At 41.2% G+C, this 87,401-nt stretch carries 66 protein-coding genes; 35 read left to right on the forward strand and 31 right to left on the reverse strand.

Annotation, left to right across the window (positions count from 1 at the left end):
* Window positions 1-204 precede the first annotated feature (204 nt).
* From AACW45_RS24945 to AACW45_RS24975, 7 genes are all read right to left on the reverse strand, one after another.
* Complete coding sequence (locus AACW45_RS24945; RefSeq protein WP_242045640.1) at window positions 205-567, reverse strand: CpeR family transcriptional regulator; 363 nt, start codon at window positions 565-567, stop codon at window positions 205-207.
* Window positions 545-1,168: a chromophore lyase CpcT/CpeT gene (locus AACW45_RS24950; protein WP_190635405.1), complete on the reverse strand. Its 624-nt coding sequence runs from the start codon at window positions 1,166-1,168 to the stop codon at window positions 545-547. Before AACW45_RS24950 ends, AACW45_RS24945 begins: the two co-directional genes overlap by 23 nt.
* Before the next feature lie 272 nt (window positions 1,169-1,440).
* Window positions 1,441-2,019 carry a phycobiliprotein lyase gene (locus AACW45_RS24955; protein ID WP_313933803.1) on the reverse strand — a complete coding sequence of 193 codons (579 nt, stop codon included), beginning with the start codon at window positions 2,017-2,019 and terminating at the stop codon, window positions 1,441-1,443.
* Window positions 2,020-2,077: 58 nt separating this feature from the next.
* Complete coding sequence (locus tag AACW45_RS24960; protein ID WP_190635408.1) at window positions 2,078-2,827, reverse strand: phycobilisome rod-core linker polypeptide; 750 nt, start codon at window positions 2,825-2,827, stop codon at window positions 2,078-2,080.
* A 40-nt stretch (window positions 2,828-2,867) separates the two neighbouring features.
* Entirely contained in the window at window positions 2,868-3,728 is an 861-nt protein-coding gene (locus AACW45_RS24965; protein ID WP_190635410.1) for a phycobilisome linker polypeptide, read from the reverse strand.
* Window positions 3,729-4,137: 409 nt separating this feature from the next.
* Window positions 4,138-4,842, reverse strand: coding sequence for an ankyrin repeat domain-containing protein (locus AACW45_RS24970; protein WP_190635411.1), 705 nt, complete (start codon window positions 4,840-4,842; stop codon window positions 4,138-4,140).
* Window positions 4,843-4,857: 15 nt separating this feature from the next.
* A complete protein-coding gene (locus AACW45_RS24975; RefSeq protein WP_242045641.1) occupies window positions 4,858-5,334 on the reverse strand; it encodes a DUF2656 domain-containing protein in 477 nt (158 codons plus the stop codon).
* Between the two features lie 230 nt (window positions 5,335-5,564).
* On the opposite strand from AACW45_RS24975, the gene AACW45_RS24980 reads away from it, so the two are divergent.
* The 4 genes from AACW45_RS24980 to AACW45_RS24995 all read left to right on the forward strand — a co-directional run bounded on the left by AACW45_RS24980 (window position 5,565) and on the right by AACW45_RS24995 (window position 10,012).
* A complete protein-coding gene (locus tag AACW45_RS24980; protein WP_190635415.1) occupies window positions 5,565-6,032 on the forward strand; it encodes an orange carotenoid protein N-terminal domain-containing protein in 468 nt (155 codons plus the stop codon).
* Between the two features lie 498 nt (window positions 6,033-6,530).
* Window positions 6,531-8,648: an ATP-binding protein gene (locus tag AACW45_RS24985; RefSeq protein ID WP_313933804.1), complete on the forward strand. Its 2,118-nt coding sequence runs from the start codon at window positions 6,531-6,533 to the stop codon at window positions 8,646-8,648.
* A 10-nt stretch (window positions 8,649-8,658) separates the two neighbouring features.
* Window positions 8,659-9,030, forward strand: a complete 372-nt coding sequence (locus AACW45_RS24990; protein WP_190538865.1) for a response regulator — start codon at window positions 8,659-8,661, stop codon at window positions 9,028-9,030.
* Between the two features lie 241 nt (window positions 9,031-9,271).
* Window positions 9,272-10,012: a phycocyanobilin:ferredoxin oxidoreductase gene (locus AACW45_RS24995; protein WP_190538864.1), complete on the forward strand. Its 741-nt coding sequence runs from the start codon at window positions 9,272-9,274 to the stop codon at window positions 10,010-10,012.
* Window positions 10,013-10,194: 182 nt separating this feature from the next.
* On the opposite strand, the gene AACW45_RS25000 is transcribed toward AACW45_RS24995, so the two are convergent.
* On the reverse strand, window positions 10,195-10,776 hold the full coding sequence (locus tag AACW45_RS25000; protein WP_190635418.1) for a phycobilisome protein: 582 nt from the start codon (window positions 10,774-10,776) through the stop codon (window positions 10,195-10,197).
* A 360-nt stretch (window positions 10,777-11,136) separates the two neighbouring features.
* On the opposite strand from AACW45_RS25000, the gene AACW45_RS25005 reads away from it, so the two are divergent.
* Together AACW45_RS25005 and rbsK are read left to right on the forward strand one after the other, a co-directional pair.
* Window positions 11,137-11,796: a HEAT repeat domain-containing protein gene (locus tag AACW45_RS25005; protein ID WP_190635420.1), complete on the forward strand. Its 660-nt coding sequence runs from the start codon at window positions 11,137-11,139 to the stop codon at window positions 11,794-11,796.
* Window positions 11,797-11,924: 128 nt separating this feature from the next.
* On the forward strand, window positions 11,925-12,845 hold the full coding sequence (gene rbsK / locus AACW45_RS25010; protein WP_190635421.1) for a ribokinase: 921 nt from the start codon (window positions 11,925-11,927) through the stop codon (window positions 12,843-12,845).
* A 763-nt stretch (window positions 12,846-13,608) separates the two neighbouring features.
* Here rbsK and AACW45_RS25015 read toward each other — a convergent pair.
* Window positions 13,609-16,299 carry a CHAT domain-containing protein gene (locus tag AACW45_RS25015; RefSeq protein WP_190635423.1) on the reverse strand — a complete coding sequence of 897 codons (2,691 nt, stop codon included), beginning with the start codon at window positions 16,297-16,299 and terminating at the stop codon, window positions 13,609-13,611.
* A gap of 661 nt (window positions 16,300-16,960) precedes the next feature.
* A complete protein-coding gene (locus tag AACW45_RS25020) occupies window positions 16,961-18,097 on the reverse strand; it encodes a saccharopine dehydrogenase family protein (protein WP_190635424.1) in 1,137 nt (378 codons plus the stop codon).
* A gap of 147 nt (window positions 18,098-18,244) precedes the next feature.
* Between AACW45_RS25020 and AACW45_RS25025 the strand changes: the two genes are divergently transcribed.
* From AACW45_RS25025 to AACW45_RS25050, 6 genes are all read left to right on the forward strand, one after another.
* Window positions 18,245-18,472, forward strand: a complete 228-nt coding sequence (locus AACW45_RS25025) for a hypothetical protein (RefSeq protein ID WP_190635425.1) — start codon at window positions 18,245-18,247, stop codon at window positions 18,470-18,472.
* Window positions 18,393-19,067 (forward strand): HEAT repeat domain-containing protein, encoded by a 675-nt coding sequence (locus AACW45_RS25030; RefSeq protein ID WP_190635426.1) that lies wholly within the window; start codon window positions 18,393-18,395, stop codon window positions 19,065-19,067. Before AACW45_RS25025 ends, AACW45_RS25030 begins: the two co-directional genes overlap by 80 nt.
* 153 nt (window positions 19,068-19,220) lie before the next feature.
* Entirely contained in the window at window positions 19,221-19,787 is a 567-nt protein-coding gene (locus AACW45_RS25035; protein WP_190635427.1) for a phycobiliprotein lyase, read from the forward strand.
* Window positions 19,788-20,077: 290 nt separating this feature from the next.
* Entirely contained in the window at window positions 20,078-21,508 is a 1,431-nt protein-coding gene (locus AACW45_RS25040; RefSeq protein WP_190635430.1) for a sensor histidine kinase, read from the forward strand.
* Between the two features lie 8 nt (window positions 21,509-21,516).
* The gene (locus AACW45_RS25045) at window positions 21,517-21,942 is read left to right on the forward strand and encodes a response regulator (RefSeq protein WP_190635514.1); all 426 of its coding nucleotides are present in this window, start codon (window positions 21,517-21,519) and stop codon (window positions 21,940-21,942) included.
* Between the two features lie 13 nt (window positions 21,943-21,955).
* Complete coding sequence (locus tag AACW45_RS25050; protein WP_190635431.1) at window positions 21,956-24,244, forward strand: hybrid sensor histidine kinase/response regulator; 2,289 nt, start codon at window positions 21,956-21,958, stop codon at window positions 24,242-24,244.
* A gap of 144 nt (window positions 24,245-24,388) precedes the next feature.
* Here the strand turns inward: AACW45_RS25050 and AACW45_RS25055 are convergent, their stop codons facing one another.
* A complete protein-coding gene (locus tag AACW45_RS25055) occupies window positions 24,389-25,687 on the reverse strand; it encodes a cation:proton antiporter (RefSeq protein WP_190635432.1) in 1,299 nt (432 codons plus the stop codon).
* A gap of 670 nt (window positions 25,688-26,357) precedes the next feature.
* Between AACW45_RS25055 and AACW45_RS25060 the strand changes: the two genes are divergently transcribed.
* From AACW45_RS25060 to AACW45_RS25100, 9 genes are all read left to right on the forward strand, one after another.
* Window positions 26,358-27,632, forward strand: a complete 1,275-nt coding sequence (locus AACW45_RS25060) for an RNA-guided endonuclease InsQ/TnpB family protein (protein ID WP_190635433.1) — start codon at window positions 26,358-26,360, stop codon at window positions 27,630-27,632.
* A gap of 85 nt (window positions 27,633-27,717) precedes the next feature.
* Window positions 27,718-27,870 (forward strand): hypothetical protein, encoded by a 153-nt coding sequence (locus tag AACW45_RS25065; RefSeq protein ID WP_190635436.1) that lies wholly within the window; start codon window positions 27,718-27,720, stop codon window positions 27,868-27,870.
* A 13-nt stretch (window positions 27,871-27,883) separates the two neighbouring features.
* The gene (locus AACW45_RS25070; RefSeq protein ID WP_190635441.1) at window positions 27,884-29,350 is read left to right on the forward strand and encodes a dolichyl-phosphate-mannose--protein mannosyltransferase; all 1,467 of its coding nucleotides are present in this window, start codon (window positions 27,884-27,886) and stop codon (window positions 29,348-29,350) included.
* 919 nt (window positions 29,351-30,269) lie between these two features.
* Window positions 30,270-32,573 (forward strand): sensor histidine kinase, encoded by a 2,304-nt coding sequence (locus AACW45_RS25075; RefSeq protein ID WP_190635443.1) that lies wholly within the window; start codon window positions 30,270-30,272, stop codon window positions 32,571-32,573.
* The gene (locus AACW45_RS25080) at window positions 32,521-32,967 is read left to right on the forward strand and encodes a response regulator (RefSeq protein WP_096646799.1); all 447 of its coding nucleotides are present in this window, start codon (window positions 32,521-32,523) and stop codon (window positions 32,965-32,967) included. Before AACW45_RS25075 ends, AACW45_RS25080 begins: the two co-directional genes overlap by 53 nt.
* Window positions 32,968-32,969: 2 nt before the next feature.
* A complete protein-coding gene (locus tag AACW45_RS25085; RefSeq protein WP_190635445.1) occupies window positions 32,970-33,215 on the forward strand; it encodes a hypothetical protein in 246 nt (81 codons plus the stop codon).
* Window positions 33,181-34,353: a hybrid sensor histidine kinase/response regulator gene (locus tag AACW45_RS25090; RefSeq protein ID WP_190635516.1), complete on the forward strand. Its 1,173-nt coding sequence runs from the start codon at window positions 33,181-33,183 to the stop codon at window positions 34,351-34,353. The genes AACW45_RS25085 and AACW45_RS25090 overlap by 35 nt, the downstream gene beginning before the upstream one ends.
* A 182-nt stretch (window positions 34,354-34,535) precedes the next feature.
* Window positions 34,536-37,916: a GAF domain-containing protein gene (locus AACW45_RS25095; protein ID WP_190635446.1), complete on the forward strand. Its 3,381-nt coding sequence runs from the start codon at window positions 34,536-34,538 to the stop codon at window positions 37,914-37,916.
* A gap of 6 nt (window positions 37,917-37,922) precedes the next feature.
* Window positions 37,923-39,071 carry a hybrid sensor histidine kinase/response regulator gene (locus AACW45_RS25100; protein WP_190635448.1) on the forward strand — a complete coding sequence of 383 codons (1,149 nt, stop codon included), beginning with the start codon at window positions 37,923-37,925 and terminating at the stop codon, window positions 39,069-39,071.
* Between the two features lie 337 nt (window positions 39,072-39,408).
* Here AACW45_RS25100 and AACW45_RS25105 read toward each other — a convergent pair whose 3' ends face one another.
* From AACW45_RS25105 to AACW45_RS25115, 3 genes are all read right to left on the reverse strand, one after another.
* Window positions 39,409-44,031, reverse strand: a complete 4,623-nt coding sequence (locus AACW45_RS25105; protein WP_190635450.1) for an NB-ARC domain-containing protein — start codon at window positions 44,029-44,031, stop codon at window positions 39,409-39,411.
* Window positions 44,032-44,258: 227 nt separating this feature from the next.
* Entirely contained in the window at window positions 44,259-44,708 is a 450-nt protein-coding gene (locus AACW45_RS25110) for a hypothetical protein (protein ID WP_190635452.1), read from the reverse strand.
* 123 nt (window positions 44,709-44,831) lie between these two features.
* Complete coding sequence (locus AACW45_RS25115; RefSeq protein WP_190635454.1) at window positions 44,832-46,055, reverse strand: chromate transporter; 1,224 nt, start codon at window positions 46,053-46,055, stop codon at window positions 44,832-44,834.
* Between the two features lie 409 nt (window positions 46,056-46,464).
* On the opposite strand from AACW45_RS25115, the gene AACW45_RS25120 reads away from it, so the two are divergent.
* Window positions 46,465-46,857 (forward strand): hypothetical protein, encoded by a 393-nt coding sequence (locus tag AACW45_RS25120; RefSeq protein WP_190635456.1) that lies wholly within the window; start codon window positions 46,465-46,467, stop codon window positions 46,855-46,857.
* 27 nt (window positions 46,858-46,884) lie between these two features.
* On the forward strand, window positions 46,885-47,631 hold the full coding sequence (locus tag AACW45_RS25125) for a gamma-glutamyl-gamma-aminobutyrate hydrolase family protein (RefSeq protein ID WP_190635458.1): 747 nt from the start codon (window positions 46,885-46,887) through the stop codon (window positions 47,629-47,631).
* Window positions 47,632-47,863: 232 nt separating this feature from the next.
* Here the strand turns inward: AACW45_RS25125 and AACW45_RS25130 are convergent, their stop codons facing one another.
* From AACW45_RS25130 to AACW45_RS25150, 5 genes are all read right to left on the reverse strand, one after another.
* Entirely contained in the window at window positions 47,864-48,376 is a 513-nt protein-coding gene (locus tag AACW45_RS25130; RefSeq protein ID WP_242045642.1) for a tetratricopeptide repeat protein, read from the reverse strand.
* 630 nt (window positions 48,377-49,006) lie between these two features.
* Complete coding sequence (locus AACW45_RS25135) at window positions 49,007-50,380, reverse strand: AtzE family amidohydrolase (protein ID WP_190635462.1); 1,374 nt, start codon at window positions 50,378-50,380, stop codon at window positions 49,007-49,009.
* Window positions 50,377-50,565: a DUF4089 domain-containing protein gene (locus AACW45_RS25140; RefSeq protein ID WP_190635464.1), complete on the reverse strand. Its 189-nt coding sequence runs from the start codon at window positions 50,563-50,565 to the stop codon at window positions 50,377-50,379. The genes AACW45_RS25135 and AACW45_RS25140 overlap by 4 nt, the downstream gene beginning before the upstream one ends.
* A gap of 38 nt (window positions 50,566-50,603) precedes the next feature.
* Window positions 50,604-50,954 carry a DUF952 domain-containing protein gene (locus AACW45_RS25145; RefSeq protein WP_190635466.1) on the reverse strand — a complete coding sequence of 117 codons (351 nt, stop codon included), beginning with the start codon at window positions 50,952-50,954 and terminating at the stop codon, window positions 50,604-50,606.
* Complete coding sequence (locus tag AACW45_RS25150) at window positions 50,951-51,367, reverse strand: KGK domain-containing protein (RefSeq protein WP_190635468.1); 417 nt, start codon at window positions 51,365-51,367, stop codon at window positions 50,951-50,953. The genes AACW45_RS25145 and AACW45_RS25150 overlap by 4 nt, the downstream gene beginning before the upstream one ends.
* A gap of 321 nt (window positions 51,368-51,688) precedes the next feature.
* Between AACW45_RS25150 and AACW45_RS25155 the strand changes: the two genes are divergently transcribed.
* Entirely contained in the window at window positions 51,689-51,910 is a 222-nt protein-coding gene (locus AACW45_RS25155; RefSeq protein WP_190635470.1) for a hypothetical protein, read from the forward strand.
* Window positions 51,911-52,003: 93 nt separating this feature from the next.
* Window positions 52,004-52,222: a hypothetical protein gene (locus AACW45_RS25160; RefSeq protein ID WP_190635472.1), complete on the forward strand. Its 219-nt coding sequence runs from the start codon at window positions 52,004-52,006 to the stop codon at window positions 52,220-52,222.
* Between the two features lie 996 nt (window positions 52,223-53,218).
* On the opposite strand, the gene AACW45_RS25165 is transcribed toward AACW45_RS25160, so the two are convergent.
* The 3 genes from AACW45_RS25165 to AACW45_RS25175 all read right to left on the reverse strand — a co-directional run bounded on the left by AACW45_RS25165 (window position 53,219) and on the right by AACW45_RS25175 (window position 55,933).
* Window positions 53,219-53,923 (reverse strand): hypothetical protein, encoded by a 705-nt coding sequence (locus AACW45_RS25165; protein WP_190635474.1) that lies wholly within the window; start codon window positions 53,921-53,923, stop codon window positions 53,219-53,221.
* Window positions 53,924-53,963: 40 nt separating this feature from the next.
* Complete coding sequence (locus tag AACW45_RS25170) at window positions 53,964-55,121, reverse strand: hypothetical protein (RefSeq protein WP_373462088.1); 1,158 nt, start codon at window positions 55,119-55,121, stop codon at window positions 53,964-53,966.
* A gap of 536 nt (window positions 55,122-55,657) precedes the next feature.
* A complete protein-coding gene (locus AACW45_RS25175; RefSeq protein WP_190635477.1) occupies window positions 55,658-55,933 on the reverse strand; it encodes a hypothetical protein in 276 nt (91 codons plus the stop codon).
* Window positions 55,934-55,970: 37 nt separating this feature from the next.
* On the opposite strand from AACW45_RS25175, the gene AACW45_RS25180 reads away from it, so the two are divergent.
* Window positions 55,971-56,099 carry a hypothetical protein gene (locus AACW45_RS25180; RefSeq protein ID WP_277880433.1) on the forward strand — a complete coding sequence of 43 codons (129 nt, stop codon included), beginning with the start codon at window positions 55,971-55,973 and terminating at the stop codon, window positions 56,097-56,099.
* Window positions 56,100-56,113: 14 nt separating this feature from the next.
* Here AACW45_RS25180 and AACW45_RS25185 read toward each other — a convergent pair whose 3' ends face one another.
* The gene (locus AACW45_RS25185; protein ID WP_190635479.1) at window positions 56,114-58,144 is read right to left on the reverse strand and encodes an SdrD B-like domain-containing protein; all 2,031 of its coding nucleotides are present in this window, start codon (window positions 58,142-58,144) and stop codon (window positions 56,114-56,116) included.
* A gap of 1,160 nt (window positions 58,145-59,304) precedes the next feature.
* Between AACW45_RS25185 and AACW45_RS25190 the strand changes: the two genes are divergently transcribed.
* From AACW45_RS25190 to AACW45_RS25205, 4 genes are read left to right on the forward strand one after another with little or no spacing between them, the layout of a single operon-like run.
* Entirely contained in the window at window positions 59,305-60,159 is an 855-nt protein-coding gene (locus AACW45_RS25190; RefSeq protein WP_190635481.1) for an ATP-binding cassette domain-containing protein, read from the forward strand.
* Entirely contained in the window at window positions 60,116-60,970 is an 855-nt protein-coding gene (locus AACW45_RS25195) for an ABC transporter permease (RefSeq protein ID WP_190635483.1), read from the forward strand. The genes AACW45_RS25190 and AACW45_RS25195 overlap by 44 nt, the downstream gene beginning before the upstream one ends.
* 13 nt (window positions 60,971-60,983) lie before the next feature.
* A complete protein-coding gene (locus AACW45_RS25200) occupies window positions 60,984-61,448 on the forward strand; it encodes a MarR family winged helix-turn-helix transcriptional regulator (protein ID WP_190635485.1) in 465 nt (154 codons plus the stop codon).
* Window positions 61,411-62,682 (forward strand): MFS transporter, encoded by a 1,272-nt coding sequence (locus tag AACW45_RS25205; protein ID WP_190635487.1) that lies wholly within the window; start codon window positions 61,411-61,413, stop codon window positions 62,680-62,682. The genes AACW45_RS25200 and AACW45_RS25205 overlap by 38 nt, the downstream gene beginning before the upstream one ends.
* 63 nt (window positions 62,683-62,745) lie before the next feature.
* On the opposite strand, the gene AACW45_RS25210 is transcribed toward AACW45_RS25205, so the two are convergent.
* Window positions 62,746-63,180 (reverse strand): hypothetical protein, encoded by a 435-nt coding sequence (locus tag AACW45_RS25210; protein WP_242045643.1) that lies wholly within the window; start codon window positions 63,178-63,180, stop codon window positions 62,746-62,748.
* 822 nt (window positions 63,181-64,002) lie between these two features.
* Here AACW45_RS25210 and AACW45_RS25215 point away from each other — a divergent pair.
* The 3 genes from AACW45_RS25215 to AACW45_RS25225 all read left to right on the forward strand — a co-directional run bounded on the left by AACW45_RS25215 (window position 64,003) and on the right by AACW45_RS25225 (window position 74,227).
* Entirely contained in the window at window positions 64,003-68,688 is a 4,686-nt protein-coding gene (locus AACW45_RS25215; RefSeq protein ID WP_190635489.1) for an esterase-like activity of phytase family protein, read from the forward strand.
* A gap of 966 nt (window positions 68,689-69,654) precedes the next feature.
* Entirely contained in the window at window positions 69,655-71,781 is a 2,127-nt protein-coding gene (locus AACW45_RS25220) for a DUF4114 domain-containing protein (protein ID WP_190635491.1), read from the forward strand.
* A gap of 286 nt (window positions 71,782-72,067) precedes the next feature.
* Window positions 72,068-74,227 carry a PhoX family protein gene (locus AACW45_RS25225; RefSeq protein ID WP_190635493.1) on the forward strand — a complete coding sequence of 720 codons (2,160 nt, stop codon included), beginning with the start codon at window positions 72,068-72,070 and terminating at the stop codon, window positions 74,225-74,227.
* 169 nt (window positions 74,228-74,396) lie between these two features.
* Here AACW45_RS25225 and AACW45_RS25230 read toward each other — a convergent pair whose 3' ends face one another.
* The 7 genes from AACW45_RS25230 to AACW45_RS25260 form a co-directional block, all read right to left on the reverse strand.
* Entirely contained in the window at window positions 74,397-74,945 is a 549-nt protein-coding gene (locus tag AACW45_RS25230; protein WP_190635495.1) for a PEP-CTERM sorting domain-containing protein, read from the reverse strand.
* Window positions 74,946-75,124: 179 nt separating this feature from the next.
* Entirely contained in the window at window positions 75,125-76,444 is a 1,320-nt protein-coding gene (locus tag AACW45_RS25235) for a hypothetical protein (RefSeq protein WP_190635497.1), read from the reverse strand.
* Between the two features lie 139 nt (window positions 76,445-76,583).
* On the reverse strand, window positions 76,584-77,030 hold the full coding sequence (locus AACW45_RS25240; RefSeq protein ID WP_190635499.1) for a DUF3598 family protein: 447 nt from the start codon (window positions 77,028-77,030) through the stop codon (window positions 76,584-76,586).
* A gap of 81 nt (window positions 77,031-77,111) precedes the next feature.
* Complete coding sequence (locus AACW45_RS25245) at window positions 77,112-78,527, reverse strand: aldehyde dehydrogenase family protein (RefSeq protein ID WP_190635520.1); 1,416 nt, start codon at window positions 78,525-78,527, stop codon at window positions 77,112-77,114.
* Between the two features lie 104 nt (window positions 78,528-78,631).
* Entirely contained in the window at window positions 78,632-79,666 is a 1,035-nt protein-coding gene (locus AACW45_RS25250; RefSeq protein ID WP_190635501.1) for a nitrilase-related carbon-nitrogen hydrolase, read from the reverse strand.
* 135 nt (window positions 79,667-79,801) lie between these two features.
* Complete coding sequence (locus AACW45_RS25255; RefSeq protein WP_096647510.1) at window positions 79,802-81,016, reverse strand: DUF790 family protein; 1,215 nt, start codon at window positions 81,014-81,016, stop codon at window positions 79,802-79,804.
* A gap of 102 nt (window positions 81,017-81,118) precedes the next feature.
* Complete coding sequence (locus tag AACW45_RS25260) at window positions 81,119-82,654, reverse strand: DEAD/DEAH box helicase family protein (RefSeq protein ID WP_190635504.1); 1,536 nt, start codon at window positions 82,652-82,654, stop codon at window positions 81,119-81,121.
* Between the two features lie 689 nt (window positions 82,655-83,343).
* On the opposite strand from AACW45_RS25260, the gene AACW45_RS25265 reads away from it, so the two are divergent.
* Window positions 83,344-86,496, forward strand: coding sequence for a TIR domain-containing protein (locus AACW45_RS25265; protein WP_190635506.1), 3,153 nt, complete (start codon window positions 83,344-83,346; stop codon window positions 86,494-86,496).
* Window positions 86,497-86,517: 21 nt separating this feature from the next.
* The gene (locus AACW45_RS25270) at window positions 86,518-87,246 is read left to right on the forward strand and encodes a DUF928 domain-containing protein (protein WP_190635508.1); all 729 of its coding nucleotides are present in this window, start codon (window positions 86,518-86,520) and stop codon (window positions 87,244-87,246) included.
* The last annotated feature ends 155 nt before the right edge of the window (window positions 87,247-87,401 follow it).

An 87,401-nucleotide genomic window follows, 5' to 3' on the forward strand; every position in this document is an offset into this window, starting at 1 on the left:
ACCACAATCTACTTAATTCGTTGATTTTTCCATTTTTGGGTGTAAAGCTTGTCACTCAGTTATCCTGAGTTACTTTGTCATGTGTTTAGTCTAAACTCCAGTTCTAGGGTATTGCGTCAAAATTGGGATGCTCCCATTAGCGGGGGAGTGTCAATTATGCAACACCTTAGTAGACTTCATCAGATTTGATATCTAGCAAATCAATTAAACTTGCTCATCAAATCGGGTGCGAAAACCTCCATATTTCAGCCAATATTGTTTCAAATTGTGGCAAGGTGTATGCAAACTAGCTCTTGCCCGATAAAGAATTACTTGACGATGAGCGCCCATCCAAATTTTGTCCACTGGATCGACGGTAATCACAGTACCTCCCAACGCAGCCACACATTGAGAAAAACGCTCAATCGCACTGTAATCTACAGTTTCAAAAACAAAGAAGTTACCAGAACAAATTAAATGTCTGCTGCGAATCCAGCATTGCATTTTTTTCTGTGCTTCTGGGGGTAGCATATTCGGCTTAATGCCCAGATTGGCTAGAGAAGTTTCATAGGATGTTTGGAATTTCATGAGCGAAACTCTCCCTTTTTTCAAACCGCAAAGGCCCAAAGGTAGACCCCCAAATCTGCTCGTGTGTATTCACATCTAGCCCTCTATCAAGGCTTACCCAAGTGCTTTGGGTGATTTCAACGTAACTGTGGAGATAAGTCTGACAGCCATTTTTTTCGATTAAGCATAAGTTTCCCGGTTCCACACCGCCAATAAATCTATCTCCCTCGCGTTGAAAAATCATTGAGCAGTGATATCGGCGTTCTATACAATCTGGGGTGATGGTTTTGAGAATGCTTAATTCGCGGGCTGCACCAGCATATAAAAGAGGGTTTTTTAAACTGTAATTTTCGATATAAATTTGATCGCCGTTATCGACTAAACGATGCACACCCTGTCGATAAGGTCGCCACAAATCATAGTCATAAACTTGTTCGGAATAAAGCCCAATTCCTGAGAAGAATTCAAAGGCTAAGGGACGAAAGAATACGTGAATATGGGCATAATCTTTAGGGTTTTCGTATGCCTGTTGATAATTGCTGAAATCACCTGCCATCCAACGAGCTAAGGTAATTAAATCATTCGATACAGTTTCGCGAATATGTGGTAATGAAGAGGTCATAACTTAATGAGGATAAATAAACAATTAGGAGAATGAAAATTTCAAATGATGACCTTAACTTGTGAAAAATGACATAGCAAAGCTAACGCGATCAGTATCTCTTGAAACTGCACGTTTTGATGTTGTATCTATATGACTAGAAATGACTAGTGCTGTATTTTTGGATCTATCGTTGACGGTTGACGGTTGACGGTTGACTGTTGACTATTGACTGTTGACTGTTAAGAGAGATTTTCATGCTTTGGTGTGAGATTTGATGGTGAATGGGTAACTTAACTTTGAACACCCTGGCGAATTTCTGAAGAAAAGGAAGCTGTGACAACTCCTGAACCGGCGCTGGTTTTAATTAGGGAAACTCGACAACGCACGTTGGGGTTAACAAACCAGATTTTTTCTTCGGCGGCGGCGCGATCGTAGGCGGTTGTCAGGACAAATGTGCCGTCTTCTGTTAAGTAATAGTCGCCAGCAGCCGCGATGGTTTCTGCATAGCCTTGATCGCGTAGGAGTTTACCGCGCTGGGGATCGGTAGGATCGGGAATGGGAACGAGAATACAGCTACCTTTGATTTCATTGTCATCCCAATCTGATTGTCCTTCCCAACTCATGCGAAATGGGGAAACTGCTGTCTGTGGATCGATGTTATAGCTTTTACATAAGTCAATTACGGCTGGATCGTCATCTGGGAGAGCGATAATATCTATCTCGGACTGTACGGCTTCAAAGTGGCTGAATGCTAAATGATGGGCGCTGCGTTGCGATCGCCAACGCCCTAGAGAATTTGCCACAAACTCTGTAATATTCATCAACTCTTTGGTTTTTGCAATGGGAGATTTTTCAGTGATTTTTAGCACAATTTTTGATTAAAAAGCTTAATTTATTAAGGGTGGGCATTGCCCACCCAGTTAAACATTACACAATTTCAGTAATGCTGACGATTTTGCCAGAAGTGCGATTAATCCGTTGAATTTGTGGAGTCATCTTACTAGCTGGAACAATGTACTCTGTAGTACTAATGCGGCGGGGGCTGTCAAATTTGCTACCTTTAACCAAAATTTTGAACCGCTTTTCTGTACCAGAACCAATCACAGTTGATGAAGAGGGTTTAATCGCATTGGCGCTGTTGGTAGCTACAGCGTATACCAATTGAGCAGATTTAACCGCGCTGTCAATTTGAGCAGGGCCGCGATCGAGGGCAAATATCCGGTTGTAGCCTACTTGCTTGGGATTAGCAGCGCTATTCTTACCGCGATAGTAGGGTACGATGTTTTCGCCAAAGGCTGTTTCGTATTCATTACTATCGATGTAGGAATCAATTTCCGCATCGTAGCCTTCGGCTACAGTCCGAATAATATGCTCAGAAACTTCCCGTTGATCTTGGGGTGCGCGTCCTAGCAAGTGTAAGAAGTTCAGTTCTACAAACCGGTAGGGAGCGCAGGACGAGAAGTAGCGATTGCGATAAAAATCAGACTTCGCAACAGCGCGAACAAATTCCCGTACAGAGATAGAGCGATCGCACAATTGTGATTCTGCTGTCACTAACCGCTCACTCTCCATGACATGAGGGTTGCCTAAAACTTGTTTGTAAACTGCGCGAATGATTGTTTGAACTTCTTCTAAGCTACTAGTCGGCCAAAGTTCAAGAATTGTCTGGGATGTCATTGAAATCTATCTCCTCTATTTTGCTAATTTTTCAGCTGATTTAGACAGGAGTGATGCTGGCAATTACGCCGCCTTGTTGGTGAATCCGTTGATACTCTTGGGAGAGCTTATCGTAGGGCACCAAATAGACTTGGTTGGAACGGCGGAACTTGGAAATACTGTTGAAGGTTTTGGCGCGATAACCTGTGACTTCAATCCGGTAAACTTTACCACCTGCACTGCCATCGACTCCCAGACGAGTAACGGAACCAGTAGGACGAGCAGAGAACACTGCACCCTTACTAGCAGGTGAGACTACTGGTGTGGGAATACCTTGAATCACTAGGGCATTCAGCTTGGGAGCCTTACCTGATAAGTCACCCTTCAAGCTGCTGCTAGAAGCACCCCGCACCAGTTGGAAGGTATGGGTAAATTGCACCATGCTGGTACAAGCTTCTGTCTTATAGCCCCGGATATAGGGAACAATATTTTCCCCAAAGGTGGATTGATACTCATCGCTGTCGAGGTAAGAATCAATCTCAGCTTCAAACCCTTGAGTATCTAGAATTGTGCTGTGGGCACGCATTTCTTCTAAATCCAGTGGTGGCCGACCTAACAAATGGCGAAAATTGAGTTCAATCGCCCGGTAGCGCGCACAACTGGTAAAAAAGCGAGAACGATAAAGTTCAGATTTAGCCACGGCTCTGACAAACTCGCGGACGCTCAATTCACCCCGCTTAAACTGCGATTCGGGCACAGTGAGGCGCTCGCTTTCCATTACATAGGCATTGCCCAATACTTGCCGATAGACTGCCTTAATGAATGTTTCTGCTTCTTCTTGCGAGCGGCCTGCTACCCACTCAACGGGAGGGGTTTCATCGAAGAGGCTAACTCCCAAGCGTGAAGCTGGTCCAAATGGCATTAATTGTTTCTCCTGTTAACGAAAGTTTAAGAAAACTGTTTCAATTTGTAAATTAAATTCAGATTAATCGTCCAGGTCAAGCCAATCGTGGGATTGATTTGTTGCAAGCAAAATTTCCAGCTTTCATAAACATGAAAGTTGTAATGTCCTGGACGATTAAGCTTCTTAGCGTTTTATACGCTTTGTTATGATCATTTTCTTACGACCGAGTAAAGATGTGCATCAAGATTTGTAAATCTTGATGAAATGAGAGACTTTTGCACTCGGTTTGCACAAATGATTATTTTTGGGCATGGGGCATGGGGCATGGGGCATTGGGCATGGGGCATTGATCAAAGACGCGATGAATCAAAGACGCGATGAATCACAGACGCGATGAATCGCGTCTCTACAATTGTCATCCTTTCTCCTACTCTGTCGCTCCTGCTTGGATTAATAAATCTGCTGCTTGGGCTGCACGAAAGGAATTGCGGGCTTCACTCAAGGCTGTAGCACCCCAGCGATTTTTGGGGCGAAAGTCTGCGCCATGTTCTAGCAAAATTTTCATGGTTTCTAAATCGCCTCTGGCGGCTGCCATCATGAGGGGAGTCCAACCACCGAGGTTTTCTGTATTTACTTGTGCGCCTAGTTCAATCAATGCTTTGACGGTGTATGTGTGCCCATTATCGGCTGCTAAGTATAATGCTGTGTCACCGATGTTATTGGTGGCATTGATTTCAGCACCCATTTTTACTAAACGTTGCACAATATCTGTTTGTCCGCGCCGTGCCATTGTCATCAGCACAGTCTCGCCGTAGGAATTGCGATCGCCAATAGTCGCACCACGATCTAGCAACAACGATACAATATTGCGGCGATCGCCTTCTGCGGCAAACATTAAGGCTGTGTAACCTGTGGGATTTTTGACATTGACATCAATATTATGAGCTAGCAGCAATTCTACAATCTCGAAATAACCTTCACTAGCTGCCCACATTAATGCTGTATTACTGGCTCCCAAGGCTGTCACGCCTCCAGTGGTATTAGCGTCTGCACCTTGAGCTAATAAGCTTTCTACAGATGCAATATCACCTTTGACGATCGCGCGGATCAAATCTTCGTTGAGAGAAGGCATTGGTAATTATTTAGTTCAAGTTTGCTTGAATTCTACTTTGAAGATACTATCTGCGGCTTTTTGAGCAATGGTAGCATCCCAGGCGATCGCCTGCAAAAATGCTTCACCAGATGCAGTTTCGACTACATCCACACCCCAGTTGCCCGGTTGCAATGCATCAGGAGAATCACTAGTAGGTGGGGTTGTTTTGATACCACCCAAAACTAAAATTTCCGGGTTATTTTCTGCACTTAATTGCTGTAATCTCCGCTTCTCGGCTAAGGCTTTGGCACAGAGTTCGCCCACTTGCTGCGGCGAAAATTCATTACTAGGGAATAAAATTTCTACAGTCCAATGGGGATGATTCACCAGTCTACATTTTAGGTTTTCATAGGCACTCAAACCTGATTGAAACACCTCCGCAAATTCTTCGCGACTGAGGGCGGGTATAGTATCAGGAGAAACATTAAAGTTGTGAGAGAGCAGCATTCGCCCTGAAGATTGATTAGGCATTGAGATTCAGCATAATTACAGCTAGGGTTTAAGCGACTTGAGGCCTAGCAGATAGCTTCTGATATGGGTATTACATCATGCTATGGGCAGGTTGGAAAACGCTTCAAGTCATTCCTATTCTCTAACTTTAGTAGGGTTAAACACCTAAATCCAATTCGTTAAGTTTAGTAACGTTACGGTGATTAATTTAAATTGCCTAACTGCAATACTTGATGAATTTGGAATAATTTATGACTGCTTACACAAGCCAAGCTGCAAAACATGCTGAAACTTTTAAGCGTCTATCTGTAGACGATCAACTTGCTGTGTTGTGGTACGTCTACGGTTTTATCTGTAGCGAATCAGGAATGAAAGAGCCAAATGGTACGGCTCCTGACAACTCTGATGAGTTGTTTAATAAAGCTCAAGGTATGTCTCAAGATGAGCAATTGCAATTGATGCGTGACTTGCTCAAGGGGACAAACACAGACGTAGCTGGTGAATACAATTCTCTAACCAATAACACCAAGCTGGCTTTTTGGTATCAGTTAGCGCAAGGGATGGAGCGCTCGGAAATCATCCAGGCTCCCTCGGATTATCAACCCTCCTCAGAGGCTAAGTCATTGATATCAGCACTCAAACCAATGGGATTTGAACAGCAATTTGTTTTTCTCCGCGACTCTTTACTATCAGACGGTGGTAAGCCTTCTGTAATGTAAGTCTGATAGATGGTTGAAATGGTCAAACTTCAATGCTGAAGCTAATTTTAATGAGTGTACATAGTCAGTAAAGAAGTTGAGCAAAAGTTTTTTGATTACCTAATCCGTTTCCTACATTGAAGTAAGGAAACCCAGTTTAAAACCCTCTTCTACGTAAATAGAAGAGGGTTTTAGGACAATAATGTTCATAATATAATGCAGCGATCGCACCAGCGACACATCAATATATTCTAGAGGGCATGGCATTGCCATGCCCCTACAATCTGTCCTATTCTTTGTTCAAATTTGTATTATCAAAAAATCAACATTATTGATTTATTTGTAAATAAAGTTATAGTTTTGCGCTTTTGCGATCGCTTTATGCAAAGCATGATGCTAGTAGCCTGATATTTGAAGACTATTCCCAAATGTTAAATTTTCCAACATTAACTTAATCACATTTGAACTTTAGATAAGTTCAGTAAAGAATGAAAATAGTCCTTTTGCAGATAGATGCAGGTGTCAAAACGTTCTTATAAGCAGCGATCGCTATTTGGCGGGAAAAAGTCGAAACAGAAACGACGCATTCACAAGCGTCTGCTGAACAGTTTATATAAAAACGCCCATGATGCGATCGCCCTAATTGACGATCGCGGATTTTTCCTAGATTTAAATATTGCTGCTTGTGAATTACTCGGACTCACCCGTAAGCAACTCAAAGGACAAGCTTTATCTAATTTCATCACGGCGGAATTTACTCGTCAACTCAAGTCTGTGAGTTGTCTACCGAAAGAATCATTGATTGGGGAACTGTTAGTTGCATCTGCTAGCCAAAGCCGGCGAGAGGTGGAATATACTTTAACGCCAAATGTTCTTCCCCGTTGTCATTTACTGCTGTTGCGAGATATCAGTCAGCGCCGGGAATCGATGCAAGCGGAATTACGCCAGCAACAGCAACGGGTGGAATTATTTTCGGAAGTGACGCTGAAAATTCGTCAGTCGTTACAGCTTAAGGAAATTCTGCATACCACCGTCACGGAAGTGCAACGGATTCTCCAAGCCGATCGCGTGCTAATTTATCATGTATTGCCGGATGGTACAGGTAAAACCATCAGCGAATCGGTATTACCAGATTACCCCACACTCATGGATCTGGAATTTCCCCAAGAAGTTTTTCCCCTGGAATATCAACAATTGTATGCTCAAGGACGGGTAAGAGCGATCGCAAATGTTCACGATCCGGCGGCTGGTTTGGCAGAATGTTTGGTGGAATTTGTCGATCAATTTGCGATTAAAGCGAAATTAATTGTCCCCATCGTCCAAAATCTCAATGCAAGCGCTCAAAATCAACTTTGGGGGTTATTAATCGCCCATCAATGCAATAACTATCGCCATTGGGTAGATTTTGAATTGGAATTGATGCAACAATTAGCCGATCAAATTAGTATTGCCTTATCTCAAGCCCAACTTTTAGAACATTTAGAAGAAGTAGTCGCCGCCAGAACTTCAGAGTTACAAGAGGAAATTAACGTGCGGATGCAGGCGGAAGCAGCATTGCGACAGAGTGAGGAACAACTGCGCTTAATTACCAATGCTTTGCCTGTACTCATTGCTTATGTAGACGATCGCCAACAATATCGCTTTAATAATCAAGCATATCAAGATTGGCTGGGACAATCCCCCAAAGAAATTTATGGTTCCCATCTGCAACAGGTTTGGGGCGAAGATTGCTACCACAGAATGCAAGTTTATGTGCAAAGAGCTTTATCTGGGCAAGCCGTTAACTATGAAAATGATATCGTTTTAAAAGATGGCAGTTCGCGTGCGGTTGATGTGACTTACATCCCTGATGTTGATGATCAGAAGGCAGTCAAGGGATTTTTTGCTTTAAGTAGCGATATTAGCGATCGCAAAGCCATTGAACGGATGAAAGATGAATTTATTTCCATCATCAGTCATGAATTGCGCACACCCCTAACTTCCTTGCACAGTGCCCTAAAAATCTTAGCTACAGGGCGATTGGGCAATCTTTCCGCAGAAGGGCAACAAATGCTAGGCATTGCCGATGACAGCACTGAACGCTTAGTACGCTTAGTTAACAATGTCCTTGATTTACAGCGCATTGAGTCTGGTAAAGTGATCATGGAGTGTCAAGCCTGTAATGCGGCTAATTTGACGATCCAAGCTGCAGAGGCAATGCAAGCAATGGCACAACAGCAAGAAATCACTTTAGTTAAACAACCCCAGGATATCTCAGTTTGGGCAGATGCCGATTACATCTTACAAGCTTTAACAAATTTAATTAGCAATGCTATCAAGTTTTCATCACCAGGGGGAACTGTTTGGCTGACTGTAGAACCAGAACAAACTTCCCCAAACTTCCCCAAAGAAGTGGTATTTCGGGTACGAGACGAAGGGCAAGGCATTCCCGCCGATCAACTTGAACGAATCTTTGAACGGTTTCAACAAGTCGATTCGTCAGATTCCCGGAAAAAAGGTGGTACTGGTTTAGGGTTAACAATCTGCCGCAAAATTATTGAACAGCACAACGGCAGAATTTGGGCAGAAAGTACTCCAGGTTGCGGTAGTACCTTTGCCTTCACATTACCTACCCTTGACAGCACCCAGATTTCATGAGGGGTAATTTATGGAAAAGCGAATTTTAATTATTGATGACGAAGAAACAATTCAAACCGTTGTGCAATTCGGCATCAAAATGGCTGCGGGATGGGAAGTATTCACGGCTAGTTCCGGCTTTGAAGGTATCCAGACTGCACAAACTCAAAAACCTGATGTAATTCTGTTGGATGTGATGATGCCAGATATGGATGGTATAGCTACCTTTAAAGAACTGCAATCTCATTCAGAAACCGAACAAATTCCGGTAATTCTGTTAACTGCTAAAGCACAAACAGCAGAAAAGCGTCAGTTTAATGATTTAGGCGTGAGTGGCGTGATTACCAAACCCTTTAACTCCTTGGATCTCCCAGAGCAAATTAGTAGAATTCTCCATTGGTAATACCAATTCAAAATTCAAAATTCAAAATTCAAAATTAAGACAGAGTAAGCGTTTCACTGATTTGGAATGGTATGTTTATTTATGCTGTGATGTACTCGGTAAGACAGATTTTCAGGTTTGGTTGTGGGATTTTTTTATGAGGGGCTAACTTGCCCATTTTCCCATTCGCTCATTCCTCTGCACAAATTTTGCACAAACTATGCGCCAAGGTAAATATTAATTCTTTTTTCCAGAGAAGTCTATGTTGAAATCTATGTCAGCCTCCATCAGAAACCGTCAAAATCAATTAATTCGCAGATTAGCCGATTCTATTGAAGAAATTTGGCAAAAAAATCTAGATTTGTCACCTTACTCTGTACCTGAAGGTTTAGGGTATGTTGAGGGACATCTAGAAGGCGAACGGCTCATCATTGAAAATCATTGCTATCAAACACCGCAATTTCGTAAACTGCATTTAGAATTGGCTCAGGTTGGCAATGGATTAGATATTCTCCACTGTGTCATGTTCCCCAATCCTGAATATGCCATTCCCATCTTTGGTACAGATTTAGTTGGCGGGAAAGGCGGAATTAGTGCAGCGATCGCGGATTTGTCTCCTATTAGTAGCGATCGCACTCTCCCATCTAGCTATTATCAAAAATTATCTGTATTATCCGCCCTGGAGTTTTCTCAACCACGCGCTTTACCAGAGTGGGGCGATATTTTTTCCGAATTTTGTCTATTTATTCGTCCCGGAAACCCTGAAGAAGAAGATAAGTTTCTCAACCGAGTTCGGGAATTTTTAACCATTCATTGTCAAATTGCTAGTCAACAAACACCGCTCACATCAAATCTAGATATTTCCAAAGTACTTGCAGGGCAACGAAATTACTGTACCAAACAGCAACAAAATGATAAAACCCGGCGTGTTCTCGAAAAATCCTTTGGTACAGAATGGGCAGATCGCTACATGACAACTATGCTGTTTGACTATGTAGCATAAAAATGTCATTTATAGCTTTTTCATAATAAAAATTTACCTTGTCGATTTACTATATCCCCGATTTCCTCCAAGAATTCGGGGATATTTAATTGTCAGTTGTCAGTTGTCAGTTGTCAGTTGTCAGTTGTCAGTTGTCTTTTATTCCAATGCCCAATGCCCCATGCCCCATGCCCATTTTCAATTTATCGAAATAACTTTAACTGCTCAATCAAACAATCGAAATAAGGTGCAACCATTTCTTGCTGTTCTGGTTTTACTCGCTTTAAACTAGCAGCTTTAATACCTTCTAACCCCACCACCATTGCATCTAAAGGTACTTGCAATTCTTGATACAACAGTTTCATATAGTGTAATCCATCAGCGCTTGTATAGTCAGCATGTTGACCAGATATACCGTAAGTAATACAGCGCAGAAAGTGCCAAAAATCACGCCAACAAGCCTCTGCCCTAATTGAAGGGTAGAGTCCGCCACCGGGTTGAGTAATGTTGGGAAATTGAGTTAATACTTGGCTTCTGGCTTCATCTATAATTTCCTGGACGCGATCGCGTAATTCTTGACTTACAGGAATGAGCGCTGTATGTGTAGGTACAAGCTGCTGAATCTGCTGCAAATCCTCATCGGTGAGATACCGTCCCTCATCGTCAGCCGCCTGGAATAGCTGAATAGCCTCTGGTGTATGAGTATTTTGCCAAGTAGCAAAACTGACAATTCTGGCTTTTATAATCAATTCTCGGACTTTTTCACTCAATTGTGGCTGAGTCATGGTCAAAATTATTAATCGACTGTTGGGAAGGTAAAACTTTTGCTCTGTTTCAAATTTCCAGCAAAGCTGTTAGTAACTTATGAGTAACAATTTAGCGCTAATTTGTTAGCAAACTCAACAGGCAAACTATGAACAATTTAGAAGACTATATATTTAACGCTTACCTCAAAGGAGAACGCTTTCCCATTCCTGAAAGGCTGTAACTTACAGGAGTTTTCACCTATTTGAACCACATCTGTCGTAGGGAACACCAGTAAAATTATTGTATGTACCAAAAGATTGTCAATGCCGTGCCCCTACAGCGTGGTTGATTTACCTGAAAATAGCTGTAATTTAAGAGTGCAAAATATCATAAATTTTATGGATCTCAGTCAAATCGAAACCGAACTGCAAAACTCAGATTTTCAATACCGCCTGAAGGCAATTTCCGCCCTGCAAGATTATCCGGCTGATGTCGCTGTTCCTTTACTTAGCCGCCACATTCAAGATCCAGAATTTTTGGTACGCACCTTTGTAGCTAGGGAATTGGGTAAGCAAAAAACCTCAGAATCCTTTGCCGCTTTGTTACAAATTATCAAATTTGATAACACGCCCAACGTCCGCGCCGAAGCCTGTAATTCCCTATCCTTATTTGGTAAAGTTTCTGCCTCTCATTTAGTGCAAACATTTTTGCGAGACGATCACTGGTTAGTACGTCGTAGTATTTTAGCCGCCTTAGTAGAAATGGATTGCCCGGAAGAAGTTCTAGAAGTGTGTCTTCTGGGCTTAGACGGCGACGATGCAGCAGTTCAGGAAGCATCTGTTGATGGTTTGGGGTGGTTAGCAAATTCTCGCCAGTCTGCGGCGGCTTTATCTCAACTTCTAATTCTGAAAAATTCTGCATCTGAATATATCCGAGTGCGAGTTGCTTATGCCCTCAAGCATTTTAATAACCCTGAAGCCAAAGCAGCCCTTGCAGAACTCAGACAAGATACCGATCATCGCGTAGTCGGAGCCGCAATGGAAACTTTAATTTCTTGAGGGGGAATTGGGGGAATTGGGACATCCAATTTTTTAAATACCCAATCAATTTGTAGTGCGAGCATCTTGCTCGCTGGTGTTCAAAAGCGAGCAAGATGCTCGCACTACAGAATTTAGACTTACTAATCATGAGTATTATTGTTTTTGGCAGCATTAATATAGATTTAGTCGCCACAGTTCCCCGATTACCAATGGCGGGAGAAACATTATTAGGGCATAACTTTGTCCAAATTCCCGGAGGAAAAGGCGCAAATCAAGCGGTAGCATTGGCACGTTTACAAGTTCCTACTTATATGGTAGGGCGTGTAGGGACAGACAGTTTTGCTTCAGAATTAATCTACAATTTAGAAAATTCTGGTGTAGATACTAGCAATATTTCGATTGATGATAATGTCAGTTCGGGAGTGGCGCTGATTGCTGTTGATGACAAAGGTGAAAATCAAATTATTATTGTTCCTGGTGCTAATGGGCGTGTCAATCACGAAGATGTAGAACGATTATCTGATTTATTACCAAATAGCACCGCCTTACTTTTACAATTTGAAATTCCCATCGCAGCTGTAGTAGCGGCGGCGAAAGCAGCCCATCAAGCAGGGGTAAAAGTAATTCTCGATCCTGCACCTGCACAATCTCATGTGCCAGATGAACTTTATCCATTAGTAGATATCATTACACCCAATGAAGTAGAAGCAGGGCAATTGGTGGGTTTTCCAGTGAATAATGAAGAATCAGCAAAAGCAGCAGCGACAATTTTATTACAACGGGGTGTGAAAAGTGCGATCGTCAAACTTGGTGCAAAAGGTGTTTTCTGCGCCACTGCTGAGGAAAGTTTCTTTGTACCCGTGTTTCCCATTCAAGTTGTAGATACAGTTGCGGCGGGTGATGCGTTTAATGGTGGTTTAGCCGCCGCACTTTATGAAGGACTTTCTTTACATCAAGCGGTTGTGTGGGGTGCAGCTGCGGGTGCTTTAGCTGCAACAAAAGCAGGCGCGCAAACTTCGTTACCTGATAGGTTAACATTTGAGGCGTTTTTGCAGGAAAGGCGGTAAGGCATCAAGTAAAAAGAAGTAGTGCGAGCATCTTGCTCGCGCGGGCAAGATGCCCGCACTACAAATATTAAATTGTTCAACTTATTTTTACACGACTCCTAAGATACAAGGTTGGGTAGAAGGTCGTAAAACCCAACAATTTTATCTGCGAAAAACACTAAAATGAGTACGTGATTTACCCAAATGAGTAGGCGAAATAGTATTTTACCTGCGGAAAACACCAAAATGAGTGCGTGATTTACCGAAACGAGTAAGCGATATGGCTTTTTGAGTAGGTGAAATAGTATTTTACTTGCGCAAAACACAATAATGAGAACTCGTTAAGCCTTAACGAGAAGGTAAAATGGCTTTTTGCTTACTTAAAACACAAAAATGATTACTTGATTTCGATAAACGAGAAGGAAATTGCCATTTCTCTTTACCAAAAATTTAAAAATCAGTCCTCAATATGTGTAAATGATAAAGCTAGCGCATTTTCCGCAAAAAAAACAGATTGTAGGGGCACTGGCACTGCCATGCCCTCTAGTAGTCTGTCAATTTTGTTTTGAGGGGTTTTTGGTAGTGCGGGCAGCGTTCGACTGAGCGCTCACGCCGAAGTCTTGCCCGCGTGAGCGAGACGCTCACACTACTGTCCCTCATTTCAACCCTGACAGACTACTAGAATATATTGTCAGGACACAGCAAAACCCCGTCTCTTCACAAAAAATCTATCGATATTAGAGATTGCCTAAATAATGACAAATGACAAATGACGAATTACGAATTATCTTTCCCCAATCAATGTAAACGCCGCCCAATTAACAGGGTTCGGAAACTTCTCCTTAGTCTTCAACATCGCTTGACGCAACGCCAACGCCTTATCAGGCTGAGTTTGCAAACTTTTATAAAACTCCACCATTAAATATTGTGTCGGTTCATCCGGTACTTGCCACAGCGACACCAACACGCTAGGAACCCCCGCAGAAATCAACGAACGCGACAACCCAATTACCCCATCACCGGAAAGTTTGCCTTTTCCCGTTTCGCAAGCACTGAGAACGACTAATTGGGCTTTTAATTTTAAATCTAAAATTTCCTCAGCCTTGAGTAAACCATCATCATTAAGCGATGGTGCAAAAGCAATCCAGCTACCCAAACCCCGGTTATCATCCGCCCAACCGTGTGTAGCTAGATGAATCACATCGAATGAAGATAAGCGTTGCAATATATTGGCTTTCGTCGCCTCTTTACCCAAAATCGGCTGAGTTTTTAACATCTTAGCAATTGTTTTTGCTTCAAGTTCCGCCCCTGGGAGTGGCTTTAACTTTGTTGCAGGTTTATTAGGTTCTGTAGATACTAAAGGCATAGTAGGATTACCGACAATCAAGGCGTTATTATAATTAGTTCGTCTCCCTGCGCCTAATTGATGAGTAAAGTCTAACACCTGAATTGCTGGGGCGGTAAGAATAGTGTGTTTTTCCATTATTGGTTTACCTTGTTCATCCATTAGTGCAGGAAAAGGAACAAGAAATAAACTACTTTGAGGAACGAAAGTTACAGGTTGATTGGGGTTGGTTGGTAATAAGTCAGCTATGGGTTTAATTAATAATTGATGGAGTTTTTGTAAGTTTTCTCGTTGGGCTTTTTCATTATTAGGGTTATTGAATTGTGATTCAAAAATACTCCTGTCGTCATCAACTACACCCAAAGAGTTGCGGGTGCTGGAAACTAATTCAGCTAAAGTTGTATTATCTTTTTGCCACAGGGGTTTAAGGTCAACTTTGCGGAATGTAGCTTCACCTGTAGGTTTGACAACCCAAATATAGAGGTCTGATTCTTTAGTTTTTCCTTTACCAGGAAATTTGAAATAATCATAAATAATAGAATATTGTATGAGAGTGGCATTTTGCTGTTTAGCAATTTGTTTAATCTCGGCAATTGTTGGTGCTTGGGGTGATTTTTCGGTCTGTTTATTATTAGTAGATACACGAGATGCTAACAATTCAACAAACGCCCTAGCGCGACCGCGTTCGGCAATTTCTAAAGCAGCATCAGTTTTATTTTGGGCGATGAGAACTTGTTGTAAAAGTATGTAGATGCTCTTTTGGGTGTCAAATAAAGATACTTTGTTGCTATCAGGTAAGTTTTTACCTCGCAGAGATTCTTTAACCTTAATTCCCTCATACAAAGTTTTCTCTGCCGCGCTGAGATTACCTTGTTTGTAAAAAGCCAGTCCTAGATTGTTTAAAGACTCTCCCTCCCCTTGACGGTCTTTAATTTCCCGGGCGATCGCTAATCTCTGCTGGTGGTAGTCTATCGCTTTTGGGTAGTCTCCCAACTGAAAGTAGGCAAGACCGAGATTTCCCAGCGCCGTACCCTCCCCGAGTTTATCTTTGATTTCTTTGGAGAGCGCTAAACTCTGCTGGTGGTACTTTATCGCTTTTGGGTAGTCTCCCAATGCATCGTAAGCATTACCAAGATTACCCAGCGCCGCACCCTCCCCGAGTCTATCTTTGATTTGTTTGGCGATCGCTAATCTCTGCTGTTGGTAGTCTATCGCTTTTGGGTAGTCTCCCAACTGAAAGTAGGCAACACCGAGATTACCCAACGCCGCACCCTCCCCTAATCTATCTTTGATTTGTTTGGCGATCGCTAAACTCTGCTGCTGGTACTCTATCGCTTTTGGGTAGTCTCCCAATGCATTGTAAGCATTACCGAGATTACCCAGCGCCGCACCCTCCCCTAATCTATCTTTGATTTGTTTGGCGATCGCTAATCTCTGCTGGTGGTACTCTATTGCTTTTGGGTAGTCTCCCAAAGAATAGTAGGCAATACCGAGATTACCCAGCGCCTTTCCCTCCCCGAGTCTATCTTTGATTTGTTTGGCGATCGCTAAGTGTTGCTGGTGGTACTCTATCGCTTTTGGGTAGTCTCCCAAAGAATAGTAGGCAATACCGAGATTACCCAGCGCCTTTCCCTCCCCGCCTCTATCTTTGATTTGTTTGGCGAGCGCTAATCTCTGCTGGTGGTACTCTATCGCTTTTGGGTAGTCTCCCAAAGAATAGTAGGCAATACCGAGATTACCCAGCGCTTTACCCTCCCCTAATCTATCTTTGATTTGTTTGGCGATCGCTAAACTCTGCTGCTGGTACTCAATGGCTTTTGGGTAGTCTCCCAAAGTATTGTAAGCAACACCGAGATTACTTAGCGCCACACCCTCCCCTTGACGGTCTTTGATTTCTCTATAAATAATTAGTGCTTGTTGCCACGATCGCAATGCTGCTTCAAATTGACTGGTTTGAAACTGCTGATTACCTTGCTCAATCAGTCTATCAGCTTCGGCTTGTCTAGCTTGTGGTGTTTGCGCCAGTACTCGTAATTCTCCCGGCGTTCCACAAAGGCTGGAAGTTATCGGTGTGGAAACTGTGGCGATAACTAGGGCGAGAAAACTTAGACCAATTTTGTGAAAACGCATATTAAAGGATGAAGTTATGGCTGGATGAGGATTACAGCAGTTTCGGTGATAATTGAACCACAGAGCCTTTCGTAGGGGCACGGCACCGACAATTTTCTGGTACATATCATAATCTGGCTGATGCCGTGCCCCTACCGCGTGGACTTAAAAACATCTGTCAGTAATTAAGTTATGCTTTTTAGCTGGGTAAAAATGCTAAAGATTTGATGAATTTGGCTAAGTTTTGGCATATATTAACCACAATACCCCCGTTATTTGATGGCTTACTCTTACATAGCTCTAAGCAGGGTGAGGTTATGCAACTTTCAGACACCGTTGATTGGCGATCTATATTTTTCTCTCGCTTACCCGATATACCACCCGCAGGCTCAAAGCCTGGGGCTAACGCTACAAAGCCCACCTGCGTGGGCTAAGAAAATTTAAGCCCACGGAGGTGGGCTTTGTTCAATTAGCCGCACCCTTCTAGGGTGACGGCGGGATTGCGGGATCAGCCAGCAAATCCTCGTAGGGGCGGGGTTTCCCCACCCCTACAATTTGGGATAATTGATTTTTTGTAATTCCCTAAGTCTTCACCATCAAACCTTAGAGGATGTTTTAAAAGTTCTGTCGCTGGTAGCAAAACCTTTCAGATCCCCCTAAATCCCCCTTAGAAAGATTTATTCTAATTTTCTAGCCAATTATGATTAATTTCAATGCCTCTGCTTGCCATTGTTTGTATAAATAAATCTGTCGGTAAAGCTTCTTCTACAGGTGAAACACCAGGTTTTATCAATTTATCTTCGAGTAGTAATTGCGCAATACTACCCGTACCACAACCGGAAGCTAAGGCGGTATTTTCATAGACTAAATTTGCACAATAAATACCTGTTTTACCATCTTTTACTCCGGTAACTTCGGCGCGTACTGCTACCCCAATTCCCGTAAAAGGATTAGTAACATCTGTCATCAAATGACTGACATGAGATAGAAATTCAATTGTGCCGCGACTTTGCATTAACCATTTAGGAAAGACATGGGCAGCTATCCAAGTTAGGTGATTATAAAAATCGGGTATTGAACCAAATTTTGTAATTACCGTTTTCACTGAAGGAAAAGAATGAGGCATTGTGAAAGTTTCTGGCATATCAAACCAATAAACCCCACTACGTCCATAGGGAGCGGGAAAATTAATAATTTCTCGGTCACTGTAGGGTTTTACTAATTGCCAATTACCATTTATCCAAGCTTCAAAATTATGTTGTAAACCCAAAAAAGTGGTGCGCATAACTGTAACGCCAGCACCGCCAGAACCAGATACTAAATAACTGAGATGAATTTTTTCTGGTTTGTCGAATTGCTCAACACATTGCCGCACCATGCTGTTAGAAATACCAGGGAAAATTCCCGTATTAATAATAGCTGTGACATTAGCAGCCGCAGCCTTTTCGTTATACTCTAAAGCCTTACTCGTATAAGAACGGTGATCGCTAACATCTAAATAGTTAACACCTTGTTCAATACAAAATTGAAGAACATTAGTATCGCGGTAGTGAAAAGGCCCAGCACAGTGAATGACTAAATCAGAATTAGCGATCGCTTCTCGCAGTTTATCAACTTCCGCCAAGTCCAACAATAAAAACTGTACATTTGTGCCTAAATTCCAGTTATTTTTGCTACTTAGCCACTTGGCATCATCCCCCTCAGCCACAGGAGAACGCCCAGTAATTGTAATTTCTGCCTGAGTGTGGGTGGCTAGATCCTGAGCAACACTGCTACCAATCCTTCCCCTACCTCCAAGAATCAAAACGCGGTTTGTCATGAGTACTGCTGGTCAAAACTAGATTTATTGCATCAATTTTCCGTTCCGCTTGTCATCAGCAACAAGTAAGACATTGGGTAGTAGGTAGGTAGTAGTTGAGGGGCTAGGAAGTAGGGAAGGGACACAATGCTCAATGCCCAATGCCCAATGCCCCATGCCCAATGCCCCATGCCCCATGCCCAATGCCCCATGCCCAATACCCCACTAAACCTTGTCTGGTTAACCGCCCCAGGATTAGACTCCCTTTATGAGAAAAAATTTTATAAAGTAAAGATAAGTAAAGAAAGTGATAAAAATGGCAGCTTTAACCTTAGAAGAAATTTCTGCTCAGTTAGAAAGTGCAAATTTACGCGATCGCATGGTAGCTTTGGCTAATCTCCGCGATATTCCTTCTGAAGATGCCGTACCTTTAATTAAAAAGGTGTTGAATGACGACTCTCTGCAACTGCGTTCAATGGCAATTTTCGCCTTGGGAGTGAAACAAACACCAGAAAGTTACCCGCTTTTAGTCAAAATTCTAGAAACTGACCCAGATTATGGCATCAGAGCCGATGCTGCTGGTGCTTTAGGATATTTAGGCGATCCGAGAGCTTTTGAAGTGCTATCACGGGCGTTTTATGAAAATACTGATTGGCTAGTCCGCTTTAGTGCAGCAGTTTCTCTGGGCAATATTCAAGATCCCCGCGCCCATGCCATTTTAATTGAAGCGCTAGATAGTAAAGAAGTCATAATACAACAAGCTGCGATCGCAGCTTTAGGAGAAATTAAAGACATCGAATCTGTAGATCTCATTCTCCGCTTTGCCCAAGCCGAAGATTGGCTAGTAAGGCAACGCCTTGCCGAAGCCTTAGGTAATCTGCCCACACCCAAGAGTCTCTCCGCCTTAAAATACCTCGAAAAAGATAGCCATCCCCATGTTGCCGAAGCCGCCAGAATTTCCCTGCAACGGCTAGAAAGCACCAGCAATTAAATTGGGTGGTCAATGGTCAATGGTCATTGGTCAATGGTCATTTGCCCCCCTTCCCTTGTCCCCCTTCCCCCTGCCCCTAACTTTAAAGCACACCTCCTGCTACCTTGGTAATAAGTGGGATGTTCAGCATTTTGATGCAGGTGAGTTTCAGTCATGAATATAGAAGAGTTTTTTGAGTTAAGCGCTGGTAAATGGTTTTCCCATCGTACCAGCCATATTTTGGCTTCTCAGGAATCAGAAAGCGGTAAATCAAATATCATCATTGAAATGCTGACAGCAGATATTCCAGAAGTGATTAAACTGTGTCAAATCAATGAAGTAAATCCCAGTCATGTTGGTTGTGCGATTAAAGTTACTGGCAGTAGTGCGATCGCAGGTGATAAAGAAAAACACAGTGGCACTAATATACTAGTCTCAATCCCCGATGCCGATAACCCCAATCAAGGCAATTTTCTTTGGGACAAGGGTAATGCAGAAAAAGCTTCTGTGGCGGGACGTTATACACTCGGTAGTGACGAAGCTTTAACACTAACTATAGAATCGGAAACTATTTCCACACAGGAGCGTCTCTGGTTTGCTAGCCCTAACTTGCGGATGCGGGTAAGTGTAATCAAACACCAGGGCGGCTATAGCTTGACTTCTTTCACATCAGAAATTCGCATGGGTGGCGCTCCCGCAACTGCGAAGGCTGCACCAGCAGCTAATACCGCCTCCAGTTAACTTTCTGACAGTTTTTCTCCGTGCCTTGTGCCTCTGCGGTTATATTAACTTTTAAACCGCAGAGACGCTGAGAACACAGAGTAAGGGACTTACAAAAAATAAATTATCCATATTTCGTAGTGCGAGCATCTTGCTCGCTTTTGAACACCAGCGAGCAAGATGCTCGCACTACAAATTTATTGGGTATTTAAAAAATTGGATGTCCCTAAGTGTAATATCCACTATATTTAGATTTTGTTTTTCATATTTACTCTTACGTATTATTACCAGCACTTAATGAATCAAAAAGCATGAACCCAGAGAGATTAGCCAGACTGCGGGATTTATGCCGCGATGAAGCCGCATTTGCACAGCTACAGCAAATCCTGGGAGATGAAACTCAAAATTTACAGCAAGAAATAAATCAAGCCAATTTCCAAATCCAGCGACAAAAAGCATTATTCCGTGTAATTACTCGCCTGCGTCAACCAATCGACTTAGAGACAATTTTTCAAGCCACAGCCACAGAAGTGCGCCAACTGTTAGCAGCAGACAGGGTGGGGATGTTTCGTTTCTACCCAGATTCTCATTGGGATGATGGCGAATTTGTGTCTGAAGATGTAGATCCAGCTTTTCCCTCGGCTATGGCGCAAAGAATCCACGATCATTGCTTTGGCGATCGCTTTGCAGTTCAATATCAGCAAGGGCGAATTCAAGCTGTGGCAGATATTGATAATTATGGACTGAGCGATTGTCACGTTCAAGTTTTAGCACAATTTCAAATTAAAGCTAACTTAGTAGTACCTTTGTTACAAGGTGATAACCTTTGGGGGTTGTTGTGTATTCATCAATGCCGCGCGCCGCGAGAATGGCAAGCTACAGAAATTGAATTTGCCACAGAAATTGCCAGTCACCTAGCTGTGGCGCTGCAACACGCCGAACTTTTAGTTGATGTGCAAGCAGAAGTACGAGAACGCCAGCAGGCTGAAAAAGCAGTTATTAGCCTCAACCAAGGATTACAACGGGCAATTGTGGAACTACAAGCAGTAAATAAAGAATTGGAAGCTTTTAGTTACTCCGTTTCCCACGATTTACGCGCCCCCCTCCGCAGTATTGATGGCTTTAGTCAGGCGCTTTTAGAAGATTACCAAGATCAAATAGACGATACAGGAAAAGACTATCTCCATCGTATCCGGTCAGCTACGCAACGTATGGGGCAATTAATTGATGACTTACTCAATCTCTCCCGATTAATGCGTAGCGATATGCAGTTAGAAACTGTAGATCTCAGTTCATTGGCGAGGAGAATCGGCATAGAGTTACAAGAAAGCCACCCTGAGCAACAGGTTGAGTTAATCGTGCAACCAGGGTTAACGGCTCAAGGAGATAGCCGACTTTTGCAAATGCTATTGACAAATTTACTCGATAATGCATGGAAATTTACTTCCAAACACGATCGCGCTAAAATCGAATTCGGCGTCATAACTCCAAAAACGGGTATTCCCGTGTATTTTGTTCGCGATGATGGAGCGGGCTTTAATATGGCCTACACAAATAAACTATTTAGCCCCTTCCAACGACTGCATAGAGTAGATGAATTTCCCGGAACCGGAATCGGGTTAGCCATAGTGCAACGCATTGTCCATCGACATGGCGGTCGCGTATGGGCAGAAGGATTGGTTGAACAGGGAGCTACTTTTTACTTTACATTAGTAGCAGATGAGGCTGGAGCACAAGCGTGACCAATAAAATGATTTTGCTGGTAGAAGACAATCCTGATGACGAAGCTTTAGCTATTCGCGCACTCAGGCGCAATCATATCAGTAATGAGATCATCGTAGCCCGCGATGGTGTAGAAGCTCTCGATTATTTATTTGGTACTGGCGTTCATTCTGGCCGAGATATCAACATTAAACCGACTGTAATTTTGTTGGATCTCAAGTTACCCCGCATTGATGGTTTAGAAGTATTGCGTCGTTTACGGGAAGATAGACGCACTAGTTTGTTACCTGTAGTCGTTTTAACTACTTCTAGTGAAGAAAAAGATTTAATTCATAGTTATAGCTTGGGGTGCAACAGTTATATCCGCAAACCAGTAGATTTTATTCAATTTACGGAAGCAGTCCGACAACTAGGAATGTACTGGTTATTAATGAACGAAGTACCGCCCATTTAGAGACTAAGTCAAGATGCTCCCCCACCTGCGTGTTTTGATTGTTGAAGATTCGGAAGATGATACGCTCCTACTGGTTAGAGAGTTGCGTCGGGCTGGATACAATTTGCATTATGTCCGGGTTGATACCCCAGATGAAATGGAAGCAGCACTCAATCAACAATTATGGGATATTGTGATTGCAGATTATAGTCTACCTGCCTTTAGCGGTTTAGATGCTTTAAAGCTAGTACAAAAACGCAAGCTAGATATACCATTTATCATTGTCTCCGGTACAATTGGCGAAGATATTGCTGTAGCGGCGATGAAAGCGGGAGCGCACGACTATATCATCAAGGGTAACCTGACTCGCTTAGTCCCAGCTGTAGAACGAGAATTACGGGAAGCGGAAGAACGGTATAAACGCCATAGTGCAGAACAGGCTTTTCAGGAAAGCGAAGACCGTTTCCGTACACTGTGTTCTTCAGCACCTTTGGCGATCTTCCAAACCGATGCTCAAGGACAACTAACCTACAATAATCCTTTATGGTATGAAATTTCTGGCTTAAGCACTCAGGAGAGTTTAGGCGAAGGTTGGACGCAAGCCATTCACCCCCAAGAACAAGCTGCGGTGGTTGCAGATTGGGAAGAAACTGTATCAAAACAAAGTACTTGGGTGCAGGAATTCAGGCTGCTAAATCCCCAAGGTGAGGTAAGATGGGTACGCGCCCTGGCTAGCCCGATGTATTCCGCAGATGAAAGATTTTTAGGTCATGTAGGTACAGTTGAGGATATTACCGATCGCAAATTAGCAGCACAGAAAATCTACGAGCAAGCTGCACTACTAGATATTTCTATTGATGCGATCGCAGTTTGTGACCTAGAAAATAATATCTTATTTTGGAATAAAGGCGCTGAACGTCTTTATGGCTGGACAACCGCCGAAGTTTTTGGTAAAAATGCCGCTAAACTCTTATTTAAATCTGGTGACACTGCACCACCCTTTGTGGAAATACAGACAATATTAGCCACAGAAGGTAAATGGCAAGGCGAGTTACAGCAAGTCACAAAAGATGGTAAAAACATCATCGTTGAAAGTCGTTGGACAATGATGCGCGATGAAGCTGGTAACCCCAAATCTATTTTGACATTGAGTACAGATATTACCCAGAAAAAACAATTAGAAGCTCAATTTCTCCGCGCTCAACGTTTAGAAAGCTTAGGAACTCTTGCTAGTGGTATCGCCCACGATTTTAACAACATCCTCACGCCAATTTTAGCCACTGCTCAACTCCTACCCTTGAAATTTCCCAATCTTGATGAAAGTACGCAGCAATTATTACAAATACTCGAAAGCAGCGCCAAGCGGGGTGCAGATTTAGTCCAGCAAATTCTCTCATTTACACGCGGTGTTGAAGGTAGTCGTTCTATAGTGCAATTGCGACATTTACTATTAGATGTAGCTCAAGTTACCCAACGCACCTTTCCCAAATCTATTGAAACCAAAACTGATATTACTTCTAGCTTGTGGACAGTTTTTGCTGATGCTACTCAACTGCATCAAGTGTTAATGAACTTGTGTGTTAATGCCCGTGATGCCATGCCAAATGGTGGCACGCTCTATATTAATGCCGAAAACCTTTGGTTAGATAAAAATTATGCAGCGAGTATGCATGTTGATGCCAAAGAAGGTTTTTATGTTGTCATCACCATTGCAGATACTGGTACAGGAATTCCCCCAGAAATTATGGAGCGAATTTTTGACCCATTTTTTACCACTAAAGAAGTCGGTAAAGGTACAGGCTTAGGACTTTCCACCGTCATGGGTATTATTAAAAACCACAATGGTTTTGTGACTGTATACAGCGAAGTTGATCGAGGAAGCTGTTTTAAAGTTTATTTACCCAGTCGAGAAATTGCAGAAACCAACGCAGTCACACATACAGAATTACCAAATGGGAATGGTGAATTAATTTTAGTTGTTGATGATGAAGTTTCAATTTGTGAGATTGCAAAAACTACTTTAGAAAGCCATAATTACAAAATTATTACTGCTAGCGATGGTATTGGAGCGCTAGCACTTTATGCCCAGCATATAGATGAAATTAAACTGGTATTAATGGATATGATGATGCCAGTAATGGATGGTGCTAGCACAATCATGATGTTGCAACGCATGAATCCAAAAATACAAATTATTGCCATGAGTGGACTCATGTCCTATGAATCTCCTGCGCAAAAGCAAGATTTAGGTATTCGCGAATTCTTAGCCAAACCCTTTACAGCGCAAATTTTACTCAATACCCTACAAAAAGTGCTGGCTTAGAACAGACAAGGGAGACAAGGGAGACAAGGAGGACAAGGAAGAAAATGACTATTGACTATTGACTATTGACTATTGACTATTGATTATTGACTATTGACTATTGACTATTGACTATTGACTATTGACTATTGACTATTGACAAAATTATTCAAACTCATCAATTGTCGCTGGAATATGCGGTTTTGTCTCTTGTGCAATATTGCGTTCATACCAATTCATTAGTGGGGTAGCGCTAATTCCATGCACAATTACCGAAACTACAATTGTGGTGTAAGTTATCCAAGCAATTTGTTCGGCAACATTACCTTTTAAACCATTACCATAGGCGTAGGCTAAATAATATAAAGAACCTACACCACGAATACCAAACCAACCAAATAACCAACGAGTTCCCGAATGTAGGGTGCGGCGCGGAGAATTGAGCGGACGTTTACCAATGGTACTAATCCACACACCTACTGGTCTAATTACTAAAAATAATAAGATTATTATTAGTAAAGATTGCATTGCATAATTAACCATTGGCTTAAATAATAATATTGACCCCAATAGTAAAATTGTGCCCACTTCTAGCAGTTTTTCTAATCGTTCAATAAATTCTAGTTGTGCTAATGGTTTTTCTGGATCTTGATAACTGTGTTGTGCAACTAAACCAGCAACAAATACTGCTAAAAATCCATATCCATTAACTACCTCTGTTAATGCATAAGTGATAAAAATCATGCTGATGGCGATAAAATCTTCCATCAAATTATCAGCACGCCGCCGTCTTTGAATTTTTTTATCTAACCAAACTATAGCTTTCGCCACTATAATTCCCATGACTATACCAGAAGCGATCGCCCAAATTAAATCAACTAACAACCAATCTCGCAACCAATTATTCCAATTGCTATCTTTGAGGGTATAAAGACCAAAATATACAAAAGGAAATGCTAACGCATCATTCAAACCACCTTCAGAAGTTAAACCAAAACGTAGCTCATCTTGGTCATTTGTATCTGTTAATTGAACTTCCGAAGCGAGAACCGGATCAGTAGGTGCAAGAATGGCTCCTAATAAAATAGCTGCTCCCCAATCCATCCCTAGTAAAAATTTACCGACAAAAGCTATAGCAAAAATAGAAATTGGCATTAAAAAGCCAATTAAGCGTGCTGTAATATCCCAAATTCCTAATTTAAATGGTCTGACTATTTTTAACCCACAGCTAAATACAGAAATAATCACTACAAGTTCGCTGATTCTTTCTAAAAATTCCGCATTAAATACATCATTCCGGCGTAATTGAATCAACCCTACACCGTAAGGCCCCAAAAAAATCCCTACTAAAAGATAGATTAAGGCAAAGGAAAGCGGTAACCGAGAAATCCACCCTGAGCCTAATGTAACTATTAGCAAAAGTAGACCAATGACTAGTAAGTCAAGAATATAAACATCTACCATAGCTATTTGTATAAAAATTTAACTGATGCCTTGTCAGTGTAGTGGCGATCGCACTGCTGACTGCATTACCTAGGGAGATATTTTGTCAAAATAATTAACAATAATTTCTACCTCTATTAGCTGAAGACAACCGTATTTGTGGACAATCTCTCTTGCTACGCCACGCAGACTATTAAGACTCTCGCCCTCATCCCCTAACCCCTTCTCCTGGGGGAAAAGGGGAATTGGATCTCTAGCTCCCCTCTCCCCTGGGGAGAGGGGCTGGGGGTGAGGGCAGAACGTTGTCGCCAAGCGGGTTTCGCCTTAAGTTGACACGTATGGGCACTGACAATATTTTGGTACATACAATAATTTTACTGTTGTTCCCTAGGACAGATGTGGTTCAAATAGGTGAAAACTGCTGTAATTATTAGTAATATTGGTATGCCAGAAATCGATGGCGACATGCTTATAAGGAATGCGGGCTGAAAACCCTTGAGGAACAGGCGCATAGCGCCGTATTCCGTACTTTAGGCAAGGGGACGGCAGTTGCTTCAAGCCGGGGAACCCGTCCAACGCACTGCCTCATGAAAGCCGATAGAAGGCGTTTACGCCTCAGTCATGTTTTGTTTTCTCGGTATATTTATGTATTATGTAATAACATAAATATGTGGTCAACTGGTCGATACCCGTGATTGTTTACGAGTTCAAGGTCAAAGGAAAAGACAAGCAATATCAAGCTATTGATGAGGCTATCCGCACCTCACAATTCATCCAAAACAAGTGCTTGCGCTATTGGATGGATAACAAAGATGTGGGTAGATATGACCTTAATAAATACTGCGCGGTATTAGCTGCTGAGTTTCCCTTTGCCGATGAATTAAACTCGATGGCTAGACAATCTGCGGCTGAATGCTCTTGGAGTGCAATAGCTCGGTTTTACGATAACTGCAAGAAGCGCAAAGTTGGAGCGGAGGCTTCCTCCGCTCCAAACTTTGTAAGAGAGAAGATTAAAGGTAAAAAAGGCTTTCCAAGGTTTAAGAAAAACTGCCGTTCTGTTGAGTATAAATCATCTGGATGGAAACTTTCTGATACTAGGAAAGCTATAACCTTTTCAGACAAAAAAGGTATTGGAACCCTGAAATTAAAGGGAACCTACGACCTTAATTACTATGACATCAAGCAAATTAAGCGTGTGCGCTTAGTGCGTCGTGCAGACGGGTATTATGCCCAATTCGCAATTGATATCGATGTCAGGATAGAAAGTCAACCAACCAATCAGGTAGTTGGTATTGACTTGGGGTTAAAGTATTTCATTGCCGACAATAAAGGTAATGTAGAACCATCACCCCAGTTCTACCGTAAATCAGAGAAGCAGTTAAACCGCGCAAACCGTAAAAAGTCTAAGAAGTTCAGTTTAGCTAAAAGAAAAGCCAAGAGTAGACAATCAAACAATTACCACAAAGCTAGAAATAGATATGCCCGGAAACATTTAAGGGTAAGTAGGCAACGAAAAGAGTATTGCAAGAGATTAGCTTACTCCGTCATCCAATCTAACGACTTGGTAGCCTATGAAGATTTAAATGTGAAAGGGCTCTTCCGTAATCGACATCTAGCTAAATCAATTAGTGATGCTGGTTGGTACACTTTCCGCAGTTGGTTGGAATATTTTGGTCATAAATATGGGAAGGTAACTGTTGGAGTTCCTCCCCACAATACAAGCCAGAACTGCTCTAACTGTGGCAAGAAAGTAAAAAAATCTCTATCTACTAGGACTCATGTTTGCCCTCATTGCGGGTACACCGAAGACAGAGATATCAATGCAGCAATCAACATTCTGAGATTAGGACTCAGTACCGTGGGGCACACGGGAACTTACGCTACAGGAGATTTGCCCTCTTGGGCGGTTGGTGCAAGCCTGCTGTCTAACGGCGAGTCTATGAATGTAGAATCCCCTCGCCTTTAGGCAGGGGAGTGTCAAGGAACAAATTCGCCGCCTACCCCAAGCCAAATCTCTTCCCGCGATCGCCTTAAGTGCTTATGCTGGAGAAGTGAACCAGCAAAAAGCGATCGCAGTCGGTTTCCAAAGACATATCGTCAAACCCATCGCTCCTCGCGCTGTCGTCGCTTTAGTTATCGAATTAGTTCACCAAAACGAAAAATTGTACAGACAAGGGTTCATCGCTTCTCTGACAACTGACTAATGATTAATAACAAATGACAAAAAATTGGTTTCGCATTGGACTTTTAACTATATATATTTTCTCATTTGCCTTGCGTTTTTGGGGTTTGGATCGATTCAATACCCTAGTATTTGATGAAGTTTACTTCGCCAAATTTGGTAACAACTATCTCACTAATACTCCCTTTTTTAACGCTCATCCTCCCTTAAGTCAATATATTATTGGTATTGGCATTTGGCTAGGTCAACATGTTCCTTTTTGGCAACAACAAGTTAATGGTTTAGCAGGTTCTTTATTATCGCCTTGGAGTTATCGTTGGGTAAATGCGCTCACTGGTTCATTTATTCCTCTAGTAGTAGCTGCAATTGCTTATCAAATTAGTCATCGTCGCAGTTTTGCTTTACTTGCAGGATTTTTTACAGCTTGTGATGGTTTATTTTTGGTTGAATCTCGCTATGCTTTGAATAATATTTATATTGTCATTTTTGGTTTATTAGGGCAGTGGTTTTTATTATTAGCCTTAGAAAACAAAAAACGACGGCGTGCTTTATGGTTAATTGCATCTGGTATTGGTTTTGGTGCTTCAATTGGCACAAAATGGAATGGTTTATGGTTCCTTTTAGGAACTTATTTAATATGGGTTACCGCTTGGTTATTGCGATTGTTACATGCTTATTTAAACAAGCAACCAATTGATAAACCAATTAATAAAATAGATACAAAACCACTCACACCCCTAGAAAAGCTAACAGAGATAAATATTTTGCAGATGGGGTTTTATTTAGGAATAATTCCCGCCTTAATCTATAGCTTAATTTGGATTCCCCACCTGCGATTAGATACAAGTTATGGTTTTATCGAAGTACATCGACAAATTTTAAACTTTCACCTACACATGGGTGGTAATACCCCCGATGTGCATCCTTATTGTGCAGCTTGGTACAAATGGCCGTTGATGACTCGACCAATGGCTTATTATTATCAAACCACTCGTCATTTTAGCGATCCTCTACCTGTAATGGGGCCGAATTTACCTGCTGCTGATGGCTTGGTAATTTATGATGTTCATGCAATGGGTAATCCGTTTCTGTGGTGGTCGGGAATGGGTGCTATGTTATTTTTAGCAGGATGGCTATTATCTAAAATAGTCATACCTTTATGGAAAAATCAGCCCTTATCTGTACCTGCAACTCTTTCCATTGACACTTGGATTGCTATATTTATCGTCTTCAATTATGCCGCGAACTTATTACCTTGGGTAAAAGTCACTAGGTGCGTATTTATCTATCATTATATGTGTGCTGTCGTGTATGTCTTTTTAGCGATCGCTTGGTTTGTCGATCAATCTCTGCGCAGCTATCATCGCGAATTACGCGCTATTGGCGTGACTGTGAGTTTTTTGATTTTAATTGGTTTTATCTTCTGGATGCCAATTTATTTAGGTTTACCCCTCACTTCTGAAGGTTATAAATTGCGAATGTGGTTTAGCACTTGGATTTAAAATCAACACATACCCACTGGAGTAACAGCTCCCCGACTTCTTCGAGAAGTCGGGGAGCTAAACATCAGTGTTGCGTTTAGATGTATTTCTACCTATATTTTTTGGTAAATTGGTATTTATCGGATTTATGTTGCCGGAAAATATTTACATAAATTATGCATGAATTGAGTTAGCGATCGCGCAATTCACAACTCTGGTTAAAAATCATGTACTTTTAGCTTACCTGAGCGCTTATCTGTTGAGCAATTAATCCAACAGACTCAGCCATTATTAGCCAGATTAGCTTTACATTGTTGCTGATTAAATTTGATTTAATTTACTAACTGGAAACTTAATTTAATACAACTACATATTTACCAATTGATTTAATCACGAGGTTTTTATATATCTTATCCCCCGATGATGTAGCAGCCTGTTAAACTGTAAATTGCCAAGCAGAAAAGGGAGAATCTGCGTATTGCTACGGAAAATCAAAAAATTCTCAATATGAGAAATAATAAAGCTAGGGCAGTAAATAGGGCAAGAATTAGCAATTAAGGAATAAATACGTCATAGATAAATTTGTTACTTTAGTCCCTTAGCCCTAATTACTTATCAGAAAATTCCCGTCAGGTGCTTAACAGTATATATTTGGAAACTGAAAATCCTCTCTGATAAGGAAAAAATTGCATTGCTGAATAAAGGGATGAAAATTCAAAATTTGATTTTTCAAACTCTTACTCTCTGCGCCTCTGCGCCTCTGCGTGAGACAAAAATCATCCCACTAATAAGCAACGCCGAAAAAATTTCCACTCAGGTATTTATCTCACTCCCTGCAAATGAATTGTTAACATCATCAGTAATGTGGAAATTTTAGTAAGTAATCTACACTGATTGCTACTTTACTTTTGATGCTCCCGCCCTATAGAGGAGAAGTCTCATGGTAGCCGAATTTGAAGTTCAAGGTATTAATGTTAGCAGCTTGAAAGAAGCAGCAATACATAATTCTAGCCGCATTCAGCCTCACGGCGTGCTGTTTGTGCTGCAAGAACCAGAGTTAAAGATTATCCAAGTTAGTAATAATACATGGAGCGTTTTCGGCATTGCGGCTGAAGATGTTCTGCAAAAAAAATTAGAAGAATTACTCGATCCCTTCCAAATTGAGAGAATTAAATCAGGGCTATTACAAGGTAATCTCGATTATATTAACCCTACTAAGGTATGGGTGAGAAAAAAAGGCGATGAATATGTGGTATTTGACGCAGTTTTTCATCGCAACCCCGAAGGAATTTTAATTTTAGAATTAGAACCAGCTATTTCTCAAGAAAGTATTCCTTTTTTGAGTTTTTATCATTTAGCGCGAGCTTCCATTAATCAATTAGAAAAAACTACCAATTTGCATGATTTCTGTCAAATCATTGTCCAAGAAGTTAGGAAAGTGACGGGATTTGATAGAGTCATGCTGTATAAATTTGATGATGACGGACATGGCTCTGTGATTGCAGAAGAAAAATTAGACAGCATGGAACCTTACTTAGGGTTACATTATCCAGAGTCAGATATTCCTAAACCAGCGCGAAAATTATTTGCTTCTAATTTTATCCGCTTAATTCCCGATGCTTATTCCGAACCTATCCAAATTATTCCGGGAGAAAACCCAGTTAGTAAACGTTCGATTGATTTAACTAATTCGATTCTCAGAAGTGCAGCCTCATGTCATTTAGAGTATTTACATAACATGGGTGTAGGTGCTTCTTTGACAATTTCTTTAATCAAAGACGGTAAACTCTGGGGTTTAATTGCTTGTCACCATCAATCGCCAAAATATGTTTCCTATGAATTGCGGAAAGCCTGCGAATTTTTAGGAAGAGTCATATTTACAGAAATTTCTGCACGAGAAGAAACAGAAGATTACGATTACCGCATGAGTTTGGCATATATTCAATCAGTTTTGATGGAATATATGTCTCAAGAAGAAAACTTTATTGATGGATTAGTTAAACACCAACCAAATCTTTTAGACTTAACTAGCGCCCAAGGTGCAGCTGTTTGTTTTGGCGATAATTGTACAGTAATTGGCGAAACTCCCAATGAAGAAGACTTGAATTTTTTAGTCCAATGGCTGAAGAATAATGTAAAGGAAGAAGTATTTTATACAAATTCCTTACCACAAATTTATCCAGATGCCGAAAAGTTTAAAAATGTAGCTAGCGGTTTATTAGCTATTCCCATTTCTAAACGCAATTATGTGTTGTGGTTTAGACCAGAAGTCATTCAAACTGTCAACTGGGGCGGTAACCCTCATGAAGCTTTTGAAGTCAACCAATCAGAAGGAAATTTGCGCTTAGTTCCCCGCAAATCTTTTGAATTGTGGAAAGAAACGGTGCAATTAACTTCTTTACCTTGGCAATTTGCGGAAATTAAAGCTGCATTAGAACTGCGCAAAGCGATCATTAATATTGTTTTACGCCAAGCCGATGAACTAGCGCAATTAGCCCATGATTTAGAACGTTCTAACGCCGAATTGAAAAAGTTTGCTTATGTTGCTTCCCATGATTTACAAGAACCGTTAAATCAAGTAGCAAACTATGTACAGCTATTAGAGATGCGCTACGAAACCGAACTCGACGAAGACGCAAAGGAATTTATTAACTTTGCCGTTGAAGGCGTGAGTTTAATGCAAACGCTAATCGATGATGTATTAGCGTACTCCAAAGTAGATATGCAAGCGATCGCATTTGGGCTAACTGAGGTAGAAACTCCCCTAAATCGTGCCCTCAGTAATTTACGTGGACGCATCCACGAAACTGGAGCCATAATTAAACACGATCCTTTACCAACAGTGATGGCTGATAGTACACAACTAATGCAGCTATTTCAAAACCTCATCGGTAACGCCATCAAATTCCGCAGCGAAAAACCACCACAAATCTACATCGGCGCAGAACGTTTAGAAGATGAGTGGCTATTCTCCGTGCAGGATAATGGTATAGGTATCGATCCCAGATTTAGCGATCGCATTTTCGTCATCTTTCAACGCCTACACACCAGAGAAGAATATCCCGGCACAGGCATGGGCCTAGCAATCTGTAAGAAAATTATAGAATGTCATCGGGGACGAATCTGGGTAGAGTCGCAGTTAGGTGCGGGTGCAAGCTTCTACTTTACGATTCCAGTCGGAGGCCGCGAGCGTGAGCGTAGAAACGGAAGAAAAACACAAAACAATCTTTTTGGTCGAGGATAATAAAGCCGATATCCGCTTAATCCAAGAAGCGCTAAAAAATAGCACCGTACCACACCAAGTGGTAACCGTCAGGGATGGTATGGACGCAATGGCTTATTTACGCCAAGAAGGTGAATATGCTGATGCTCCCAGGCCTGACTTGATTCTCTTGGATTTAAACCTACCCAAAAAAGATGGACGGGAGGTACTAGCAGAAATCAAAACCGACCCCACACTTAAACGGATACCAGTAGTCGTGCTGACGACATCCCACAACGAAGATGATATCTTTCATAGTTACGATTTGCATGTAAATTGCTACATCACTAAATCTCGTAACCTGAGCCAGCTATTTCAAATCGTCAAAGGTATTGAAGAGTTTTGGCTCTCTACTGCCACATTGCCGACGGAGTAGGCGTGTTAGCCAGGCGGACAGGGAAGGGAAACAATTGTAGAGACGCGATTCATCGCGTCTTTGCCCCATGCCCGATTCATCGCGTCTTTGCCCCATGCCCGATTCATCGCGTCTTTGCCCCATGCCCGATTCATCGCGTCTTTGCCCCATGCCCAATGCCCAATGCCCAATGCCCAATGCCCATTTTCAAAGAGGAGGTAGAACCAGAAAATGATGGCGACAGACTCAGTAAAAATCTTGTTAATTGAAGATAACTTAGCAGAAGCGAGATTGTTACAAGAGTTTCTGAAGCAAGCTCAATCTCAAGACTTTATTGTAGTTCACGTACAACGCTTACAGAATGCACTCCAGGAATTAACTCAAGACCACGGATTATACTCCTATAATGCCATTTTGTTAGATTTAACTCTCCCGGATAGCGACGGATTATCATCTCTACCTAAGTTAATTGATTCTGCCCCTAGTGTCCCGATTGTTGTCTTAACTAACACCAATGACGAAGCCCTAGCAATTGAAGCGGTAAGACAAGGGGCACAAGATTACTTAGTGAAACGACAGGTAAATGTTAATGTGTTGGTGCGCTCTCTACATTATGCGATCGCCCGCAAACAAGTTTTAGAATCATTACGGACAACTAATAAAACTTTAGAAACTCGCGTTGAAGAACGCACGGCTGAACTGGTAAAAGCGAAAGAAATTAACCAGTTCAAATCAGAATTTGTTTCCATGATTTCCCATGACATCCGCAATCCTTTAAATACAATTCTCCTCGCGGCTGGTTTACTCCAAGATAGCGGTGATAAATTAACCAAAGAGAAAAAAAGCTCTCATTTTCAAATGATTCGCTCGGCGATTAAAAACATGGCACAGCTATTGGATGAAGTGTCGTTAATCGGTCAAGCGGATTCAGGTAAATTGCAATGCGAACTCATCTCCTTAGATTTACAGAGCTTTTGCCGACAACTTATTGATGAAGCACAATTAAATCTCAAAGATAAGCAAATCAATCTGGTGTTTACCAGTATCGGAGAATTTAGAAATGCTCTGTGGGATGAAAGTTTATTGCGGCATATTTTGGGCAATTTGCTGACAAATGCCATTAAATATTCACAACCAGGTGGTACAGTTAAATTTGAACTCATTGGTCAAGAACAAGCGATCGCATTTCGGATTGCGGATGAAGGCATAGGTATACCCACAGCAGATCAACAGCGCTTATTTCAACCCTTTCAGCGTGCAGAAAATGTTGGTTCTATTCCTGGTACAGGTTTAGGTTTAGCAATTGTGAAAAAATGTGTTGACGCACATGGCGGTGAAATTTTCGTTAATAGCCAAGTGGGAGTAGGTTCAACCTTTACGGTGATTTTACCATTGCTGGAATTGTAATTGCTGCGCGATCGATTGGGCATTGGGCATTGGGCATTGGGCATTGGGCACAGACGCGATGAATCGCGTCTCTACAATTGTCCTCCTGACCCTCTGCCTAGACAGTGATAGTATATTTTTTGGTTAGAAGTCCCTAACACCAAAATATATTTCTTCGTTCAACCCAGTGGAAGCGGAAGCTGATGAGCCGAGAGCAGTTGTTACAAAAAATTTTGCTAATTGATGTTAACTCTGTCGATCGCGCTCTCACCATTCAAGCACTGACTCACGCCTTCCCAGAAGTTGATATTGCAGAAATTGTTAATGGTGATGAGTTAGCTCAGGCGATCGCATCTGCTAACTTTGATTTAGTAATTACCGATTATCAATTACCTTGGACAACCGGACTGGATATTTTGCGGAGTCTCAAAGCGCAGATGAGCGATTGTCCCGTGATTATGTTCACAAATTCCGGTAGTGAAGAAATTGCTGTGACGGCGATGAAAGCAGGGTTAGATGATTATGTCATCAAGTCACCGGCAAATCTCCCTCAATTAGTGCAAGCTGTGATTACTGTTTGGCAAACTACGCCAACTCATTATCAAACCGCTCAAGCTTTAAAAAAAAGCGAACGGCGTTTATCTACTTTAATTAGCAATCTCCCTGGTTATGTTTACCGGGTAGCTAACGATCGCAATTATACCCCAGAATTCATCAGCGAAGGAGTAGTGAAAGTTACTGGTTATTCCTGGGAAGAATACGTAATCGAACGCACAATTTACTGTGGTCGAGAAATTCACCCAGATGACCGCGATCGCGTCTGGAAATCGGTTCAAAAAGCCGTCGCCCGACAGCAACCCTATGAATTTGAGTTCCGCATTATCACCAAATCGGGAACGGAAAAATGGGTTTGGGAACGGGGTAGAGGTATATTTTCTGACAGTGGTGAACTGCTATATTTAGAAGGTTTCGTCACGGATATTTCGGCGCGCAAAGCTGTGGAAACGGCGCTGCAAGAATCGCAACAGCTTTATCAAACCTTGGTGGAAAATTCCCCGGATATTATTGAACGCTTCGATACGCAATTGCGGCATCTTTATACTAGTCCCGCCCTGACAAAAATCACCGGCATTCCCGCAGAATTGTTTTTCGGTCGAACCTGTCGCGAAATTGGTATGCCAGAAACAATGGTTCATACCTGGGAAGCTGCTGTACAAACATTATTAACCACAGGGCAAAAGCAGATAATTGAATTTGCAACGCCTACACTTTATGGCATACGTTATTTTGAAATGGCGATCGCGCCGGAGCTAACACACGAAAATGTCATTAAGTCAATACTCTGTATTTCGCGGGATGTTAGCGAACGCAAAGCAGATCAAATTGCCTTACAGCAAAAAGCACAGCAAGCACAAACTTTAAATCGCGTAGTCCAAAGTATTCGCAGTTCTCTAGATTTAACTACCATCTTTTCCACTACCATAGCTGAAGTCACGGAATTATTGGGAGTGAACCGGACTACAATTGTCCAGTACTTTCCAGAACGTGAATGTTGGCAAGTTCTGGCGACTCACCGCCAAGATACATCCCTTGTAGATACGACAGGTTTAGAAATTCCCGATATTGGGAATCCCTATGCGGCACAACTCAAACAACTGCAGGTAGTGCAGGTAAATACTGTTGAGAGCATTACAGATCCAATTAACCAGAAAATTTCCCAGTCTCTTCCCCCGGCTTGGTTGTTAACACCTATCGTTGTTAACGGGAAAATTTGGGGTAGCTTATCGCTGTCAAAAGCCATTGCGGAAGCTCCTTGGAAGCAGGAAGAGATAGAATTAGCAACTAAAGTAGCCGATCAATTAGCGATCGCTATTCAGCAAGCACAACTTTATCAACAAGCACAGCAAGAACTACGCGATCGCCAACGCGCCGATGCAGCTTTACAACAACTCAACCAAGAACTAGAACAGCGCGTACAAGAACGCAGTTCCCAATTGCAAATGGCTCTTTCAGCCGCTAAAATGGGTACTTGGGAATTAAACCCACAAACAAAAGTCGTCCGTTGGTCACCGCAAGAATATGAGCTATTTGGCTTTAAAACCGATGCTCAAGGACGGGTTCTCGATGAAAATGGCAGCGAAATCAGTCCTTTTCCTACCTTTGAGTTGTTTTTAAGTTGCGTCCATCCGGAAGATCGCGACTATGTAGTCCAAAAAACCCAGCAAGCAATTCAACAAGGTGCAACCTTTGAAGTAGAATATCGATTGCTACGGCGAGCAGGCTGTTGGTTATACGCCAGAGGTGCTTGTGTTCTCAACGCTGAGGGAAAAGCGATTCGCCTAGTGGGAGTGGCGATGGATATCACTAATCGCAAACGCTCAGAAGAAATCTTCCGCCACCAAGCCAGACAAGAGCAGGTACTACGGCTGATTACCCAAGAAATCCGCCAATCTTTAAATTTAGATGCTATCCTCACCACCGCAGTCACAGAAGTTAGGCAGACATTACAAGCTGACAGGGTAGCGGTTTATCAATTTAATCCCGATTGGAGTGGACATTTTATCGTTGAATCAGTTACCCCCGGTTGGCTGGAACTAGTACAACCCAATATCCAAAAAGTCTGGGTAGATACTTATCTGCAAGAAACTCAAGGAGGACGTTACAAAAATCACGAAAGCTTTGCTGTGGCAGATATTTATACAATTGGGCATCAAGATTGTCATATAGCCCTTTTAGAACAGTTTCAAGCCAGAGCTTACGCGATCGCACCGATTTTTTCGGGAGATGATCTTTGGGGTTTGTTAGCAGTGTATCAAAATTCCGCGCCGCGCCATTGGTTGCCTTGGGAGATGGAACTATTGCAACACATAGCCAACCAATTAGCGATCGCCATCCAGCAATCGGGGCTGTATCAACAACTACAAATTGAACTTCAAGAACGTCAGCAAATAGAAGAACAAATCCGCGCATCTCTCAAAGAAAAGGAAGTTTTATTGCGCGAGGTGTATCACCGGGTAAAAAACAATATGCAAATGGTTTCTAGTTTGTTAAACCTACAAGCCAGTACCATTGACGATCCTACCGTCCTCAAATTATTAACTGAAAGCCAACGGCGAGTCAAAACAATGGCACTAATTCACGAACGCCTCTATCGTTCGGAAAATCTAGCCCGGATTCACTTCGCCTCCTATGTAGAAAAACTCGTTAAAGATATAGTCCGTTCTTATACGTCTAATAAAGCATCTATCCGTATTTCCCTGGATGTGTCCGATGTGGAACTCGACCTAGATACAGCTGTTACCTGCGGTTTAATCATCAATGAGTTAGTATCTAACGCCTTGAAATATGCCTTTCCCCAACAAGCCGGCGAAATCGCTTTGCAATTTTGGCTCGACGATTCCGAACATTATTGTCTAGTTGTCAAAGATAATGGAATCGGAGTACCTGGGCACATCGATCCAGCACATACAACTTCCCTAGGAATGCAACTTATATATGGGTTAACAGAACAGCTAGGAGGTAAAGTACAAGTAGATAGACAAGGAGGCAGTCAGTTTACAATTATCTTGCACAAAAGGGTTTAAGGTATCATGGCGCAAGTTTCTTCTTTGCCAACTATTTTGATTGTCGAAGATGAGTGGGTGATTGCTTTAGATATCAAACAACATCTTCAAAAATTAGGTTATAGCGTATGTGGAACTGCTAATTCTGCCGCCAAAGCTTTAGAACTTGTGGCGACAACAAAACCCGATTTAGTGTTGATGGATATTTACCTGCAAGGCGATAAAAGCGGTATTGAAGCAGCAGATCAAATTCGCCAACAGTTTTACATACCCGTGATTTTTTTGACTGCCCATGCTGATGAAGCTACATTAGCACAAGCGATCGCTACCCATCCCTATGGTTACATTGTTAAACCCTTTGAAGAACAAGATTTAATTATTGCAATTCAAGTAGCCTTAGCTAATCATCTCGCCGAACAAGCTAATAGACAAGCATTAAAGAAAGAAAAACAACTCAACGAGCTAAAATCTCAATTTGTTTCCATCGTTTCCCATGAATTCCGCAATCCCTTAAGTTCCCTCCTCCTCACATTGGAACTTTTGGAACAACCAGATATACTCACCCCCGAAAAGCGACAAGCCCATATCGAACGGGGAAAAATAACCATCAAGCACATGGCGCAACTGATTACAGATGTGTTAGTTCTCGGACAAGTAGAACAAGAACAATTTCACTGTCAACCAACACCACTGAATATTTATCATTTTTGCTCCTACTTGGTAGAAGATTTACAATTCCGTTCTCCAACCACAGAAAGATTAGTGTTTACTGTTTCTGGATGCGACACTACAGCCAATCTTTTTTATGAGCTTGATGCCAGCTTATTGCAGCATATCCTGACAAATTTGCTAGAAAATGCCCTGAAATATTCTCCAGAAGCCAGCAAAGTCACCTTTACGTTACACTGTGAGCCAGATTGCATTGAATTCCAGATTCATGACCAAGGTATTGGACTTACAGAGCAAGATCAAGCTAAATTATTTACTCCCTTTCATCGCGGAGTCAACGTCAACAAAATTCCTGGAACGGGATTAGGGTTATCAATCACCAAAAAGTGTGTTGATGCACATGGAGGACAAATCTCCGTTCATAGTAATGTGGGCGTGGGTACAACTTTTACCGTCGTCATCCCCGCACAAAAAATTTTTACCTCTAACTCACCCTCCGCACCTTAACTAAAATTCCCCTGTATAGTACAATTGTATTGTATATTGTTCTCAATACGCGTTCCTGGTAAATCCCTCAGTCCTCCTCTGAGGGATTTTATTTCATTGACTTAAGCGATACATCAAAATATTCTAGAGGGCATGGCAGTGCCAGTGCCCCTACAATCTGTCGCATTCTTTTTTGGGACTTCCAAGAAATAAATTATCCAATCTTGTGGGGTGGGCAGCGTTCGACTGAGCGCTCACGCCGAAGTCTTGCCCGCCTTTGACTATGGGCGGGCGAGACGCCCACCCCACAATAAATAGTTGTATATTTTTTTATTTGGAAGTCCCTTTCTAATTGGTATTATCGCCACCATCGCCCCACATCTGCGATCGCACGCGCAGCTTCTAAGGTTGCAATGTCACCACCTAATGCACAGATAACTGGAAATAGTTCCTTGATACTGGGTAACAAAATAGGGCGAGTATGCAAGGATAAATCATGAAGAGTATCTCGCCACAGGGGGAAAAGTTCTGTTGCGGGTATTGGTGATAAACCTAATGCAATCAGGATGGAAACGCGATACTGCACATTCTCAATCGCCTTAGAAGCAGTGATTGCTTCTGGTAATAATTCTGCTGGTAGTTGCTTGATTAATATACTCAAAATATTAACGCGATCGCGCTCATTGTGAATTTCTCTGGTAGTGGTGATTGCTTCTGGTAACAATTCTGGTAGTTGCTCGGCTAATGCAATCATAACTGGGGCGCGATCGCTTTCATATTCAATTGCTCTAGCGGCGGTGAGTGCTTGTGGTAATAACTCTGGCGGTAGTTTCTTGACTAATGTCGCTAAAACTTCGGCGCGATAATGTTCAGAGTACATCGCCATAGTTGTATTGAATACTTCTGGTAATAATTCTGCTGGTAGTTTCTCGGTTAATGCAATTAAAACTTGGGTGCGATATTCCTCATTCTCAATGGCTGTAGGGGCGGTGAGTGCTTCTTTTAACAATTCTGCTGGTAGTTTCTCGGCTAATGTTACCAAAACTTCGGCGCGTAAGTTTTCATAATCGTCAATCGCCTGAGCTGCGGTGAGTGCTTCTGACATGCAATCTGGTAGTCGTTCTCCTAATACCATCAAGGCTTGAGCTTGAAAATACTTGATTTCCAGTTCTCTAGCCACAGTGAGAGCTGCTGGTAATAATTCTGGTGGTAAACTTGGGACTAATGCACTCAAGACTTCGGCACGATAATACTCATCCTCAATTGCCTTAACGGTGGACAGTGCTTCTGGTAATAATTCTGGTAGTTTTTCGGCTAATATCTGCATAGCTTTGGCGCGATCGCGCTCATTCTCAATTCCCCTCGCGACAGCAAGCGCTTCTGGTATACAATCAGGTAGTTTTTGCACTAATGCACTCAAAATTTGAACGCGAGAAAAATCATTTTGAATTGCTCTAGCGATGGTGAGTGCTTGTTTTAACAACTCTGGTGGGAGTTTTTCGGCTAATGCAATCAGGGCTTGGGCGCAATATTGTTCATCCTCAATTGCTTGTAAAATTGAGATTGCTGCTGGTAATGACTCTGGTGGGAGTTTTGCGGCTAAATTTTTGAGGGCTAGAGTGCGATCGCTTTTATACTGAATCGCCCTCGTTAGTTTGAATGCTTCTAGTAACAAATCTGGCGATAGTTGCTCTGTGAATACACTTATAGCTTGGGCGCGATACTGTTCATCATCAATTGCTTTTAAAGCTGAGAGTGCTTTTGGTAACAACTCTGCTGGCATTTTTTCCGTTAATGCACTGAGGAAAGGAGCGCGATCGCTTTCATATTGAATCGTCTTCGCCACAGTCAGCGCTTCTAGCAGTAATTCTGGTTGCTTGTCAGCTAATTTACTCAGAACTTTAATGCGACAGTTTTTATCTTCAATTGCTCTAGCGGCTGAGAGTGCTTTTGGTAACAACTCTGGTGATAGATGCTCGGCTAATGCTATCAAGAGTGAGGCGCGAGAATATTCATCCTGAGCCATAGCCATAGTCAGAGCTTCTGATAACAAATCTGGTGTGAGTTTGTCGGCTAATGCAATCAAGACTTCGGCATAATACCATGCAATTTCCATCGATTTGACGGTGGAGAGTGCTTCTGACAATAAATCTAGTGGGAGTTTTTCGGCTAATGTTCTCAAGACTTCAGCACGATATTTATCATCCTTAATTTCCCTAGCAGAGGTGACTGCTTTGATTAACAAATCTGCTGGTAGTTTCTCAGCTAATCCTATTAAGGTAGAAACGCGATACCGTTCTTCCTCAATTGCTATCCAAATAGCGATCGCTTTTGGTGATAAAAATGATGGTATTCCGGAGTGAGGTCTGTTAATTAAGGGTATAGAAGTATAATATATTTCTCGCTCCATTGCCATGAAGAGGGAGAGAGCTTCTGGTAATAACTCTGGCAATCTCTGAGATAAAGCTATCAGCGTACAGGCACGATATTGCTCATCCGTAATTACTCTAGCGGCATTGAGTAATTTCGGTAACAATTCTGGTGGTAGTTTATCGGCTAATGTTATCAAAACGGGAGCGAGACAACGCTCACCTGTAATTGCTAAAGCAGTAGTCAGTGCTTCTGGTAACAATTCTGGTGGTAAATTATCGATTAATGTTATCAGACTAGAAGTGCGATCGCTTGCATAGTTAATCGTGTTCACCGCCGAAAGTACTTCTGGTAACAACTCTGGTGGTAAATGTGGATTCTCGGCTAATGCTATTAAAGCGTAAGTACGATCGCTTTCATTCTCAATTGCTCTAGCGGCGGAGAAAGCTTGTGGTAGTAACTCTGGTGTTAATTTTGGTGCTAATATTCTCAAAGCTGTAGCGCGATCGCGCTCATATTCAATCGAATTAGCAATTAACAGCGCTTCTGGTAACAATTCTTGTACTTTATCGGCAAATGCAATCAGCACTTCGACACGATATAACTCATATTTAATCGCCTTAGCAGATGAGAGTAATTCTGGCGATACTTCTTGTAGTTTCCCGGCTAATGCTATCAGAAAATCGGCGTAATACTTCTCATCTGAAATCGCCTTAGTAATAGTAATTGCTTCAGATATAGCAATTTTCTGTAAATTTTCTGGCAAATATTTAATTAACTCTGTAATCGCTTCTACTTTCTGTTTTAGTTCTGGTTTTTGCAAGGCGTAAGCTAATCCCTGTTCCGGAGTCCAGATTTTATTTTTTACTAATGCTAGCAGCAATTTTGCTGGTAAATTAGCAGCCAAACTATTCAAAGAAGCTTTAATCAAAGCATAGCGACATTGCAAACTTACCACATGAGACAGCGTTAATTCATTCCAATTCGCTTCAGCTAATTCCCAAGCGCGAGAAATATCGCGGATATAACCCCCCACTTGTCCGAGTTTTTCTTGTGCTTCATACCAGCCATTATTTCCTGTTACTGACTCTTCCCGGAATAAAGCGTGAATTTCTGCTATCTGTTGCGCTTTTTCTAAATGCCAAACTAAATTTTGATGAATGTAACCATCAGAAATTAAACTATGCCAAAGCTTATTTTCTGTCTTTTCTTGATAACGTTTTAGCAGTTGGTTATGTGCATCAATTAAATCAATACCTATCCCTGTAGGCGGAGATTTAGTTAAACGACTACGAGCGACATCATGTAATAAGTCATGTAACCTATAACCTTTGAATTCTACACCACCAATAAATACAGGTGCATCAGATTGCAGTAAAGCATCATTCCACAATAACTCTAAACATTCATTAGCTTCATCTTGAGATTTCATACCCCATAATGTCACCGCCATTGGTGCAGCTATGGTGACATCTTCAGGTAAAACGCCTAACCAAATAAAATTTTCCCATGCTTCTTTATCATAGTCTTGCAAAGCCTTCAAACTTAAATTAAAAGTTGCTTCTAACAAATTTTCTTGACGCGCCCCATATAATACTTTTAAATTAGCAACTTCTTGCTTTAAAGCTGTTTCTAACTTCTTCCATGTAATGCCCCATTTAACTCTAGCGGCTACCAAATTCAGAGCAATGGGCAAATATCCCACAGTTTCAGCTACTCTTAAAGCCTCTGGTTTTTCTACTTCTGTAATTTCTCGTTCTAAAGATTTAGCAAGTAATTCTAGAGATTCTGCTGGCGTCATCAAATTTAATTCTTGCAAATGAGCGCCAATAGTATTAGCCACATCAGCACGCCGGGAAGTAATTAATAATTGAGATTGGGAACCAGCTACCATAAAAGGTTTAACTGTCTCAGGCTCCCAAGCATCATCTACTACTAATAAAACAGCTTTATCGTGTAATAAACTGCGTAAATGGGCTGAGGTTCCCTCTATATTTACAGCGCGAAATTCATAATCGCCTAAAGCTTGCACCCAGCTACTAAGTAAAGCGAGAATATCTGGTTCTTGTCCTAAAGTTGCCCAGAGAACGCCACCAGAGAACCGTTTTTGAATATCTTCATCGTGGGTAATAGCTGTAATTAAAGTAGTCTTACCTATGCCACCTAAACCGTGAACCGCACTAATTAGTAATGCACCAGTAGCAGATGTATTTGCTAGTAAACGCGCTTTAATTTCTAGAGTAACTTGTGGACGATCGACAAAATTAGCAGGTAAATTTGGTGCTTGAAAAGGTCTATCTATAGGGCGACGATAATTAATAGTTAAACTACCTTCTACCCGCCCAACAATAATATTATGATCGCCTTGGACATTTTGCACAACATTTTCGTTACCAGAAATTGTTGGTGCTGTATGTGCAATTTGAAGAGGAATAGGAGAAGCAGCTATTGGCGATGGATGATGTTGATTTAAATTTGTTTGAGTAACTTGATTTTTGAGGATTTGTTGTTGATGTTTTAATCGGCGACGTTTACCTGTGAAAACGCCAGTTAACTTAGATAAAAAAAGTAATACTCGCTTCCATAATCTTTTTAAGCGGCTTTGTGGCACTGTTTTAACTTCCTATATTTTGGCTGCTTATACCAAATGGCAATTTAAAACCTAACATTGAAACCCTCACCAGGACGGGGAAACCCCGCCCCTACCGAAATTTTAATTATGTCTGTCCCATGAGTTGTGAGTTATCAAAAACAAACCCCATACTCTACAGGAGAACCCGAAGGGTAGGAAGACAAATGAAGAGTAATTTTAAATTACATAATTAATGAGGCAAATTACTAGTTAATTGTTGCATTACCTCCAACTGTGCCAATTATTTTATTACCATCACCAGCAGTATTTTGAACTAAGTTATTATCCCCAGAAATTGTTGTATTAAAGTTATTTATAACTTGAGCAATTGCTTCTGCATCTTCCTGCATTAATTTGGTAATTTCTGCCGCTAAATTTTTATCTTCATCAAGTAATTTTTTCAGTTGTTTCTGGAGTATTTCTTTCGCATCTGCATCATCAGGCGAACTAGCTAATTCTTCAGCTGCACCTTTAGCCATTGGCTTGGCTTCTACTTTTGGTTGCAGTTTACTCCACAACGATTTCGCTTTTTCCCAGCTATTAGCACCCAAAGTTTCACCGAGTTTCTTAGCGGCTTCTTCTGCTGCTGTCTCTCCCGCTTTGAGCAAGTACGGTAAGAATGGGGTGAGAAAAGTAGTTAAAGTTATTATATCCATTAGCTTACTCTGATTTTTTAGACGTTAAATACTGGTCAATTTCTTAAGACCACTCTGTATTAACATCTAAAAAATCAGGGGTCAAACTCAGGGATAATACTGAGTTATACAGAAGCGATTAATCTATTGACTATTGACTAACCCTAAGAAATGTGAGCCAAGCCCAATCAATCCACCTGCTAACACTAACCAGGCAGAATTGATTTTAAATCGAAAAACAGCGATCGCACTCGCAATAGCAACAATAATTGTCACCCAATCTATCAAGGCAGCTCTTCCTAAAGTATAGGTAACTCCCGCCATTAATCCCATTGAGGCTGCATTTACACCATCGAGAAAGCCACTAGCCCAAGGCGATTGACGTAATTTAGGTACCCAAGGGTTAACTATCAACACTAAAAGAAAAGCTGGTAAGAAGATACCAATTGTACCCGCGATCGCTCCCGCATTGCCGGCTAACAAATAGCCGATGAATGTGGCAGTAGTAAATACAGGCCCCGGTGTAAACTGGCCAATGGCTACCGCATCTAATAATTGTTGAGAGGTTAGCCAATGGTTGCGTTCTACTAAATCTCGTTGCAAAAATGCTAGCAATACGTAACCACTACCATACAACACACAGCCAATTTTCAGAAAGAACAGAAATACACTCGCCCAACTCACTGATGTGGCTGCGGCTGTTGTCGTGCTTATTTGTGCGAAAATACCAGACAAAGGTAACAACCATGCACCGTTTGTTTGGCTTTTTGTTTGCCAATTCTTCACGAGCATGACAATAACACCGAGAACAATTAGTAGCAAAATTTCATTCAAACTCGCAAAGTAACCTGCGATCGCGACTACTGCGGTAATTCTTGTCGGCCAGTCTTTTACTGCTTTATTCCCTAGATTCCACAAGGCTTGCAGCACTATGGCAATAATTACAGGCTTGATACCATACAGCAACCATCCTACCTGAGGAACAGTTTGATAGCGAGTATAAATTGCTGCTAACGTCCAAACGATGAGCATAGCAGGTAAAATAAAACAGCTACCTGCAATTAGTAAACCACGCCATCCACCGCGCTCATAACCAATGTGAATCGCTAATTCTGTAGAGTTCGGCCCGGGAATCAAATTCGTAATCCCCAGCAAATCTAACAGTTTCTCCCGACTCATCCAGCGATGGCGGTTTACCACCTCATTATCCATCATAGCGATATGGGCAGCCGGGCCGCCAAATGCGATCGCACCCAAGCGCAAAAATAGAGTTGCTAATTCCGTTAATCGCTGCTTTTGTTCTCTAGGAGTCAAAGCGTTATAGGAAACCGCTTCCGGCTCTTTCTGAATACCCTCAGCTTCCGGCATCACAATAGTTTTCCTAATCATTTTATGGACAAACTTAATATATCGGTTCTCGATAACGAAAATCTATATTCTTAAGGAAAATGGGCATTGGGCATTGGGCATTGGGCATGGGAAAAATAGATTTTCTGGCGATTAGGTGACTTGAGAGTGATGGAAAAGCGATAAGCACGATACACTGGGTTAAGCTTATCCCACCCCTAAAATGAGTGGGATTGTGCGGACATAGAACATGGGAAAAGCTACCAATGACGCCAGTTGCTTTAACGGGGGGAACCCCCGCAACGCACTGGCTCCCCTATGCCCAATGCCCTATGCCCCATAACCCAAGTCGGCGGGCAAAAGTTTATCTCACCCCTTGCAGAATTAATCTTTCCCGCCGACTTTCTGTAAATTTCTTGAGGAAGCGTTGATGGCAAAGACAAACGCGGTTAAAAGTGAAACTTCTAACGAGGAATTACCCGCAGTTGCAGAAACTGAAGATGTAGTCACAGCTACAGATTCTCCTGCACCAGTAGAGGATGCTCAGAATATTGATGAAATTGTTAACTCGCTCAAAAGTTTGTTGAGTGCTTTAGAAAAGTTGCAAAAAGTACGTCAAGAAGTAGGTGATATTAAACCTTTAATTGGGCGGATGCTAGATGGCGAGCTAGTAACTGGTGAAGATTTGGAGCAACTTAAGGTAGGTGTGAACGGTTTGACGCGCTTAATTCGGGCTTATAGCGATCATCAAACAGCGTTGACTAAAGCACAACCTGCGAGAAAATTGTTAGATCAAATGTTAAAGGAGGGTAAAACTGATTAAAGTTTTCGGCTAAATTGGTGAAAGACGATGAGTAGAAAATCTCACAAAGCATTGATTGGTATTACTACCTGTGGTCAGCATGGAGCATTACCATTTTCTGTTGCCAGAGATTACCTAGATGCAGTCCGTGCAGCAGGCGGTACTCCCATATTATTACCACCAGGAGAAACTGACCCCAGCATCCTGTTAGAACCTCTGGATGGCTTAATCATTTCTGGTGGTGGAGATATTAATCCGGTTTGCTATAACGGTTGCAATCACCCCAGCATATATTCTGTAGATTGCGAGCGCGATGCTTTTGAACTACAACTAGCTAAACTGGCTTTAGAAAGTCATTTACCAGTGTTAGGTATATGTCGGGGTTTACAAATTCTCATCGTTGGCTGTGGTGGTACGCTAATTCCCCACGTACCAGAAGTATATGGTACATCAGTTTTGCATCGTCTAGAACCTGAAGCTGGAAAGCGTTTGCCAACAGAACACATAGTTAAAATTGATGTCAAAAGCCGTTTAGCTAGTTGCGTGCAAAATACTCATATTTCTGTAGTATCGTGGCATCATCAAGCAGTACAAAAAGTACCTCCCGGTTGGCGCGTTGTCGCCCATGCTCTAGAAGATGAAGTAATTGAAGCCGTAGAATGCGAATATCATCCTTGGGCATTGGGTGTACAATGGCATCCGGAGCTATCTGCTAACGATCCCCATCATCAAAGAATTTTTCAGGCTTTCGTCCAAGCTACATTTCGTCAATGGTCAATGGTCAATAGTCAATAGTCAATAGAGACGCGATTAATCGCGTCTGTACAATACAATAGTCATTTGTCATGCGTAGGGGCGGGGAAACCCCGCCCTTGTGTGGGTTTCTCATTCCTTGAAAAACGTAATACCAATTCTCTAAAATCTAGCAACACAATCAAAAGCACAAACCTAGATACAGTCTGAATTTTAAATTTTGAATTGGTATAACTTGCTTTATCAATACCTCTGGCAAATTACGAATTACGAATTACGAATTACGAATTTGTTTAATGGTATCACGAGCTTGTTCAGCCATCTCTTTTTCACCATCTTTGTCAAAGAGATTGGCTGCTGTTTCTAAATCAGAAATTGCTGGCTCTTTACTACCTAAAGCAAAATGAGACATCCCCCGAAATAAATAAGCATAAGCAATATTCCCATCTATAGTTATAGATTGTCCAAAATCAGATCTAGCTGACTGATATTCCTTAACACTAAAGTAGGCGATACCTCTACCCAGGTAACCATAGGGATTATCAGGTGCTAAACTAAGTCCTTGACTAAAAGCCTTAATAGCTTCGCGATAATTTTTTTTATCTAGTAAATCAAAACCTTGGTCTATAAAAGCTTTGGCATTAGATTTATTATTTGTAACTTGAGTAACGTTTGCTGTTGTTTCGCTTGTTAAGTTGTTAGATAAACTTTCAGCATTAGCTTTAGGGGCACATAGCATTAAACCAAATAAAATCATACCCGATGCTAAAACTTTTAAGCTTTTCATGTGTATTTCTCCAATAAAATACATGACAAAATTTGTTGCGTATTTACTTAAAATGAGAATTTGGTAGAAATTAGCAATAGATAATAGCTTGATATAAGCTGTTTTACCTAAGTAGAATCTCTATCCGTTGCTGTCTTGTCAATCAATATCTCTCAGGGGAGTGAGCTTATGCAGTTTTGTCAGCTAATGATATTGTCGAGTATCCACCTGAGTGAAAATGCTGAAGATTTGATAAATTTATTGTGAAACTTGGGGAAAGTGGGGAAATGTGAAAATTTGATACCAATTTGAAAAAATCATCAGACAGATGGTACGGGCATGGCACTGCTATGCCCTCTAGTAGTCTGTCAATTTTGTTTTGAGGAATTTTTGGTAGTGCGGGCAGCGTTCGACTGAGCGCTCACGCCGAAGTCTTGCCCGCGTGAGCGAGACGCTCACACTACTGTCCCTCATTTCAACCCTGACAGACTACTAGAATATATTGATGTGTCGCAAACATGATTTAAATTGGTAAGAGTTCGATGCGCCACATAACGCCCGCAGGCGGGAAGCCTGGGGCTATCAGTACAAAGCCCACCTGCGTGGGCTGAATGCGAAGGCGCGATTCTGGAGTAGCCAGTAATTTTACTGTTATTTTGTTGGTGCTGATATTACACCTTGAGCTTCTAATACTGCTGCAACTTTTAAAATTAAAGCTTCATTATCAGGTGCAGCGATGATTTGCACGCCTAAAGGTAGAGAATTCGGGCGCTGAATTGGCACTGATAATACAGGTAAGCCAATAAAAGATAATGGTTGGGTAAATAATCCCAGGTGAGGACGAACTAACATTTCCTCACCATCTAAAATCATAGTTTGTTGCCCAATTAATGGGGCGGGAATTGGTGTAGTAGGCGCAAGAATGATATCAACATCGGCAAAGATTTCTCGCAGGCGATCGCGATACCATCTTCTAAAGCGCTGTGCTTGCAAATACCACTGATTCGGAATTAACGCCCCAGCCAAAAAGCGATCGCGCGTAGCAATATCAAAATCTTGGGGACGCGATCGCAATTTATCTAAATGCAGATTTGCGCCTTCGCTGGCGGTAATTACAAAGGCGGCTGCTCTAGCCCGTGCTGACTCTGGTATTGTTACATACCGCTTTACATCTAAAGCTTGGGCTACTTTTTCTACTACTGCCAATGCTTCCGGCACTGCACCCCTAGCAAAATACTCATCAGCAATCGCAATTTTGATACTAGATATATCTTGATGAAGTTGAGGCAAACATAACTCCGGGGGACGTTTTGTACATACCGGATCGCGATCGTCTGCACCTTGGAGAATATCAAATACTGTAGCAATATCCCGCACCGAACGGGCAAAAGGGCCGACATGATCGAGACTGGTAGAAAATAAAGCTACCCCAGCCCGAGACAATCTACCATAAGTCGGTTTTAAGCCAAAAATCCCGCAAAAAGCCGCCGGTACGCGAATCGAACCATTTGTATCAGAACCCAGCGTTACAGGAACCAAATCCGCCGCCACCGCAGCAGCCGAACCACCAGAGGAACCCCCAGCCACGCGCTGTAAATCGTGGGGGTTGTGAGTCGCGCCGTAATGGGAATTTTCCGTCACAAACCCATAGGCGTACTCATCCATATTTAAAGCACCAACCAACACTGCACCAGCTTGCTTTAAGCGCGCTACTGCGGTTGCATCTTGGGTAGCCGGGGAATTTTCAGCATTAATTTTCGCACCAGCGAGAGTCGTTAATCCCGCGATATCGTAGAGATTTTTCGCTGCAAAAGGTACCCCAGCCAACACACCAGGATCTTTACCTTGGGCAATTTCTTGATCAATTCTGCTTGCATCTGCTAAAGCTGCTTCCGTCATTATCGCCGTAAAACAATTAAGTTGGCGATCGCGTGCCGCAATTTTATTTAACGCCGCCTGAGTTACCTCCACCGCGCTAATTTTACCCTCACGCACAGCCGCAGCTATAGATACAGCATCATTCATGGTTCAAACACAGGTGCAACTTCAATATCTTCTGGTATTGGGAATTCATTGACAAGAAAAGCGATCGCTTTAATTCTCTCAAAATTTGCCACCACCCCATCACGATACTCATCCCGCAACCGCAAATCCACCAGCAACGCCATCCGATCAACATACTCCCCCACATCAAACCCTTGACTCTCCATCTCTTCTCCTCTGCGTTCTCTGCGTCTTCTGCGGTTAATTATTCTAAATTTACAACCTCTGGCGGCAAATTAAACAAACCATCTTCCCCAGGTTCAAAATCAACTACCCCAAACACAGCATCAATATTTAACTCCCCATAAATATGCGGAAACAACTCACCAATTTCCGCTTCCTCATAACGAACTTCCGCCTTCACCTTACCAGCATCAATAAATAGTAATACCAAGCCCTGTTGATTAAAGAAAAACTTATTTGCAGAATTAACTATTTGGTTTACTTCCGAACAATGAATAAACCCCTCATTCTCCAGCGAATCAGCGCGATAGCTACCGAGGATTTTTGCGCTTTCCCATTTTTCCGCTTGTGTAATATGGAAGATGGTTTTCATATTGCTTGCATCATTTTCCGCATATCATCTAAAGGTGATTCAGGTTCAACAGGCTGATCGGGACAAAATTTTAGTTTAACATTATCTTGTGTCTTTCCAGTAGGTGAAATAGACAACTCTATTGTTATCTTTCCAGGTTGCCAACCTTGACTACCTATTTTTAACAATTGGCATTCTTTTACTACTTTAAATTGAATCTCATCTATAGTGATATATTGCTCATAAATTTTAAAAGTTTGGAAGTGACCAATAAAAGATGAAGTTCTAATAGTAGTGTTATTACCACAATTCAAAGGTTCCTTTTCTCTAATTCCTTTGATAACTAACTCTTTTAATCTACTTATTGTAAAACTATCTGTAGCAATGAGGATGATATCATCATCACAATCAAGGGTAATAAAGTTATTACTCATCACAATAAACCTAATATATAGTTGAGAATTCTAACTACACATTTTAATCTGCATTTTTTTACATCAATCCCGTAATAACACTGAAATAAACTTTAAATGCATACTGAAATATAAGATATCATTGCGAAGAAGAACGACAAAACAATTGCAAAGACTAGAATACCTATTTGGCTTGTTGCCATTGTTCGCTTTAGTGATGCGAAGACAGACTTAAAATTAGCAAATTTTATTATTTGTGAATATTCGTCAATTTTTGGGAACTATAATAACGAACCTTTCAAAAGACTGAAAGAAGTTTTGATATATAACCAGAGTGTAAGCATGAATAACCTTAAATACCTATCTATTGGAGCATTATTAATGCTAATTTCTGCCTGTACACCTTCGCAGCAATCAAAAGTAGAGTCTTCATCATCTCAAGCAAATGCTGCTGATACTTCTAAAGTTGAAGCTAATTCAAAAGCAGTCAAAGGTAAACCTAATATTAAAGGTTGGGAAATTAGAGTTACAGGTGTTAAATATGCAGGACAAACAATTAAATGACAGTACCGAACATATGAAGCAGCCGAAATTTGGACAGTTGTTTCTGTAACTTTTAAAAACACAACTAACAAAAGACAACGACAAGATGATGCATTGACTTATCTTTTTATTTCAACTTTAGCTGACTCACAAAATAACAAATATGATGTTAAAGAGACTGAGTTCAAATTTGATACTAATTTATTGAGTAAACCTTTTGCTCCAGGTGAAGCTCGTTCTGTGGATTTACTATTTGACACTCCTAAAGGTATCAAGGCAGATAAGTTTCTAACCAAGAATGAAAAGTTTGAATATATAGCTTTAAAACTTTAATCAACAATTCGGATTTCGTAGGGTGTGTTATGCCGTAGGCTAACGCACCTTAAATTATTGAAGATGCATGATTTTCCGCATATCATCTAAATATCAGCAACTCGAATTTAAGCACGATCGCGATCGCAACTATGGCTGGTAAGAAACCTTTCACAAGAAGACATAAAAAGTTATGCCTGAAATACCTAAAAAAAGCGATCGCCTTTTTGACAAGCTTGATCAATCAGGATCGCCGACGCTAAATACTCAAGGATGGTGCAAATTATTTCTACAAATAAAAAACCCTACACGTATATAGGATTATACTTGCAGGGCAAAAAGCATCATTATTCTAGTAGTTTCGATGATTTTCATCGTATGTCTATCTGTCTAAAGGTATATCTTTAATATTTTATACCAATATATCTACGGTTTTTACTTGCATAAAATAAGTGTGGTGTCTTACTTAACCCTCTGTTTCTCCTGGGGATTAGCTTGGATATTCTCTTCCTCTTAAGGCTCTACAGCACTACTGGCAATTGCAAGTAAAAAAACTAATAATGGCACAACTACTAAAGCTATTGGTATGGGGATAATTAATGAAATCAGCCACCAAGCCAATCCTCATAGAAGAGCAAGTAAAAGATAAATCATTATTTTGCCATGAATCCATGAGCATTTATGGTATATCAGAGCTTATAAAACATATTTCAGTAAATATCACCAAATATTGTGATTTTATCTATAATCTAGCACAATCATTAATTAACTTGTAACATTGCCAATCATCAGGATATAAGCGATCGCACTTATGTAGCCGTTTTGCTCAGGTTCAATAATATACCATTATGGAATGATGTTGCAGTAGAGCGATCGCCCTTCAATAAAATTCCCCTCTCACAGAAAGGGGAAGATGTCACGGAAAACTCATTCTCTCCAAAAAGAGGGCTAGCTTAACGGGCTTTCTTCAAAGCTGTTCTTAATTCAACCTGTAGGATGATAACTGTAAAATCGAGTTTAAGTCTTGCTCAAAGAGGATCTTAACTGTTTAAGAACTTGACCAATTTTCAGAAAATCTGGGTCTTTTGAGAGTTTGACAACAGTTTCCGGGCTGCTTTCTCGCACGATTTTGTTGTAGGCATTAATAGCAGCATTCAGCTTATTAATATCCACCTTTGGTGTTGCACCCTTTTGGGCGATGAGAGAACCAACGGGTAAACCTTTAGTGCTAGCTACTAGCTGTCCAGGTGTTAATTGAGCTGAGGGGCCAGAACTTAACAGGCCTGATAACGCTGTTGCCAATGCTTGTAAGCTTGCTGGAGAAGCTCCTAAACTTGCCAAACTACTCACTAGGGCATTTACCGCTGCAGTTGCACCTGATCCTCCCAGAAGAATGACAATCACAGAACTTTGAGAACTAGATCCTGGTAAAATACCTTGTGGTGATACTATACCAGCCGCAGCGTTATCCAAACTGCTCTGAACTGGTTCTGGGGTGAAAATTTGACCAGAACTGTCAACTGTAACCGGGGTATTAGGTGCTGGCTCTGGAGTGGTTACGTTAATTCCTGGGGCAAAATTATCGCCAGCGAAACCTGATGATTCTGTGGTGCTTCCTAAACTCTGAAATGGACTAGCATTCGCTCTTGGTGACGCAACCACCAAAGAATTCAATAACATTAACACAACACCAAGACTTAGAGAGAATTTTTGCTTCTTCATAATTTTTGTCTCAAATGTAATCAGCAATAAAATGTGGAAGTTAGAACTTGAAACTATACCCGGCGCTTAAGCTAAAACCAGTACTGCTAACCGAGTTATCAGTTACGTCTGTGAAAATAGTGTTGATCACTACAGGTATATTTTGGAAAGGAGCAAAAGATGCACCCAAATTTAATGCACTTCCAGTCCAGCTAGCTACTAGTGATGCTTCAGGTATCACTCTTAAACCTAAACTACCGAAGAAATTTGGCGGATTATCAGCTGAACGATCTCTCAGTGCGCCTAGAGAACGAAAACTACCAGTACCAACACCCAAAGAAACAGTCAAAGGTAATTTATTTGGGCTATTTGGCTGCAAGTAAAATGCTCTAGTAACTACTCCATAGATCGTATCTTTAGCCCTATTACCTTCTCCCCATGTAATTGGGTTTGACCAAGCAACAGCTACTGCTGTACCGTCAGCAAAGAATTTATGTAATTTGAAACCGACACCGCCACTCTCGCCAAAGTCGCCTAATAATTCCTTTTGACCGCCTACGCTGTAAATGTTAATGTCAACTTCCAGCCCTACCGATTTAACTGCATCTCCTAAACCAAAACCAACAGATAATGAACCATCTGCTTTTCCGTCGAAAGGTATGAATCCTCCACCACCAATGAAGGCTTGACCCCAACTCGCACCAAAAGCGCTAGGAGTACCAGCACTGGAACCAGGTGATGCTGCGCGCGGTCTGGGTATCTCGAGTATAGGTTCAATCAAAAGCTCTTGGCGTAATCTATTGACTTCTCCTAGAGTATCGCCAATAGCACCGGAAGAATCTGTTTGTGCAATTAGCTGCGGTAGTTTTTGCTTAAAGTCTGCATTGAGCTTGGCTGGAATATCTGAGGTAGTAGAAGATGCTTCCAATGTAGGAACAGGAGTGAATTCCCAATTGGGATTGTTTTGTTCTACAGTTACTTGGCTGAAATTGATTTTCTGCTCTGCCATAGTTTCATAATTGGCAGAATTCGCTTGTGGTTGATTTTCAGAACTGAAGTTACTGATGAGATGATCAACTATCAATTTATCTTCAGCAGCTGCGGCATGGGTGGATAGACCTGTAGTCAGTAACAAACTAGTGACTATGATTCTTCCTAAACCAGAGAAAAAATACTGCCCATTTTTGAGTAGTAGTATACCTATTAAATTTTGTTTAATCACGAGTACATTCCTCACACATGGAAAAAATTACAGATTGTACAGGGTTGATTCATCCTATATTAAAGTATTTATAAATACAAGATGGATGAAGGAACTCTTTGAGATTGTAGATATGTGTAATCCATGTAAGGCTTGCTATACAAGTTTTTACAAGATTTAACATGGATAAACTTTCGCCTTACTTACTGAGACAATAAAAGTTGTGAAAAAAATTATCTGCTGTTCAATTTTTACCGTACTCTGATGAATAGTGACTGTTGTGTACACCTGAGTATAAAAATTACACAATATAATTTTTGATGACACACCTAAATGGGATGGAACATAGTAACGGGTGAAGAGTTTGACCAACCCGTAGCATTAGGTAGATGATCTCTCCCTATTCATGAGCGCGGTTTATAAACAGCAGTAAATTCACTATTCAGTTATAAGCGCAAAATTCTCTAACGCCAACCAAATATTAAGCGTATATTTGTTGATGCTGTGATGCGGGAAGGGAGAACACAAGCCAAGGAAGTAATAACTGACAAAGTTCAAGATTTACGTGCTACAAAGGCTTTATGAGCTGATGGTAAAGAATATTGACAATAACTAGCCTTTGTCTCAACCTGGAAGCCAATTTGATGAAGTTGATTGGCAATTTCTGTTGCTGTATATAAACGTTGGTGATGTAGTTCCTCATCCCGTCTGTAGTATTCGTCAACTTTACGAAAGGTGATAATCCGACGGGTTAAGATGCTGAGTTCTTGATTTTCTTCTTTTTCCACGAGTACTACCGAATCTTCACCTTCTGTGAATCCTTTGCTCATTCCTGGTGTTAGCTGTTCTGGTTCTGCAATGTCGAAATTGAATAAATGCGAGGTCTTGTTTGTAATAGCGATCGCCTATGCTCATAGTCGCAAAATCTTGCATAATTACATTGTGCTACAATTGCGCAAGTTTGGTGATGTAGATGCAAATGCGATCGCTATTTAGCTGCTTTTGCTCGTCTAGATACTGGAAGACGTAGGAGAAGTAAATTCTACATACAACAACGGAGCGCCTAGCGCATCGCCGTCGTATGACTCGGCTGTACGCTTACCAGTCCCACTGATAATAGTGGCGATAGAATTACCACTACTCCAACCTTGACGATCCACAATTTCTTGAATCACAGATGCAATATTGGCAGTTCGTTGGTTAATACCTGCTTGGCTGACAGTACTCCAGGCCAAAGGATTCCAAACAACAGCAGCATCTGTAGTCACTCTACTAGAAATATTGTTTTTAGAAGTAGTAAAGGTGAGGGCATTATCCACATCTTCCCCTCGAATGGTCAAGTTTGTTGCAGTTGAACCAATTTCATCAACCTTGAATTGGATATAAGCATTGGTAATTTTTGCTCCTTGGGGAATATTCACGCCTACAAAGCGCAAACCTACAAGTTGATCGACACTATCATTAATCAGTTCTAAATCTGTACTTGTCAAATTCATTGATCCAGTAGTCCGACGTTGTTCAGCATCATCGGAACTGGAATTCACCCGAACTTCAATTACCTTTGGTTGCGGTGGTTGCAATGGAAACTTATAACCAAAGTCTATATTCACCTTTGTCTCATCTGTCGCCAAGCTAACTACTGATTGTCCGTCTTTGGTAGCATCCGGATCGCTAGTGATTTGCGCTCCACTAGGTAAGGTACTGCTATCTACCTGAACAGTGTATGTACCTGCCGATAGATTATTAAATGTGTAGTGACCATTACTGTTAGTTAATTTAGTTGCAATAATTTGTTGAGATGAGTTCAGCAGTTTGACACTAACATTGGCAATCCCAGTTTCCTCAGCGTCTTGGATACCATCGCCATCAGTATCATTCCAGATGCGATTACCAATTGAACCTTGGGGTTGAGGTTGGGATGTACTCCCACTTTCAAAAGCTCCTAAATCCGGTGCAGAACCCTTGTATGAACTACTAGGAAGGTCAATTACTGTTCTACCTCGCCATTGAAATAATGCAGTTCCTTTATCAATTGCTGGACTACCTGTTTGTAATTCTGAGGTCGTACTTAATAGGGGATCGGCAAATATAGTGGTACTAGTATCGACATTACTACCTTGAGTGTTTGTACCATTATTCCAAAAGAGGTTATAGGCAGCGATAGAATTTCCATCTACACCCTTCATAGCAATTCTGGTGTGATTGATGAAAATATTATTGATGGCAACTAGATTGTCACCACCAGTTAGTCCATGATTGTTATTTTTAAAAGTGTTACCAATGACATCTATAGGTTCAGGGATACTAGCAGCTCGATAATCTTCCGATGAGTCTCCGTTATCCATTAAGCCTAGACCGGCATCTCTATTTCCTTCAATCAGATTGTTTTCTATCCGGTAGTAACGTTGAGAAACCTCTGGATAATCAATCAACTGAATACCATCGCCATTATTAGCGGAGATAATATTTCTGCGAATGATATTGTTAAGGACTGTAGTACCTGTATAGCTGTTCATTCTGACTTCAATACCATCATTTCCGTTTTGGCGAATGATGTTATCTTCAACAACTACATCTGCAACTTGATTAATATCAACACCATCATCCTTATTTTTTTCGATGATGTTATTACGAGCTATACCACCACTTACACCGCTAGAAACCAACTTATAGTTAATCCCATCTATGGTGTTAGTAATGTAGTTGTTGAGAATATCTACTTTCGTTCCCTCTACTTTGATGCCATCTCCACCGTTGCGAACGGTAAAACCAATTAATTTTGCACCTGGAGGAACTGTATCTGTAAATCGCACCACATCAGGGTCGGAATCTACTAACGACCCACCACCATCGATGATAGTTGTCATAATGGCATTGGAATCGCCGGTAGTTAAAAACTCAGAAGCCAATGTAATGGCCTTTCCAGATATAGTTAGTGTTTCGCGATAAACTCCTGGAGCAACGATAATGGTGTCTCCGTTTTTGGCTGCATTGATGGCTTGTTGAATAGACTGGCCAGCAGAAACATTAATTATTGCCATAGTAAATCCTCTTAATAATTGTTCAATGGAAAAGTTTTATACAGTAAATTGCACATGACGCGGCTAGGGGATGACTATTGAAAGCCTCCACCATGCAAGGAGAATGCAGCTAAATAAGGGAAATAAATGCTAGCTAGAGGTGTGTGATAACTACTACATACTCAAGTTTAAAGAGAGCGATCGCTCTCTTCTTCAGGTATTGGATCTCTTTCATTGACTACACATTTACAAATCATTTGGGGCTAGTCTGAGTTTCTTAAACAAATCATAAACTGATTATCTATTTAACATAAATTTTCCGTGCTTATCCCAACTTTATCTAATCTTTAAAATCTATCTGCTTACAAAGTAAGTATTAGAAAATACTTGCTAGTTAATTTTTAAACTAATTATCATTTTAAGATTTATTAAATGTAATAAAAGAAAAATATAGTGTTCCTATTTTAAGTTGTGAAAAATATCAGTTTTGGCTGTTGACGGTTGACTGTTGACGGTTGACTGTTGACTGTGAACAACCCTTTATGTCAGATTGCACAAGTCCAAGAGCAGATTGCTATATAGCAATCCTATCTGAGTTGTGAAAATATTTTTTTTGATGAACCGCCTTCGCGCAGCGTCTCGCAGAGAAGACGCCAAGTACGCCAAGGTTCAGAGAAAAAACTGAGAGTTAGCAAATTTCATAAATGACTTAGGATTGCTATATATCAGTTTGTATTAAATTTTATCTGTAGTAATCTTTTTTTAATCATCAGATTTGCTGCAAAGAGCTAACTGGCGTAGACAGGCAATAGACAACGCTTCGATAAGCCGCTTTGCGTCTACACTTTACTCGCAATGAATGTAATAAATTTTGTGTATTTATTCAATAAATCATACGACAAGGGCATCAAAACTATTCTTCTCTAGCCCCTATTTTCAAGCTAGTTAATCACGAGAAAATCTCACAACCAAATATGAAAATCTCTCTTTCCTAGCCCCTAGCCCCTATCTTCAAGACAGCCCCTCATGGGAAAAACCCACAACCAAGCATGAAAATTTCTCTTCCCTATTCCCTGTTCCCTAACCCCAATCTTCAAGCCAGGTACTTGACTTAACGCAAATATATGTCAAGCTAATTATTAGACTAACTAAATGTATTGCGAAGGAAGTGCATCTAACTCGTGACAAATTTGACGGGAAGCGCCGATTGGTTAGCAACGCCTAGTCACTATCCAGAATCGGTTTTATTGGAAACACAAGAACTGACGCGCCGTTTTGACAACTTCATAGCAGTGGATGGGTTAAATATCACTGTTGCAGCTGGTGAAGTGTTTGGCTTACTTGGCCCCAATGGAGCCGGGAAAAGTACAGTAATTAAGATGTTAACAACCCTACTCCCAGCAAGTGCAGGTAAAGCAAGTATCGCTGGCTATGATGTCACCCATCAATCCCAGGCGGTGAGAAGAGCGATTGGTTATGTACCGCAAGCGCTGTCTGCTGATGGGACATTGACAGGTTATGAAAATCTGTTAATTTTTGCCAAATTATATGACATTCCTGCGAAACAACGCCAACAGCGCATCTGGGATGTTTTGGAATTTATGGGTTTAACGGAAGTAGCCCATCGCTTGGTGAGAAATTATTCAGGGGGAATGATTCGCAAGCTAGAAATTGCTCAATCGATTCTACATCGACCGCAAATTATGTTTCTCGATGAGCCAACAGTGGGATTAGATCCGGTGGCGCGTAATCAAGTCTGGAATTTGGTGCAGGAACTCCGAGAAAATTACGGCACAACTATCTTTTTAACAACTCACTTTTTAGAAGAAGCCGATCACTTGTGTAATCGAGTAGCAATTATGAATCGGGGTAAGGTAATTACCACAGGTTCACCTACAGATTTAAAGGCTGGTTTAAATAAACAAAACGCCACCTTGGATGATGTGTTTATTCACTACACAGGGGACGAATTAGCATCAGGAGTTAGTTATCATGACATCAAAAGAACCAGACGTAATGCTCAACGGTTGGGTTAAACCAAAGCCTACAGGTAAAGGCAATTTTATCTCTGCGATCGCCGAACTATTTCAAAAAACTCTTGTGATCGCAGAACTAGAAATACGTAAACTCCGCCACGATCCCTATGATTTACTCATTCGTGGCGTACAGCCTGCATTGTGGCTGTTAGTTTTTGGGCAAGTTTTTACTCGCACTCGCGCTATTCCTACAGGTAACTTATCTTATTTAGAATTTATGGCTCCAGGGATTTTGGCTCAGAGTGTTTTATTTGTTGCCATTTTCACTGGCGGGATGACGTTGATTTGGGAACGGGATTTAGGAATTGTACATAAATTCTTAGCTACTCCCATACCTCGTGCGGCGATGGTTTTGGGTAAAGCTTTAGCTTGTGGCGTGAGAAGCTTATCGCAAATAGTCATCATCTATGGATTGGCACTATTATTAGGTGTTAAACTCAACCTTCACCCCTTAGCTTTATTGCAAGTAGTGGTGATTGTGCTGTTAGGTGCAGCTTGTTTTTGTGTTTTTTCCTTAATTATTGGCTGCTTAGTCAGAAGCCGAGAAAGGTTTACAGGGATAGGACAACTGATTACAATGCCGTTATTCTTTGCCAGTAATGCTATTTATCCTTTAACATTAATGCCAGCTTGGCTGCATGTGATTTCTAGCATCAATCCCTTAACTTATGAAGTTGATGCATTACGCGGCACAATGATTGCTAATGGTTCCAGTGTTTATGGATTTGGTCTGGACTGTACAATTCTCTTGTTAACATTAATAGGCTTAACTGTGATCTGTGGACGACTTTACCCACGGGTGGCAATGTAATTAGGAGAAAAAGATGGCCAAGCTCGGAAAACCAACGGAAGAATGTGCTGCAAGAGTAATGGAAACAGTTCCTTTATTAATGCGGTTTATCCGAGCAGATATGCGCAGTCATAATGCTGAATCTTTATCGATACCTCAGTTGCGATCGCTCGCTTTTCTCAATCGCAATCCTGGTGCATCATTATCTGAGGTAGCGGAGCATTTAGGCGTTACCTGCGCTACAGCATCAACTACAATTGAACGCTTAGTTCAACGCAATCTGGTAGAACGTAACGATCACCCCCAAGAACGGCGGCGAATAGTGCTGAATTTAACGGAAGCGGGAACAATGCTGTTAAAGCAATCCCAAGCAACTACTCGCGCTCATATTGCCGATATTCTTGATAGTTTAACGCCAGAGCAAGTATCAAATCTTGAAGAAGGCTTGACTTTATTAAAAAATGTCTTCGAGCAAACAGAAATTAAAAAAGCTCCTTAACCGAGAGGGGACACAACACGATTCTTTTGCAGCTTTGCGGTTTCGCGATTATCGACTATTTACCCTTGGGCGCGTACTGTTGTTTACAGGCTCCCAAATGCAGACAGTGGCGATTGGTTGGGAACTGTATGAGCGCACCAACTCAGCGATGGTGTTAGGTGGGGTAGGCTTGGCGCAAGTCATACCAATGATCGCGCTGACATTAATTGCTGGACATGTGGCTGATAGACGCGATCGCAAATTTACCACCTTAGTATCTATTTTCTTGCTAGCTATTTGCTCTTTGGCTTTAGCTGTGGTTTCCTATATTCAAGGCGCAATTAGTCTTTTTTATACCTGCTTAGTTTTTACAGGTATTGCCAGGGCGTTCTTAAAGCCTGCCAGCGATGCCATGATGTGGCAGTTGATACCGACGAGCGTATTTACCAACGCTGCTACCTGGAACAGTACCAGCTTTCAGCTAGCGACAGTTATCGGCCCAGCTTTGGGAGGATTTGCAATTGCAGCTTTCGGAAATGCTACAGGGGTATATATATTGGCGGCTGTGGCTGCATTTTTATGTTTTGCCTTAACACTGCCGATTAAACAACAAAATACGACCCTTTCCCAAGAACCAATCTCACTGAAAACCTTAGCGGGAGGTGCGGAATTTGTCTGGAAAAATCAGATAATTTTCGCAGCAATTACCCTAGATATGTTCGCAGTATTACTAGGGGGAGCAGTAGCTTTACTACCAGTATTCGCCAAAGATATTTTGCATGTCGGCCCTGTTGAGTTAGGCTATTTGCAAGCGGCTCCTTCCATAGGTGCGCTGATTATGGCGGTAACTTTGGCATATTTACCACCCATGCGTAAAGCCGGGCCAGCTTTACTTTGGTCTGTGGTTGGTTTTGGTGTCGTGACAATTATCTTTGGTTTGTCGCGATCGTTTTGGCTATCACTGCTAATGCTGGCATTAAGTGGCGCATTAGATAGCATTAGCGTGGTTATTCGTCATACTTTAGTGCAAATTCGCACACCCAATCATTTACGCGGTCGAGTTGCAGCAATTAACAGCGTGTTTATTAGCGCTTCCAACGAATTGGGGGGTTTTGAGTCAGGTTTAGCGGCGGCTTTATTCGGCCCCATAGTATCCGTTGTTGGCGGTGGAATTGGCACAATTCTCGTAGTTGTTGCAACGGCGATGATTTGGCCGGAAATGCGGAAGTTAGGCGCGTTGCATGAGTATGAGTAAGAAATATCTATCTCTTATTTAAGATGCTGCTCTGGATGCGGAATGTAAAATTCCGCATTTTTTTTACTGAATTCCAAACCAACCGCCAGTATCACCACCAGCCCAACCACCAGAACGTGCAGCCGGAAATGTTTGATTACAAAGGGTTTTGAATTTTTTAGCCCCGCTAATATCTTTACCTTCATAACCCTGGGGGTGAAATATGCGCCCAATGTATCGCCCTTTGACGCGGATTTGACCCATGACATAGATTCCGTCACCAACAGAATAAATACTGCCGGCTTGATTGCGAGAATAGCAAGCAATATAACCACCATCTCGCTTCATATATTTGTTAATGGTGGGCAAAATTTTCTCTCTATATCCTGGTGCTGGTCGGTTGATAACGCCGCCTTCCGCGCTGACATATACTCTAAAGTCTTCTGGTAAAAGATAGTCTGTCATTTGAGATGCTACTGTTTGAGAAAATACTGAAAGTAAGAATGTAGCATTTGTCATTATTAAGAAAGCCTTAGTAAATTTCATTCTTTTCATCTAAATATTTAGATTATCTATTTTGTCAATACTTTAACAGTGTTTGTCCTGCTATGGATAAATATGTAGCAATCAAATACCATCGCATATTTACTAGTAGCAAAGTATTTATTAATGCGCAATAGAGGTATTCCCTAAAAAGACTTAAGCTTTTATGCCATTTACCTTATTTTTGACTTAACCTAATGAAAAAATCTATTCAGACTATTGTAGTTGTGTATATTTTAACTATTTGTTTGAGCTAACTTATTTTTTTCTTAATCTTGCCGGGGAAATATTACTGGTATTAGTTTAGTTAGTCTCTACTTGTATAACATCCCTAAAAAAATTAGTAAAAAACTCATAATGATGTAGGTTAAAAAATTTTAATCGACTAATAAGTTTTTTTACAAATCTTAGAGGATTGTTATGTAGATAAATTTGAATTTGAAGTTTCAGCCTTCTGTTCTAGAAACTAACTATTAATATCGTTACAATCACTTAGATCATCAGGGAGCGTTGCAGTTTGTTTAATGTATTCTTCAAAAACTCAAAATTGGCATTAAACCTAACAGCAATGTGTAAATTATGTTCAAATGCGCGATCGCACCTTAACTCTGGTTTCTAGATTGAGAAAGGTTTTCATGATTTATCAAGTAATTCTCAGCTAACTGAACTAACTAGTAAAAGTTGTATCCAACTACTCAGTTATATTGCTGTAGACAAAAATTAGTTGGCTTTTTTGACTACTGCTAGAAAACTGTTTGCTTAACAAATATTGCTAATCACAATTGAGGGAATTTTGGCATGGCTAATACACCATTCGATACAAATCAGCCTGCACAGGTAAAGGGTTTAGGCGGTTATACTGTTAACCCTATATTTACTGTTGGTGAGAAAATAGATGATTATGCGCCACCGGGAATTCTCGATGGTACAGGTGCTTTTAAACTCAATGACACCACTGTGAGAGTGTTAGTTAACCACGAAATAGCTAACAATGTCGGCTATAATTACACCCTCAAAAGTGGGGCTTCTCTTCCTGGTGCGAGAATTAGCTATTTTGATATTGATAAGCGTACTTTAAAAATAGTTGATTCTGGTTTAGCTTTTGACACAATTTACAACCGCGCTGGTGAAGTTGTCGATGCGGCTTCTGACTTAGAATTTGCTGGACTTAATCGTTTTTGTTCGGCAAATTTGATGGAAGCTAACCACTTTGGCGCGGGGATTGGATTTAGCGATCGCATTTATTTTACAGGCGAAGAAACCGATGGCGGTACACAGTTTGCCCTAGATACTACCACTAATCAACTCTGGGCTGTACCTTGGATGGGTCGTGCTGCTTGGGAAAGTGTGACTGAGATTAACACAGGTAGCAGTGATAAAGTAGCTTTATTAATCGGTGACGATCGCGGCCCAGCTCCTTTAATTTTATATGTTGGTGACAAAAACGCTAAGGGTGACGGTAGTTTCCTCGATCGCAATGGCTTGGCGCAAGGAAAGCTTTACGTTTGGGTAGCTGACGATCCCACAGATAACTCTGATTCTATTGAACTAGATCCTAGAGATTTCCAAGGTAGTGGTAACAGTCGCGCTGGTAAGTTTGTCGAGATTCAGCACTATCGCCCTGACTTAGCCGGTACAGCTGTAGATGGTACAGATGCTGATACTAGCATTCAAAATGAATTGGGTTATGATGCCCAAGGTTTTGCTACCCAAGCCCAACAAGATGCTTTAGCTAACGAAGTTAAAGCTTTCTTGTTCTCTCGTCCTGAAGATGTCGCCACCAACCCAGCAGATGGTACACAAGCTGTATTAGCTTCTACTGGTCGCACCGGTTTGTTTGATAATGCTGATACCTGGGGTACAACTTACAAAATTGATGTTGATTTCGGTAGTAATCAAATCACAGCTAGCCTCAACATTCTCTACGATGGTAATGACGAGGGTAACAAAGATTTCGGGTTACGCAGTCCTGATAACTTAGATTGGGCTGATGATGGTAAAATCTACATCCAAGAAGACCGCGCCATCGGTGCTGACTTATTTGGTGCTACCTCTAAAGAAGAAGCTTCTATCTGGCGCATCGATCCCAGTGCTACTAACCCAGAAACCACAGCAACCCGCATAGCGCAAATCGATCGCACGGCTGTACCCTCCGGTCAAACTGACTCTAGCCCTACAGATATTGGTAACTGGGAATCTTCTGGTGTCCTTGATGTTTCCCATCTGTTTGACTACGATCCCGGCGAACTGCTACTGTTTAATGTCCAAGCACACAGCATTCGGGATGGCTCAATTATTACTGTTCCTGGTATTGATACCGATGGTGATGGGACTGTTGAACGCACAGATAACTTAGTAGAAGGCGGTCAACTCGGTTTCCTGATTGCGCCGAATGCTGTACCTAAAGTTGAGTTAGTCGGTTTTGCTTCTCTTCCGGCTGATACGTATGGTGAAGGGCCTGCATCTGGTAACGGGATTTCCGCCAATGGTAGAACCGGGCCTTTCCCCGGACAACCTATACAAGGTTTCAGTGGTGTCCAATTTGCTAACAGTAATTCTTTCTACTTCCTCTCAGATAATGGTTACGGTAGCAAAAATAATAGTGCTGATTTTCTGCTGCGTATCCAACGTTTAGATCCCAATTTCAAGGGAACAGAAAACGGCGACGGTACTGTTAAAGTTTTAGACTATATTCAACTATCTGACCCAGATAAAAAGGTTCCTTTCAAAATTACTAACGAAGGAACTAGCGAAAGATTCCTCACTGGCGCAGACTTTGATGTTGAATCGTTAATTGTTGATAAAGACGGTAGCTTCTGGATTGGGGAAGAGTTTGGCCCCTACCTCTTACATTTCGATCGCACTGGTAAATTATTAGAAGCCCCCATCGCCACACCAGACGAATTCAAGACTTTAGATGGGAAAGCACCAAAAGTTCTTGGTCATAGAGGTGCAAGCGGCTTTCGTCCAGAGCATACCATCGAAGCTTATAAACTAGCAATTGAGCAAGGTGCAGATTTTATTGAGCCTGATTTGGTAGTCACCAAAGATGGTGTATTGATTGCGCGTCATGAACCTGCATTAGCGATTTTAAATGCTGATGGCACTTTAAATACTAGCAATACAACTACAAATGTAGCTGAGATTGCCAAATTTAGCGATCGCAAAAAAACAGTCAATTTGGACGGAACCACAGTTACAGGTTGGTTTGCTGAAGATTTCACCTTAGCGGAAATCAAAGAACTACGCGCCATTGAACGTTTATCTTTCCGCGATCAATCCTACAATGGTCAATTTGAAATTCCGACTTTAACGGAAATCATTGATTTAGTTAAGGATGTGGAAGCGCAGACAGGTAAAAAGATTGGTATCTACCCAGAAACCAAGCATCCCACCTATACTGCTAGCGAAGCTACTTATGTAGGGACTGACACCAAGATTAACCGCAGTTTGGGTCAGATACTCATCGATACCCTCAAAGCTGAAAACTTCACCGATCCTAGTCGCATTTTCATCCAATCTTTTGAAGTCGGCAATCTCAAAGAATTGCATGATAAAATCATGCCTGCTGCTGGTGTAGATATCCCACTGGTACAACTTTTTGATGCTGATGGCATTGACATTAACGGTAAACTGATTGAAAATCAGCCATACGATTTCCAAGTTAGTGGTGACGAACGCACCTATGGCGATTTACGCACCCCAGAAGGTTTGGCGGAAATTGCTAAATATGCTGATGGTATCGGCCCTTGGAAGCGGATGATTGTCAGTGTCAAAGGAACTGATGCTGATAATGATGGTAAAGCAGATGATGTCAATAAAGATGGTACAGTTAATGATGCTGACAGAACAACTTTACCACCTACAACCTTAATCCAAGATGCTCATGCAGCAGGTTTGCAGGTTCACCCGTACACCTTCCGCGATGAAGATTTATACCTCGCAGCCGATTACAAAGGTAATCCAGAATTAGAGTTTCAACAGTTCATTCAACTTGGTGTTGATGCATTCTTTACAGACTTCCCGATTACAGGAGATAAAGTCAGAGATTTCCTGAGCAATCCTGAGAATAATTTGGTACGTTCTCCCCAAAACCCTGATGTGCTGGCTGGTAAAGCTTTTGCTAACTTAGGCGGCTCGAAAGGCTTTGAAGGCGGAACAATCAACGCCAGCAAAACCAAGCTGTATATGCTGTTGGAAGGTACAGTTAATGGCGATCGCCCTGGTGATTTACGGATTAATGAATTTGACATTGCTAACCGTGAATACACTGACAAAAAACTGTACTACAAACTAGATAATCCCGCAAATGCGATCGGCGATTTCACCGTTGTTAATGACAATGAATACCTGGTTGTTGAAAGAGACGGCGGTCAAGGAGCCACAGCTAAATTCAAGCGCATTTATAAAGTAGACTTGTCAAAGACTGATGCTGATGGCTATGTAGAAAAGATAGAAATTGCCGATTTGTTGAATATCCAAGACCCCAATGACTTAAATGGTGATGGTAAGACAACTTTTGATTTCCCCTTTGTCACCATTGAAAATGTCTTAGTGATTGACAAAGATACCATTTTGGTAGCTAACGACAACAACTATCCTTTCTCCACCGGTCGTCCAGGAAACGATCCGCAAAATCCCCAAATCGACAACAACGAAATTCTGCTGCTGAAGTTAGAGAAACCCCTTAATCTTGCGTCTGGTGTCGGTCAACCCTCAGCATTAGATATCAATTTTGGTTCTACTGCTAGTGATGATATTACCACTCAACCAAACCAAACTGTATTTACAGGCGATGGCGCAGATTTTGTTGATGCTAATAAAGGTAATACAGTTCAAACTGGTAATGGTGATGACACTGTATTAGCGGGTAGTGACTCTGCTGTTTCTACTAGTGAGGGTAGCGATCAAATAGTAATTGGTGCTAATAATTCTGTTAGCAATACCAATGCTGATGCTGGCGCAGGTAACGATGAAATCACAGTAGTTGAAGCTAGTGGTAGCAATAACTTATTTGGTGGCGCAGGTTCTGATACTTTGCAAGTAGTTGAAGGTTCGCGTCAATTCTTGTTTGGTGGTTCCGGTAACGATACCATCACCAGCAACGGTAGCAACAACCGACTTTACGGTGGTTCCGGCGATGACAAACTCTTCTCTAACACCAATGACATCTTAGTGGGTGGCGATGGTGATGATGTATTATTTGCTGGTTTTGGAGGTAGTAACCGCCTAACTGGTAGCGCTGGTACCGATCAATTCTGGATTGCTAATGCTAGTCTTCCTACTAGCAAAAATATCGTGACCGACTTTACATCAGGAGTTGATGTCATGGGATTAGGTGGTGTTGGAGTTACTAAATTTAGTGACTTGACCCTCTTACAACAAGGTAGCGATACCTTAGTGAAAATTGGCAATACAGAGGTAGTTTCATTATTAGGAATTATCGCTAGCAGCCTAACTGATAATAATTTTGTTTTTGCATAGAATTTTGCTGAAATTTCATCAACAAAATTAGTTAGAATTTGTTTAGGCTGTACTAATTGTCTTATGTGAGGGAGTAACTATCCCTCACTTTTTTATTGGCGCTCCGCGTGTTAGTTGTCAGTAGTCAGTTGTCAGTTGTTATTTCTAGAGAAATCCGATTTGATTTAGTATTTGTAGCAATGCCCACCATATCCGGGTTTCGCTGTATATTTCAAAAATTAAATATGAATCCTATATATTTTTTGATAAATAAAACTTGGAAATTTAAATTTTATCTTTTATTAACTAGCTCTTAATATTCATATTAATAATCACAAGTTATATAGCAGATTGTAGGGGCAAGGCAATGCCCACCTGTGTCAACTTAAGCTCAAAACTTTTCTCTATCTCGTTTCCAGCCGGAGGCTGGAAATGCATATTGCGAGGCTCCGCCTCGAAAGCTGATAAATTGAGGCAGAGCCTCATAAATCTACGCTCCCACGCAGAGCATGGGAGCGAGGTAGGATAAGGGTTTCACGTTAAGTTGACATCAATGGGCAATGCCTTATCCCTACTTTGCGTACTTAGCATCAATCATTTCTTGGGAGGATATTAGAAACAACAGCAGCTAATATATTGTGTCAAAATTTAAATATAATTACCCAGACTTAATATTTTCATAACCTGGAAATAATTAATTTTTAAATGATTACATAATAGATAGTATTAATCCGGTTATAAATTTTGAAATGATATTTTCTTATTGAAAAATTCATAAAGTCCCAAAATCAAATATTCTACAATCACTATGTGAATGAAATTATTAATACATCTTCGAGATTTTCTGTAATTACTTACCTAAAATTAAGTGTTTTACTCAAGAACAAGGTACTAAAATTAGTGCCTTAATTCTGGGCACTAGAGATTTTGTAATTATTAATTAAATTAAATCCTCAATTCTGAATCAACTGAGATTTCCACATCATCATGATTATTAACGGTACTGCTAATCAAGACGAGTTATCCGCCACAACAAACGAGCAAATATTTGGTTTTGAGGGTGACGATATTATAGATAGTTCTAACGGTCAAGGAAATAATTTACTTGATGGTGGTTCTGGTAATGACCAACTTTTTGCTAACAATTACGATACCTTAAGAGGTGGAATTGGCAAAGATAATTTATTTGCTGTTGGCGATTTAGGTTTTAATACCCTCTTTGGTGAAGAAGATAGCGATCGCCTTTTTGTAATCGAGGGTAGCCATAACCTACTCAATGGCGGCGCTGGTAATGATTTCCTCAATGCATCCAACTCCACAGGTAACAACACCTTAGAGGGTGGGGAAGGGGATGATCTGCTAATTGGGGGAATAAATAGCGATCGCTTATTTGGTGGTGCTGGTGATGATTCTTTATTTGCAGGTATAAACGGTAGCCAGTTTACAGGCGGTACTGATTTAGACAGCTTTTATTTAACTAGTGCTGGGGTTCCCGATGTACCTGTAGAAGTATTCGATTTTACTAAAAGCCAAGATAAAGTCATCGTTGCCGGTATCCCAGAAGTTAAGAGATTCCAGGATTTAAAAATAGAGCAAATCTTAGTTAATGGTCAACCAGGGCCGGATACATCGATTAAAGCCGTTATCAATGGCGAATTAAAAGAATTAGGAATTTTAAGAAACGTCAAAGCTGATAGTCTCACACCAGATGACTTTGACTTTTCTGATGTCACTGACGGTACAGATAATAGTAATGCAGGTATTACCATCATCCAGACTGATGGTAGTACGAAAGTTAGCGAGGGTGGTTTAGGCGATCGCTATTCTGTAGTACTCAACAGCAAACCTCAAGCTGATGTCACCATCGCGATTACAAACGGAAAGCAAATTAAAACCAGCGTCAACAGTCTCACCTTTACCCCAGAAAACTGGAATCTGACACAAGAAGTAACGGTAATCGCGGTAGATGATGCAATTATACAGGGCGATCGCAATGATACTATCGAACATACAGCCATTAGCAATGATGGTAATTATGACAATTTAGCGATTAACCCTGTAAATGTCAGCATTACCGATAATGATGTTCCCTTGACGAAGAGTGGGGATGTTTTCACGATTAAAGGTGAAAGCGATCGCGCCAGATTGCAAATTACTCTCACCGGACATAGTTCTCAACTAGTCAATGAACTGGGAGTATATGTAGTTGATGATGCTCAAGGTACAATCAACGGTATTCCTCCCGGTGCTGCGGAGTATGTGCAAGCTGCATTAGAACGTGCTAGGGTAATTTTTTCTGCGATCGCCAAAATTCCCAACGGTTTCACTACTAACAATATTCAAAGTTTCCTGGAATTCAACTCAGGTGAAAACTTGAGATTTTTCTTAGTCAAAAACAGCACAATTGACACTGTAAAATCAGGAATATCTTCTATAAATAATGTACTTCTTTCCAGTCCTACAACCCAACAGATTACAGATTTGGGTGCTGATGGTTTCTCTCTAAATTGGCGAGATAGTTCTGGTAATAATAGCAATAGTTTCCAAGATTTAGTAGTGAAGATTAAGACAACAAATAATCCATTATCTTTAGGGACAAGTCTGCAAAGCCAAACCCAAGGAGAATTGATTGATTTACGAGGAGTAACCCAACAAGTCAAAGCTGAATTTATAGTTAATCGCGAAGCCGCTTTTGATAACTTTGTTGGCTTTTATCAAGCAATTGATGCAAATGGTGGCATTGATATTAATAACGATGGTACAGCAGATATCATGCCTGGACAAGCGGGTTACGCTCAAGCAGCAGTGCGCGGACGTGTCGCTGGAATTAACTTGACAGCTAATCATCAAAGTACAGCAACTTATAACGGCATTTTTCAGCCTGGTTATATATTCGTGCCATTCATTATTATTAATGGCAGACCCGATGCAGTAATTGATAATAATCCGAATAATAATCCTACCGTTTACTTCCCATTCTTAGGCGCTAATTCTGACAAATATGACCATATTCGCCTGTTAGGAAATAATATCTTTGGATTTGAGGACTTAGCCAATGGCGGTGATGGCGATTTTAACGATGTCATTGTCAAAGTTAATTTAAGCATAGCTTAGTGCTTTGTTCTATTTATTTTGCTGCTTTCCTAGATCCCCACCAACTCCTCACTGAAATCTCAATAAATAGTTCATTTTAATCATTAAATAAACTTGCGTTAATGTTAGTCACATAAATATATATTCATGATGTTTTATGCATTGACAAGCAGATTATATGAAGTTTAACGCGCCATTAATTAACAGTTATTAGCTGTACAAAAAACAAGACTGAGTTAAATATATGCAGTTTTTCTGAACTAATTGCTCAATTTATCGGCAATAACTTAAACATGGAGAATAAGTAATGAAAGGACGCTTTCACCCAAAAAATAATGTCAGCCTCAACCCTTCCACTAACGAATCAATTCGTGATGTCATCGATCGGATGAGTGTCAGCCGTCGGCGCTTCCTAATAACAGCCGCCAGCACAGCCGCCTTAACCGTCGTCGGTGATATATCTATTGGTGGCTTAATCCAAACCGTCGAAGCCTCGAACATTCGCAAAAGTAAAGGATTTGCTGGTATTGGCTTCAAGAGTATTCCACCAAATCTGCGTGTTGGTGACAAGCTAGAAAAGGATCTCGTCAGCGTTCCTCGTGGTTATACAGCTAAAGTACTCGTAGCTTGGGGAGATCCTATTGCTTCTGGAGGCCCGACTTGGCTAGCTAATGCTTCCCAAGATGCAGCTGCACAGGAAAAACAGTTTGGGATGCACGCCGATGGTATGCACTACTTCCCCCTCTCTCCAGGAAACGTTGTAGGTCGTACAGTCAGTTCACAAGCCAGATCCTTACGCGGCTTTATTAACCAACAAATTAATAATGGTTTGTTGTGTGTCAACCATGAGTACACCCAAGAATCAATTCTCCATAGTGACGGTCTAGATCCAGTTTCCATTGCTAAGGTACGCAAATCTCAGGCGGCGCATGGTGTATCGGTTGTAGAAATTTCTAAGCAAGGTAAGGAATGGAAATTTAATCCCAATTCACCCTATGGTCGCCGCATCACTGCTAACACCGAAATGCGAATTTCTGGCCCTGCGGCTGGCGATCCACTGTTGAAATCGAAGAAGTTTAATATTAGACCTGATGGTTCTGTTGACACCGGCAGATTTAACGACGGTTACACCGCCTACGGTACAGTTAACAACTGCGCTAATGGTTACACACCTTGGGGTACTTATTTAACCTGTGAAGAGAATTGGAATGGCTATTTTGGCAACAATGGAGAGGCGTTAGTTTCTACTCCCGGAATCCCAGACGCAGAGGTTCTTGCAGGACAAAATCGTTACGGTCTTTCCGCCTCTGGTGCTGGCTATAAATGGCATCAAGCCGATCCACGTTTCAACAACCGCACCAACCCCCTCGAATCCCATTCATTTGGCTGGGTAGTAGAAATTGATCCTTACGATCCACAAAGCAAACCAGTTAAGCGTACTGCCTTGGGTAGATTCAAGCATGAAAGCGCTCAGGTTGTGGTCGATGACAGAAATAATGTGGCTTTTTATATGGGAGACGACGAACGCAACGAATATATCTATAAGTTCGTTTGTTCCCAGCGTTTGAATTCGGGAAATCGTAATGCTAACCGCGATTTACTTGACAATGGGGTGTTATACGTTGCTAAGTTTAACGATAACGGTACTGGCCAATGGATTCCTTTAGTTCATGGTCAACCAGGTCTGACAGCCGAAAATGGTTTTAAAAACCAGGCTGAAGTCCTGATTAAGACTCGTGAGGCGGCGGATAGAGTCGGTGCAACCATGATGGATAGACCAGAATGGACAGCAGTACGCCCTCGCATTGGTGGGTATAAAGAAATTGAAGTTTACTGCACATTGACCAATAATTCCCGTCGCGGTACAACTCCAGTTTCCGTCAACAATGCCGATGGCTCAACAGGCGCAGGTAGTGCGCGTCCCCCTGTGGATAATGCTAACCCCCGTCCTGACAACCGTTATGGTCACATCATTCGTTGGCGTGAAGATGGACGCACCGTCACAGCTAAAACTTTCACATGGGATATTTTCTTTGAAGCTGGTGATAAAACTCGGACAGAATCAAATCTTCAAGGAAATATTAAAGGCGATGACTTAAGTTCACCAGATGGTTTGTGGTTTGATGACTTCGGTCGCTTATGGATTCAGACCGACCACGCAGGTGATGGTACTGGTGATTTGGTGAATATTGGTAGCAATACAATGTCTTGTGCTGACCCCAACACTAAACAGGTTAGACGCTTCTTAACCAGTCCTACAGATTGTGAGGTTACAGGTATAACTACCACCCCTGACGGGAAAGCAATGTTTATTAATATTCAGCACCCAGGTGATAGCGGCGATACTTTGAACCCCACCAAAACTAGTGATTGGCCAGCTAGTCAAGGTTATGGCCCATCCGGTAGACCACGTTCTGCAACTGTGGTGATTACCCGCAATGATGGTGGCGTGATTGGTGGAATGTAACAAAAATTAGCGAAAATCCCCGTTCTATGAGTGGGCGGGGTTTCCCTGGTTTATGAGTGGGCGGGGTTTCCCTGTTTGATGAGTGGGCGGGGTTTCCCTGTTTGATGAGTGGGCGGGGTTTCCCTGTTTGATGAGTGGGCGGGGAAACCCCGCCCCTACTATATTGTGATTAAGCTGCAAGTTTTGTGGCTTTTTTGCGTTTCATCCATAATCCCATTAAAGTTGCGATCGCGGTTCCGCCAACAGTTAGCGGTTCGGGTACGTGATAGCTGACTGTACCTACTTCGGTGGCGTTTACAGATTGGTTCAGCGAATAAAATCTGTTTCCGCCCACATCTGGGTTATTGATATTCTCAGATGCGATCGCAAACTTATCAGCTACAAAATAGCTTAATCCCTGAAGCGTACCATTATTAAAGGTAAGAATGGGGAAAGCGTCAAAATCAAAATCATCTTTTTGTGTATAATTCTTACCCAAGTAATTAAAATTTAAGGCTAATCCGTTTTCAACTCCGATAGTTTCCAGACCTGCCTTAGTTAAACTTGAGTCATCATAGCGAAAAGAACCGAAATATCTACCAGGATTATCTCCTGATGTCGCATTTACTTTGAATTTGTAATTAATAATTGCAGCTTGTGTTGGTTTAGCAGCAGTAATAGTTATCAAGGAAATAGCCGTTGCAATTGTCGCCACTATTAAGTTTTTAGCTGATTTCATCAGAATAATACTCCTAAGATTTAATCCATCAGCTTTAAATTAAATATCTTAGGTTAAGAGGTATAAAATAAATAGTTAATAAAACAGAATATGTAATTAAATTTTATCAGGCTAATTATTTTTATAATAAAAAAATGGTGGGCAATGCCCACCATTTTTTTGATATTCAAAAATCAAGATTATTTTTTCACTAAAATATATGCCGTCGCATATTCAGGTAATTTGCTGATATGGTTGACAAATGCTTTCTGGCTGGGAAAAATACCCGCTAGAAAATCAAGTTGATAGAGATTAGGTAAAAAAGCTCCACCTGTATCAGCAATTACGCCCATTTGTAACTGTTTGCTTCCACCTGTATTATGCTCAATGACAATTACTTTCCCTAAACCTATATTGAGGACATCGCCTGCAAAAGTTACTCCGGGTTTGATGGATATTTTGGCATCAATATTATATCCATAACCTTTAATAGCATTAACTTCTCTAAAATACCAATAACGTTTTTGCGCTGTTGCTTTTAAACCCCTGACATAAGGTATTTCATTACTTCTATCAACATTAAAATACCCCTCTTTACCATCTGGAAACTTAATTAATATAGTGCCTTGCATGAGTGCTTCTTCCAGTCCGGTGCGAGTTAAATATGCTAAGGGTTCAACTTTGCCAAATTCTTTACCACCTGGTTCATAGATTCCCGATAATACATCCTGCTTGGTATATCTGGTGTAGAATTTATCAGCAGTGAAGTTATCATTTAAACTATAAATAGGAATATTATATTTAGCAGTTTTCTTCCGCGTCCCATTGTGAATAAATACCGCATATTTAGTAATTCGCAGTTGGCGTTGATTTTTAACTTTGGGATTATAAGCAGTCCATTTGATTACTTTAAAATTTTTATTAATAAAGTTAGGGTCTTGTAAGCGGGTAGGGCGATTATTAGCAATATCTTCTTTTAAAACCGCAACCATGAAATCTAGGGTTTTAATCACATCGTCTACCGTTACCCCTTGACTTTCAAGTATCCCTTTACGTAAAACATCGGGGTCTGCATTGGCGTGGTCTTGATAATATTTGCGGGTATTTGTGAGAACAGTAAGTAAATCTGCTTGATTTAATTTAATTTTTGTACTTGGTAACTTTCCACTATTAAAAACTTGGCTAGGATTGACATTAAATTTGAATTTCTTTAATTCATCAATAGCTTTATATGGTGTAGCGGCTGATATTAAATTCTGTTCAATTCCTTGGTCATCATTAACAAAATTTAATAAATTTGTGGCGATTAGCTGAACAGATTGAATGAAGGGTAAAGAAAGAAATGGTTGAGTTAGGGTTTCTGCTTTTTGATTTAAAGCAACATTTTGTACAGGTTGCTGTTGTTGATTTACCTGTTCATTTGTTGACTGAGCATATAAATGATTACTACCTAACCCAACACATAATAAGGTTGCTAAACCTGCCGATAGGCGAAATTTTTTACTGAATAATCTACTCATGAAGATGGAAGGAAAGGGAAAGGGGACAAGGAAGACAAGGAAGAATAACAAATGGCCAAATTGTACAGACAAGGGTTCATCGCGTCTCTGACCAATGATTATTGTACAGACAAGGGTTCATCGCGTCTCTGACAAATGACTATTTTAACCTTTCTTCCTGAATGAGGGTACGTTGATAAATTTGATGATTTTTAAACCAATGCCAAGTACGGGCGCGATAGTTATTGTCTGGACTAATTTGAATCATTTCATACAAATTCATATCTGGTGCGTTCTTATAAGCAAACCATAATATGACTGTAGAATCGTCGATTTCCCAAGCTTTTCCGGTAATGCGTTCGGTATCAAAAAATAGGGCTTTGTCGCGATATATGCCCGGAAATTGATGTTCTTCTTTTTTCCCGTCAGCCCAGGTATAACGATTGATTTGATAATAGGGATGGGGGCCATTTTCAGGGAATTGACAACTTAGGTGAGACTGATATTTATCGAGAATAGTTCCGGCGTTATCTACTATTGTATAAGTACCTCCCCATTCTCCTTCATGACGGACAAGTACGGGCATTCCTTCGCGGATGGTAGACATAGAAAACTCCTTGATATTGTTAATGGTGAGAGACGCGAGAGACGCGAGAGACGCGATGAATCGCGTCTGTACAATGGTCATTCATTCATCAAACCACCAGGGGTTATTTGCGGAATTGGTTTTGATTAAAAAGGCTTTTTTACGCATAAATCTTTTCAACGCCGCAGGCCCCATGCGCGAACCACCTAAACCTGAAAATTTGAATGAATTTTTTTCGCCTTCGTGCATGATAGCAGTCAAAGCTGCATCGTTAATACTAATACCTCCTGCTTCTATTTGTTGGGCAACTTCTAAGGCTAATTCTTGGGATTCGGCAAATACAGATGCACTTAAACCATAAATTGAGTCGTTGGCTAAGTTGATTGCTTCTTCAATTTGCGAAAAAGGCATGATTGGCAGAATGGGGCCAAAAGTTTCTTCGGTCATAATTTTCATGGTATGATTGACCTTAGTTAAAACTGTGGGACGACACCACCAACCACCGCCTAATTCTTCAACTTTACCGCCACAATGAATCATTGCTCCTTTATCAACAGCATCTAAAAGCTGATCGCTAATAATTGCTGCTTGTTTTTCGGCAATAATGGGGCCGAGTTCGCCACTTTCTAATGTGGGATGAGCTAATTTTATCTGTTGGGCTTTATTGACTAATAAAGAAACAAATTTATTAAATATAGATTCGGCAACGTAAATTCGCTCAATTGAAAGACAAGACTGTCCGCTATTCACAACTGCACCCCATAAAATTGCTGAGGTGGCTAAGTCTAAATCAGCTGATTGTAATACGATTGCGGGGTCTTTACCGCCTAATTCTAAAAATACGGGAATAAATCTTTTGGCGGCAACTTCGGCAACTTTTCGCCCTGTGGCAACACTACCTGTAAAGCAGACTAAATCTACATATTCTATTAAAGCGGCTCCGGTTTCACCTGCACCTTCAATAAAGGTAAAAACATCGCGTAATTTGGGTACAGCATTTAATGCTGTCATTAATGGGGCGACAAAACGAGGTGCAATTTCACTGGGTTTAACAATGACTGCACAACCAGCGAGTAATGCGGGAATTGCATCGATTGTTGAGAGTAATAAAGGAAAATTCCAGGGGCTAATGACGCCGACGAGGGGATAGGGAACGGCTGTTTGTTGTAAGGCAATAAAGGGAATGCTAGTGTTTTTGGCGGAGTCTTGTAACAAGTCTGGTGCTAACCGACACCAGCGATCTATACTGGAGATGAAAGAGTCAATTTCCATTTCTGAAATTGACAATCTGCCGGTATCATTAACCAAAGCTTCAGTTAAGCGATCGCGTTCTGCTAATATCGCTTGTTTCCATTCTTGTAATACTTCTATTCTCTCATCAATACTGAGCTGCTGCCAACGAACTTGCGCCCGTCGCAGTCGATTGCACAACTGCGCCAGCAGCTTAGGCGGCGGCGGTATAATCACATAATCAAATTTTCCTGTCCGAGGATTGCGAACATCTATGGAGTTGGGCATGGGGCACTTGTACTGAGCGCAGTCGAAGTATGGGGCATGGGGCATTGAGGATTAGTCAACAGTCAACAGTCAACGGTCAACAGTCAACAGTTAATCAGTTACCATCAAATTATGCCTAATTGGGCTAGGCGTTCAATGGTGGCTTGTTGTGTTTGCAGAAAGTGTTTGCGGTCTACTTCTGTATTCAGCATAGTGTTTGGTGGGTAAAATTGCGACTGCAGGTAACTTTGGGCGTATAGTTCAAATCGCTGGCGGGAAAGTATATTATTTAACCCTGGTCTTTTGCGATCGCGTCTTAAGGCTGCTAAATCTATCTCTGCAAAGGCTGCCATACTTTCGCCTGTAGTTGTCTCTGTTAAAACTATTCCCCGATGATCGATAATTTTAGAACCGCCATCTGCTGAGGATATGGGGATGGGGATATTAGCGATACCTGCGGTATTAGCAGAAACAACGTATGCTATATTTTCTACAGCCCGGCTAATTTTGGCTGCATCTTTGGGGGTTAAATTTTTGCTGTAAATTTCCGAGGTGGAATGGAGAAAAATCTCTGCGCCGCGCATGGCTAAACAACGGGCGACTTCTGGATATAAAATTTCTTCAGATGCGATCGCTGCTAAATTGCCAATTTCAGTTTTAGCTACAGGAAAAACCCCTTCTAATCCATAGCAGTCGAGATATTTATCCCACACATCATGGGGTGTGGGTGCAAACATAGAATTTAACCGCCGATATCGCAAGACGATATTTCCCGACGGGTCAATAATAAAGCAGGTTTGAAAGTATAATTTAGGGAAATTCGGGTCTAATTCGTAAGCGTTGCCTGCTAAAAATATCCGATGCTTTTGGGCAATTTTACTGAGGGCTTCATACTCAGCCCCATGCATTTCTAAACAGGCTTTATCTCCCCACACCGCCAAGGATTCACCTAGAGGAAAACCTGTGAGGAAATATTCTGGTAAGACAATTAATTTACAGTCAAAACCAATAAATGCAATACTGGCAGCGATTTGCTGTGATAAGCGGTTTATGGTATTTTGCATTAAAGCACGAGCTTCAGTGCGATCGCTCGCTTGATTAACTGCATGACAGGTAACTTGCAGTGCTAAGGCTCGATAGGAATCTAAGTTATTGGTCATTGGTCATTGGTCAATAGTCAATAGTCAATAGTCAATAGTCAATAGTCAATAGTCAATAGTCATTTGTCTTCCTTGTCTATTTCAGGATACCACCCAATGCCCAATGCCCCATGCCCCATGCCCCATGCCCTATATTTACTCCATCGCGGCTAATACCGATTTTGGTAATAACTTATCTTTAAACCAGATAATTCTAGCTGGGACATCGTTTAATTTAACGCCGGCTTTTTCTAAATTCAAGCGTTCAGAAATTGCTAAAATTAAATCATCTCGTCCCGCTCGTCGCACTTGAGAAAACTTTTTTTGTAAATATTCTGGACGCCAATAACCGACAATTTCTAAGAGGAATGTGCGCCCATCAGGATGAACTAGGCGAAAATCGGGAATCATGACGCTACCAGGAATAGGAATTAAATCTACTTCTCTCTCTAATACCCATTCAGATTTTAAAGCATCCCATTTATCAGCAAAAGATGCTTCGAGCATACTATCGTAGGGTTTACCTGGGGAGTAATGAGTGACTAAACCACATTCAGAATTGAGGGTAAAACGTCCGGTTCTCCAGGTATTCGTGTAGGTATCGCGGGTTTGCAGAGTGGAAGCAAGACTCCAGCGAGTCACGTGGAGTAAAGCGGGGATTAGTTTGGCGATCGCTAATCCGTATCTTGTACTAGGATTAAATAAACTCGTCGGCCCGTCAATGGTAATTGTAAACCCATGATCGGCATCGCCTTCGATATAAGCCATTAATTGAAACAGCTTGAGATAGCGGAATAAAAGCTTATATTCTCCGGGAACATTGCGATGAGCATTTAATATTAATTTACTGGCTTTATAAAATACTCCCTGCACTTGGGATAAATTATAGCGATGTAATAAATCTTGGGGTTTGGGTGCATCAAAAACCGTTAAAATTTTATTTTCATTTAAATCGGCGTATAAGCCATTATGAACTTGTTCTGGTAATATCTCTCGTTCTAATTCGTGAGTTAATTCATCAGCTATTTTAGTTAAAGTCGCTTGGGTTGATTCGCGGCTAGGAACAGATTTTGCAGATAGCGCAAATAGCCTTTCTCTTAACATTGGTGGTTCTAAAGGGCTAACTACTTCAAATGTGCAAAAGCTGCTTTTGAGAATATAAGCTAAACCGCGTTTCACACGGTAATCTGTGGTGTCGCCTTCAAAATCTGCTAATTGGCGTTCTAGTATGCCTTGGGTTTTACCAACGGCTGATTGAAAATAATTAATGAGTTCGGTGGCGAGATTTAAATGTTTATCATCTATTTTTAAGCGTTTGGGGATGATTTCTTCGCCGTTGTGGCGGTGCATTAATAAATCTGAGGGGAGCATAGATAATAATTCGTAATTCGTAATTCGTAATTTAAGTAATATTTTTTATCTCACGCAGAGACGCAGAGACGCAGAGAGGAAAGGAAAGTTGTATTGAGTAACTTAAGTTAAATCAGAAGAGTCTTCATCGCGCTTTGTGGAATAATTGATTTCTAATTGCTCCGCCGCTTTCGCACTTTTATGCTTTCCACTTCCATACACAACTTGTAAATGTCCTCTCTTATCCTTCTTCCCTTCGTGTTCTTTGTGTCTTCGCGGTTCGTTACTCTTATCCACCCCTCTCCGTCGCGCCGAAGTTCTTTCTTCACTCGTATCTTCAGCCACTACTTCATATAATATCGCCTGCTTATCCTCCACATTTCCCTTACGTAAAACTCTCCCCAAACGTTGAATATATTCTCTTGTCGAACCAGTACCCGATAAAATAATGGCAATCGAAGCTGCAGGAACATCAACCCCTTCATTTAACACATGAGAAGCTATCAAAGTGTTATATTCACCCTCGCGAAATTTAGTTAAAATCTCATGACGTTCCTTCACCGGTGTTTGATGGGTAATCGCCGGAATTAACAACTCTTGAGAAATGCGGTAAACCGTAGCATTATCAGCCGTAAAAATAATGATTCTCTCAGGATAATGCTTCGCTAATAAATTCGCTAAAATCCGCAACTTTCCATCAGTTCCTAAAGCGATTTCTTTGGCTTCGCGATGTGCTAACATAGCTCTACGCCCAGCTTGCGATCGCGCGCTCATTTGCACAAACATTTGCCAACCTTGAATACTCCCCAAGGAAATCCGCGAATCGCGTAAAAAATCATTACGGGTTTGAATTAACTCGTTGTATTTTTCGCGCTCGTGTTGGGATAATTTCACTTTAATTTGAACGATTTCATGCTCGGCTAACGCCTTACCCGCTAAATCTTCAGCGCGTTTGCGATATACTTCTCTACCAATGAGGATATTTAAGTCAGCATGTTTGCCATCGGTGCGTTCTGGAGTAGCGGAGAGTCCTAAGCGATAGGGTGCGATCGCATATTCGGCAATTACTCGGTTAAAATCTGTCGGTAAATGGTGACATTCATCGAAAATTAGCAATCCATAGCGATTTCCCAAGGCTTCGGCGTGAATTGCTGCACTATCGTAGGTTGCAATTAAAATTGGTGTCTTATCTTTGGAACCACCCCCCAATAAACCTACCTCCGCATCAGGAAACGCCGCAACTAGATGGGCATACCATTGATGCATTAAATCCAAGGTTGGGACTACAATCAGCGTACTGCGGGGTGTGGCTTGCATTGCCATTTGCGCTAAATAAGTCTTACCTGCTGCGGTAGGAAGTACCACCACCCCTTGTCTCCCCGCGAGTTTCCACGCTGCTAAGGCTTCACTTTGATGGGGGTAAGGTTCCATTTCCATCGTGGCGACTAAATCTAAAGGGTAAAATTCCTTAGCTTCATCGATAAAGTAAGCCTCTTGTGCTTGCAGTGCTTCTACTAAAGAACGATACTGAATTGCAGGTACGCGAAATTTTTCCACTCTATCATCCCAGGTAGCATAGTCCATCCAGGCTTTACCTTTTGGTGGGGGATGTAGTATGAGTGTACCGCGATCGAAAGTCAATGTAGGGGTGCGAGCCATTTAGCGCCTTATCCCAAGGTTTCACATTTATCTACTAATAACGCAAAATGTACTTAGTTGGATATGACCTTGTGAAATCTGCTCAAGTGCAAGGAACTTCTAATTACAAAATCTACTAGTTTGGCACAGATATACTGAAAAATATTTTATACCTTTATGAAAATTTAACAATAGCAATGCTACTTTATGGTAAATTTACATACATCGGTAGAATTGTAAAAATTAAATTAAGTATTTTATACTATCCCAAAATATACTGACTAAATGTGTTTAAATAAGTTCTTAGGCTAGGATTTGCGGCAAAAACATCTAAATTTCACTGTTTCCGGAATTAATCACTGGGGCTAGGGTTCTCAACATCAACTGCATCTACTTTGAAAACTGTAGTTTTTTTGCCATTAGGTTATTAGGGTAAAGCAGATCGCTGCAGCAAAAACTAAATATTATGTCAGTTGTCAAAAGCCTGCTTTTCTATCTGGAATGGCTGGAAATGAAATTTGGCAATACAACTACAAATACTGAATCTGAGGAATTGCTTCTGAGATATTAGTATGGTGTTTATTTATTTATAAAATATTAAGATTTTTATCTTAAAAATATGACATTTACCATTTGTTATATATAGATGTTGTTTATTTTTCTTTATTGAAGCTGAGTTTTTAAGTTAAATTAACAACTACACAGGGAATATGACTAGTTTTCAGGATGCATTTATTTCATATGGTAGAGCAGATAGTAAAGCATTTGCTACTTATCTCCATAGTCGGTTGATAGAACAAGGACTGAAGATTTGGTTTGATCAAAACGATATTCCTTTGGGTGTTGACTTTCAAAATCAAATTGATGACGGCATTGAAAAGTCAGACAATTTTCTGTTTATTATTGCACCCCATTCGATTAACTCACCTTATTGTCGCAAAGAAATTGAATTAGCAATTCGCTGCAATAAACGCATTATTCCGGTGTTGCACGTCGAGGAAATTACTCAAGAAACTTGGCAAAAACGTAATCCCCAACGACCTGCAAGTGAGTGGGAACCCTATAAAGCGAAAGGATTACACTCTAGTTATCCTAACATGCATCCGGCAATCGGTAAAATTAATTGGGTATATTTCCGCGAAGGTATAGATGACTTTGAAAAATCTTTTGCCGGATTATTAGAAATATTCGCTCGTCATCAAAAATATGTACAGGATCATACATATTTATTAGATAAAGCACTAGAGTGGAACCGCAATCAAAAACAGTCATCTTATTTATTAATTGGCGAAAAACGGGTAGAGGCGGAAAACTGGTTAAAAATCAAATTTAAAGACGAGCAACCACCATGTGAACCCACAAATATACACTGTGATTTTATTTGTGAAAGTATCAAGAATGCCAATAACCTGATGACTCAGGTGTTCCTTTCTTATTCGGAAAAAGAAAGGGATTTTATGGAGAAAATTGCCGCAACTTTAAGAAGGGAAGCTTTTACTGTTTGGACAAACAAAACAGATATTAAAACGGGAGCGGATTTTGTAGAAGCAATTTACCGAGGGATTGAAGAAGCAGATAATTTTGTTTATTTGATGTCGCTAGCATCTTTACAATCAGAATATTGTCAGCAAGAAATATCTCATGCTTTGTCTCTCAACAAGCGAATTATTCCGATTCTGGTAGAAGAATTAGACTTAGAAAAAGTTCCGCCAGAATTACGTAATTTGCAATTTATCAACTTTGCAGATCATCAAGAAGAAGACGAATATCGTGCTGATGCGGCGAAGTTAATTAATGTGCTGCGTCAAGATGCACTGTACTACGAGCAGCATAAAATTTTACTCGCTAAGGCGTTAAAGTGGGAACGCCAAAAGCACAATCCCAGTATTTTATTACGCGGCTACAATCTCCGTAATGCGGAAGCGTGGTTAAAGGTAGCAAAACAAAGAACACAGCATTTACCGATACCTTTACAAGCAGAATTTATCGCGGAAAGCCTGAAGCAACCGCCAAATGCAGCCATTGACGTATTTATTTCCTACTCCCGTGCTGATTCGGAATTTACCCGGAAGCTGAACGATACATTACAAATTCAAAATAAGACGACTTGGTTTGATCAAGAAAGTATAGCTTCGGGAAGTGACTTTCAGCAGGAAATTTACCGAGGAATTGAAACTTCTAACAACTTCTTATTTATTATTTCTCCTAATTCGATCAATTCGCCTTACTGTGCGGATGAAGTGGAATATGCAATGCAACTGAATAAGCGGATTGTTACCGTCTTATGTCGCGAAGTTGAACCGAGTAAACTTCATCCAGGGTTAGCAAAAGTCCAGTGGATTGATTTCCGTAAGCATGGAGGCGACTTTCTCACCAACTTTGGCGAACTCACCAGAACCCTAGATACAGATCCAGAATACCTGCGATCGCACACTCGTTTATTGCTCAAAGCCAAAGAATGGGAACAACACGGACGAGATGACGCTTTCTTGTTGCGGGGTAAGGATTTGGCTGCATCTGTTACCTGGTTAAACGAATCCCAAACCAAAGAGCCACACCCCACCCCTCTACAGTTAGAATACCTTGATGCTAGTCGCGCCCTACCCCATCGCAAAATCAAGGCTCGCACCGTATTACTGACTAGTTTAGCTGTGACAATGTTGATGTTTATCGGGCGACATTATGCCGTCACCGAACCATTAGAATTAGCAGCATACGATCAGCTGATGCGATCGCGTCCTGATGAAACTCAAGATCAGCGATTTTTGATGGTAGATGTCGATCCAGAAAGTATTGACAAATTGAACGAAATACCCAAGTATCAGGGCGGACAAGGCTCAATTGCCGATCCAGCCTTAGATGATTTATTCAAAACCCTCTCAGAGGCGAAACCCAGAGTCATTGGCTTAGACTTTATCCGCAATTTTCCTGCCAAAGGTAGTTTAGCCCAGCGTCTCAGGCAAACTCAAAATCTGATTGCCATCTGTAAACATAGTTATCATGACAATGAGCGGGATGTCTTAATTCCCGGCTATAAGCAACCGCCAGAATTACCATTAGAACAAGTAGGGTTTAATGACTTAGTTGATGAAGATATCAATGGTGGTCGGTATGTGCGGCGCAGTCTTTTGATGCAAAAACCAGACCCCGACTATTGCAACTCAAGGGAATCCTTCAATTTAGTAATTGCTCGTCGCTATTTAGAGGCCGAGAATCAGCAATATCTCTCTCCCTTAGATTTAAAGACTAAAAGATATGTGCGGAATATGCAGTTTGGCAAAACCCAGATTCCCCGTCTGGTGGGAAATGGTGGTGGCTACCAAATAGCGGACGCGCGGCTGGCGGGGTATCAAACGATGCTCAAATACCGTACCCATAAGGGCGATCCCAATAAATTTGCCCCTAGAGTCAGTATTTTAGATGTGATTAACAATAAGGTTCCTGCCGAGCAAATTAGAAATCGGATTGTACTGATTGGAATTACTGACAGAGGCGCTAGACAATCAGACTACTGGAATACACCACAGGGAGATATGCCCGGTATCACCTTACACGGGCAAGCGATCAGTCAAATACTCAGTGCCGTTTTAGACAATCGACCCTTGATTTGGTGGTGGTCTGTTGAATATGAAATGTTGTGGATATTTGGCTGGTCTTTAGTCGGCGGGATCGTTTGTTGGCGATCGCCAAAAACACTGTATTTAGTCGTCGGTGCGATCGCCTCTCTTGGCTGTCTCTACACTGCTGGCTATCTCATTCTAGTTTTTCAAAGCGCTTGGGTGCCTATCATCCAGCCTGCGATCGCATTAATTGCTACAGGGGCTGGAGTTGTTTATTTAACTTACCAATTACGCAAAGTTTAAATTATTCAGGAGTTAATTGAAATGATCGAGCTTAAATCTAAGTTATGGCGACAGCTAATTACTATCTGCACCATCACAACTGTATTTTCGGGTAGCTTGCTGTCTGTTATATCTGTCTCACCAACAGTAGCTAGGGCTGATATCAACAGCGAGGCCAGTCCTACCGGACGAAAGAATGGTGGAGGGAATCGTTCGCAATGCTCCGAACTCGAGAACGATAACCTCATGGCGTTAGTGCCTGACAATAATGAGATATTGACTACTAAAGAGCATCCTGACTTTTGGTTTTATCTACCCTTTGCTAAGTCTCCTGACTCTGTACCAGCAACATTTAGGCTTTTGGATGAAGAGAAAAATTCTGTTTTGTCACAACCATTGAAACTATCTTTACCTGAGAAAAAAGGTATTGCGAAACTTTCTCTACCCTCTACCGAAAAACCACTCGTTGTTGGTAAACGCTATCACTGGTATTTCAACATCGCTTGTGTAGATGACCAAGGTTCATCAAGCAACATCTTTGTTGATGGTTGGATTAAACGAGTTGAACCTAATTCCACCTTAGTAGAGCGTCTGAAGCAAACAAAACCTCAAGATAAATACCGTCTTTATGCCGAAAATAACATTTGGGCTGAAGCCATGAGCGAACTTGCAGAGTATCGCAATATTTATCAACAAGAATGGGTGAAAATGCTCTCGCAATATCAACTGGAAAAGGCTGCTTCCGAACCGATATCTGAACTCAAACCTTAAGACCAATTTGATTAAATCGTGCCATAAATTGTAGGGGCAAGGCATTGCCCCTACGTGTCAACTTAACACCAAACCCGCTTTGTGCAAAGGTTTTGCCCTCACCCCCAGCCCCTCTCCCTCAGGGAGAGGGGAGCAAGAGATTTAATTCCCCTTCT

The sequence above is a fragment of the Calothrix sp. FACHB-168 genome, from assembly GCF_963889195.1.
GTDB lineage: Bacteria > Cyanobacteriota > Cyanobacteriia > Cyanobacteriales > Nostocaceae > Aulosira > Aulosira anomala_A.

Coding starts and splice junctions, on each gene's coding strand:
- AACW45_RS24945 (WP_242045640.1), bottom strand. CDS start 567: ATGAAATTCCAAACATCCTATGAAACTTCTCTAGCCAATCTGGGCATT.
- AACW45_RS24950 (WP_190635405.1), bottom strand. CDS start 1,168: ATGACCTCTTCATTACCACATATTCGCGAAACTGTATCGAATGATTTA.
- AACW45_RS24960 (WP_190635408.1), bottom strand. CDS start 2,827: ATGACATCCCAGACAATTCTTGAACTTTGGCCGACTAGTAGCTTAGAA.
- AACW45_RS24965 (WP_190635410.1), bottom strand. CDS start 3,728: ATGCCATTTGGACCAGCTTCACGCTTGGGAGTTAGCCTCTTCGATGAA.
- AACW45_RS24970 (WP_190635411.1), bottom strand. CDS start 4,842: ATGCCTTCTCTCAACGAAGATTTGATCCGCGCGATCGTCAAAGGTGAT.
- AACW45_RS24975 (WP_242045641.1), bottom strand. CDS start 5,334: ATGCCTAATCAATCTTCAGGGCGAATGCTGCTCTCTCACAACTTTAAT.
- AACW45_RS24980 (WP_190635415.1), top strand. CDS start 5,565: ATGACTGCTTACACAAGCCAAGCTGCAAAACATGCTGAAACTTTTAAG.
- AACW45_RS24990 (WP_190538865.1), top strand. CDS start 8,659: ATGGAAAAGCGAATTTTAATTATTGATGACGAAGAAACAATTCAAACC.
- AACW45_RS24995 (WP_190538864.1), top strand. CDS start 9,272: ATGTTGAAATCTATGTCAGCCTCCATCAGAAACCGTCAAAATCAATTA.
- AACW45_RS25000 (WP_190635418.1), bottom strand. CDS start 10,776: ATGACTCAGCCACAATTGAGTGAAAAAGTCCGAGAATTGATTATAAAA.
- AACW45_RS25005 (WP_190635420.1), top strand. CDS start 11,137: ATGGATCTCAGTCAAATCGAAACCGAACTGCAAAACTCAGATTTTCAA.
- rbsK (WP_190635421.1), top strand. CDS start 11,925: ATGAGTATTATTGTTTTTGGCAGCATTAATATAGATTTAGTCGCCACA.
- AACW45_RS25015 (WP_190635423.1), bottom strand. CDS start 16,299: ATGCGTTTTCACAAAATTGGTCTAAGTTTTCTCGCCCTAGTTATCGCC.
- AACW45_RS25020 (WP_190635424.1), bottom strand. CDS start 18,097: ATGACAAACCGCGTTTTGATTCTTGGAGGTAGGGGAAGGATTGGTAGC.
- AACW45_RS25025 (WP_190635425.1), top strand. CDS start 18,245: ATGCCCCATGCCCAATGCCCCATGCCCCATGCCCAATGCCCCATGCCC.
- AACW45_RS25030 (WP_190635426.1), top strand. CDS start 18,393: ATGGCAGCTTTAACCTTAGAAGAAATTTCTGCTCAGTTAGAAAGTGCA.
- AACW45_RS25035 (WP_190635427.1), top strand. CDS start 19,221: ATGAATATAGAAGAGTTTTTTGAGTTAAGCGCTGGTAAATGGTTTTCC.
- AACW45_RS25040 (WP_190635430.1), top strand. CDS start 20,078: ATGAACCCAGAGAGATTAGCCAGACTGCGGGATTTATGCCGCGATGAA.
- AACW45_RS25045 (WP_190635514.1), top strand. CDS start 21,517: ATGATTTTGCTGGTAGAAGACAATCCTGATGACGAAGCTTTAGCTATT.
- AACW45_RS25050 (WP_190635431.1), top strand. CDS start 21,956: ATGCTCCCCCACCTGCGTGTTTTGATTGTTGAAGATTCGGAAGATGAT.
- AACW45_RS25055 (WP_190635432.1), bottom strand. CDS start 25,687: ATGGTAGATGTTTATATTCTTGACTTACTAGTCATTGGTCTACTTTTG.
- AACW45_RS25070 (WP_190635441.1), top strand. CDS start 27,884: ATGACAAAAAATTGGTTTCGCATTGGACTTTTAACTATATATATTTTC.
- AACW45_RS25075 (WP_190635443.1), top strand. CDS start 30,270: ATGGTAGCCGAATTTGAAGTTCAAGGTATTAATGTTAGCAGCTTGAAA.
- AACW45_RS25090 (WP_190635516.1), top strand. CDS start 33,181: ATGGCGACAGACTCAGTAAAAATCTTGTTAATTGAAGATAACTTAGCA.
- AACW45_RS25095 (WP_190635446.1), top strand. CDS start 34,536: ATGAGCCGAGAGCAGTTGTTACAAAAAATTTTGCTAATTGATGTTAAC.
- AACW45_RS25100 (WP_190635448.1), top strand. CDS start 37,923: ATGGCGCAAGTTTCTTCTTTGCCAACTATTTTGATTGTCGAAGATGAG.
- AACW45_RS25110 (WP_190635452.1), bottom strand. CDS start 44,708: ATGGATATAATAACTTTAACTACTTTTCTCACCCCATTCTTACCGTAC.
- AACW45_RS25115 (WP_190635454.1), bottom strand. CDS start 46,055: ATGCCGGAAGCTGAGGGTATTCAGAAAGAGCCGGAAGCGGTTTCCTAT.
- AACW45_RS25120 (WP_190635456.1), top strand. CDS start 46,465: ATGGCAAAGACAAACGCGGTTAAAAGTGAAACTTCTAACGAGGAATTA.
- AACW45_RS25125 (WP_190635458.1), top strand. CDS start 46,885: ATGAGTAGAAAATCTCACAAAGCATTGATTGGTATTACTACCTGTGGT.
- AACW45_RS25130 (WP_242045642.1), bottom strand. CDS start 48,376: ATGAAAAGCTTAAAAGTTTTAGCATCGGGTATGATTTTATTTGGTTTA.
- AACW45_RS25135 (WP_190635462.1), bottom strand. CDS start 50,380: ATGAATGATGCTGTATCTATAGCTGCGGCTGTGCGTGAGGGTAAAATT.
- AACW45_RS25140 (WP_190635464.1), bottom strand. CDS start 50,565: ATGGAGAGTCAAGGGTTTGATGTGGGGGAGTATGTTGATCGGATGGCG.
- AACW45_RS25145 (WP_190635466.1), bottom strand. CDS start 50,954: ATGAAAACCATCTTCCATATTACACAAGCGGAAAAATGGGAAAGCGCA.
- AACW45_RS25150 (WP_190635468.1), bottom strand. CDS start 51,367: ATGAGTAATAACTTTATTACCCTTGATTGTGATGATGATATCATCCTC.
- AACW45_RS25155 (WP_190635470.1), top strand. CDS start 51,689: ATGAATAACCTTAAATACCTATCTATTGGAGCATTATTAATGCTAATT.
- AACW45_RS25165 (WP_190635474.1), bottom strand. CDS start 53,923: ATGAAGAAGCAAAAATTCTCTCTAAGTCTTGGTGTTGTGTTAATGTTA.
- AACW45_RS25175 (WP_190635477.1), bottom strand. CDS start 55,933: ATGAGCAAAGGATTCACAGAAGGTGAAGATTCGGTAGTACTCGTGGAA.
- AACW45_RS25185 (WP_190635479.1), bottom strand. CDS start 58,144: ATGGCAATAATTAATGTTTCTGCTGGCCAGTCTATTCAACAAGCCATC.
- AACW45_RS25195 (WP_190635483.1), top strand. CDS start 60,116: ATGACATCAAAAGAACCAGACGTAATGCTCAACGGTTGGGTTAAACCA.
- AACW45_RS25200 (WP_190635485.1), top strand. CDS start 60,984: ATGGCCAAGCTCGGAAAACCAACGGAAGAATGTGCTGCAAGAGTAATG.
- AACW45_RS25205 (WP_190635487.1), top strand. CDS start 61,411: ATGTCTTCGAGCAAACAGAAATTAAAAAAGCTCCTTAACCGAGAGGGG.
- AACW45_RS25210 (WP_242045643.1), bottom strand. CDS start 63,180: ATGACAAATGCTACATTCTTACTTTCAGTATTTTCTCAAACAGTAGCA.
- AACW45_RS25215 (WP_190635489.1), top strand. CDS start 64,003: ATGGCTAATACACCATTCGATACAAATCAGCCTGCACAGGTAAAGGGT.
- AACW45_RS25220 (WP_190635491.1), top strand. CDS start 69,655: ATGATTATTAACGGTACTGCTAATCAAGACGAGTTATCCGCCACAACA.
- AACW45_RS25225 (WP_190635493.1), top strand. CDS start 72,068: ATGAAAGGACGCTTTCACCCAAAAAATAATGTCAGCCTCAACCCTTCC.
- AACW45_RS25230 (WP_190635495.1), bottom strand. CDS start 74,945: ATGAAATCAGCTAAAAACTTAATAGTGGCGACAATTGCAACGGCTATT.
- AACW45_RS25235 (WP_190635497.1), bottom strand. CDS start 76,444: ATGAGTAGATTATTCAGTAAAAAATTTCGCCTATCGGCAGGTTTAGCA.
- AACW45_RS25240 (WP_190635499.1), bottom strand. CDS start 77,030: ATGTCTACCATCCGCGAAGGAATGCCCGTACTTGTCCGTCATGAAGGA.
- AACW45_RS25245 (WP_190635520.1), bottom strand. CDS start 78,527: ATGCCCAACTCCATAGATGTTCGCAATCCTCGGACAGGAAAATTTGAT.
- AACW45_RS25250 (WP_190635501.1), bottom strand. CDS start 79,666: ATGACCAATAACTTAGATTCCTATCGAGCCTTAGCACTGCAAGTTACC.
- AACW45_RS25255 (WP_096647510.1), bottom strand. CDS start 81,016: ATGCTCCCCTCAGATTTATTAATGCACCGCCACAACGGCGAAGAAATC.
- AACW45_RS25260 (WP_190635504.1), bottom strand. CDS start 82,654: ATGGCTCGCACCCCTACATTGACTTTCGATCGCGGTACACTCATACTA.
- AACW45_RS25265 (WP_190635506.1), top strand. CDS start 83,344: ATGACTAGTTTTCAGGATGCATTTATTTCATATGGTAGAGCAGATAGT.
- AACW45_RS25270 (WP_190635508.1), top strand. CDS start 86,518: ATGATCGAGCTTAAATCTAAGTTATGGCGACAGCTAATTACTATCTGC.